General features: G+C 38.9%; 108 protein-coding genes and 1 tRNA gene (1 of these 109 running past the window's edge). 47 read left to right on the top strand and 62 right to left on the bottom strand.

What is annotated here, in order from left to right; genetic code table 11:
* A protein-coding gene (locus R2S57_RS11585; protein WP_316845110.1) for a transglutaminase domain-containing protein crosses the window boundary here: on the top strand, nucleotides 1–1,891 show its 3' portion. It extends 83 nt beyond the left edge of the window; 1,891 of the gene's 1,974 nt are visible here — the last part of the coding sequence; its start codon lies beyond the left edge, outside the window; the stop codon is at nucleotides 1,889–1,891.
* A complete protein-coding gene (locus R2S57_RS11580; protein WP_316845109.1) occupies nucleotides 1,892–3,799 on the top strand; it encodes a DUF3857 domain-containing transglutaminase family protein in 1,908 nt (635 codons plus the stop codon). It abuts the gene before it with no gap.
* Between the two features lie 71 nt (nucleotides 3,800–3,870).
* Here R2S57_RS11580 and R2S57_RS11575 read toward each other — a convergent pair whose 3' ends face one another.
* Both R2S57_RS11575 and R2S57_RS11570 read right to left on the bottom strand, forming a co-directional pair.
* Nucleotides 3,871–3,993 (bottom strand): hypothetical protein, encoded by a 123-nt coding sequence (locus R2S57_RS11575; protein WP_255512125.1) that lies wholly within the window; start codon nucleotides 3,991–3,993, stop codon nucleotides 3,871–3,873.
* 36 nt (nucleotides 3,994–4,029) lie between these two features.
* Nucleotides 4,030–5,478 (bottom strand): SDR family oxidoreductase, encoded by a 1,449-nt coding sequence (locus R2S57_RS11570; RefSeq protein ID WP_316845108.1) that lies wholly within the window; start codon nucleotides 5,476–5,478, stop codon nucleotides 4,030–4,032.
* 215 nt (nucleotides 5,479–5,693) lie between these two features.
* On the opposite strand from R2S57_RS11570, the gene R2S57_RS11565 reads away from it, so the two are divergent.
* Nucleotides 5,694–6,479 (top strand): murein L,D-transpeptidase catalytic domain family protein, encoded by a 786-nt coding sequence (locus R2S57_RS11565; protein WP_316845107.1) that lies wholly within the window; start codon nucleotides 5,694–5,696, stop codon nucleotides 6,477–6,479.
* Here R2S57_RS11565 and R2S57_RS11560 read toward each other — a convergent pair.
* Nucleotides 6,476–6,919, bottom strand: a complete 444-nt coding sequence (locus R2S57_RS11560; RefSeq protein WP_316845106.1) for a hypothetical protein — start codon at nucleotides 6,917–6,919, stop codon at nucleotides 6,476–6,478. The two genes, R2S57_RS11565 and R2S57_RS11560, sit on opposite strands and share 4 nt — an antisense overlap.
* Before the next feature lie 203 nt (nucleotides 6,920–7,122).
* On the opposite strand from R2S57_RS11560, the gene topB reads away from it, so the two are divergent.
* Entirely contained in the window at nucleotides 7,123–8,973 is a 1,851-nt protein-coding gene (topB, locus tag R2S57_RS11555; RefSeq protein WP_316845105.1) for a DNA topoisomerase III, read from the top strand.
* Here topB and R2S57_RS11550 read toward each other — a convergent pair.
* The 5 genes from R2S57_RS11550 to R2S57_RS11530 all read right to left on the bottom strand — a co-directional run bounded on the left by R2S57_RS11550 (nucleotide 8,970) and on the right by R2S57_RS11530 (nucleotide 13,433).
* Nucleotides 8,970–9,347, bottom strand: a complete 378-nt coding sequence (locus R2S57_RS11550) for a response regulator (protein ID WP_316845104.1) — start codon at nucleotides 9,345–9,347, stop codon at nucleotides 8,970–8,972. The two genes, topB and R2S57_RS11550, sit on opposite strands and share 4 nt — an antisense overlap.
* Nucleotides 9,348–9,511: 164 nt before the next feature.
* A complete protein-coding gene (locus tag R2S57_RS11545; RefSeq protein ID WP_316845103.1) occupies nucleotides 9,512–11,425 on the bottom strand; it encodes an AAA domain-containing protein in 1,914 nt (637 codons plus the stop codon).
* A 97-nt stretch (nucleotides 11,426–11,522) separates the two neighbouring features.
* A complete protein-coding gene (locus tag R2S57_RS11540; RefSeq protein WP_316845102.1) occupies nucleotides 11,523–11,906 on the bottom strand; it encodes a DUF3037 domain-containing protein in 384 nt (127 codons plus the stop codon).
* Nucleotides 11,884–12,675 (bottom strand): HipA family kinase, encoded by a 792-nt coding sequence (locus tag R2S57_RS11535; protein WP_316845101.1) that lies wholly within the window; start codon nucleotides 12,673–12,675, stop codon nucleotides 11,884–11,886. The genes R2S57_RS11540 and R2S57_RS11535 overlap by 23 nt, the downstream gene beginning before the upstream one ends.
* A 569-nt stretch (nucleotides 12,676–13,244) precedes the next feature.
* Nucleotides 13,245–13,433 (bottom strand): hypothetical protein, encoded by a 189-nt coding sequence (locus R2S57_RS11530; RefSeq protein WP_057934571.1) that lies wholly within the window; start codon nucleotides 13,431–13,433, stop codon nucleotides 13,245–13,247.
* Between the two features lie 113 nt (nucleotides 13,434–13,546).
* Here R2S57_RS11530 and R2S57_RS11525 point away from each other — a divergent pair, with 113 nt between their 5' ends.
* Genes R2S57_RS11525 through R2S57_RS11515 form a run of 3 tightly spaced genes read left to right on the top strand, consistent with a single transcriptional unit; the run spans nucleotide 13,547 to nucleotide 14,915 of the window.
* A complete protein-coding gene (locus R2S57_RS11525; RefSeq protein ID WP_316845100.1) occupies nucleotides 13,547–13,927 on the top strand; it encodes a hypothetical protein in 381 nt (126 codons plus the stop codon).
* A 45-nt stretch (nucleotides 13,928–13,972) separates the two neighbouring features.
* Nucleotides 13,973–14,176 carry a KTSC domain-containing protein gene (locus R2S57_RS11520; protein ID WP_316845099.1) on the top strand — a complete coding sequence of 68 codons (204 nt, stop codon included), beginning with the start codon at nucleotides 13,973–13,975 and terminating at the stop codon, nucleotides 14,174–14,176.
* A 1-nt stretch (nucleotide 14,177) separates the two neighbouring features.
* On the top strand, nucleotides 14,178–14,915 hold the full coding sequence (locus R2S57_RS11515) for a DNA-formamidopyrimidine glycosylase family protein (RefSeq protein WP_316845098.1): 738 nt from the start codon (nucleotides 14,178–14,180) through the stop codon (nucleotides 14,913–14,915).
* A 318-nt stretch (nucleotides 14,916–15,233) separates the two neighbouring features.
* Here R2S57_RS11515 and idi read toward each other — a convergent pair whose 3' ends face one another.
* The 5 genes from idi to R2S57_RS11490 form a co-directional block, all read right to left on the bottom strand.
* Nucleotides 15,234–15,776: an isopentenyl-diphosphate Delta-isomerase gene (gene idi / locus R2S57_RS11510; protein ID WP_316845097.1), complete on the bottom strand. Its 543-nt coding sequence runs from the start codon at nucleotides 15,774–15,776 to the stop codon at nucleotides 15,234–15,236.
* Nucleotides 15,777–16,613, bottom strand: a complete 837-nt coding sequence (locus tag R2S57_RS11505) for a phytoene/squalene synthase family protein (RefSeq protein WP_316845096.1) — start codon at nucleotides 16,611–16,613, stop codon at nucleotides 15,777–15,779.
* Nucleotides 16,597–17,502: a MerR family transcriptional regulator gene (locus tag R2S57_RS11500; protein ID WP_316845095.1), complete on the bottom strand. Its 906-nt coding sequence runs from the start codon at nucleotides 17,500–17,502 to the stop codon at nucleotides 16,597–16,599. The genes R2S57_RS11505 and R2S57_RS11500 overlap by 17 nt, the downstream gene beginning before the upstream one ends.
* A 221-nt stretch (nucleotides 17,503–17,723) precedes the next feature.
* Nucleotides 17,724–18,602, bottom strand: a complete 879-nt coding sequence (locus R2S57_RS11495; RefSeq protein WP_316845094.1) for an SDR family oxidoreductase — start codon at nucleotides 18,600–18,602, stop codon at nucleotides 17,724–17,726.
* A 73-nt stretch (nucleotides 18,603–18,675) separates the two neighbouring features.
* Nucleotides 18,676–18,951, bottom strand: a complete 276-nt coding sequence (locus R2S57_RS11490; protein WP_316845093.1) for a hypothetical protein — start codon at nucleotides 18,949–18,951, stop codon at nucleotides 18,676–18,678.
* A gap of 270 nt (nucleotides 18,952–19,221) precedes the next feature.
* Between R2S57_RS11490 and R2S57_RS11485 the strand changes: the two genes are divergently transcribed.
* The 10 genes from R2S57_RS11485 to R2S57_RS11440 all read left to right on the top strand — a co-directional run bounded on the left by R2S57_RS11485 (nucleotide 19,222) and on the right by R2S57_RS11440 (nucleotide 26,573).
* Nucleotides 19,222–19,962, top strand: a complete 741-nt coding sequence (locus R2S57_RS11485; RefSeq protein WP_316845092.1) for a LytTR family DNA-binding domain-containing protein — start codon at nucleotides 19,222–19,224, stop codon at nucleotides 19,960–19,962.
* Between the two features lie 90 nt (nucleotides 19,963–20,052).
* Nucleotides 20,053–21,153 carry a sensor histidine kinase gene (locus R2S57_RS11480; protein WP_316845091.1) on the top strand — a complete coding sequence of 367 codons (1,101 nt, stop codon included), beginning with the start codon at nucleotides 20,053–20,055 and terminating at the stop codon, nucleotides 21,151–21,153.
* A 147-nt stretch (nucleotides 21,154–21,300) separates the two neighbouring features.
* Nucleotides 21,301–22,059 carry a LytTR family DNA-binding domain-containing protein gene (locus R2S57_RS11475; RefSeq protein ID WP_316845090.1) on the top strand — a complete coding sequence of 253 codons (759 nt, stop codon included), beginning with the start codon at nucleotides 21,301–21,303 and terminating at the stop codon, nucleotides 22,057–22,059.
* Between the two features lie 116 nt (nucleotides 22,060–22,175).
* Nucleotides 22,176–22,538 (top strand): two-component system response regulator, encoded by a 363-nt coding sequence (locus R2S57_RS11470; RefSeq protein WP_316845089.1) that lies wholly within the window; start codon nucleotides 22,176–22,178, stop codon nucleotides 22,536–22,538.
* Between the two features lie 11 nt (nucleotides 22,539–22,549).
* Entirely contained in the window at nucleotides 22,550–23,179 is a 630-nt protein-coding gene (locus R2S57_RS11465) for a hypothetical protein (protein WP_316845088.1), read from the top strand.
* Nucleotides 23,180–23,305: 126 nt separating this feature from the next.
* Entirely contained in the window at nucleotides 23,306–24,679 is a 1,374-nt protein-coding gene (locus R2S57_RS11460) for an exonuclease domain-containing protein (protein WP_316845087.1), read from the top strand.
* Nucleotides 24,680–24,695: 16 nt separating this feature from the next.
* Nucleotides 24,696–25,031, top strand: a complete 336-nt coding sequence (locus R2S57_RS11455) for an MmcQ/YjbR family DNA-binding protein (RefSeq protein WP_316845086.1) — start codon at nucleotides 24,696–24,698, stop codon at nucleotides 25,029–25,031.
* Nucleotides 25,032–25,312: 281 nt separating this feature from the next.
* A complete protein-coding gene (locus R2S57_RS11450; protein WP_316845085.1) occupies nucleotides 25,313–25,729 on the top strand; it encodes a VOC family protein in 417 nt (138 codons plus the stop codon).
* Between the two features lie 89 nt (nucleotides 25,730–25,818).
* Complete coding sequence (locus R2S57_RS11445) at nucleotides 25,819–26,136, top strand: metalloregulator ArsR/SmtB family transcription factor (protein WP_316845084.1); 318 nt, start codon at nucleotides 25,819–25,821, stop codon at nucleotides 26,134–26,136.
* Nucleotides 26,137–26,138: 2 nt separating this feature from the next.
* Nucleotides 26,139–26,573, top strand: coding sequence for an SRPBCC domain-containing protein (locus R2S57_RS11440; protein ID WP_316845083.1), 435 nt, complete (start codon nucleotides 26,139–26,141; stop codon nucleotides 26,571–26,573).
* Nucleotides 26,574–27,028: 455 nt separating this feature from the next.
* Here the strand turns inward: R2S57_RS11440 and bioA are convergent, their stop codons facing one another.
* Genes bioA through R2S57_RS11425 form a run of 3 tightly spaced genes read right to left on the bottom strand, consistent with a single transcriptional unit; the run spans nucleotide 27,029 to nucleotide 29,763 of the window.
* A complete protein-coding gene (gene bioA, locus R2S57_RS11435) occupies nucleotides 27,029–28,330 on the bottom strand; it encodes an adenosylmethionine--8-amino-7-oxononanoate transaminase (RefSeq protein WP_316845082.1) in 1,302 nt (433 codons plus the stop codon).
* Between the two features lie 7 nt (nucleotides 28,331–28,337).
* On the bottom strand, nucleotides 28,338–28,790 hold the full coding sequence (locus R2S57_RS11430; RefSeq protein ID WP_316845081.1) for an NUDIX domain-containing protein: 453 nt from the start codon (nucleotides 28,788–28,790) through the stop codon (nucleotides 28,338–28,340).
* Entirely contained in the window at nucleotides 28,777–29,763 is a 987-nt protein-coding gene (locus R2S57_RS11425; RefSeq protein WP_316845080.1) for a cation diffusion facilitator family transporter, read from the bottom strand. Before R2S57_RS11425 ends, R2S57_RS11430 begins: the two co-directional genes overlap by 14 nt.
* A gap of 113 nt (nucleotides 29,764–29,876) precedes the next feature.
* On the opposite strand from R2S57_RS11425, the gene R2S57_RS11420 reads away from it, so the two are divergent.
* On the top strand, nucleotides 29,877–31,073 hold the full coding sequence (locus R2S57_RS11420) for a pyridoxal phosphate-dependent aminotransferase (RefSeq protein ID WP_316845079.1): 1,197 nt from the start codon (nucleotides 29,877–29,879) through the stop codon (nucleotides 31,071–31,073).
* A 982-nt stretch (nucleotides 31,074–32,055) separates the two neighbouring features.
* Here the strand turns inward: R2S57_RS11420 and R2S57_RS11415 are convergent.
* A complete protein-coding gene (locus tag R2S57_RS11415; protein WP_316845078.1) occupies nucleotides 32,056–33,300 on the bottom strand; it encodes an ABC transporter permease in 1,245 nt (414 codons plus the stop codon).
* 199 nt (nucleotides 33,301–33,499) lie between these two features.
* Between R2S57_RS11415 and queA the strand changes: the two genes are divergently transcribed.
* A complete protein-coding gene (queA, locus tag R2S57_RS11410; protein ID WP_055912031.1) occupies nucleotides 33,500–34,549 on the top strand; it encodes a tRNA preQ1(34) S-adenosylmethionine ribosyltransferase-isomerase QueA in 1,050 nt (349 codons plus the stop codon).
* 80 nt (nucleotides 34,550–34,629) lie between these two features.
* Nucleotides 34,630–35,295 (top strand): 2-C-methyl-D-erythritol 4-phosphate cytidylyltransferase, encoded by a 666-nt coding sequence (locus R2S57_RS11405; protein ID WP_316845077.1) that lies wholly within the window; start codon nucleotides 34,630–34,632, stop codon nucleotides 35,293–35,295.
* A 93-nt stretch (nucleotides 35,296–35,388) separates the two neighbouring features.
* Here R2S57_RS11405 and R2S57_RS11400 read toward each other — a convergent pair whose 3' ends face one another.
* From R2S57_RS11400 to R2S57_RS11370, 7 genes are all read right to left on the bottom strand, one after another.
* Nucleotides 35,389–35,547 (bottom strand): lmo0937 family membrane protein, encoded by a 159-nt coding sequence (locus tag R2S57_RS11400; protein WP_269414675.1) that lies wholly within the window; start codon nucleotides 35,545–35,547, stop codon nucleotides 35,389–35,391.
* 185 nt (nucleotides 35,548–35,732) lie between these two features.
* The gene (locus R2S57_RS11395; RefSeq protein WP_010603503.1) at nucleotides 35,733–35,954 is read right to left on the bottom strand and encodes a DUF2795 domain-containing protein; all 222 of its coding nucleotides are present in this window, start codon (nucleotides 35,952–35,954) and stop codon (nucleotides 35,733–35,735) included.
* Between the two features lie 85 nt (nucleotides 35,955–36,039).
* Nucleotides 36,040–36,588, bottom strand: coding sequence for a cob(I)yrinic acid a,c-diamide adenosyltransferase (locus tag R2S57_RS11390; RefSeq protein WP_316845076.1), 549 nt, complete (start codon nucleotides 36,586–36,588; stop codon nucleotides 36,040–36,042).
* A gap of 72 nt (nucleotides 36,589–36,660) precedes the next feature.
* Nucleotides 36,661–37,419 carry an ABC transporter ATP-binding protein gene (locus R2S57_RS11385; RefSeq protein WP_316845075.1) on the bottom strand — a complete coding sequence of 253 codons (759 nt, stop codon included), beginning with the start codon at nucleotides 37,417–37,419 and terminating at the stop codon, nucleotides 36,661–36,663.
* 82 nt (nucleotides 37,420–37,501) lie between these two features.
* Nucleotides 37,502–37,972 (bottom strand): hypothetical protein, encoded by a 471-nt coding sequence (locus tag R2S57_RS11380; RefSeq protein ID WP_316845074.1) that lies wholly within the window; start codon nucleotides 37,970–37,972, stop codon nucleotides 37,502–37,504.
* A 43-nt stretch (nucleotides 37,973–38,015) separates the two neighbouring features.
* Nucleotides 38,016–38,306 carry an Asp-tRNA(Asn)/Glu-tRNA(Gln) amidotransferase subunit GatC gene (gatC, locus tag R2S57_RS11375; protein ID WP_316826973.1) on the bottom strand — a complete coding sequence of 97 codons (291 nt, stop codon included), beginning with the start codon at nucleotides 38,304–38,306 and terminating at the stop codon, nucleotides 38,016–38,018.
* A 2-nt stretch (nucleotides 38,307–38,308) separates the two neighbouring features.
* Entirely contained in the window at nucleotides 38,309–39,034 is a 726-nt protein-coding gene (locus R2S57_RS11370) for a lysophospholipid acyltransferase family protein (protein WP_316845073.1), read from the bottom strand.
* A 436-nt stretch (nucleotides 39,035–39,470) separates the two neighbouring features.
* Between R2S57_RS11370 and trpS the strand changes: the two genes are divergently transcribed.
* The 4 genes from trpS (at nucleotide 39,471) to kdsB (ending at nucleotide 42,205) form a co-directional block, all read left to right on the top strand.
* Nucleotides 39,471–40,469 carry a tryptophan--tRNA ligase gene (gene trpS / locus R2S57_RS11365; protein WP_316845072.1) on the top strand — a complete coding sequence of 333 codons (999 nt, stop codon included), beginning with the start codon at nucleotides 39,471–39,473 and terminating at the stop codon, nucleotides 40,467–40,469.
* Nucleotides 40,470–40,498: 29 nt separating this feature from the next.
* Nucleotides 40,499–41,155, top strand: coding sequence for a deoxynucleoside kinase (locus R2S57_RS11360; protein ID WP_316845133.1), 657 nt, complete (start codon nucleotides 40,499–40,501; stop codon nucleotides 41,153–41,155).
* A gap of 61 nt (nucleotides 41,156–41,216) precedes the next feature.
* Nucleotides 41,217–41,420 carry a DUF5808 domain-containing protein gene (locus R2S57_RS11355; RefSeq protein ID WP_316845071.1) on the top strand — a complete coding sequence of 68 codons (204 nt, stop codon included), beginning with the start codon at nucleotides 41,217–41,219 and terminating at the stop codon, nucleotides 41,418–41,420.
* Nucleotides 41,417–42,205, top strand: coding sequence for a 3-deoxy-manno-octulosonate cytidylyltransferase (gene kdsB / locus R2S57_RS11350; protein WP_316845070.1), 789 nt, complete (start codon nucleotides 41,417–41,419; stop codon nucleotides 42,203–42,205). Before R2S57_RS11355 ends, kdsB begins: the two co-directional genes overlap by 4 nt.
* Nucleotides 42,206–42,290: 85 nt before the next feature.
* On the opposite strand, the gene R2S57_RS11345 is transcribed toward kdsB, so the two are convergent.
* The gene (locus tag R2S57_RS11345) at nucleotides 42,291–43,244 is read right to left on the bottom strand and encodes a GNAT family N-acetyltransferase (RefSeq protein ID WP_316845069.1); all 954 of its coding nucleotides are present in this window, start codon (nucleotides 43,242–43,244) and stop codon (nucleotides 42,291–42,293) included.
* Nucleotides 43,245–43,350: 106 nt separating this feature from the next.
* Here R2S57_RS11345 and R2S57_RS11340 point away from each other — a divergent pair, with 106 nt between their 5' ends.
* The 9 genes from R2S57_RS11340 to R2S57_RS11300 all read left to right on the top strand — a co-directional run bounded on the left by R2S57_RS11340 (nucleotide 43,351) and on the right by R2S57_RS11300 (nucleotide 57,018).
* A complete protein-coding gene (locus tag R2S57_RS11340) occupies nucleotides 43,351–43,809 on the top strand; it encodes a hypothetical protein (RefSeq protein ID WP_316845068.1) in 459 nt (152 codons plus the stop codon).
* A gap of 145 nt (nucleotides 43,810–43,954) precedes the next feature.
* Nucleotides 43,955–44,497, top strand: a complete 543-nt coding sequence (locus R2S57_RS11335; RefSeq protein ID WP_316845067.1) for a hypothetical protein — start codon at nucleotides 43,955–43,957, stop codon at nucleotides 44,495–44,497.
* A gap of 29 nt (nucleotides 44,498–44,526) precedes the next feature.
* Complete coding sequence (locus R2S57_RS11330; protein ID WP_316845066.1) at nucleotides 44,527–44,748, top strand: hypothetical protein; 222 nt, start codon at nucleotides 44,527–44,529, stop codon at nucleotides 44,746–44,748.
* Between the two features lie 416 nt (nucleotides 44,749–45,164).
* Entirely contained in the window at nucleotides 45,165–47,942 is a 2,778-nt protein-coding gene (locus R2S57_RS11325; protein WP_316845065.1) for an outer membrane beta-barrel protein, read from the top strand.
* 1 nt (nucleotide 47,943) lies between these two features.
* Nucleotides 47,944–48,705, top strand: a complete 762-nt coding sequence (locus R2S57_RS11320; protein ID WP_316845064.1) for a GLPGLI family protein — start codon at nucleotides 47,944–47,946, stop codon at nucleotides 48,703–48,705.
* Between the two features lie 161 nt (nucleotides 48,706–48,866).
* A complete protein-coding gene (locus R2S57_RS11315) occupies nucleotides 48,867–50,483 on the top strand; it encodes a CTP synthase (RefSeq protein WP_316845063.1) in 1,617 nt (538 codons plus the stop codon).
* 20 nt (nucleotides 50,484–50,503) lie between these two features.
* A complete protein-coding gene (yidC, locus tag R2S57_RS11310) occupies nucleotides 50,504–52,297 on the top strand; it encodes a membrane protein insertase YidC (protein WP_316845062.1) in 1,794 nt (597 codons plus the stop codon).
* A 296-nt stretch (nucleotides 52,298–52,593) separates the two neighbouring features.
* Nucleotides 52,594–55,452, top strand: a complete 2,859-nt coding sequence (locus R2S57_RS11305; protein WP_316845061.1) for an alpha/beta hydrolase family protein — start codon at nucleotides 52,594–52,596, stop codon at nucleotides 55,450–55,452.
* A gap of 285 nt (nucleotides 55,453–55,737) precedes the next feature.
* Nucleotides 55,738–57,018 (top strand): nucleoside recognition domain-containing protein, encoded by a 1,281-nt coding sequence (locus tag R2S57_RS11300; protein WP_316845060.1) that lies wholly within the window; start codon nucleotides 55,738–55,740, stop codon nucleotides 57,016–57,018.
* An 83-nt stretch (nucleotides 57,019–57,101) separates the two neighbouring features.
* Here R2S57_RS11300 and R2S57_RS11295 read toward each other — a convergent pair whose 3' ends face one another.
* The 5 genes from R2S57_RS11295 to R2S57_RS11275 form a co-directional block, all read right to left on the bottom strand.
* Complete coding sequence (locus R2S57_RS11295; RefSeq protein ID WP_316845059.1) at nucleotides 57,102–57,341, bottom strand: hypothetical protein; 240 nt, start codon at nucleotides 57,339–57,341, stop codon at nucleotides 57,102–57,104.
* 100 nt (nucleotides 57,342–57,441) lie between these two features.
* Nucleotides 57,442–57,882 carry a PaaI family thioesterase gene (locus R2S57_RS11290; protein ID WP_316845058.1) on the bottom strand — a complete coding sequence of 147 codons (441 nt, stop codon included), beginning with the start codon at nucleotides 57,880–57,882 and terminating at the stop codon, nucleotides 57,442–57,444.
* A 472-nt stretch (nucleotides 57,883–58,354) separates the two neighbouring features.
* Complete coding sequence (locus R2S57_RS11285) at nucleotides 58,355–59,164, bottom strand: TonB-dependent receptor (RefSeq protein ID WP_316845057.1); 810 nt, start codon at nucleotides 59,162–59,164, stop codon at nucleotides 58,355–58,357.
* A complete protein-coding gene (locus R2S57_RS11280; protein WP_316845056.1) occupies nucleotides 59,067–60,809 on the bottom strand; it encodes a TonB-dependent receptor in 1,743 nt (580 codons plus the stop codon). Before R2S57_RS11280 ends, R2S57_RS11285 begins: the two co-directional genes overlap by 98 nt.
* A 351-nt stretch (nucleotides 60,810–61,160) precedes the next feature.
* Nucleotides 61,161–63,551, bottom strand: coding sequence for an ABC transporter permease (locus R2S57_RS11275; protein WP_316845055.1), 2,391 nt, complete (start codon nucleotides 63,549–63,551; stop codon nucleotides 61,161–61,163).
* Between the two features lie 402 nt (nucleotides 63,552–63,953).
* Here R2S57_RS11275 and R2S57_RS11270 point away from each other — a divergent pair, with 402 nt between their 5' ends.
* Nucleotides 63,954–64,412: a MaoC family dehydratase gene (locus tag R2S57_RS11270; protein WP_316845054.1), complete on the top strand. Its 459-nt coding sequence runs from the start codon at nucleotides 63,954–63,956 to the stop codon at nucleotides 64,410–64,412.
* A gap of 352 nt (nucleotides 64,413–64,764) precedes the next feature.
* The gene (locus R2S57_RS11265) at nucleotides 64,765–64,998 is read left to right on the top strand and encodes a hypothetical protein (RefSeq protein ID WP_316845053.1); all 234 of its coding nucleotides are present in this window, start codon (nucleotides 64,765–64,767) and stop codon (nucleotides 64,996–64,998) included.
* A 33-nt stretch (nucleotides 64,999–65,031) separates the two neighbouring features.
* Here the strand turns inward: R2S57_RS11265 and R2S57_RS11260 are convergent, their stop codons facing one another.
* The 4 genes from R2S57_RS11260 to R2S57_RS11245 all read right to left on the bottom strand — a co-directional run bounded on the left by R2S57_RS11260 (nucleotide 65,032) and on the right by R2S57_RS11245 (nucleotide 68,498).
* Nucleotides 65,032–65,634: a hypothetical protein gene (locus tag R2S57_RS11260; protein WP_316845052.1), complete on the bottom strand. Its 603-nt coding sequence runs from the start codon at nucleotides 65,632–65,634 to the stop codon at nucleotides 65,032–65,034.
* Nucleotides 65,635–65,798: 164 nt separating this feature from the next.
* The gene (locus R2S57_RS11255) at nucleotides 65,799–66,266 is read right to left on the bottom strand and encodes a putative immunity protein (RefSeq protein WP_316845051.1); all 468 of its coding nucleotides are present in this window, start codon (nucleotides 66,264–66,266) and stop codon (nucleotides 65,799–65,801) included.
* 445 nt (nucleotides 66,267–66,711) lie between these two features.
* Nucleotides 66,712–67,647, bottom strand: coding sequence for an NPP1 family protein (locus R2S57_RS11250; RefSeq protein WP_316845050.1), 936 nt, complete (start codon nucleotides 67,645–67,647; stop codon nucleotides 66,712–66,714).
* Nucleotides 67,648–67,928: 281 nt separating this feature from the next.
* Nucleotides 67,929–68,498, bottom strand: a complete 570-nt coding sequence (locus R2S57_RS11245) for a porin family protein (RefSeq protein WP_316845049.1) — start codon at nucleotides 68,496–68,498, stop codon at nucleotides 67,929–67,931.
* A 278-nt stretch (nucleotides 68,499–68,776) separates the two neighbouring features.
* Here R2S57_RS11245 and R2S57_RS11240 point away from each other — a divergent pair, with 278 nt between their 5' ends.
* Nucleotides 68,777–69,109, top strand: a complete 333-nt coding sequence (locus R2S57_RS11240) for a hypothetical protein (RefSeq protein WP_316845048.1) — start codon at nucleotides 68,777–68,779, stop codon at nucleotides 69,107–69,109.
* A 6-nt stretch (nucleotides 69,110–69,115) separates the two neighbouring features.
* On the opposite strand, the gene R2S57_RS11235 is transcribed toward R2S57_RS11240, so the two are convergent.
* From R2S57_RS11235 to R2S57_RS11225, 3 genes are read right to left on the bottom strand one after another with little or no spacing between them, the layout of a single operon-like run.
* On the bottom strand, nucleotides 69,116–70,807 hold the full coding sequence (locus R2S57_RS11235) for an ATP-binding protein (RefSeq protein WP_316845047.1): 1,692 nt from the start codon (nucleotides 70,805–70,807) through the stop codon (nucleotides 69,116–69,118).
* Nucleotides 70,808–71,248, bottom strand: a complete 441-nt coding sequence (locus R2S57_RS11230; protein ID WP_316845046.1) for a response regulator — start codon at nucleotides 71,246–71,248, stop codon at nucleotides 70,808–70,810.
* 16 nt (nucleotides 71,249–71,264) lie between these two features.
* Nucleotides 71,265–72,572, bottom strand: a complete 1,308-nt coding sequence (locus R2S57_RS11225; RefSeq protein WP_316845045.1) for a sensor histidine kinase — start codon at nucleotides 72,570–72,572, stop codon at nucleotides 71,265–71,267.
* A gap of 222 nt (nucleotides 72,573–72,794) precedes the next feature.
* Here R2S57_RS11225 and R2S57_RS11220 point away from each other — a divergent pair, with 222 nt between their 5' ends.
* Complete coding sequence (locus tag R2S57_RS11220) at nucleotides 72,795–73,325, top strand: DinB family protein (protein ID WP_316845044.1); 531 nt, start codon at nucleotides 72,795–72,797, stop codon at nucleotides 73,323–73,325.
* A 258-nt stretch (nucleotides 73,326–73,583) separates the two neighbouring features.
* Here R2S57_RS11220 and R2S57_RS11215 read toward each other — a convergent pair whose 3' ends face one another.
* The 7 genes from R2S57_RS11215 to R2S57_RS11185 form a co-directional block, all read right to left on the bottom strand.
* Nucleotides 73,584–74,195 (bottom strand): hypothetical protein, encoded by a 612-nt coding sequence (locus R2S57_RS11215; RefSeq protein WP_316845043.1) that lies wholly within the window; start codon nucleotides 74,193–74,195, stop codon nucleotides 73,584–73,586.
* Nucleotides 74,196–74,234: 39 nt separating this feature from the next.
* Entirely contained in the window at nucleotides 74,235–74,690 is a 456-nt protein-coding gene (locus R2S57_RS11210; protein WP_316845042.1) for a hypothetical protein, read from the bottom strand.
* Nucleotides 74,691–74,896: 206 nt separating this feature from the next.
* On the bottom strand, nucleotides 74,897–75,823 hold the full coding sequence (locus R2S57_RS11205) for a metallophosphoesterase family protein (protein WP_316845041.1): 927 nt from the start codon (nucleotides 75,821–75,823) through the stop codon (nucleotides 74,897–74,899).
* Nucleotides 75,824–75,960: 137 nt separating this feature from the next.
* Nucleotides 75,961–77,742: a RagB/SusD family nutrient uptake outer membrane protein gene (locus R2S57_RS11200; RefSeq protein WP_316845040.1), complete on the bottom strand. Its 1,782-nt coding sequence runs from the start codon at nucleotides 77,740–77,742 to the stop codon at nucleotides 75,961–75,963.
* Nucleotides 77,743–77,752: 10 nt separating this feature from the next.
* Nucleotides 77,753–81,151: a TonB-dependent receptor gene (locus R2S57_RS11195; protein WP_316845039.1), complete on the bottom strand. Its 3,399-nt coding sequence runs from the start codon at nucleotides 81,149–81,151 to the stop codon at nucleotides 77,753–77,755.
* Between the two features lie 204 nt (nucleotides 81,152–81,355).
* Entirely contained in the window at nucleotides 81,356–82,528 is a 1,173-nt protein-coding gene (locus tag R2S57_RS11190; protein ID WP_316845038.1) for a FecR family protein, read from the bottom strand.
* 78 nt (nucleotides 82,529–82,606) lie between these two features.
* Entirely contained in the window at nucleotides 82,607–83,173 is a 567-nt protein-coding gene (locus tag R2S57_RS11185; protein WP_316845037.1) for an RNA polymerase sigma-70 factor, read from the bottom strand.
* Nucleotides 83,174–83,408: 235 nt separating this feature from the next.
* On the opposite strand from R2S57_RS11185, the gene R2S57_RS11180 reads away from it, so the two are divergent.
* Entirely contained in the window at nucleotides 83,409–84,935 is a 1,527-nt protein-coding gene (locus tag R2S57_RS11180) for a PAS domain S-box protein (RefSeq protein ID WP_316845036.1), read from the top strand.
* A gap of 22 nt (nucleotides 84,936–84,957) precedes the next feature.
* Here R2S57_RS11180 and R2S57_RS11175 read toward each other — a convergent pair whose 3' ends face one another.
* Complete coding sequence (locus R2S57_RS11175; RefSeq protein ID WP_316845035.1) at nucleotides 84,958–86,838, bottom strand: gamma-glutamyltransferase family protein; 1,881 nt, start codon at nucleotides 86,836–86,838, stop codon at nucleotides 84,958–84,960.
* 279 nt (nucleotides 86,839–87,117) lie between these two features.
* Between R2S57_RS11175 and R2S57_RS11170 the strand changes: the two genes are divergently transcribed.
* Nucleotides 87,118–87,705 (top strand): hypothetical protein, encoded by a 588-nt coding sequence (locus tag R2S57_RS11170; protein WP_316845034.1) that lies wholly within the window; start codon nucleotides 87,118–87,120, stop codon nucleotides 87,703–87,705.
* A gap of 119 nt (nucleotides 87,706–87,824) precedes the next feature.
* Here R2S57_RS11170 and R2S57_RS11165 read toward each other — a convergent pair whose 3' ends face one another.
* From R2S57_RS11165 to R2S57_RS11150, 4 genes are all read right to left on the bottom strand, one after another.
* The gene (locus R2S57_RS11165; RefSeq protein WP_316845033.1) at nucleotides 87,825–88,805 is read right to left on the bottom strand and encodes an aldo/keto reductase; all 981 of its coding nucleotides are present in this window, start codon (nucleotides 88,803–88,805) and stop codon (nucleotides 87,825–87,827) included.
* Nucleotides 88,806–88,956: 151 nt separating this feature from the next.
* On the bottom strand, nucleotides 88,957–89,997 hold the full coding sequence (locus R2S57_RS11160) for an adenylate/guanylate cyclase domain-containing protein (RefSeq protein WP_316845032.1): 1,041 nt from the start codon (nucleotides 89,995–89,997) through the stop codon (nucleotides 88,957–88,959).
* A gap of 178 nt (nucleotides 89,998–90,175) precedes the next feature.
* Nucleotides 90,176–90,493 (bottom strand): hypothetical protein, encoded by a 318-nt coding sequence (locus R2S57_RS11155; protein ID WP_316845031.1) that lies wholly within the window; start codon nucleotides 90,491–90,493, stop codon nucleotides 90,176–90,178.
* Between the two features lie 48 nt (nucleotides 90,494–90,541).
* On the bottom strand, nucleotides 90,542–91,606 hold the full coding sequence (locus R2S57_RS11150; protein WP_316845030.1) for an acyl-CoA desaturase: 1,065 nt from the start codon (nucleotides 91,604–91,606) through the stop codon (nucleotides 90,542–90,544).
* Between the two features lie 239 nt (nucleotides 91,607–91,845).
* Here R2S57_RS11150 and R2S57_RS11145 point away from each other — a divergent pair, with 239 nt between their 5' ends.
* Nucleotides 91,846–92,604: a hypothetical protein gene (locus tag R2S57_RS11145; RefSeq protein ID WP_316845029.1), complete on the top strand. Its 759-nt coding sequence runs from the start codon at nucleotides 91,846–91,848 to the stop codon at nucleotides 92,602–92,604.
* A 63-nt stretch (nucleotides 92,605–92,667) separates the two neighbouring features.
* On the opposite strand, the gene R2S57_RS11140 is transcribed toward R2S57_RS11145, so the two are convergent.
* Complete coding sequence (locus R2S57_RS11140; protein ID WP_316845028.1) at nucleotides 92,668–93,024, bottom strand: helix-turn-helix domain-containing protein; 357 nt, start codon at nucleotides 93,022–93,024, stop codon at nucleotides 92,668–92,670.
* Between the two features lie 97 nt (nucleotides 93,025–93,121).
* Here R2S57_RS11140 and R2S57_RS11135 point away from each other — a divergent pair, with 97 nt between their 5' ends.
* Complete coding sequence (locus R2S57_RS11135; RefSeq protein WP_316845027.1) at nucleotides 93,122–93,652, top strand: NAD(P)H-dependent oxidoreductase; 531 nt, start codon at nucleotides 93,122–93,124, stop codon at nucleotides 93,650–93,652.
* Nucleotides 93,653–93,706: 54 nt separating this feature from the next.
* Here the strand turns inward: R2S57_RS11135 and R2S57_RS11130 are convergent, their stop codons facing one another.
* Entirely contained in the window at nucleotides 93,707–94,255 is a 549-nt protein-coding gene (locus tag R2S57_RS11130; RefSeq protein ID WP_316845026.1) for a carboxymuconolactone decarboxylase family protein, read from the bottom strand.
* 161 nt (nucleotides 94,256–94,416) lie between these two features.
* On the opposite strand from R2S57_RS11130, the gene R2S57_RS11125 reads away from it, so the two are divergent.
* The gene (locus tag R2S57_RS11125) at nucleotides 94,417–95,280 is read left to right on the top strand and encodes a helix-turn-helix domain-containing protein (RefSeq protein WP_316845025.1); all 864 of its coding nucleotides are present in this window, start codon (nucleotides 94,417–94,419) and stop codon (nucleotides 95,278–95,280) included.
* 125 nt (nucleotides 95,281–95,405) lie between these two features.
* Entirely contained in the window at nucleotides 95,406–96,266 is an 861-nt protein-coding gene (gene bla, locus R2S57_RS11120; RefSeq protein ID WP_316845024.1) for a subclass B3 metallo-beta-lactamase, read from the top strand.
* A 948-nt stretch (nucleotides 96,267–97,214) separates the two neighbouring features.
* On the opposite strand, the gene R2S57_RS11115 is transcribed toward bla, so the two are convergent.
* Nucleotides 97,215–98,723 (bottom strand): glycoside hydrolase family 43 protein, encoded by a 1,509-nt coding sequence (locus R2S57_RS11115; RefSeq protein ID WP_316845023.1) that lies wholly within the window; start codon nucleotides 98,721–98,723, stop codon nucleotides 97,215–97,217.
* 422 nt (nucleotides 98,724–99,145) lie between these two features.
* On the opposite strand from R2S57_RS11115, the gene R2S57_RS11110 reads away from it, so the two are divergent.
* Both R2S57_RS11110 and R2S57_RS11105 read left to right on the top strand, forming a co-directional pair.
* Complete coding sequence (locus R2S57_RS11110; RefSeq protein WP_316845022.1) at nucleotides 99,146–99,379, top strand: hypothetical protein; 234 nt, start codon at nucleotides 99,146–99,148, stop codon at nucleotides 99,377–99,379.
* Nucleotides 99,380–99,609: 230 nt separating this feature from the next.
* Nucleotides 99,610–99,683: transfer RNA gene (locus R2S57_RS11105), tRNA-Arg, on the top strand.
* Nucleotides 99,684–99,967: 284 nt separating this feature from the next.
* Here the strand turns inward: R2S57_RS11105 and R2S57_RS11100 are convergent.
* Nucleotides 99,968–100,522, bottom strand: coding sequence for a hypothetical protein (locus R2S57_RS11100; RefSeq protein WP_316845021.1), 555 nt, complete (start codon nucleotides 100,520–100,522; stop codon nucleotides 99,968–99,970).
* Nucleotides 100,523–100,700: 178 nt separating this feature from the next.
* Here R2S57_RS11100 and R2S57_RS11095 point away from each other — a divergent pair, with 178 nt between their 5' ends.
* Complete coding sequence (locus tag R2S57_RS11095) at nucleotides 100,701–101,087, top strand: VOC family protein (protein ID WP_316845020.1); 387 nt, start codon at nucleotides 100,701–100,703, stop codon at nucleotides 101,085–101,087.
* 662 nt (nucleotides 101,088–101,749) lie between these two features.
* Here R2S57_RS11095 and uxuA read toward each other — a convergent pair.
* From uxuA to R2S57_RS11050, 9 genes are all read right to left on the bottom strand, one after another.
* A complete protein-coding gene (gene uxuA, locus R2S57_RS11090; protein ID WP_316845019.1) occupies nucleotides 101,750–102,913 on the bottom strand; it encodes a mannonate dehydratase in 1,164 nt (387 codons plus the stop codon).
* A gap of 47 nt (nucleotides 102,914–102,960) precedes the next feature.
* Nucleotides 102,961–103,785: an SDR family oxidoreductase gene (locus R2S57_RS11085; RefSeq protein WP_316845018.1), complete on the bottom strand. Its 825-nt coding sequence runs from the start codon at nucleotides 103,783–103,785 to the stop codon at nucleotides 102,961–102,963.
* 18 nt (nucleotides 103,786–103,803) lie between these two features.
* Complete coding sequence (locus R2S57_RS11080) at nucleotides 103,804–105,270, bottom strand: glycoside hydrolase family 30 protein (protein ID WP_316845017.1); 1,467 nt, start codon at nucleotides 105,268–105,270, stop codon at nucleotides 103,804–103,806.
* Nucleotides 105,271–105,454: 184 nt separating this feature from the next.
* A complete protein-coding gene (locus R2S57_RS11075; protein WP_316845016.1) occupies nucleotides 105,455–106,627 on the bottom strand; it encodes a glycoside hydrolase family 88 protein in 1,173 nt (390 codons plus the stop codon).
* A 1-nt stretch (nucleotide 106,628) separates the two neighbouring features.
* Nucleotides 106,629–107,822 (bottom strand): alginate lyase family protein, encoded by a 1,194-nt coding sequence (locus tag R2S57_RS11070; protein WP_316845015.1) that lies wholly within the window; start codon nucleotides 107,820–107,822, stop codon nucleotides 106,629–106,631.
* Nucleotides 107,823–107,845: 23 nt separating this feature from the next.
* Nucleotides 107,846–110,305, bottom strand: a complete 2,460-nt coding sequence (locus R2S57_RS11065) for a glycoside hydrolase family 2 TIM barrel-domain containing protein (protein ID WP_316845014.1) — start codon at nucleotides 110,303–110,305, stop codon at nucleotides 107,846–107,848.
* Between the two features lie 375 nt (nucleotides 110,306–110,680).
* Entirely contained in the window at nucleotides 110,681–111,772 is a 1,092-nt protein-coding gene (locus R2S57_RS11060; RefSeq protein WP_316845013.1) for an endo-1,4-beta-xylanase, read from the bottom strand.
* A gap of 3 nt (nucleotides 111,773–111,775) precedes the next feature.
* Nucleotides 111,776–113,605, bottom strand: coding sequence for a glycoside hydrolase family 2 protein (locus R2S57_RS11055; RefSeq protein ID WP_316845012.1), 1,830 nt, complete (start codon nucleotides 113,603–113,605; stop codon nucleotides 111,776–111,778).
* A 214-nt stretch (nucleotides 113,606–113,819) separates the two neighbouring features.
* Nucleotides 113,820–113,960, bottom strand: a complete 141-nt coding sequence (locus R2S57_RS11050; protein ID WP_316845011.1) for a hypothetical protein — start codon at nucleotides 113,958–113,960, stop codon at nucleotides 113,820–113,822.
* Between the two features lie 164 nt (nucleotides 113,961–114,124).
* On the opposite strand from R2S57_RS11050, the gene R2S57_RS11045 reads away from it, so the two are divergent.
* Nucleotides 114,125–115,147, top strand: a complete 1,023-nt coding sequence (locus R2S57_RS11045) for a LacI family DNA-binding transcriptional regulator (RefSeq protein WP_316845010.1) — start codon at nucleotides 114,125–114,127, stop codon at nucleotides 115,145–115,147.
* Nucleotides 115,148–115,343: the final 196 nt, after the last annotated feature.

Below are 115,343 nucleotides of genomic sequence, written 5' to 3'. Positions count from 1 at the left end.
CTACGACGATTACGAATTCGACAGAAAAAAATTAGATAGTAACGCCAATGCCATCGTTTTAAAAGAGTTTGGAACAGCTTCTATTCAAAGGGATGATAATACCGGGAGTTTAGAACTAATTTTCGAACACCATATTAAAATCAAAATCTATAATAAAGAGGGTTTTAAAGAAGCCAACATTATCATTCCCACCTATAAGGATGATACACGCGAAGAAACAATCAGTGAATTAAAAGCCTCAACATTTAACTATATCCAAAATAATTTTGTTGAAACGGCCATGGATAAAAAGGCTATTTTTACCGAAAACCGATCTAAATATACAAGACTTACCAAATTTACCCTTCCCAACCTAAAGGAAGGTTCTATCATTGAGTATAGCTATAAATTAAGGTCGCCAAACCTATTTAATTTTAAAACCTGGGAATTTCAGAGCGATATTCCTAAAGTAAGCAGCGAATACCTGGTTTACATCCCAGGCATTTACAATTACAATGTTTCCTTGCGCGGATTTCAAAAGCTAACCGATCAAAAAGTTGAATTAAGCAAAGAATGTTTGCGTTTATCTGGTGCGGCCATTGATTGCTCAAAAATTACTTACCTCATGAAAGATATTCCTGCATTTATTGAGGAAGATAACATGACAGCGCCCAGTAATTTCAAATCGGCCATTTATTTTGAGCTTTCTGATGTTCAGAATTTAAATGGTGGAAAAACTTCTTATACTAAAACTTGGAAGGATGTAGACTATGAATTAACATCTTACAAAACCCTGGGAGATCAGATGAAAAGGAAGGACGTTTTTAAAGACCTCATTCCATCAATTACCAAAGGTAGTACCGATGATCTGGAAAAAGCAAAAGCAATTTATAACTACATCAAAAAGCAGATTAAATGGGATAATTATTACGGAAAATATTCAGAAGACAATATTAAAAAAGCATTGGAGAGCAGGTCGGGAAATGTTGCCGATATTAACCTCAGCTTAATTTCTGCACTTTCTACAGCTGGCTTAGATGCTGAAGCTGTGATTCTTTCAACCCGCGATAATGGAACCGTAAACAAACTTTATCCGGTAATGAGCGATTTTAATTATCTGGTGGCCAAAGTAAATATTGGCGATAAAAGTTATTTGTTAGATGCTACCGAGCCACTCTTACCATTTGGTTTATTGCCTTTAAGGTGTATTAACGACCAGGGCAGGGTGATTAATTTAAAAAAACCTTCTTATTGGATCGATTTAAAAGCCAGTCAGAAAACAGTTACCAGCTATATTCTTATGGGCAAAATGACGACTGATGGAAAAATTGTGGGAACGCTAACTACCCATTCACTTGGCTATGCCGCATACAATAAGAGAAGAGACATTCTAAAGTACAGTTCGCCCGATGAGTATGTAGAAAAACTAGATGAACGCTTAACCAGGATTAAAATACTGGAGCACAACATTTCAAACCTGGATAGCGTTGAAAACACATTGGTAGAAAAATATGAAATAGAATTTACCGTCAACGACGGTGCTAATAACAATCAGTTTTATTTTAGTCCGTTTTTCATTAATACCATTTCGAAAAACCCGTTCAATTTGAATGAGCGCACCTACCCTGTTGATTTAGGTGCGGCATCGGATGAACGGATCATCATTAACGTAACTTTGCCAGAGAAGTATCAATTAATGGAGAAACCTAAGGATATGGCCATCGCACTACCCAATGCTGGTGGAAAGTACTTGCTTCAAACCGGTTTACAGGACGATACCATTTCGATGAGCCAGATTTTACAGTTTAATAATGCGATTTATCAGCCAGAAGAATATCTTTTTCTCAAAGAATTCTACAGTAAAATTATTCAGAACCAGAAAACAGAGTTTTTACTAAAAAAGGGTAATTAGATGAGATTTTTATACACTGTAGTTTTTCTGCTTTTAATATCAGTTACTGGCTTTGCTCAAGATAATTATGATGTTGATTTAATCCCAGCAAATTTACGTAACCGGGCCAATGCCTGTATCCGGAATGAGGAAACCGTTATAGATATGCGTTCTCCGGATAATGTGATGCTTAATGTTAAAAAAGCCATTACCGTTTTTAACCAAAATGGAGAAGATGAAGCCCGTTTGGTAATTTATTACGACAAAAACATTTCGATTAAAGGGATAAAAGGAGAAGTTTACAATAGTGTAGGTAAACCGATCAATAAGTTTTCTCAAAATGATTTTGCAGATATGAGTGCTGCCGATGGATTTTCGCTTTTTGTGGATAGCCGTCTTAAACATTATCTGCCATCCGTAAATCAATACCCTTATACTATTGTTTATAATTACGAAATCAGAAACAAACAAAACCTCATTATTCCCGATTGGACGCCAAAACCGGCCGATGATGTTTCAGTAGAAAAAAGCAGCTACACCTTTATTTGCAAACCTACCGATCAGGTAAGGGTAAAAACGCAGAGTTATAACGGAACTCCTGAAATAACAACGGATGAAAAACAGAAAAAAACCATCTGGAAAGTAAGTAATATTTTAGCCGTTAGAACAGAGCCCTATAGTCCGGCACACGAAACATACGCCACCAGCATCCAAATTGCGCCACAAGATTTTTATTATTACAATCATAAGGGAAATTATAACAATTGGCAAGAACTGGGAAAATGGATTTACGACGATTTATTAAAGGAACGTAAAGCATTACCCCCTACTACAATCCAAACGATAAAAGATTTGGTTAAAAATGAAACAACAGATAAAGAGAAAGCCAGAAAAATTTATCAATACCTACAGGATAAAACAAGATACATCAGCGTACAGATCGGCATCGGTGGTTTTCAGCCTATTGGCGCCAGCGAAGTAGACCGCCTGGGATATGGCGATTGTAAAGCATTGGTAAACTACATGCAAAGTTTGCTCAGTGCAGCAGATATTGATTCTTATTATTGTGTGGTAGAGGCCGGCTCGGAAAAGAAAAGTATGGATCCCAAATATGCCAGCATGGTACAGGGCAACCACATCATTTTATGTATGCCTTTAAAAGGTGATACCACCTGGCTGGAATGTACCAGTCAGAAAATACCGTTTGGTTTTTTAAGCGATTTTACCGATGATAGATTGGTACTGGCCTGTACCCCAGACGGAGGAAAACTGTTGCATACGCCAAAACTCACAACGGCCGAAAATTTACAGACCCGTAAGGCAAATTTAATTATTCAACCTGACGGAAGTGTTGCTGGAAAAATGAATACGGTTTATGCTGGTTCACAATATGAAAATCAGGAGTCGTTGATCGGAAAATCCATAACCGAGCAGCATAAACTTCTAAAAGAAACATACAATATTGATAACATCGATTTTGAAACGGTTTCTTTCGCACAGAAAAAAGATATAGACCCTAAATTAATAGAAGACATCAGCATTAATATCAGGAATTATGCTCCTGTAAATGGAAATAAAATGTTTTTGCAGCTCAATGCCTTTAATGTTAAAAGATCGATCCCTGAAATGAGAAACAGAACCCTGCCTGTTTACATTAACCGCGGCTATACTGACGAAGACACCATTGTATATACCTTACCCGAAAATGTAAAGCCAGAATTAATTGTCGGACAAAATAAAAGTTTTAAAAGCGCTTTTGGCGAATATGTGTGTAAAGCAGATCTAGCGGGAAATAAACTGACTTACTACCGGAAATTAATCCTAAACGATGGAACATTTCCTGCCGATCAGTATGTGGAGTTTTCTAAATTCATCAATGATGTTAATGCTGCAGATTATTTAAAATTAGCCCTTAGCTTAAAGAATTAGCACTATCCTGTTGTCTAAAATATGATCTGCGCTTGTTTTCTGCGAAATCTGCGGGAAACAAAAATGGGTTTTTAGCTTAAAAAAATAATCCCTAAACCAATACCGATAATCATGATGAGGTACATTAAGATTTCTGTAGAAGCAAATCTTTTGTATTTGGTCCAGAAAGAGTAATCGTTTTCTTCGTTTGGCATTTTTGTATTGTATCGTGCAAAAATACACAAATAGATTTAACTACTGGGCTGGTAAGTGGTAATCTCTTTGGCCATACCTTTAAAAAGCACAATATGGAAGGGCCACATAGCATACCAATATACCCTGCCCCATAAACCCTTTGGCCTAAAAGTGGCGATTTGTGAAAGAAATGCTTTTCCGTGAAATTCTACAAGTTTCAATTCGAGCCAGGCCTCACCGGGTACTTTCATTTCGGCATATAACAATAATCTTTTATTCTGCCGATCGGCCAACAGAACGCGCCAGAAATCCAGTACATCACCTGCCTGAAGATCGGTATTACTTGTTCTTCCTCTTCTCGTACCTACTCCACCGAACATTTTATCTAAAAAGCCGCGCAAATGCCAAAGCCAATCCATAAAATACCACCCCCTGCTCCCTCCGATACTCCAGATATTTTCAAAAACTTCTTCAGCTTTCCGTTCAAATGGCATTTTTACTTTATACTGTAAAGTTCCATTCTGTGGCACCTTAATCTGGTCCATAAAATTCGAATTTAGGTAACCCCGGTTTAAGGCATCTTTCCAACTCGAAACAATAGAATTCTGATCGATCTTTTCGAAGGCCAGATGTAGTGATTCTGCATAAGTTAAACAGTTTCTGGGTACCACTTCCCGAATGCGGTCATCTTTGCATATCACCTCATTCTTCATGCTATCTACTAAACTCCTGGCCAGCGAATAAGGTACTGGGGTAATCATATTCAACCATAAAGAAGATAACCTGGGCGTTAAAACCGGAACAGTGATAATCCATCGCTTTAGTCCACGCTCTTTGGCATAGCCTAAAAGCATTTCCCGATAAGTGAGCACATCTGGCCCTCCGATATCGAATGTTTCATTATAGGCCTTCTCATGATGCAGTACGCCGGTTAAATAGGCCAGAACATCACGGATACCAATGGGCTGACAGCGGGTTTCTACCCACTTGGGTGTAATCATAAAAGGAATCTTCTCCGTTAAATCCCTGATAATTTCGAAAGATGCACTTCCCGAACCAATAATAATGGCCGCCCTTAAAATGGTACAGGCTTTCCCCGATGATTTAAGTTCTTCTTCAACCGCTAATCTCGAACCCAAATGTTTCGATAAATGTTCATCGTTGGCTATTCCGGTTAAATAAATAATTTGTTTACAATTTGTTTTTTGGATAGCTGCTGAAAAATTTTCGGATGATGATTTCTCCATATCCGTAAATCCACTATCGCTAGACGACATCGAATGCACCAGATAATATGCGGCATCTATATCATATGGAATTTCGTTTAAACTTTTTGCGTCTAGTAAATCGCCGGTAATAATCTTTACCTGCTCGCTCAATTCTGATTCGGCAATAAACCTACGTTTGTCGCGTACCATACAAACGATTTCATGTTTTTCTTCCAGCAGAAGCGGAAGCAACCGTGTACCGATATAACCATTTGCACCGGTTAATAGAATTTTCATAATGCTGAGCTTTAAAAAAACAACAATTGAAAAAATGCTTTGTTAGTGCGATTATCCGAATAATGGAAAATTCACATTCCTAAAAGCTATACACACGCTTACTAAGTCACGGGAGTGTAAAACCAATTGTATTTTTAGCACTACAAATTTGCTTTGGGCAACATTCTGTCTGAATAACCGTATAAATAACTCTATATCAAACTAAACCAAACTGAATGAAGAAATACATCCTGGACATTGCTACGATTTTTTTAGTGGGTATGAGCATTGTCGGAACAAGTTGGAAAGCGGTGGAGGCTCCACATACACAACAAGAAGCAGTAAAGAACATCGCTGCAGACAGCCTGTACAACCAATACATTTTAAATATTTACCACCAGGTTCATTTAGATTCTGCAGGATTAAGCGAACAAGTTTTCGAAAAAGCCATTACCGGATTTTACAACATGAAATATTCGGGTTTATTAAATACCAAATCGGTTTTAACCATTGCCGATTTCGATCAGGAAAGCTGTAAAAAGCGTTTATACATTATCGATCTGGCCAGCAAAAAACTACTGTTAAATACCTGGGTAGCCCACGGACAAAACAGTGGTGGCGATAAACCTTCCTCCTTTTCAAATGATATCAATTCGAACCAGAGCAGTATAGGTTTTTATTTAACTGGCGAAATCTATTTTGGCAAACATGGGCGTTCGCTGAAATTAGATGGCATGGACCAGGGTTTTAACAGCAATGCAAGGGAAAGATCTATTGTGGTTCACGGTGCGAGTTATGTAAGTCAGAAAAGCATAGATGAATTGGGTAGATTGGGCAGAAGCCAGGGATGCCCCGCTGTTCCAGCTAAACTGGCCGACCAGGTAATCAATAGCATATCAGACCGGACAGTACTTTTTATCAACAACTCTGATCAGCAGTACAATTCTTCCTTTTTGAATGAAACATTGGCTGCAAGCGTCATTTTAAATCAGGAGCAACTGTTTGCAGCGCATATGGATTAATGCTTTTTAATATCCTTTGCATTTAGGTTTTTTGGTAAAATTGCGATAAAAAATGATTTATTGCCAGCCAGCAAATCCCAGACCCAGCGGTTGCTATCGACACTTTTCTCGCCGCAATCTACCACCTCAGCTCGTTTTAAAAGCCTTTTTACTAAGGCTTGGATCCATTTGATCTTTACAATGCGGTTGAAGGACAAACCCAGGAAATCGCAGTATACATGCACCAGAATTTCTACAATAAGCGAATCGTTAGAAATGGCCAGGGTTTTCCCAAATTGTTGCGCATAATCTGCTTTAATGGTATTCACCATAAGTTCAAATCGATCATTTGCTTTTCCATCAAGATAATCCCAAAGTTCAGCATTGCTATATACGCGAATTAGTTGAGGTTCGAGCCCCACTTTAATTTTATGTTCTTCTAATTCGTAAACTTTATCCATTCATTAAAAATCAGTTGCAGCTGTTAGATTGAAGTATTACCAAATTGTTAATCAATTTGATATAAAATTTCTTAGCACACCTCATGTACAAAGTTATCTGATAATTGTTTGCAAAAAGGAGTGTTAAATGGCATTGTGAGTAATTTTTTTAAGCCGTTGCCAATATTTTGATCATCTTTGGGGTTGAAAAGATAAGCCCATTCATGAAGATTGTAATTGCAGAAAAGCCCTCTGTTGGTCGTGAACTTGCTAAAGTTTTCGGAGCAACCACCAGAAAAGATGGATACATTGAAGGTAAAGGATACTCTTTTACCTGGGCATTTGGGCATTTATTACAATTGGCACCCCCACAGGATTACGGCTTTATCGGCTGGAGAAAGCAACATTTACCCATGCTTCCTCAAAAATTCAAGCTTGCCATACGAAAAATCAAAACCAAAGATGGCTTTGTAGAAGATCCGGCGGTTCGGAAGCAACTGGATACGATTAAAAAACTTTTTGATGAAGCTACAGAGATTATTGTAGCAACGGATGCTGGGCGTGAAGGTGAATTAATCTTTAGATACATCTATTATTATTTAAAGTGCAAAAAACCTTTCAAGCGACTCTGGATCTCTTCTCAAACCGATGAAGCCATAAAAGATGGGTTCCGGAATTTAAAACCCGGCACAGATTACGATACTTTATTCAATTCGGCACACTGTAGGTCAGAATCTGATTGGTTGGTGGGGATGAATGCCACTCAGGCCTTAAGTATTTCGGCGGGAAACAGAACGGTATTATCATTAGGAAGGGTACAAACACCTACCCTGGCCATGATTTGTGCCCGTTTTTTAGAAATCAAAAACTTTGTACCCCAAACCTATTTTCAGATCAGTATTTTACTGATTAAAGAGGAACAGGTTTTTAAAGCCATATCCACTTCAAATTATAAAGATAAAGAAGAGGTAGAAAAACTATTTGCGCTTGTAGAGGATGTAGCCTCTGGTTTTGCGACAGGTGGAAATATCACGGCAGTAGAAGCCAAACCACGAAAAGAACCACCTCCTTTATTGCATGATTTAAGTAGTTTACAGCAAGAAGCCAATAAGAAAAAAGGGTACACGGCCGATCAAACGCTGAATATTTTGCAGAACTTATACGAGAGTAAACTGGTTTCTTATCCCCGTACCGGATCTCGCTATATCGGTGATGATGTGTATGCCGGCGTTCCGGATTTAATTTCAAAATTTACCGATCACCCTGATTTTGGGAAACAGGCTCAATTTCTGCAAACGGTTGCCTTGAATAAACGAAGCGTTAACGCTAAAAAAGTAACCGATCACCATGCCGTTTTACCTACCGGAGAGCAAGCGTATGGTTTAAGTCCGGATAAACAGGCGGTATACGATATGATTGTGGGCCGGATGATTGAGGCCTTTCATCAGGAATGTCTGAAGGAGTTAACTAAAATCACCATTCAATCTGGGGTCGCCTTTGTGGCCAATGGAACGGTAATCCGATCTGCAGGCTGGCGGGCGGTTTTTAATGATCCTGAAGATGATAAAAAGGATGAAGACAACGCAGCTTTACCAAAGGTTGTTGCCGGTGAACTATTACCTATTACCGAAAAATCACTTTTAGAGAAGCAAACCAAACCCAAACCGATGTACAATGAAGCCTCATTGTTAAAAGCACTCGAAACCTGTGGTAAAGAGATTGAAGATGAAGAATTGCGTTATGCTATGAAAGATAGTGGTTTAGGTACCCCGGCAACACGTGCATCCATCATCGAAACCTTAATTACCAGAGAATACATTACCAGGGAAAAACGGAACCTGGTACCTACCAATAAAGGTTTGGCTGTTTACGAAGTTGTTAAAGATAAACAGATTGCACAGGCAGAGCTTACCGGGCAATGGGAAAAAAGGCTGGAAGAAATCCGGTCAGGTTCTTCAGTGAAAGATTTTAAATCTGAAATTACCGAATATACCAAAACCATCACCCACGAATTGTTGATTGCAGGAGCCAGCATATCAGGTAAACTAGAAGAAAAGAAACTGGAAAAAGTTTAATTAAATGCCCTTATAATAACCTTTTCGAGCGTATCGCCCATATTTTCATCCTTTTGAATAAAGCCTACAGCACCGGCATCTAAAAAGCCTTGCTCCAGCGTAGTTTTATCATTGCCACTGAACATGCAAACTTTAATGTCTGGCTGAATGGTTAAAATTTCGCGTACCGTATCTGGGTTACTATCTCCTTGTGGCATATTAATATCTAAAAGCAAAAAATCAATTGATTTTTCTTTCAGATAGTTAATCGTTTCGGGTAAATCTTTGGTTTCCGAAACGTGTGGGCCGCTAATATATTTGGTAAAAAAACGCTTCATTAAGAGTCTCATCAAATCATTATCATCAGCAATAAGAATTTTGATATTTTCTATCATTTAAATGGGATAATTGGTCCGGCCATCTAATATGTTATCAGTGTGGAAATTAAAAATCTCCCTTCTCTTTAAATATCAAGAATTTACCACTAATCTGAGATGATTAAGTAAAAATAATAATTTTATTCAGTTCCTTCTGCTCTATATGGTAACAGTTTTATGATTTATACATCCATAAATTCCCATGCACTATGGTAAGCGTCTAACTGTTCTGCATATTGGATAAAATCGGCATAGAATTTTGATTTGGAAAGTGTCGAACTATCCCCAATCACCACAAGCTTTTTCCTGGCCCTGGTCATCGCCACATTCATCCTTCTGGTATCCGATAAAAAGCCAATACTTCCATCTGCATTGCTTCTGGTTAAACTAATATAAACCACATCGCGTTCCTGCCCCTGAAAACTATCAATAGTATTAACAGCTATTTTATTGCGATATGGACTCAGAACTTCATTCTCCTGAACCAATGCATTCAAAATCTGTACCTGTTGTTTATAAGGAGAAACAATTGCAATGGAAGGGAAATCGGCAGTCAAAGGATGAGCAATTAAGCTTTCTACCAATTGCGTTAAATGTTTAACTAAAAATGCGGCTTCATCTGGGTTGGTTGTACTGGTACCATCCAATTTTTCATCATAACTACAACCTGCCGTATCGATAAACTGAATCGCTTTATCACCGGCAAACAAGGTACGATCAGCAACAGAATGATGTGCTTTTAACTCATCTTTATAAAATACTTTGGATGAATAGCCCATAATGTCCTTATTCATCCGGTACTGTTCGTTAAGCAACACAACCGACTCTGGATGAAGGCTTACCATTTTCTCGAGCAAAGTATTACTTAAGCCATTTCTGGCGGCATCATTTGATTTTATAGTTGGCGAAAGCTGAAAATGATCGCCTGCCAAAACCACCTTTTGTGCTTTTAAAATGGGGATCCAGCAAGCCGGCTCTAAAGCCTGACCGGCTTCATCAATTATGATGGTATTGTATTTTAAATTCCGAACGGTATAATGGTTTGCGCCAACCAAAGTGGCGGTAATAATCTGTGTTTTTGTAAACAGATTATCCATTATATATTGTTCTGTTTTTTCTACTTCCTTGCCAATTTTATGTGCTTCGTCAAAAAGGGCTTTTCGCTGTTCGCGCTCCGCCCTGCCAAAACTGCGCTTATACTTATGGGCCATGTTTTTATATTCGTTGGCTTGCTTTTTAAGTGCTTTAATGGTTTTCATTTCCGGATGATCGGCCATTTGGTGATCGAGCGTGGCAGCAAGCAATTTTTCTGAAACCCTGGCCGGATTACCTACCCGGATTACTTTCAAACCCGCTAAGGCTAATTTTTCAGTCAATAAATCTACTGCAGTATTACTAGGCGCTACAACGAGGATCTTTTGATCACTGTGTTTTGCCAACGATTTTATGGCGTGGACAAGTGTTGTTGTTTTACCTGTCCCCGGCGGACCATGAACCACGGCTAAATGATCTGCCGAGATAATTTTATTTACGGCAAGTTGTTGTGAGTCGTTTAACGTATTTGGAATAATAAACTTCTCTTCGCTCTGAAATGATGGTTTTTCTCCCTTGGTTAAAATGCGGATCAGCTTATTTTCTGAGATATTCTCTGAAAGATTTGTAGCCTGTTTAAGGGCATTTTGCATCTCGTCGTAACTGTTATTATCAAAAAGCAAATCCACACCAAGTTTCCCGTCCCTTGTCCAATCTGGCAATTCATCCACGCGGAAACTAATTTTCATCCGGCTACCGCTTTGATGCGTAATAATGCCTTCCATGCGGTCTTCTTTGGCATCGTGATTGGAAAACAATACTACAGATGATCCAAAACGGAACTGATGAGAAAAATCCTGATGGGTTGTGCGCTCCAGTTCTACCGTTAAATAATCACCACGGCCAATTTCAGTATTCCTGATGGCTATCGGATACCAGGTTAAACCCAAAGCCCTCCTATCCGCAGCAGAAGTATTTTCTGTAAGTTTTAAATAGGATTGCAAATCTTCTTCACGCTCTGTATTGAGCAAATCCTGAAGTTTTTTAAAGTATTCTTTTGGCAAGGAGCAATGGGTTAATTGTTTAAATTGGTAACTGGTTAATTGGTTAAAACTGAGCTGAGCGCTTAGGGTTTGAACCTTGTGATTTGATTATTGATCATTACAAAACGAGCTCCTGATGTAATCTCACCAAAGTCTGCTCTGCATCATCACAAAAACCGGGATGTACTTTTGAGCATTGCACTACCGTACTTCTGGTTGCGGTGAGCCACCTAAACCGTGAGGCCTGATCGTATTGACCGATAGGCCCAGATCCTTTTGCTGCTATGCTGATCCTTTCGAATGCAGACAGGTTTTCTTTTAATTCTTCTACATCTACAGCCGCAGAAAAAGCTTTTACCCTAGCTTCATCCAATACAAAAACACTTTTTAAAAATTTTTGCCTGGCACAGAATAAAATTATCCCCACATTAATAAATTCTTCCCGTTCTACCCTCGGCATCACGCGGATTACAGCATACTCAAATAAGAATTTCCCTTGCATGCTGTGCTTCTTTTAAAAATATTGCTGAATGTGATAATCGCTCGGTAAGAAAATGAATATAGGCTTTCCGGTGATCTTCTTTAGTTTCGAAGTTTGTTTCGCCCTCCAACCAATCATCAGGAATCAATTGAATAACTCTCTCAATTTTCTCGGGATTAAGTATCCGGGTAAATTCTTCATGCACACTTTCCAGTTCTGTGGCCCAAGGCAACAATACATGATCTTTAACCAAATAGAAAGGTTTAATGGCCTGTTCTTCCCAGTTTTGCCAGGAATGATGAAAATATAATGCAGCACCATGGTCGATTAACCAAAGTTCTTTATGCCAAACCAACATATTGGTGTTCCTGCAGGTGCGGTCCATATTGGTTAAAAAACAATCTAACCAAACAATCTGCGAAGCCAATTTGGCATCAACTGTGGTTACCGTTGGATCGAAAGTAATTGCCCCAGACAAATAGTGTAAGGCTAAATTTAAGCCAACACTGGCTTTCAATAAATCCTGGATTTCTTCGTCGGGTTCTGTTCTTCCAAAAGCCTCATCTAAATTGGCAAAAACCAATTCTGGTACGCGTAAACCTAAAATACGGGCAATTTCACCACCGATTAGTTCGGCAATCAATGCCCTTGTGCCCTGCCCTGCGCCTCTAAATTTTAGTACATATAAAAAATTGTCATCAGCCTCTGCAATAGCAGGCATAGAGCCGCCCTCACGCAAAGGCGTAACGTATCGGGTTACATTTACTGTTCTAAGTTGTAAATCGTTCATATCTGCATTAGAATGGCCACTTATTTCATTTTAGGCACAATTCTAAACTTGCAGCAAATTTAGCAGAATTCCAGCAATAAATCGGTCAAAGTTTGGTCGTAAAGCGTGTGATGAAATCTATTAAATTTAGTTAAGGTTTTTTTGAATCGCAATGCCTGTAACCATTAATTGGGTTCGGTCCTGCTGTGCATTGCAATCCTTTTGGTTAAAATCTCAGGGTCAAACAATTTAACCACCAACCAAAAGGGATTTCCATTTCCATCAGGGCTATTTGGCTTGAACAGTAATCAAAAAATAAATTAAAAGAATCCAAATCATTTTAAACCCTATCAGACCATTTAAGAACACACAAGATCGACATGATCCTATGTTTATTATACGCTCAATCACTAATTGATCTAACTAAAAGGTCTTCGATTACGCTCAGACTGACAAATCGATGGTAACGAATCTTCTATATCTAGAATTTTTCTTTGTGGTTTATTGTTCCCTCTAGCTCAGCCAATAAACCACCAGTTTTATGATCTCTGTGCCTTCTACTCTGTGGCCTCTGTGTTTAAATAAACAAATTAATCGTGTCCCAAATAAGCATTCCCGGCAGGTGTCATCGCCGACGACCATTGCACCGATTCGCGGTTGATTTTTATCAGTCCCATACTTTCTAATTCTTCATATTCTTCTTCCATCCCACCTAAAACCGAAGAACTTACCTGTTGATTGATGACCTCTAAAAGTGATATAATTTCTGATCTTTCCATAACAATAAGTGATTAGATATATTTTAATTAACATAAATATAGTCAAAATGTTTATCGCTTAGCTAAACATTTTCAAGGCTTTAAGGTTGTACTGATATCCGAATTTAATCAACATGGAAACACATATCTACTATCTCTTCATTATGGCTCTGCCCGTAGCTTGCATTGCATGGACGGTTACCAAGGAAGAAATATTTAAAGAGGCACGCGAATTCTGTGTAGACCGATCGAAAAACTGCAAAAAGCTGATTAAACGGAAGTTTTTCTATGTTTTTACCTGCGAATATTGTTTCAGTCATTATGTAACCGCTGCCCTACTCTTCATCACCAAATTCACCTTAATTTATCCCGATTGGCGCGGTTATATCATTTCTTTTTTTTCCATTGTATGGATCGCCAATGTGTACATGAGTTTGTACAACATCATCAGGATTGATCTGAAAAAGGAAAAGATAAAAGTTGCCAAGGAAGAATCGGAACTCAAAAACGACTAAAACCATTTTTGAACGGCAACTGTTTTTAAGGTGAGAAATAAGGTTATGCCATCTTCAGTAATCAAATATTTTAGTTATGATGGAGTTACGAAAACACTAAAAGTCATCTTCGTTACGGATATGGTATACCTATATCAAAATGTACCAGAAAAGATTTATAAGATGTTAAAGGCCTCCGGATCAAAAGGGAGATATTTTAACAGTTACATTAAAGACAAATTTAATTTCAAAAAACTGGAGGAAGAATAATATGCCCGAAGGCCCGTCGATCGTAATATTAAAGGATTTAATAAAGGAACTCCATTTAGGTCAGCCCGAGATATTGGAGGTGGCAGGCAATGCCAAAAATATCGATAAAGACAGGTTGTTGCATCAAAAAATTCAGGCTTTCAAAAGCTGGGGCAAACATTTCCTGATCTGTTTTAACGATTTTACTATCCGGATCCATTTCATGTTATTTGGCACTTACCTCATTAACGAGCGAAAGAAAACTCCATTAAAACTCGGCCTTATTTTCAAAAAGGATGAATTGAATTTTTATACCTGCAAGGTCGACCTTTTAGAAGGTAACGTTAAAGAACATTATAATTGGGAAAACGACATAATGGCCGATGAATGGAATAGCAAGGCAGCCATTAAAAAATTAAAAAAAGAACCTGAGGCCTTCGTTTGCGATATTCTGCTGGATCAACAGATTTTTAGTGGCGTTGGCAACATTATTAAAAATGAGGTTCTATACCGTATCCGCGTACATCCTTTAACCAGGATTGAAAATCTACCCCCTACAAAACTAAAGGCATTGGTTAAAGAAGCCAGGAATTATAGTTTCGATTTTTTAAAATGGAAAAAAGAAAATGCGCTAAGCAAACATTGGGAGGTATATAGCCAAAAAGAATGTCCGCTTCATCATGTCATCGAGAAAAAAGAATTGGGCAAAACTCATCGGCAAACCTACTATTGCAAGAAATGTCAAAAACTATACGAATAGGGATAAGATAGCCACTGCCTTATTTTTCTAAATGACGCCTAAAATTCACCACTCATTTCTAAGATTTTATGCAAAAAATTATTCCTTATGGTGATAGATGAATTGAAAGAAATTAAATGATCAAAAAAATATTTTTTATTCCCGATTTTTATCAAAAAACATAAATCCCTATATATTAACACCTTAAATCAATGATCAGTAAAAACCCAAACTACGAACTATAATCTTAAAGTAAAAGAAGTGTTAAACTTTTAGGAATTTTGCAAACTAGTCCTATATTTGTCCTCGAGAGCGTTAATTTAGATACGGGTATACGACTTAGGTTGTATGCCCGTTTTTTGTTTTAACGGTTGAGGCATGCTCAATAACCTTTCCCAAGCAGATTCTTAACCAGGGTGTATATACACTTGGATTCACACGAATATCATCAGCCAAAGCTTCTAAATCCATATATTTGTAGGTCTCCACCTCATCCTGATTGATAACAGGCAAAGCATCGCTCCATCCAAAAAAAACGTGGTCTACCTCATGCTCTGTTAATCCATCTGCAAATTCGGCCCTATAGGTAAATTTAAAAAGATAAGTAATATCACAATCCATTCCCATCTCTTCTTTCAACCTTCTCTTGGCCGCCTGTATATTGCTTTCATTGACCCTTGGGTGACTGCAACAGGTATTGGTCCATAAACCTCCGGAATGATATTTATTTAAAGCCCTTTGCTGCAATAACAGTTCGCGTTTACTGTTAAAAATAAAAACAGAAAAAGCGCGATGTAATAAACCTTTCTTATGCGCCTCCATTTTATCCATCTGTCCCCTTGGCACATCCTCATGATCTACCAAAATAACCTGTTCTTCCATTTAAATTGCATTTAACTTATTGCGGATCAGCGAATCGAACATTAAACCAACTTTACGTGTGTTCGAAATCCTGATTCTTTCCGTCATAATCTTTTCGGCGCTTAGCCCCTTTATTTTAGCGAATAATTTTTTATAATAGATGTAGGATAAATATACGCCGTTTTTAGAAGCTGCAGGCAACATTTTAATGCCCCTTAATGCAAAAGCAAACTCCTGTTCAATTTCACTTTCGATTTCTCTTTTCTGACGATCACAGAATAGTGCCAAATTTACATTTGGAAAATAGTTACGGTTTAAAGCCTGATGATCGGCTTTAACATCACGCAGAAAATTAACCTTCTGAAAAGCTGAGCCCAGTTTCATCGCATAAGGTTTTAGCCGTTCGTAATCTCCAGAAATGCCATTTGTAAAAATCTTTAAACACATTAACCCCACTACTTCTGCAGAACCTAAAATATATTCGTTATAAAGTTCGGGGGTATATTTTGTTTCCGAGAGGTCCATTTCCATACTTTTAAAGAAACAATTAATCAACTCATGATCAACCTGATATTGATTGATTACCCGCTGAAATGAATTGAGAATGGGATTTAAGCTAATGCCCAGATGAATAGCTTCGAAAGTATCGTGCTTAAACTTATCCAGTAAAAATTTCTTGTCGTAATGATGGAAACTATCTACAATTTCGTCTGCCAAACGCACAAAACCATAGATGGCGTGAACAGGCAAACGCAGTTCTTTACCTAAGAAACGAATACCGAGCGAAAAACTGGTACTGTATTTCCGGGTGGTTAACCTACTACAATCGGCAGATAGTTGATCAAAGATTTCTTTCATGTAACAAGGGATATTGAATTAATTTTTCAAATTCATCGAGTGTTTTAAAGCAGTTAATGTGACCGATATCTTTTAAGTTACCGATCACCTGGCCGTTTCCGGCAAGATGAATTTTAGCGGATGAGCATATTTCTGATAATTGATCTATATATTTTTGTGATGCAATACCTGATCTGGATTTGACCATAAAAAGTAAAACATGATCTACATTTAGTGTGGAGAATACTCTTTCAATCGAATCTAACGGAACCTTACTCCCTAAAAAAATAACCTGATGATGGTGCATCCTAAGCATGTAATTGGCAAATAACAACCCAATGTCGTGGTCTTCGTCTTCAGGTAAAAAAAGCAGCCAGGTTCCACGGGAAGATTTTGTTAAAGGTGCATTATTGATATGCGTAAATATTTTTTGACGGATAATGTTTGATAAAAAATGTTCATGGGCTGGACAAATATCGTCTTTTCGCCACATTAATCCCAAACGTACCAGTAGTGGATACATAATTTTCCGGTAACACCCGGAAAGCCCCAGTTTATCGATCCCCTCGTCAATTAAATGATTGAAAGACAGTTCATCAAAAGCCAAACCACATTTAATAAGCTGTGAGATATAATACTCGGCCTGTTCATCGTCCGATACATAAGAAAGCTGTTGATCTAAAAGTTCATCAACGGCCTCGTCAGAAAGGCTGCAGATTTTAGAAATTTTTAATCCACTCTTATTTAAACTCACGATGTTTAACAGTTTTCTAAGCTGTTTGTCGTCATATAAACGCGTATTGCCCTGCGAGCGCATGGGGCTCAAGGCATTATACCGCTGCTCCCAGATCCTGATGGTATGAGAATGAATGCCCGAAAGCTGTTCAAGATCTGAAATGGAGTAAGTCATTATTTTGTTTAAATATATTGAATAAAATCTAAACAAAAAGAATAACAAAAAGTTTTTTGATAATGTCTCTTAAGATGGGATTGAGCTCTTGTGCTGTAAGATGTTACCATCTGACAGTTGATAATTCTCCATTTGTAGTGGATAAAATATTGAATGATGAAGATGAGTGTCAGATGGTAACATCTGACACCACAAAAAACATCTGACACCACAAAAAAAATCTACTCAAAAAGAGTTTTATAATCTTCAACAAAATCGATGAATTTTCTTGGCGATTTACCGGTAACATCTTGTACAGCATGGCTGATTACTGCCGCTTCGCCACGTGCGTAATGCGCATAGTCTTCTATTAAACCTGCTGCCTGCCATTCGGGGAAGCCAAACTGAACTAAGGCTACTAACATTTCATCGTCCGAAACATTAACATACTTAATTTCTTTGTGTAAGACTTCAGATAGTGCTTCGGCTATTTCCTGGTGGCTTATGGCTTCCGGACCAGTAATATCATAAACTTTACTATCCTGATCGGCTGTAATAAGTCTTTCTACAGCAACAGCAGCAATATCCCGAACATCTATCAAACTAATTTTTGCCTCGCCCGCCGTCGCGAAAAACTTTTGCTGGTATTTAATGGCATCGGCAAAGCCGAGCAAACCCTGCATAAATAAGTTTGGCCTCAGGAAAGTGTATTGTAAACCTGTTCTTTTAATTTTTTCTTCAACCACGGCGTGGTAACGGAGAAAACGGACTGGAGAATTTAAGTTGGCAGCAAATTGCGAAAGCTTAACCAGGTGTTTTACATTACTTTTAACAGCTGCATCTACAAAATGGCTTTGTAGGCTTTCAGCATCTTCTGATGAATTGCTTAGCAGAAAAACCTGCTCTATCCCTTTTAAAGCTTTTAAAACACTCAGTTCATCTTTAAAATCGCCTTTTACCAGTTCGGCTCCCTTGAGCTGTTTTAACGCTTCCGCTTGATCTAAAGACCTCACCAGTGCTCTAAAAGGAATTTGTTTCTCTGCCAGTTGTTTTGCTAGTTCTGAACCTACGCTTCCGGTTGCTCCGGTAATCAGTATGGTTGGTTGGATTGAATCTGTCATGTTATTAATGTTTAATTACACCACAAATTTCAATCCTGGGACACGAATAAAATTGTAAGAAAACGAAATGCTACTAAAAGGCTTTTTCGGTAAGCAGCACTCCCCTTTCGCCATTACCGGTTTCGATGGTATGAACGTGTTTGTAAGAATGACTAAAGAAATCGTATCCATGCTCCATTTGTTTGATGGCAACTGTACTTAATGGATAATTAAAATTGGTCTGCATACACAGTACGTTGCCGTTTGCCAACAACAGAAAATCACAGTCGTAACCTTGTTCCTGCAACTCGATCACTTTCTTGGTAATGGAAACATTTAATCTATTGGCAGTGCGAATTCTATTTTTCATGGGATATTGTTTTAGGGATAATTATTTAGGGTGATTAAATATATCTATAAATTATTACGAATCAAAACACAATATATTGTTATACAAGTAATTAAATAGAATTGTTTTATTCATTTAAAGATGCTTAATTTATACTCAGCCAGTGATTTTGGCTCAAATCATATTTGTATCATATTCCTTACCAATACAACTAAAAACCATTACAAGCTGGAAATAATTTCTTTATTTAAAATGCATGACATAATTTCGTAAACCTTAACATCACACCTAATGAAATTAAAATGTATCGTAATAGACGACGACATTCGTGCCATCGACGGTATAAAATCTTATATTGATAAGCTCACCAATATTCAATTAATAAAATCTTATACCGATCCTATACAGGCCTTAAATGAGATTACTGCTGGAGATGTTGTTGATATTGTTTTTATGGATGTTGATATGCCCATGATTTCGGGCATAGAACTGTCAAAAGCAATACGGCATAAAACGGATAAACTCATATTTACTACCTCACATTCCAAATATGCATATGAAGCTTTTGAGATGTACGCAAGTGCTTATTTGTTAAAACCTTACACTTTTTTTCGCTTTGCCGAAACGATCAACAGACTTTTCCCACACACTGCTACCAAACCAAATATTACGGTTAAACAAGAAGACGATTACTTTTTTGTTCGGAACAAAAGCGAAAAAAACAATTTAATTAAAGTAAGGTATACCGACATTGTTGCGGTAGAGAGTCTGCAAAATTATGTGCGGATTTTTACCTTAAACGAAACGATTGTATCATACATCGCCCTATCTGAGATTAAAATCATTTTAAAAGACCATCATAATTTCGCACAGGCGCACCGCTCGTTCATTATCGCCAAAAACTATATTGAAAAGGTAGAAGGTAATACACTAAAAATGATCAACAACCTTACCATAAACATTGGCAATAGCTATCGTGAAAGCATACAAGAATATATTAAAGAAAAAACAATAAAAACGAATCGCTCCTAAAACTAATTTTTTAGTAATTTCGTTATCTTAACAATTAAACGTTGTTTTTTTGTTAACCATGTAATAGCCGTTCCCCATTTAACTAGCCAGATGAACACATCAATAAACGAAAAAAATAAATTTCATAAAATTCTAAACTGGATATCTAATAAAAAGCTTCACATTCTAATTTGGATCATTTTTATATTTTACGAAGCTTTTATCATAGGTATTTTTATTGGAAAATTTCTTCCCATTAGTAATTACATCGTTTTTTATAGTTTAAATGTTGCAACCTTTTATTTCCATGCCCATGTGGTATTGGCTTTTGCATTAAAAAAGCTAAATGGCCGGTGGTGGAGATTGCCATTATGTATCCTGCTCGAGTTGGTTGCGTACCTTATATTAACCATAATTTTAGATTACCTGGTGATCAACTATACATCCTACAATGGTCCATTTAAAATTGAATTTACTGCCTCTTTTTTTGCCGCACCTATTTACCGTGCTGTATATTTCATGTCATTTTCTACCAGCTATTACTTTCTGCTTAATTTCTTAGAGGAGCGAAAAAAAATCGAGAATTTAGAAAAACAGCGGTTAAATAATATTATTCAAATTGCCAAGTCCGAAAATGCCTTTTTAAAGGCGCAGATACAGCCGCATTTATTATTCAATACCTTGGATTTTATTTATCAAAATGCGCGAGAGTCATCACCTGTTGCTGCAGAAGCGATATATTCCCTTTCAGAAATGATGCGTTACTCTGTTGATAGCAACAAGGACAGGGAGTTTATCTTACTTGGTGAGGAAATTAACCAGGTTGAAAACTTAATCAACTTACACCAGCTTCGTAATGACCATAACATCAATCTTCATTTTTGGTACGAAGAGGGAATCAGAATCCTACCTATCATCCCCATGGCACTTATTACATTAGTCGAGAATATGTTTAAACATGGTGAACTGCTCAAAGAATCCGATCCAGCAGAGATCACACTAAAAGTAGAGGAGAACAATCTGATAGTAGAAACTTCTAACCTCATTAAAACGGTTAAAAATACTTCAGGTTTAAATGCAGGGATGGAAAACATTCGGAAACGTTTAGATTATACCTATGGAAGTAATGCGGAATTTAAATATTTCACAGACATTAACCAGCACTTCAAAGTAATACTTACGATTAAGCACATAGAAAACCATCAGTTTTGACATGTTTATTTTAAATCCTTAAATTCTACTTAAACATTAAAGAAAAAGGTAGTTTTCCTTGCCGAATATATAAAAATCCGTTTCCAAATTGTTTTTTTTCCTTTTTATAGGCTGAAATTGTAATTTGCACTAACTAAACCTATAAAAATGTCAATAAGTTGCATCGCTATTGATGATGATCCGCATTCCCTGGAAAGCTTAATTGCGTATATGGATAAGTTGCCGGATTTAAAACTTATTCAAACCTTTACCGAACCGCTCCAGGCCCTGGCAGAGATATCTGTTTCCAATCCTGTTGATATTATCTTTATGGATGTAGAAATGCCTTCGATTTCAGGAATCGAGCTTGCCGGACTACTCAGGCAAAAAACAAAACACCTGGTTTTTACCACAGCACATGCCCAATATGCCATTGATGCTTTTAAAGTTGATGCGGATGCCTATTTACTAAAACCGTATTCGATATTACATTTCGCAAAAACCATCAACAATTTATATCCAACAGGTAAAAGAGCTGCTCATCTGTTCGCTGTTTTTGACGAAAATTTCTTTTATATTCCATTACAGGGAGAAAACGGAGATTTAGTGAGAATAGACTTAAATGAACTGATTGCGGTTGAAGATTTTGGCGAAGATATTCAGTTCAGCACAACCACAAATACATTTTTAAGCTCAAAATCCAACTTTATTAAAATGCTTAAAATGTTGAAAAACCACCCGGCATTTATACAGATAAGTGCTTCGGTTATCATTTCCAAACAGCATATAAAGAGTGTATTGGGAGATAAAATACTGTTATCAGGAGAAACCTGTTATACTGTTTCCGAAGCACATCAACCCCTATTTGCAAACTTTATACAAGATAATCTGCCCATAGAAAAGCCTAAACCAAACACAACTCAATAACGGCCAGATCAATCGTTCAACAATCAACCTATTTTGCTTTTTTATCGCAGCTTAAAACATTACGCCTAAAACTTTGTATTAGGATAGTCTATTTTATTATTAATTGATTATCCGTTGTGAAAAGAGTATTGGTTGTAGATGATGATCCTGATGTATTGGAGGTTTTTCAAGAGGTATTGGAAACCGAAAATTATAAAGTTTACCCTTTATTATCACCACGGTATATATTTAAAACTATAAGAGATTTTAATCCCGATCTGATTATTCTAGACATTATGTTAAATGGAATGGATGGGCGTGCCGTTTTCAAGGAGCTAAGATTAAACCCTGATACTGAAGCGATCCCTATTATCTTAGCCTCAGCCAGATATGACGAAAATTACATCACATCCCAAAAATATCATCCCAACGATTATTTAGAAAAACCTTTTAACATGGCCGATTTGCTACATAAAGTAAACGCCTTAACCAAAAATTAAAAAAATCAGATATGAAATTAAAACTACTAACACCAATTGTATTGCTCTGCGCAGCAATATCATTTAACGCAAAAGCACAAGGTAGACCCGATAAACTGTACTCAATGAGCAGTATTGGTTTTGCTTTCCCGATGGGCGAAACTTCAGACTATTTTAAACCAAAATTTTCTACCGCTTTAGGTTTAAATTTAGCCTTAGGTGAAGGTGGCTTGTTTTTGTATCCAAAAGTAAGCTTACACGCGTTTACTTTTAACCAGATTACCCCAGACGAAGGTTACACCTACACGTTGCAAAAAGGCAGGGCAACCACATACTTGTTAAATGTTGCCTTAGGATATCGTAAAATTATAAATAAATGGGCGTTTTATGGCTTTGCAGGTGCCGGAGGTGGAATTATCTTAACGCCACAAGCCGGGGTTAATACCACAACATTACAGGTAACGCAAGATAATAAATCAAACGGCTTAGGCATTGCTGAAGGCGGAGGTGGTATTGAATACAATATTGGCGGTGCCAATTTATTTGTGGAGGCGAGTTATATGTATGGTTTTAGTAAAATACAAAACAGGACTTTTAATACCGTACCCATATCTGTTGGGATCAAGCCTAACTTGAGCAAACTATTAAGTAAGCTTAAATAACATTAACATACAAAATGAGGAAGCGATTACGTTAAATAGGTAATCGCTTTTTTTATGCTAAAGAAATAATCAAAATTATTTTTATACTAATTATTTTAGCATAGCTTTGTAATTCAAATTTATTGAATGTTATACGCAGTTGTAGATATCGAAACCACTGGTGGTCATGCCTCAGCAAACGGCATTACCGAGGTGGCCATTAACATTCACGATGGCAATCAAATCGTCGAATCATATACTACCCTAATCAATCCAAGGTTACCTATTCCAGCTTATATCACAGCACTTACGGGCATTGATGATGAAATGCTGAAGGACGCCCCTATATTTGAAGATGTGGCCTTACAGATCTACCAATTATTAAGTGATAAGATATTTGTAGCGCACAATGTAAATTTCGATTACTCCTTTTTAAAACATCATTTAGCTGCTGCAGGATATGATTTACAATGCAGAAAACTCTGTACGGTGAGGTTGAGCAGAAAATTAATCCCAGGCAAATCTTCTTATAGTTTGGGTAAATTGTGTACTGCGCTGCAGATACCGATCGAAAACCGGCACCGGGCAGCCGGTGATGCCGATGCAACCAGTATTCTCTTTAATCTTCTATTGGATCATGATCAGGAAGGGGTAATTGCAGAAATGCTTAAAAAAACATCAAAAGAACAGGTTTTACCACCCCATTTAGATAAAGCTTCTATTTTAAGATTACCAAACCAACCCGGGGTTTATTATTTTAAAGACAGCAAAGGTAAAATTGTATATGTTGGCAAGGCAAAAGATCTTAAAAAACGGGTAAGCAGTCATTTTACAGGCAATACGCCCAATAGGCAACGTCAGGAGTTTTTGCGCACAATCCATCATGTAGATCATGTGATCTGCGGTACCGAACTGATGGCTTTAATTTTAGAAGCCAACGAAATTAAACGCCTCTGGCCTGAAAATAACCGCGCCATGAAACGGTATGAACATAAATATGATTTATATGTTTTCGAAGATCAGAATGGTTATTTACGCCTGGCCATTGATAAACATAAAAAAAACAACAACCCTATACAGAGTTTTAACAGCTTACTCGAGGGGTATAATTTTTTAAACCAACTGGTTGACAAATACCAGCTTTGCGCCAAACTCTGTTACCTGCAAAAAGTGGCAACCAAATGTTACGCACATGAAAACGGACAATGTTTTGGTGCCTGTAGTGGAATAGAAACGGTTTCTGTTTATAATAAAAAATTAAATGCAGCATTGAACGATATCCAAAAACAACAGCCAAGTTTTGCATTGGTTGATGAAGGCCGAAAAGAGGAAGAATTTAGTTGTTTGGTGGTAGAAAATGGAAAATTTTATGGAATGGGCTACTTTACCGATAAAAATTACCTTTCCGACGGCCTAGCTCCCCTTAAGAATGATCTGGCAACTTATCAATCCAATAGCTATATTCTGAATCTAATCTTAAATCACGCAGCGCAATATCCTCAGAAATTGTATAAATTATAAATATTAATAATTTAACATGAATACATCAATTTTTATCGCCCATTGCCTATCTTTTGATGAAGTTGTTGAACAGCCACATTTCGAAAAAATATCTTTCCGTGTACATAAAAAGATCTTCGCCACACTGGATAGTATAAGAAATAAAGCCACTTTTAAACTATCAGCCATTGATCAGTCTGTTTTCTGCGATTTTGATCCAAATAATATCATCCCCGCTACCGATGCATGGGGCAAACAAGGCTGGACAATTTTTAATCTAACAGGGCTTAAAGATGAAATGATTATAGATGCGCTTAAACTTTCCTACTGCAATGTGGCACCAGAAAAGCTTTCGGAGAAGTATAAAGATTAAGTATAATTCCTAACCTCATAAGTTGAAATGCACTTAAATTCCTTACATGGTGAATTATCGCAATAGCTTCACTTAGCAAATTGATAAAAAAATAGGCTAATAACATGATACTTTATATGGCGCAAAACTGCCATAATGCTTTAAACATATAAGCAATAGAAGAAAATATAATTTGATCACGAAAACCTAATTTGTCTCAAATAGCCCCATAAATTTTCGTCTTTGGCAGCAAAAACTCACTAAGCTGTTACCTATCTTTACTGGAAACAAAATATAAACTTATGACAAAATCACTTTGGATCAACCTTCCGGTAAAGGATATCGGTAAATCAAAAGCATTCTTCACAAAATTAGGCTTCACACTTAATCTGCAATATGGTGCACGCGAAGATTCAGCCTGCTTTTTAGTGGGAGAAAGTAACTTAGCCATTATGCTTTTCGAAGAAGCTTTGTACGAGGAATTTGCAGGAACCAATATTGCCGATCAACGCCATGGAGGCGAAGTTTTATTCTCTTTTGATGCTAAAAGCCCCGAAGAAGTGAATGAGCTTGCCCAAAAAGTGGTTGATGCTGGCGGTACCCTTTATGGCGAACCTGGTTATAAGGATGGCTGGATGTACGGTTGTGGTTTTGTTGATCTGGATGGACAAAGATGGAGTATTCTGTATATGGACATGACCAAAATGCCTTTGGGCTAGTTGCTCACCAGTTAATACCAAAATATTTAGAATTAAATTTGCGTAAGCGATTACTTATATTTGTAAGCAATTACTTACGCAATTATTTTATGAGAAGAGATGTATTTCAGGCCATTGCCGATCCCACCAGAAGAGAAATCATCAATCTGATTGCGCACAACAGCCTAAATCTGAATGCCATCGCCGAAAATTTCGACATGAGCCGACCCGCTATTTCACAGCATATCAAAGTATTAACCGAATGTGGTTTGGTAGAAATTACACAACAAGGCAGAGATCGATATTACAATATACAATTTCAGAAACTTGCTGAAGTATCTAAATGGGTTGAACAATACCGTGTTTTCTGGACAAGCAAATTAGATGCCCTAGAAATACACCTGTCCAAAGAAGCTAAATCAAAATAAAGATGGAAAACGAAGCAATTGTAGTAGAACGCGTGTATAACGCCCCTATCGAAAAAGTATGGAAAGCTTTAACCGATATCAAAGAAATCAAACAGTGGTATTTTCAATTGGAAGACTTTAAACCAGAAGTAGGTTTTAAATTTGAATTTTCTGGCGGAGCGGACGATGGACCCCAATACCTGCATCTATGCGAAATCACTGAAATTATTGAGGGCAGAAAACTAGCCTACACCTGGCGATATGATGGATACCCAGGTAATTCGGAAGTAAGCTGGGAGTTATTTGAACAAGGTGATCAAACATTGTTAAAATTGACGCATACTGGCACAGAAAGTTTTGCTTCTGCGGGACCTAACTTCGCCAAAACAAGCTTTAATGGCGGTTGGAATTATTTTGTAAATGAGGCCCTTAAAAATTATTTGGAACCTGGAGCATAATAATAAGATCTGTTGTCATCCTGAGCGTAGTCAAAGGACAATCCTTTTATATATTTTACATCCTAAAAGGGTCTTCGGCTACGCTACCATTGACGTTATTTTGTAATTGTTTACTAATGAGGGTTTTATTGTTTGTTCGTTTCCACCCAACTAGGCCATAGCACCATATCTTCGTTCTACTTAAATCCGGCCTAACAAATTTTTCGGGCTCCACTGAACCAGCCATTCCACTTGCTTCGAAAGAAAAATTTTCAGCCGGTGTTTTTTGTTTCTTTTTGACAGCAAAAAGAAAGAGCCAATCGGCGGCGGAGAGCCGAGGCAAGGTTGAGCCAAGGGGCAATAAAATCAATTATACACGTCATTCATATTGATTTTTATAAAATAAATTACCCCTCAGACTGACATATAAAGTATAAATACTGGTCGTAGCGTCTCGCCACGACCTTAAAAACAACCTAAACTTCTTCCAGAGCCGATTTTATCGCGGCATAAACATAATCCAGGTCTTCGTTGTTGATTACATACGGAGGAAGAATATAAATAATATTACCCAGTGGTCTTAATATAATTCCTTTATCTAAAAAGTACGCGTACAGTAAATTGCGCAGGTTACTTAAGTAAGAGGTTTCATTTCCTGTTTCCCACTCAATAGCGATAATGGTTCCTGTTTGCCTGATGGCTTTCACTTTTGCGTGTGATTTGATTTCTTCCAGAAAAACAGCATGTTTTGCTTCTACACGTTTGATATTCTGGAGTGTTTCACTTTTTAATAAAATATCTAAGCTCGCCAAAGAGGCCACACAGGCAATTGGGTTGGCCGTAAACGAATGTCCATGGTAGAGTGTTTTCAATTTATCGTCGCTTAAAAAAGCTTCAAAAATTTCATTGGTACAAGTGGTTACACCTAAAGGCATGGTTCCTCCGGTTAGACCCTTGCTCAAACAGATGATATCAGGTTTATTATTCAACTTTTCACAGGCAAAATATGTTCCTGTTCTACCGAAACCTGTCATCACTTCATCAGCAATCGTCAAAATCTCTGCCGCTTTACAAGCTGATAAAAGTTGATCTAAGTATTTAGCCTCGTACATCAACATCCCACCAGACCCCAAAATAAGCGGCTCGAAGATAAAACAAGCAGTATCGGCAAGATTTGAGATATGAGATACGAGACCTGAGATGTTATTTTCATCTGGCAGATCGATAAACTCAACATCGAATAACAAGCTGTTAAAGGCATCGGTAAAAATACTTCGCCCACTAACCGACATCGCGCCAAAAGTATCGCCATGATAGGCATTTTTAAAGGCCAGTATTTTTGTTTTAGGTTTCCCTTTATTGTCCCAATATTGCAGACACATTTTTAGGGCTACTTCCACGGCAGTTGAACCATTATCGGTATAAAAAACCTTATCCTGCTTTCCGGGCAAAATAGGCAAGAGTCTTTCGGCCAATAGGACAGCAGGCTCATGGGTAAAACCGGCAAAAATAACGTGCTCCAATACATTAAGCTGCTCAGCTACTTTTTGGGCAATGTGAGGATGTGAGTGACCATGAATATTTACCCACCAGGAGGATACCGCATCGATATATCTTTTGCCATTTTCATCAAAAACATATACCCCTTCTCCCCTAACAATCGGAATATGTGGCAGTGCGTTTTTCATTTGGGTGTAAGGGTGCCAAATTACTTTTTGATCGCGTTCAGTTAGATTAAGTTGAGCGTTTGGCGTTTGGAGTTCGGAGGTATCTGACATAAAATAATTATAATGTAACTGAATATTGTTCTTTTAAAAGTTGAGCAACGGTTTTATCGGTTTTGAAGGTGATATCTTCGATGTTTAAATCTTGTATTTTTACCCACCTAAAAGCCTGGAGGATTTCTCCTTCTCCATCGAAATCGTAAATAATATCTTTAAATGCCAACTGTAATGGAGCTTTTTCCTTAACCAGATAGTATACGCTGATGACCTGACTATCGTTAAACGACGATTTTTCAAAGAAATCAGTGGTATAAAAATGAGATAATACCTCAATTTCCGCCTCACATTCTTCTATAAATTCTCTTTTTAAACCATCTATCAATCCTTCGCCGAGTTCTAATCCACCGCCTGGAAATTTACTAAAGCGAAATCCGTATTCTTCTTCGTCGCTAATCAATACCTCCTTATTTTGGTTGATCAACAAACCATAAACCCTTACATTAAAGTAGCTCATTTTCGAAATGTTTTTTGTTTTTAATTACTATTTCTGGCGTCCATACAATCTCTTTTTTAAAAGATTCAGCTCTTACAGGACATTCGCTCATATGGCAATAATTGCAACACTCGGGCAAACAAGGATCGGCATGGATAAAAAGTTCGGCCTTACGAAAGCCATTTTTATTGATCAGCTCATCAATCTGCGAGATCTCTTTATGCACCTTATTCAAATCAAAATAATATGGTAAAGTTACGTGGCAATCGATATGAAATTCTGGTCCATATTGCTGTGTACGCAAATTATGTACGTCTATCCAAGGGGTATGCCTGTTCTTTTGCAATACATCAACTACTTCCTCAACAAGCGTAAAATCACTTTCATCCATCAACCCACCAACTGAGCCACGGGTGAGTTTATAACCAGAATATACGATGTAAAAGCCCACTAAACCAGAGAGTAAGCTATCTAACCAAATAATATTTGTGATTTGAATTAGGATTAATCCCAAAACTATAGCCCCACTGGTATAAGTATCAGTTAATAAATGTTTGCCGTCGGCCTGCAATGTAACAGAATGTTCATCTTTACCAACATTGATGAGGTAAAGTCCAACAATGAGGTTAACAAGTCCGGTAATACCAATAATGAGTGTTCCAGTCAACAATTCACCAACTGCATGCGGATAGATCAGGTTGTAGGAAGATTTGAAAATAATGGCGATTCCTGCGATTAAAATCAATATTCCTTCAACAAAAACAGAAAAAAACTCAACTTTTCCATGTCCGTATGGATGATTTTCATCCCGCGGTCGCGTGCTTAAATAGATGCTGTAAAACGCAAAACTACCCGCGATTACGTTGACGATACTCTCTGCAGCGTCTGTTAATATCACATTGGAACCCGTAATAAAATAAGCAACAAACTTGGCCAGCATCAATACAACGCTCACCACCAAAGAAATAATTATCGCCTTCTTTTTAACCGACACCAGGGTATTTTTTTCAAAAATACGCTTATCGAATAAATTAAATGAGAAAAACTATGTCTTTTTTAGTGCAGAATAATATTTGGTTTATATATTTGCGCTCAAAGTAATTAACCATGAGCACCTTATCCAAAAGAATCAACAGTCTATCAGAATCTGCAACCCTTAAAATGACCAAACTTGGCCGCGAATTGGCGTCTAAGGGCATTAACATCATTAGTTTAAGTGTTGGCGAACCCGATTTTAATACACCTGATCACGTAAAAAATGCGGCAAAAAAAGCATTAGATGAAAATTATACGCGTTACTCGCCAGTACCGGGCTATCCTGATCTGCGCCAGGCAATCGTAAATAAGTTAAAAACAGAAAACAACCTCGATTATGATATTTCTCAGATCGTTGTTTCAACAGGTGCAAAACAGTCGTTATCGAATGTTATTTTAACCTTAATCGATCCGGATGATGAAGTAATCATTCCTACACCTTATTGGGTTTCTTACTCAGAAATGGTATTGCTTGCTGAAGGAAAGTCTGTTTATATCGATACCGATATTGAAAGCAATTTCAAAATTACTCCAGCTCAATTAGAAGCTGCCATTACACCGAAGTCGAAACTGTTCATGTTTTCTTCTCCTTGTAATCCAACTGGTTCGGTTTATAGCAAAGAAGAATTGGCTGCATTGGTGGCTGTTTTCGAAAAACATCCCAATATCTATATCTTATCTGATGAGATTTATGAGCACATCAACTTTGTTGATCAGCACGAATCTATTGCGCAGTTCGATAGCATTAAAGACCGCGTAATCATCGTGAATGGTTTCTCTAAAGCTTTTGCCATGACGGGTTGGAGATTAGGTTATATTGCCGCAAACAAAGAAATTGCTGCCGCTAATGATAAGTTACAGGGACAAACTACTTCTGGAACCTGTTCTATTGCACAAAGAGCCGGAATTGTAGCTTACGAGCAAGGTTTAGCCAGCGTTTTAGAAATGAAAGAAGCATTTTTACGCCGTAGAGAATTGGTTTATAATTTATTAAATGAAATTCCAGGTGTAAAAACAAATCTTCCTGATGGCGCTTTTTACTTCTTCCCTGAAATCAGTTCTTTCTTTGGCAAAAAAGATGCCGATGGAAATGTAATCAAAGATTCTTCAGACCTTGCTTTATATCTGTTGAATGTTGGTCACGTGGCTACGGTTGGTGGCGATTCATTTGGTAACAACAACTATATCCGTTTATCATATGCAGCATCAGACGAGAGTTTGGTAGAAGCATTAAGAAGAATAAAAGAAGCATTAGGTAAATTAGCCTAGTCAGTTGCCTGTTTGCAGATAGCAGCAACATAAAGAACCCCCTCATTAATTAAATTTAATGAGGGGTTTTTATTGTATTCGTACCAGTTTTATAGCACAATCGTCACCCTGATCCGATAGTTATCGGATTTATTTCAGGGCCTTTATTGCAGTTTTCATGATATGAAAATGAAAGCCAAAATTTCATCGGGCGCGTCAGTCCTTCTTTCCACTGCAAGTCCTCGCTACGCTGTGGGCTTTACGCTGCAATAAGGTTTATAAACCACGTTTAGTGCGGAGAGCTGCAAATTGCCAACTTAAGACTATTGTTTCTAGTGATTGGCGTCACACCGACCATAGCGGAATATTTTTATTATAAAATGCTCACATTATAAATGTGAATCTCACAAGTCCTCGTTACAAACGGGGACTATAGAATTCCTTATTCGAAAAGCTTTATCAATCGTTGCAACTGACAACTGCTAACTAACTCCTTTTCTAATGGTTGGCGGCTCGCGACCATAGCGGAATATTTTTTATTATAATGTGCTCACATTATAAATTGTGTATCTCACAAGTTCTTGTTACAAACGAGGACTATAGAATTTCTTATTCGAAAAGGTTTATCAATCGTTGCAACTGAAAACTGCCAACTGCTAACTAGCTCCGTTTTTAAGGGGTGGTGTCACACCGACCATAGCGGAATATTTTTATTATAATAGGCTCACATTATAAATGTGTATCTCACAAGTCCTTGTTACAAACGAGGACTATAGAATTTCTTATTCGAAAAGGTTTATCAATCGTTGCAACTGAAAACTGCCAACTGCTAACTAGCTCCGTTTTTAAGGGGTGGTGTCACACCGACCATAGCGGAATATTTTATTATAATATGCTCACATTATAAATGTGAATCTCACGAGTCCTCGTTACAAACGAGGACTATAGAATTGCTTAATCGCAAGGTTTATTAATCGTTGAACTGAAAACTGCCAACTGCTAACTAGCTCCTAATCGCTTCAACCGGATCCAATCTGGATGCTGAATATGCAGGCCAGAAACCAGAGATCGTGCCGATAATAATGGATATTCCAATTCCTAAGGCAATATTATTCAAGCCCAATATAATATGGAAATCTGTGGCTGCACCGATGGCCAGCGCGAGCAGAAAGACGAGTAAAAGTCCCAGCAAGCCACCTAAAATACAAAGGGAAATGGATTCGAATATAAATTGAAGTAATATAAAATAGTTTTTTGCCCCTAGAGATTTTTGGATACCGATAATATTGGTACGCTCCTTAACCGACACGAACATAATGTTGGCAATACTAAATCCGCCCACTAAAATCGAGAAACCACCGATTACCCAACCGGCAATATTAACCATTTTAAACATGGAGTCTAACTGGTTAGAAATGATAGTGGTTTTATTCAAAGCGAAATCTTCTTCCTGTCCAGGCCTGATCCTGTGTATCGAACGCATTAAACCTTTCAGTTCACTTTCTACCTCTTCCAAACTCACATTATCTTTACCACGAACCGTAATTTGCGGTCCGTAACGCTCACTCTGAATATCTAAAACCCCTTTTGCAAAAGTGATCGGAATATTTACGTTTTTATCCAGTGAAGTACCCAACATATCTTCACCCTCTTTTTTGAAAACGCCAACAACTGTTAATCTTCTTCCTAAAATCTGTACCTGCTTCCCAACCGCTACATCTCCATCAAACAGTCCATCGGCAATATCAGATCCTAAAATACAAACCGGTGAACCATTTTTACTTTCGTTTTCGGTAAAATACCTGCCATCCTGAAGTTCGAAATTCCAGGTTTTATTAAAATCGTGTGAGGCTGCCCAAACGGAAATGCCTTCCACTGAGCTACTTCTATATTTAATGGTTCTATCGTTGGTCGAAATTTCAAAGGTAACACCTTGTGCATTCTCGATTCTTTCTCTAAGTGCTTCAAAATCGCGCAATGAGGGCTGTGGACGGTTCATGTATTTCCACCAGGGATAATTATCACCAAAACTCCAGGGCCATTTTTGCACATAAATGGTATTTGAACCTAATTTATCTACGCTCGACTGTAGTTTACCTCGAAAGGTATCTACCGCAGAAAATACAGCGATAATGGTAAAAATACCGATGGTTATCGCCAGAAGTGACAACATGGTACGTAATTTATTCTGACGCAATGCATCAAACGCAAAACGGAAACTCTCGCCTATTAGCCTAAAGATTATCATAATTAAGGGTTAGATGCACAGCCATTAAAAAGGTTACACGATCTTCAAAACTAATTAATTTTATCCCGACAAATGCATTTAAACGCTGTATTATTTGATTTAAAATGAGGTAAAACATAATATACCTAAAATGCGTTTGATAAAATACGGAAAAGAAAAATTAAATTCGTATTTTTGCACCTCAAAAAATTCATCAAGAATGAAATTATCACAATTCAAATTCAACTTACCAGAATCATTAGTAGCCAACAATCCGGCAGAACAACGCGACGAAGCGCGTCTAATGGTTTTACACAAAGACAGCGGTAAAATTGAGCATAAAATCTTCAAAGACGTTTTAGGTTATTTTGATGACAAAGACGTAATGATATTAAATAACACTAAAGTTTTTCCTGCCCGTTTATACGGTAACAAAGAAAAAACCGGTGCTACTATCGAAGTTTTCTTATTACGTGAATTAAACAAGGAATTACGTTTATGGGATGTTTTAGTAGATCCAGCCCGTAAAATCCGTGTAGGTAACAAATTATACTTTGGTGATGACGATTTATTAGTAGCCGAGGTTGTTGACAACACCACCTCACGTGGCCGTACCATCCGATTTTTATTCGAAGGTACCGACGAAGAATTTAGAAAAAACGTTGAAATTTTAGGCGAAACACCACTTCCTAAATACATTAAACGTAAGGCTACTGCCGAAGATAAAGAACGTTATCAAACCATTTTCGCAAAACACGAAGGTGCTGTTGCTGCTCCAACTGCAGGTTTGCACTTCAGTCGCGAGTTGATGAAACGTCTGGAACTTAAAGGTATAGAGTTTGCTGAAGTAACTTTACATGTTGGTTTAGGGACATTCAGAACGGTTGAGGTGGAAGATTTAACCAAACACAAAATGGATTCAGAGCAGTTTATCATCGAGCCGAAAGATGCTGGTATTGTAAACAAAGCTTTAGAAGAAAAAAGAAAAATCTGTGCGGTGGGGACCACTTCAATGCGCGCAATCGAATCTGCAGTTTCTGCCAACAGAACATTAAAAGCAGCTAACGACTGGACCAGTAAGTTCATCTTCCCTCCATACGATTTCAGCATTGCAAACTCAATGATTACCAATTTCCACACGCCTGAATCTACCTTATTGATGATGGTGAGTGCATTTGGCGGTTACGAAAATGTAATGAATGCTTATGAAGTTGCAGTAAAAGAAAAATATAAATTTTACAGCTACGGCGATGCCATGCTGATTATCTAAATTGGATTCAAGTAGGAGTATCAAGTATCAAGACCAAATTATCATCTTGATACTTGATACCTGATACTTGACTTAAAATCATGAAATACTACGCTATAATTGTAGCAGGCGGTTCTGGAAATCGGATGCAAACGGAAACCCCAAAACAATTTCTACTGCTCAAAAACCTACCGGTTTTAATGCATACCATAAAAGCTTTTGCGCAAAGCGATACTCAACCCAAAATTTTATTGGTTTTAAACAAGGATCAGCAAGGATACTGGTCACGTTTATGCGAAGAATTTAATTTCTATGTTCCACATCAGCTTATCGATGGCGGAACAGAACGTTTTCATTCTGTCAAAAATGCCATCTATTCGATTGAAGAAGAAAGTTACGTAGCCATACATGATGCTGTTCGTCCATTGGTTTCAAAATCATTAATCGACAGCTGTTTTAAAGCCGCTGAAACACAAGGAAACATCATTGCAGCAGTACAATCGAGTGATAGTGTACGCATGCTCAGGGACGAAAAAACATCGGCTTTAAAGCGCGATGAGATCTATCTGGTACAAACACCACAAACCTTTAGCCTTAACACCTTAAAAGAGGCTTATAAGCAGGAATTCGACAGTCGCTTTACCGATGATGCAAGCGTGGTCGAATCGATCGGACAAGAGATCAATATTATTGAGGGTGAAAGGGGCAATATTAAAATCACCTACCCTATCGATCTGGAACTTGCAGAGTTACTATTAAAAAATTAGATTACAGAAAAGGAGTTTCAAAAATGAAACTCCTTTTTCAATGCATCCATTTTTAAACTATCTTGTTAAAAATGGAGGTCGGCGCGATATATTTTATGCGGCCCTGCCAATTATTTTTAACAGAATTGCAATCACTGCGATTACCAATAAAACGTGGATAATGTTTCCAACGTCGCCGAAGCCGTGAAACACAAATCCTATTACCCATAGTATTACCAATACTACTGCGACTAAATACAATAAATTTCCCATAGTGTTAATTTTTTTAGCAATGTTATATTATTGATGTATTAACACACAGGTTTTCTGTTTTGTTTAAAAAATGTAATTATTTTATCAATATAGAATCGAAAGGGGCTCTGAATGAGTGTGGTGAAAATAAGGAAGGCATAAAAAAACCTTCCAGGTTAGCTGGAAGGTTTTTATCATTTTTAATTCTAGTATTCGTCTTCATTAAAGAAAAAATCTTCTTTAGTAGGATAATCCGGCCAAATTTCCTCAATCGTTTCATAAGGTTCGCCATCATCTTCTAATGCCTGTAAGTTTTCAATTACTTCTACTGGGGCACCGGAACGGATACCATAATCAATTAATTCGTCTTTAGTTGCAGGCCATGGTGCGTCTTCCAGGTGCGATGCTAATTCTAATGTCCAATACATATCTTCAATTCAATTAAATTCGTGTTCGTATTATTGCGCAAAGTATATTAAAATTTTCGAGCAAAACAAACTTATTTTTCCACTATTAAACACGAGGGATCCAAATGTTTTCTTCTGCTTTGAAATAGATGGTCAGTTTTCGTGCCAAAACAAATAAATAATCACTTAAGCGGTTTAAATAAACCGTTACGTGCTCATCTACAAAGCTATTTTCTGCAAGCGCTACTGTCAGTCGCTCCGCCCTTCTGCAAACACATCTTGCAATATGGCAGTAAGAAACGACAGTATTTCCGCCGGGCAAAACAAAATGTTTTAAAGCAGGCAAAGTTTCATTGATCAGATCCATTTCATCCTCCAACAAGGTGATATCAGCGTCGTGCAGATCCGGGATCTTCATTTTAGATTTTTCCGGATCAGCAGCAAGCGATGCACCTATCGTAAAAAGCCTGTCCTGAATTTCTTTTAACAACTGTTTATCCTGCGCTTCAATATCCTGACACATGATCAGACCGATGTACGAATTTAATTCATCAACAGTACCGTAGGTTTCGATACGTAAATGAAATTTTGGCACGCGGGTACCACCAATAAGTGAAGTTTGACCTTTATCGCCTGTTTTAGTGTAAATTTTCATTTATAAAGGTTGAAGGCAGAAGGTAGAAGGTTTAGGGTAAAAACTTACGCCTTAAACCTTTTACCCTACACCTTAGTTCATTTTCTCCCAATCGCTGCCATTATCATTCAAGGCCTGCAAACGTGGAGATACATTTTTAATATCGGTGTTCAAATAATCGTTTTCGATCAGTCCATCACGCATACGTACAATGCGGTGTGCATGTTGGGCAATGTCTTCCTCGTGTGTTACTAAAATAATTGTGTTTCCCTTACTGTGAATTTCTTCCAGCAAGCCCATAATCTCCACGGATGTTTTGGTATCCAGGTTACCTGTTGGCTCATCCGCAAGGATAATAGACGGATTGTTGATCAATGCCCTGGCAACAGCCACACGCTGACGTTGACCACCTGATAGCTCGTTTGGTTTGTGATCCATCCGATTGCCCAAACCTACATTTTCTAATGCCTGGGCTGCCCTGGCATCCCTGTCTTTTTTACTTGTTCCTGCATAAATGAGCGGTAAAGCTACATTATCTAAAGAGGTTGAGCGCGGTAATAAATTAAAGGTTTGAAAAACAAAACCAATTTCCTGGTTGCGTACTTCAGCCAAAGCATCATCACTCATGTGACTTACGTTTGTTCCGTTCAAGATATACGTTCCGCTGGAAGGGGTATCCAAACAGCCTAAAATATTCATTAGGGTCGATTTACCAGAACCCGATGGCCCCATCAATGCTACAAATTCGCCTTTATTGATATCTAACGAAACTGATTTTAAAGCGTGAATCACTTCAGATCCAATAACATATTTACGGCCAATTTCTTTTATAGTAATGAGTGGTTTCTCCATGTTTTTTCTTTTTTAGACAAGCGTAGCGGGTAAGATGTTACAAAATTATTTATTTGATTGTCCTTTTTGCTAAAATACTAGTTCATGTGTTTGAGTTCATTCCAATTTCTGCAAATTTAAAACGGTTCATCAGATCAATAATAGCGTTGTGAGGTTTGTCAAAATTATAGGTTCTAATATCAAATGTTTTACTCCAGTTTCGAAAATAAATAAAGAATATAAGATTTGTCATGTCTCCTGCATCCCCACCGATTGACTTAGACTCAATAGAATATGTACCATATCTTATTATATCATCCCATTTATAAAAGACATAAGATAATTGTTTTTTAACTTTAATCCCATCGGGTGTTATTATAATTTCTGGCCATAAATTGTAAAGTAGTACGATGATAAGAGGCAAAAGAAGAACGGATAACACTATTAACAATTGAATAGCGTCAGAAAGCTTGTGAGATGATAATACTATAAACATGAACAAAGCTATAATGAAAAATAACAATGCAATCCAAAGTACCGGTTTTTTTGATCTTCTTATCAGAATCTTTTCCATTCTTTTCGCATCATTTGCTGACCGTAAATAAAGTTACGGTTAATTATTTTTCAATAATTTTAGGCACCATAAAAAACTGATCGCTATGTTTTGCCGCATTTTTCAAACCATCGGCTGTAGAAATTTCCTGTTTTACTACATCTTCGCGCCAAACATTTACAGATTCGTTCATATAAACCAATGGTTTTACATTCGAAGTGTCTAATTCATTCAATTTTTCCATGAACGATAAAATTTTGTTCATTTCAGGAATTAAAGTATCTACTTCTTTTTCATCAATATGAATTCGGGCCAGGTCGGCTATTTTATGGATGGTTTTTGCGTCTAAATTCATATTTATACTAACTTACTGTCAATCAATTTAAAAACCTTTTCTTTTAACACATCAGAATCGACATCGGCCAAAGTTGAGGTATTAATCGGTTTGTGGACGTAAATATCGCAAATTCCGGGCTTACTTCCATACTTTGCACCATCATCCCAGTTAATTTTCCAAACATCGGTAATACTCACCGGAACTAAGGGGATGTTTTTATCTATGGCCAAACGGAAGGGTCCGTTTTTAAACTCACCTAGTTTTGGCGGATAATGGTCGTCAATTTTACCTTCGGGAAAAATAACCAGGCTCATTCCTTTTTCTAAATTCTCACCTGCTTTTTTAAATGCCCTAAAAGCCGAAATCTTACTATCGCGGTTTACCGAAATATCAATTGTTCTAAAAAAAACTCCTAAAACCGGGTTATTCAATAACTCATCCTTGCCCATAAAATGGAATTTACCACGTCCCATGATGCAGAAAATCATAATATCTAAATTAGAGGTGTGGTTGGCACAGTAGATATAAGTCCGTTTTGGATCAAGCTTTTCTTCATATTGATAACGAAAAAACACACCTGCAAATAAGCTACATAAAAAACTGTTGGCTTTTCTACAAAAATTGAGGATCCCATAATATTTCTCATCACGCGAAGTAATGTAATACAATGGATAAAACAGAGCGAAAAAAAACAGTATCCAGAATAAAAACCAAATCCGGTGTACCTGTCTCAGAAAGTGAACCATAGATGTACCAAAAATATAAAATAGTTTGATATTTTAAAGTACTGATTGCATTCGGTAAAGTTGTGGCCGGTGTGGCACTAACCACTAGGGACAATAGTTTTCAATTGGCAATTTGCAGTTCTCCGCACTTCATGTGGTTCATAAACCTTATTGTAGCGGAAAGCCCACAGCGTAGCGAGGATTTGTAACGGAAAGAAGGGCTGAAGTTACCGACGAAATACGGACACTCATTTTCAAATTATGAATATATTGCTTTTTGGTCGGTGCGGCACCAACCACTAGAAAAACATATTGATTTCAATTATACAGATCTCTCCACTACGGTCGAGACGACCATGCGTATAAACTGTGGTTCTACCTGCATTCAAAAAAATCTTACCATTAAAACTCATTGATTTATGATTTGCTTGTATTTTATTTTTAATTTCGTGCCATTATGAAAGAAACAGTGGTGAGCGGCATTCGCTCAACAGGAAAATTACATTTGGGTAATTACTATGGAGCGGTTAAAAACTTCGTTCAAATGCAGAACGATTACAATTGTTACTTTTTTATCGCCGATTTACATTCTTTAACAACACACCCTACCCCAGCCGATTTACACGGAAATATTAAACATGTTTTAGTTGAATATTTGGCTAGTGGCATAGATCCCGAAAACAGTACCATTTATATACAAAGTGATGTTCCTGAAATTGCAGAACTATACTTATATTTAAATATGAATGCCTACATGGGCGAGCTGGAGCGCAGTACCTCTTTTAAAGATAAAGTTCGTGCAAATCCTGATAACGTTAACGCCGGTTTATTAACCTACCCGGTATTAATGGCAGCCGATATTTTAATTCACAAAGCCACAAAAGTACCTGTAGGAAAAGACCAGGAGCAGCATTTAGAAATGGCCCGTACTTTCGGAAACCGTTTTAACCGGTTATACAATACCGAATATTTCCCTGAACCTTATGCATTTAGCTACACCGATAAGCTGGTAAAAGTACCAGGTTTAGACGGCAAGGGCAAAATGGGCAAATCGGAAGGTGAAGCCAATGCGGTATATTTATCAGACGATCCTGAAACGATCCGTAAAAAAGTGATGCGGGCAGTCAGCGATGGCGGTCCGACGGAAGAAAACCAGGCAAAACCTGAGCCGATCCAAAATCTTTTTGATTTGATGAAAGTGGTTTCGAGTGCCGATACCCACGCACATTTTGAAGATTTATATAGCAAAATGCAGATCCGTTATGGCGATTTCAAAAAGCAACTGGCCGAAGATATGATTATTGCTACTGCGCCAATGCGCGAGCGTATTCAGGATATTGCCAAAGATGATTCTTATTTAAGACAAGTTGCTAAACATGGCGCATTAAAAGCCCGTGAAAGTGCACAAAAAACCATCAGAGAGGTTCGCAGTTTAATCGGGTTTAAAAGTTTTTAATTAATATTGCGGTAAGCGGTTGGCGCTATATTCGCCTTACGCAAAACGCTCACCTCAAAACGCAAGAAGATATGCACATAGCAATTGTAGGAAATATAGGTGCCGGTAAAACAACTTTAACAGGTTTGTTGGCCAAGAATTATGGATGGGAAGCTTTATACGAGGCTGTAGACAATAACCCATATCTGGAAGATTTTTATAGCGACATGAAACGTTGGAGCTTTAATCTTCAGATTTATTTCCTGAATAGCCGTTTTCAGCAGATTACGGATATCGAAGTAAATAAACGCAACGTAATACAGGACAGGACGATTTATGAAGATGCCCATATTTTTGCAGAAAACTTGCACGATATGGCTTTAATGACTACCCGCGACCATGATAACTACCGTGCCATTTTTAATAATGTAACGTCTTTTATAAAACCGCCAGATTTATTGGTATATCTGCGTGCTTCTGTGCCAACGTTGGTAAACAATATCCAGCGCCGTGGACGCGAATATGAAGCTGGCATCAGAATTGATTATCTTTCGAAACTGAATGAGAAATATGAAGCCTGGATTAAGGGATATAACCTGGGAAAATTATTAATTTTAGATAAGGATAAATTGGATTTCACCAATAACCCGGAAGACCTGGGTACGGTAATTCAATCTATAGAGGCTGAAATTAACGGTTTATTTTAACCACCAGCACTTAAAGAGGTATTGAGGCTTAATAAATCGTTCAAATATTAATGTGAGACATATGGAAAAAGATTTCGAACACGGAAACCCAGAAAACTGGAAATGGGGTACTTTTTATTTCAATAAAAAAGATTCGAGATTAATTGTGCCCAAGCGTGTAAAATTGCTTGGCTGGACATTTAATTTCGCCCATCCGATCTCTTATATTGTCATCGCATTGATCTTCCTATTTGTTTTTTATCAGTTCTATCGATATAATGTATGAGTGATGGAATGTTAAGTTCCGCTCTAGGAAATCCAAAAATTATCGGCATAATTCCAGCGCGATATGCCTCTACCCGATTCCCGGGCAAACCTTTGGTTGATATCGCTGGTAAAACCATGATTCAACGGGTTTATGAACAGGCATCGAAAGCTGCAAGTATATCAAAAGTGGTTATTGCTACCGATGATCAGCGAATTGCCGATGAAGTAAAAAAGTTTGGCGGTGAATTTATCTTTACCTCATCTCATCACCAAAGTGGAACCGATCGGTGTGCAGAGGTGATTGAGCAACTTCCCGGATTTGATATTGTAATCAATATCCAGGGTGATGAACCTTTTATCGAACCTGCACAAATTGATTTATTGGCGAGCTGTTTTACCGAAGAAAAAGTCCAGCTGGCCACCCTGATCAAATCGATCCAAAGTCAGGAAAGCGTATATAATCCAAACAGCCCAAAAGTGGTGATCGATATAAATGGCCGTGCCATGTATTTTAGCCGTAGCCCGATCCCTTTCATCAGAAATGGAGAACCAGGCGTATGGGCAGAAAAACATCAGTTTTACAAACATATCGGGATTTATGGCTACCGGACCGAATCATTAAAAGCCATTACCAAACTTCCGCCGTCCTCTTTAGAGATTGCCGAAAGTTTAGAACAGCTTCGTTGGATTGAAAACGGATTTTATATTCAAACCAAGGTTACCGACCTGGAAACCGTGGCCATTGATACCCCTGAAGATTTATTGAAGTTAAATAAATTGCTTAAGGCACTTAAATTGGAATAATTGGTTCATTGGCCATTGGTTCACTAGTCATTGGTCCTTTCCTTAGTCTCGGCCAAACGCCAAACCCTAACCGCTAACCCCTAAACTACTTCACCACCAGTTCCATCTGAATATTACACCTGGTATATGGGGTTGGTTTACCTGCAACTTTCTGGAAACCAAGCTTATGATAAAGGTTGATGGCTGGTTTTAAAATGGTATTGCTTTCTAAATAAATTTTCGCAGCGCCTAATAACTTTGCTTTTTCAACAATAGCATTTGCCAGTAAAAAGCCTATATTTCTCCCCTGAGCTTTTGGCGATACGGCCATTTTAGCCAGTTCGAAATCATATTCGCCATCATTCATTTTAATCAGTGCACAAACACCAAGCGGTTCTCCTTCGTACAAGGCAAGCAATATAAATCCACCCTTATCTAAAATGTAACTCTGCGGATTATCCAAAGCTTTATAGTCCGACTCTTCCATTGTAAAATATTGAGAAATCCATTCAACATTAAGTGACCTGAATATCTCCTGATATTTCGGTTGATAATCTACAATTTCAACTTTTAAACTATCTCTCTCCTTCTTTTTTTCTATTACCCTTCTCAACAGTGTTTTTTGCTCCAATAAAAACTCCCACTCACCTATCGCCTCCCAGAGATTATTTTGCGATTGAGCTGAAATCTCTTCAACAGCTGCATTTACATCAATCAGCTGATCTTTTATTTTTTCAGAAACCGCTATACCCTTTTTAGAGAGGCTCACCACATTCCTACGGCCATCGGTTTTGTCCTTAGCTTCTTTAACGTAACCTTTTTTTAGCATTTCACTGATGATTTTGCTTACTGATGGGTGCGAATGACCGATTTCCTTAGCGAGCTCGGTAATGGTTTTCTCTTTAACCTGTGTCAAAGCGTAAAATACCGGAAACCATTTGGGCTGCATATCAATGTTGTACAACTTATAAATCTGAGCACCATCCTCTGTTACCTTATCGGTTAACATTCTTAACCTACTGCCAATAGCTACTTTGCCTACTTCTTCAAAAAAATTCATAATAATAATTAATTACGTAATCAGTTACGCAAATATAAAAACTAAAATTATAATATCTAATAAGATTAACTGGGCATGGCTAATATTTTTGTATTTTAGTTTATCTATGACAAAACAAACACTCTTAATTATCGCTATTTTGTGCGGGAATGCGATTTTTGCCCAGGAACCAGCTGGCTTAATTGTAAAAACCAACGTTTTAAATTTAGTGGCCAAAAGGCCTGCCCTATCTGTAGAAAAAACCTTTGCTGATCTTTATGGACTGGAAGTTGCTTATACTTTTGGAGAAATTAAAAATTTCAGTTATCGCGACTACTACCATTACGACGGCTTTTTACTCCGTGCGAAAAAATACCTCAGGCCAATTAAAAATAGAGAAGCAAATGCTTTCTACGGTGTTTATTTAGGGAACCTGAACAAAACAATAGTCTCACATGGTACAGTAGATAATACGGGCTTTTTTAGTTTTGGTCAAGATCGGGATTTTAAAGCCAGTTCTTTGCGTTATGGTGGAACTTTTGGGGTATCATTTATCCCTAAACAACATTTTCTCTTAGAAGGCTAATCGGTTTGGGCTATGGAAATTATTTTAATGTTAAGAATAATTTAAACAGCAAACTGCCTAATGGATATTTCGATTTTCAATTGTGGTTATCGGTTGGCTACTCCTTTTAATTTTAAACCACATTATAAAATTTGTAGTTTTGGGTATGAGAAATACATCGCTCTTCCTTGCTATCTTCCTTTTTGCGCTTGTTGCCTGTAATTCGAATGGCAAAAAACAAACCAATGCCATTGAGTTTAAAAACGTTAACCAAAGTTTTGCCAAATCCTTTTCCGATTTAAAACGCTTAGACACCTTCAAAATCGAACTAACTGGTAGAAAACCTGAAGAAATGGTACTGACCTTTAGCATCAAAAACTTTGATGGAAAAGAAATTTACAACACTAAAATTAAAGGTACTGAATTGTTGGGCAGCACCGATCCTAATGTAGATCTGTCAAAAGAAAAAGATCAGGTTATCTTCTTAAAAACCATTGCCGATGACTTTTTTAGTGAGGATAATTTTCTGGAACCTGCAGTAATGCCAAAGGATAAAGCTGATAACTACACCCCCGATAAGGCGCTATATGAAGAACTAAAAAAATCGGGATTAAATGGTTTTAAATACCGTTTGGGTAAAGAAAACAATATTTATATCGCCTGGAGCGAGAAAGAGCAGAAGGTTAAGATTTATTACAACTGTTGTTAATCATTTCACAGGCTTTAAAAAATTTAGAAATGAAAAGATCTGAATTTATCGCGAACAGATTAAGAGAAGTTTTATTAAATGGCTATTGGATTGCCAATACCAACTACAAAGATCAATTGTTAAGTCTTACCTGGGAACAGGCAATATATAAAATAGCTGATTTAAATACTATTGGCGCTTTAACCTACCATATCAATTATTATTTATCGGGAATTTTAAATGTATTTAAAGGTGTGGTCTTCTCGAAATAAAAGATCAATATAGCTTTGATCTTCCACCAATACAATCAGCATCAGATTGGAGAAAACTAGTCGATTCGTTTTTGATGAATGCTGAAGTTTTTGCAAACGAGGTAGAGCAAATGCCTGACGAAAAATTGGATGAAATATTCGTATCTGAAAATTATGGCACTTATTTACGTAATATAGAAGCTGTAATAGAGCACAGTTATTATCATTTTGGTCAATTGTATTGATCAAAAAATTGATTTCAGCCTTGGAAAAATAACCTCCCCCATTATTCCCTGCGCAATTATTAATATACACTGCTTTGCAGTTATTATTATTTCAAAAAATATTTATTTCTTTTTGTAAAACTAAAAAAATAGTTGTATTTTCAGGCGTCTTAACCAAACAAACCATTTATTAACGCTTCTTCACCAAAATACATGCTCAAACCATCCTTATTAGCGCTCATTTTTTCTTTATTTATTCTTCCTGCTTTCGCGCAACACGCAAGTATAAAAGGCATTGTGGTTGATACCGTTGAGAAAACCAAGTTACAAAACAGCTCCATTTTACTCATTAGAAGTAAAGATTCTATTTTGGTTAAAGATACCCGGGCCAAAGCCAATGGCGAATTCGAACTGTCGAACTTAAAAAAAGGCAATTATACTTTAGTCATCACCTTCCCTAAAATGGCCGATTTTATCAGGGATATCCAATTGTCTGATTCGTCGAAATTTAACCTTGGTCATATTGCAATGGATAGTAAGGCCACACTTTTGAATGAAGTGACCATCAAGGCACAAAAACAGGCCATCAGCATGAAAGGTGATACCATTACCTACCAGGCAGACAGCTTTGCAGTTAAACCACATGCCAACCTGCAGGATTTACTGAGGCGATTACCTGGAATAGAGGTGGATAAAGATGGCGCCATAAAAGCGGGTGGTAAAGATGTAAATACACTTTTGGTTGATGGAGAGGAATTTTTTGGCGATGATCCGCTCCTGGCACAGAAATATCTGAAAGCCAATGCGGTTAGCGAGGTTCAGGTGTATGATAAAAAAAGCAAACAAGAAGAACTTTCTGGCATTAAGGAAGGCGACGCCAAGGAAAAGGTGATGAATATCAAGCTTAAGGAAAACGCCAAAAACGGCTATCTCAGCACCCTGGATGCCAACAGTGATTTAAATCATTTTAAAAACGTTGGCGGCATGGCGGGCATTTACAAAAGCAAATTAAAGGCGGCAGTATTTGGATTTAACTCCAATATCAATCAGGATTCGAAGGCAAGCGCTGCAATGAGTAAATTAAAGGGTAATGATTACGATGTAATTGAAGTTGGAGATGATGGCAGTACTGTGATGATCATGTATGGTAACCAGGATGATGATGGTTTCTCGCCAACAAACGGATTGCCTGATATTACCAGTTATGGCGCACACTTCTCCGATAAATGGAATGAAAATAAAGTAGGCTTAAAACTAAATTATAAGGGCAACAATCGGGATGTTTTAGATAGAACAACCTCTAAAAACCAGTCACTATTACCCAATGGAACCAATTTCTTTAGTTCCAGCAGCGCAAACAGCGAAACTAAAAACACAGGACAAAGTTTAAAAGGAAGTGTTGATGTTAAGATAGACTCGCTGTCTACATTAAAAATATCATTTGCTGCGAGCAAAAACAAAAATAATGATGCGTACACCAGCAGTAATGAAACCAAAAATGGAGCGGGATTTTTTGTAAACAACAGCAATCAGCAAAACAACAGCAACGGAGATAACAACTTATTTAACGGCAATATCAATTACTCGAAAAAGTTCGCCAAAAAAGGAAGAACACTCTCTATCGATTTACAACCAGAAACCAAAAACGGCACCAGTTTGGGCAACAGTTTAAGTGTTACCAATTATTATGACGACAATGGTGTAATCAACAGAACTGTTAATCAGGATTTCTTAAACGATAACTCGGGGAGGGAAAGCTCTCTTGGAACAAGAATAGCTTATACTGAACCTCTGGGCAAACAATTTTCGCTACAAACCGCTTACAGTTTTAAAACTGTAGTCTCTAACAGCCATAAGTTGGTTTTTGACAAATCGTTAAACAATAAACGGATCGATTCGCTGAGCAATAATTTCGATTTCAATAACTTTTCGAATATTGGCAAGGTGGTGCTGCAATACCGGGCGAAGAAATTTACACTTTCCGGTGGCGCAGAAGCTACCCAAACCACTTTCGAACTGAATGATCTAGACCGGAACAATAAATTTAACCGTGACTATTTAAACTGGGCCCCACAGAGTAACCTGAATTATAAACTGGGCAAAAATACCAGTGTATCATTAAATTACAATGGTAGTACCCGGCAGCCGAGTTTAGACCAGTTGCAGCCAATCAGGCAGGTGAATAACCCGCTTTACGAAATTAAGGGTAATCCAAATTTAAAACCATCATTTAATAACAATGTGGGTTTCAATTTTAATACCTATCAACAAAAGTCGGAGATGTACGCCTATGTTTATGGTGGGTATAGCTTTACCAAAAATGCTGTTGTGAGTGTGAGAACGGTAGATGATGTAAACAAAACAACCAGCAGTTACACCAACCTAAATGGCAATAACAATTTTTACACAGGTGCAAGCTTTAATAAAAGTTTTAGCAAAATCCATTTTAATACCGGTTTAAATGCCAGTTATAACCATTCAAACTCCGTTTCTATTTTAAACAATAAACTAAATGAAAATGTAAACAACAGTATAAGTTTACGCCCGCGTTTTAGTTATTATAGTGATAAAGTTCAGATCCAATACAATCCATCCTTTACCTTTTCAAACAGTAAGTCATCAATCGGTTCTATAAATAATGGTAAAAACTTTTACCACAACCATGATATTTCCGGCAATATAGAACTACCTTACAATACTGAGTTCAATACTTCGATCTCACTATCTTACCAACCTGCCAACTCTTCATTTAGCACGCCAGTAAATATTGCCATTTGGAACGCCTATTTATCAAAAAAGATGCTTAAGGCACAAGAACTCGAAATAAAAGTAGCTATTTCTGATATTTTAGCTGAAAAAATCGGCTATAACCGTTATGTGGGAGGAAATAACATTAGCGAATACACCAATAGCTTCATTCCCCGCTACGTTTTAATTGGCATCACCTATAATTTAACCGGAAATTTCATTAAAGAAGACAAAAAGAAATAAGATGAAACACATAGGATTAATAATAATTTTATTTTTTGCGGCTACCATAATCAAGGCACAAACTGTTTTCATTAGAAGCGCGAAAATTACTTTCGAAAAAAAAATAAACCAAAAGCAACAAATCGCAGAAAACGATTGGATATCAGACGATTCCAAAGACAAAATGAGCAAATACCGTACTTCAAACTGGGAATATAATTTTAATGATAGCACTTCAATCTATAAGAGCAAGCCAAAAGAAAGTTTAAACGACAACAATTTCTTCTTTATTGCTGGTGATAATACGAATGAGCTTTATACCGATTTCATTAAAAAAGCCCGTGTATTGAGAAAACCAATTAGAGGCGAAGATTTTATTTTAAAGGATACCATCCCCCACCTCAACTGGAAAATCATGCACGATGTACGCAAAATTGCAGGTTACGAATGTAGGAAAGCTATAACGATTATAAACGACAGCGTTTCTGTTGTTGCCTTTTACACGGATGAAATTTTATTAAAAGGCGGCCCTGAAGGATTTACGGGTTTGCCTGGGATGATCTTAGGCTTGGCTATACCCCGATACAACACCACCTGGTTTGCCACTAAAATCGAAGCTAAAAATGTACCGATCTTAAACGTTGATGCGCCAACAAAAGGCAAAAGAACCGATACCGAAAAAGACTTCAAAAAAATGGTCGATCTCTATACCCGTTACGAGGATAAAAAGAACCCCAGAAAGATCGAAGAGATCAAAAAAGAACTTTATACCTGGATATTTTAATAGGGATCTTCCATAAAACATTCAATATCAGAGATATCATATCATTAAAAAATATTACTGTAAGTACCCAATCGAGTGATAATTTTTCGTACCTTTGTATCCCGTACAAAAACAATTAACAAGGGTGTAAAAAGCCCGGTTAATTCCACAAATTATCAATCATGACAAAGTATATTTTTGTTACGGGCGGTGTTACTTCCTCTTTAGGTAAGGGCATCATTTCCGCATCTTTAGCTAAACTTTTACAGGCACGTGGCTACCGTGTAACCATTCAGAAATTCGATCCGTACATTAATATCGATCCGGGAACTTTAAACCCATACGAACATGGCGAATGCTTTGTTACCGAAGATGGTGCTGAAACCGATTTGGATCTAGGTCATTATGAGCGTTTCCTTAACGTTCCAACCTCACAGGCAAACAACATTACTACCGGCCGTATTTACCAGAACGTAATCAACAAAGAACGTAAAGGGGAATATTTAGGTAAAACGGTTCAGGTTGTACCGCACATTACCGACGAGATTAAACGCAACATGCGCATTTTGGGCGATAGCGGTGATTATGATATTGTAATTACTGAGCTTGGTGGAACCGTTGGTGATATCGAATCGTTACCTTTCATCGAGGCCGTTCGTCAGTTTAAATGGGAAGAAGGCAGTACCAATGCCATCGTAATCCACTTAACTTTAGTGCCGTATTTGGCTGCTGCCGGTGAATTAAAAACCAAACCGACACAACACTCTGTTAAAGCATTATTGGAGTACGGAATTCAACCAGATATATTGGTTTGTAGAACAGAACACCATATCAGCCCTGAAATCAGAAAAAAAATCGCTTTATTTTGTAACGTTAACATCAATGCGGTAGTCGAATCGATGGATGCATCTACTATTTATGATGTGCCATTGTTGATGTTAAAAGAGCAATTAGACAAAACTGTTTTATCGAAATTAAAACTGCCTACCAAAAATGATCCCGATATGGAAAGTTGGAAGGATTTCCTTGGCCGTTTAAAAAACCCTACAGCTGAAGTTAAAATCGGCTTGATCGGTAAATATGTAGAATTACCTGATGCTTATAAATCAATTATCGAATCTTTTGTACACGCAGGTTCGAAAAACGAATGTAAGGTAAGAGTAGAATATATCCACTCAGAAGGTCTTTTCCCGGATAATGTAAAAGAGAAATTAAGCCATTTACAAGGTGTTTTAGTTGCCCCTGGTTTTGGTAGCCGTGGTATTGAAGGTAAAATTGACGCCATCAAATATGTTCGTGAGAACAACATTCCTTTCTTTGGAATCTGTTTGGGTATGCAATGTGCGGTTATTGAGTTTGGCCGTAATGTTTTAGGCTTAAAAGATGCCCATACCACAGAAATTGAAGAAAATGCTGCAAATCCGGTAATTAATATGATGGAAGAGCAGAAAAAAATAACAAACAAAGGAGGAACGATGCGTTTAGGCTCTTATCCTTGCGACATTAAAAAAGGCACAAAAGCTTTTTCTATTTATGGAAAATCGCATATCAATGAGCGCCACCGTCACCGTTACGAATTTAATAATGCTTATTTAAAGCAATATGAAGATGCAGGAATGATTGCGTCGGGCATGAACCCACAGACTAATTTGGTTGAAATTGTGGAACTTAAAAACCATCCATTTTTCGTTGGCGGACAGTTTCACCCAGAATTAAAATCAACAGTTGCTAATCCTCACCCACTTTTTGTTAAATTTGTCGCCGCTGCGATGGAGTTTGCGAAAAAGAAAACGAATTAAAAGCAGTACATACATAAATAATGGATAGAAATACCTTTACAGGACTGTTCCTGATTATGATCATTTTGGCAGGATCATTCTATTTTTTGAAGCCGAACGCGGCTGAATTAAAAAAAGCCCAAGAAACGGAGCATCAAGATTCTTTGAAAAAAGCCGGTGTTAAGCCAGTACAAAAAGATACGACTAAAACAGCTGCGATTGTAAACCCGGTTGTAGATTCTTTAGCCTTAAAAGGCCCTTTTGGTACTGCAATCACTGGAACACAAGCGAATACCGTTTTAGAAAACGAGAATCTATTAATCACTTTAAGCAATAAAGGTGGTAAAATTACTTCAGTTGAAGTTAAAGGTCAGAAAACCTTTACTGGAAAACCACTTATTTTATTTGATGGAGATCAGAATAAATTTGGCTTAAACCTGAAAGCTGCTGGCAAAGTAATCAATACCAATGATTTATACTTTACCCCAACAAAAACAGGAAATACAGTTACCATGCGCGCCAATTATGGTGCAAATGCATACGTAGAATATGTTTACGATTTAAAAGCATTAAGCAATAAAGTTGCTTTCAATATTAACTTAGTAGGTTTACAGCAGGTAATTGCGGGTAACAACATTGGTTTAAACTGGCAGGCTACTTTAAAACAGCAAGAAAAATCGATCGAAAGTGAGCACCGTTACTCAGCGCCTTATTATAAATATTTAGATGGCGATGTAAACCATTTAAGTGTTTCTAAAGATGAAAAAGAAGAGTTATCAAAAGGTAAAATTCAGTGGATCTCTTTCAAACAACACTTTTTCTCGGCTTCGTTAATCTCAAAACAGGCTTTCGACAAAGGAAGTTTAGAAGTTAAAATCCCAACCACTCCGGGTGAGGTGAAGTTTTATGATGCCAATATGCAATTGCCATATGCACATACAGCAAACCAGGTTTACGAAATGGAATTCTATTTCGGAACAAATAAATTCTCGACCTTAAAAGCACAGGGATACGATTTAGAGCAACAGGTTGATATGGGTTACTGGCCGTTAAAATATATTAACCGCTTTATTGTATTGCCGGTATTTAACTTCTTGAATAGTTTTAACTGGAACTATGGCGTGATCATCCTGGTACTAACCATTTTATTAAAACTTGCTTTATCACCTCTTACTTATAAGTCGTACCTATCAATGGCTAAAATGAGGGTTTTGAAACCAGAAATGGACGAAATTAAAGCTAAAGTAGGTGAAGACAATGCTACATTGGTTCAACAGGAATATTTAAAACTTTATAAGAAAGCTGGCGTAAACCCGCTCGGTGGATGTTTGCCAATGGTTTTACAATTGCCTTTGGTAATGGCCTTCTTCTTCTTCTTCCCCAACTTATTTGAGTTGCGTGGTGAGAGTTTCTTGTGGATGAAAGATTTATCAACGTATGATGAGTTTATTAAATTTGGTGTAAAAATTCCTTTCATTGGTGATCACTTAAGTTTGATGTGTGTATTGATGACGATCTCTACATTGATTATGACTTATTTTAACAACCAGGTTTCGGGCGCTACGGGTCAGATGAAATACATTGGTTACATTATGCCAGTTATTTTCTTAGGTGTATTGAACAGCTACCCTGCCGGATTAAACTATTATTATTTCTTAGCCAACTTAATGACTTTCGGACAGCAGTTCTTAATCCGTAAAATGGTTGATGATGATAAAATCCACGCTTTAATCCAACAAAATAAAGCGAGACCAGCTGATGAGAAAAAGAAAAAATCTAAATTCCAACAACGTTTAGATGACTATATGCGTCAACAACAACAAGCTAAAAAATAATTTGGCTGATTAACAATACGAAACCCCCGATTACTTAAAGTGATCGGGGGTTTTTAGTTTGAGCGGGTGGCGATAAGCGGAGAGCGAGAAGGCGGTTAGCGTTTGGCGAAGAGCGAGAAGTTTATACATCATTAACTTCGGACCTCTGACCTTACAATCTTCAACTTCCCAACTTCCCTACTTCCCAACTATATGGCTTTTAATTGTAATATTTGACATACAAGTTTCTTAATAAGCTAAAAAATTCCAATTTTAGGAGATTAAATCTCAACCAACAAATTACTTAACTTTTAAAAATGCATAAGAGACTAACAATTATTCTGTTTTTCGTTGTCAGCTTTGCCTACGCACAAAAAAAACCATTAGATCATAGCGTTTATGATACCTGGGAATCAGTAGGTACAAAACAATTATCAAATAACGGTACCTGGGCCATGTACAGCATCTTACAACAAGAAGGAGATGCGCAATTATACCTTACCAATATCAAAACCAATGCTAAACTGAACATTGCAAGAGGAATGAACGCACAGTTTAGTAACGATTCTAAATTTGCAGCCTTTAACATCCGCCCCTTAAATAAAGATCTACGTCAGGCTAAAATCAAAAAGAAAAAAGCTGATGAATTACCAAAAGACTCATTATGCACAGTCAATCTCACTACGAATGCCATCACCAAAGTGGCAAGGGTAAAATCTTTTAAATTTCCGGAAGAAGGTTCGGGTGTACTGGCTTATTTAACTGAAAAGCCAGATACCGCAAAGAAAACCGTAAAACCAGCTGAGAAAAAAGATGGAGAAATGGACTTTGCTGATGATGAGCCAACTGCTAAAAGTAAAACGGAAGAAGGAACTGATTTAGTGGTCAAAAATCTTTTAACCGGCACCGATAAAACCTACAAATTCGTTACCGACTATTATTTCAGTAAGGATGGCAAACAATTGGTTTTTGCCTGTAGCGGATCTAAAAAAGACAAAACCGCTCCACAAGGTGTATTTTTATTAAACACCGAGAAAGGAACACTTAAAACCTTAATTAAAGGCAAGGGCAGTTTCAAAAATTTCACTTTTGATGAAGAAAGTGAGCATGTTGCTTTTGTGGGCGAACAAAGTCCGGAGAAACAAGAGATAAAAGATTACAATGTTTATTACAATTCTTTAACGCTCGATACAGCTCAGATCCTGGTTGATTTTGATATGCCTGGACTGCCTGCCAAATGGTCGGTTAATGGCGATGGAAAAATAACCTTCAGTAAAGATGGAAAAAAATTATTTTTTGGCATCTCTCCAATCAAAAAACCAAAAGATACGACTATTGTAGATTTCGAAGTGGCAAAAGTTGATGTTTGGAATTATAAAGATGATTATTTACAACCTATGCAGCTTAAAAATGCAGATAGAGATAGTAAAAAGAGTTATCTGTCGGTAGTTGACGTATACAGTAGCGATCCAAAAGTAATCCCATTAACAGATCAAAAATTACCGGATGCAAATCTGATTGCAGAAGGCGATGCCGCAATGGTTCTCGCATCTACCGATTATGGTCACCGGATCGAGTCACAATGGAGTGGCTCAACTTCAAAAGATTATTATCTGGTTGACACTAAAAACGGACAGAAAAAGAAAATCATTGAGGGTTTGAACGGTTATGCGCTTGCTTCTCCTACAGGAAACTATGTTTTATATTTTGATAGAAAAGCAGGCAGCTGGAACACCTACAATGTGGCTACTGCAAAGCTTACCGTTTTAACAGCGGGTTTAAGTGAGAAATTTGTAGATGAAGAAAATGATGTACCAGATTTACCATCAGCTTATGGTTTAGCTACCTGGACAGAAGGAGATAAAGCGGTATTAATTTATGATAAATACGATATCTGGTCGTTTTCACCAGATGGAAAATCGGCACCTAAAAACATTACTGCTGGTTTTGGAAGGGCAAACAACCTTACTTTCCGCTACGAAAGAGTGCAACAGGAAAATAGATCTGAAAGAAACGCTGATAGCAAATTTGTAAAAGCAAACGAACTGGTATGGCTAGATGGTTTCAATAACCTGACCAAGGAAAACGGTTTTTACCGCACCAATGTAGGTTCGTCCAAAGCACCGGAATTGGTCGTAATGGCTAAATTTAAATATTCGAACCTGGTAAAAGCTAAAGATGCAGATGTTTACATTTACGACAAAGCCAATTACGTAGAATCGCCTAATGTTTACATTACCACCGATTTTAAAACCGAAACCAAATTAAGCAATACCAATCCTCAGCAACAAAACTACAATTGGGGTACTGCCGAACTGGTTAAATGGACCACCCCAAAGGGTTATAAAGCAGAAGGTATTTTATACAAACCAGAAAATTTCGATCCGAATAAGAAATATCCGATGATTGCTTATTTCTACGAAAAACTTACTGATGGTTTGTACAATTATCAAGCACCTGCTCCTACTCCATCGCGCTTAAATATTTCTTACTTTGTGAGCAATGGCTATTTGGTTTTTGCACCGGATATTAGTTATGAAACTGGTCATCCAGGTAAATCTGCTGTAGAATTTGTCAATTCGGGTGTAGAAAGTTTAAAGAAAAACAGTTGGGTAGATGGCAGTAAAATCGGTATCCAGGGTCAAAGCTGGGGCGGTTACCAGGTGGCCTACTTAATTACCCAAAATAACATGTATGCGGCGGCATGGGCTGGTGCACCTGTAGCCAACATGACTTCTGCTTATGGTGGTATCCGCTGGGAAACCGGCATGAACCGCCAGTTTCAGTACGAAAAAACACAAAGCCGTATCGGTGCAACTCTTTGGGAAAAACCAGAATTATACATCGAAAACTCTCCATTATTCATGTTTCCGAAAGTAAATACACCAGTTGTGGTAATGGCGAACGATGCTGACGGCGCCGTGCCCTGGTATCAAGGGATTGAAATGTTTACGGGCCTGCGCCGTTTGGGTAAACCGGTTTGGATGCTCAACTATAATGGTGAAGCGCACAATTTAGTACAACGCCAGAACCGTAAAGATATTCAGATCCGTGAACAACAATTTTTCGATTATTATTTAAAAGGTGCTAAAGCTCCAGCCTGGATGACCAGTGGAATTCCTGCAACTGAAAAAGGAAAAACCTGGGGTTTTGAATTAACGGATGATAAACCTTAGTTAGTCAGAAGTCTGGAGTCAGATGGTCCATAGTTGGTAGTGTGTAAACTACTAGCTATGGACTTTTTTTTGGTTGATGGCTTGATAGCCAATAGCCGTATCATTGATAGGCATATTGTTTAATAGTTCTGGCCATCAGCCATCAAATCATTGACTATTAACCCTGATGTTGTTGACGCAACCCCACTACAGACTAAAGGACTATCAACTCAAGACTAAAAACTATGAATTTTCGCTTAAAAAAGGTATTTTAAGCCCTTCAAAGCAAAACACTAAACATTCCTAATGGCATTAAGCAGAATTTGGTCAGCATTTATTATTGTAGCTATTGTTGTAGCCTGTATTAAGTGCTTTTTTTTCGGGCAAAGCGATATTTTTAACTGGATGGTGATCGGTAAATCTTCTGATCCGGCAAATCCGTTAAAATTAGATGGCATTATAGAAACCTGTTCAATTGCTGTAAAACTGTGTATCGAATTGGTGGGTACTTTGGCTTTATTTATGGGTTTTATGAGTATTGCCGAAAAAGCGGGAGGCATCCGTTTATTATCGAAAATCATTAGCCCGTTTTTTTCAAAGCTTTTTCCTGAAGTTCCTAAAGGTCACCCATCAATGGGACACATGATCATGAATTTTTCGGCTAATTTATTGGGTTTGGATAATGCAGCCACTCCCTTTGGAATTAAAGCCATGGAAAGTTTACAAGAGCTCAATCCGAATAAAGATGTGGCCAGCAACTCGCAGATTATGTTTTTATGTTTACATGCTGCAGGTCTGTGTTTAATTCCGGTAAGTGTAATTGCAATCCGCTCTACTCAAAATGCACAGGATCCAACTGATGTGTTTATTCCCTGTATGATTGTAACCTTTGTGGGTACGATGGCCGCCATGCTCATTGTTTCTTTTAAACAGAAAATCAATATTTTGCAACCAGTTATTTTAATGTGGGTGTTAGGTATTTCTGCTGTAATAGCTGTGATAGTGTGGTATGTTAGCCATTTAAACGCAGCAAGTGTTACTTCTTTCTCGGGTTTGCTTAGTGGTGGCTTAATCCTATTGATATTTTTACTAATCGTTCTAGGTGCACTGTACAAAAAAATTGATGTTTTCGATTCATTTATCGAAGGTGCCAAAGGAGGTTTTGAAACCGCAATTAAAATTATCCCCTACCTTGTGGGCATATTGGTAGCCGTTTGTATGCTCAGGACGAGCGGAACTTTTGATGTGATCATGAACGCCATTAAACAGGCATTTATTTTTCTTGGCGCAGATACCCGTTTTGTTGATGCCCTCCCAACAGCTTTAATCAGGCCCTTGAGTGGTGGAGCGGCCAGAGGTATGATGGTGAGTACCATGATTTCTAATGGTCCGGATTCTTTTGCCAGCAGATTATCAGGTGTTTTTCAAGGGGCTTCAGATACCACATTTTATGTAGTAGCGGTTTATTTTGGATCAGTAAGCATTAAAAATACCCGTTATGCCATTGGCTCGATGTTACTCGCCGATTTAGTAGGTGTAATTACAGCAATAACGATGGCCTACCTATTTTGGCCGGGACTAAAATAGAGAACGACAAAAAATCCCTATTCGACTGTATAAGCCAAATAGGGATTTTTTTTTTATGAGCATTAGGTTAAATGTGATTTACACTACGAAACCTGCGGAAAAGAAATTCTATAAATAATTTCATCAATGGCATCGGGATCAATAGCCACGTTTTTGGATGCACACCATTTTTCGTTTTTATTATCTAACCAGATACAAAAAGAATGGTAACCATCTAAAACAACGGCATAAGTTTCATGAAAATCATCTTGGATACGCATGCAAAATCCTTTAAAAATTTTGCCTCTAACAATGAATTGCAGGGTGGAATAATTTTCTAACATGGCTCATTATATTTTTGGTTAAATTACAACAAATTGTAAACGAGAATGTTTTGTTAATTTTAACAAATTAATAATTAATTCTTAAACTATGCTTAAGGGCTTAACCTATGTTTAACATGTTCGAATACCCTTTAGCTATCAAACGCTTTTTTGCAGGTAAAAATATCTCACACTGTAGATTTAAAATCGTACGTCCTCTTTTTACAATCGAGGTTTCAGCAATCACTTCATCCCCTTCGCTTGCAGGTGCAAAATAATCGATATAATTACTTACCGTGGTGTAACGTTCGTTTAATCCCATGGTAAAAACCGTAGCGCCAATTAAATCATCAATAATGCCCGCGGTTACACCACCGTGTAAAATCTGGTATGGATTGGTCATTTCTTTCCGAATGGTATACTGGCAAACTAAAATGCCATTTTCCGCCCTAATTAACACAGGTGCCAGCCAATTCATAAAATTAGATGGCGAATCGGTTATCACTTTGCCTATTGATTGCCTTAAGAAGTTGAGACGCTGCTCGCTTAAAGATGCTTCCATGAGATGTAAAATGTAATGATGTAAGATGGATGAGGTAAAAATAGGTAAAACAGTCCATAGTCCATAGTCCATAGTCCATAGTCCATAGTCCATAGTCCATAGTCCATAGTCCATAGTCCATAGTCCATAGTCCATAGTCCATAGTCCATAGGATGGAATGGTGGCTTAAGAGAAGGTTTAATCGAAAAATAAAAAAAGAAAATGGAAGATATCAATACCTCCCATTTTCTAAAACGAAACATTAAAACCTAAAACATGATCACCACATCTTGTTATAGTTCTTTTGAGCGGAAATTCAAAAATCTTGTGTTTGATGGTCTGTTGGTCAATAGTTCATTGCCATATCGCCCCTGCAAAGCATAAATATTATGTCTATTACAGAAAGTTAAATATAACTCATCGTCGTTTTCCACTTATATTTCTAATGCCAATTAACGATTAACTATGAGCCATCAACCCAATTCTATTTCGTTTAAATCGGAATAATTACTTTAAAACTTAAATTTCTGCCCATATTGTAAATTCCTGATCTGCCGTTGGGCGAGCGGTTATAATATTCGAAATACTTCAACCGGTTTAAATTAGATTGATAAGCAATATTGAAAATATTATCCACCTGAAGGAAAATATCGCACAAGATCTTTCCTTTTTTAGATTTCATCGTTGACCCTACCCCTCCGTTGATTAAAGTATAACCTGCGGTAAAGGTTTCGGTATCATCTAAAGCGTAAAATTTATCCTGGTCGGCAAAAAAGGCAGCGTCAATTTTTATATAAGGTTTATCAAAAATGCCAATAGGTTTTTGCGCGGTTGCCTTAATTTCTGTTCTTACCTGCAAAGGCGGAATAAAGGGTAAATATTTTGCATCGCGGCCACGTTTATCTAATAACTCCTGATTCTGGTTTAAGCCCACTACATAGGCCAGGCTATTGTTAAAACTTAACCATTTCATCGTTGCAGGATGTAAGTTTACCGAAACTTCTGCCCCATATAACCTGGCTTTCGATTGTTGATATTGGTAAGTTAAATTACCGGGAACAATAACAACCGGATTTCCGTTGGCATCGGTTAAGCGCGATTGGTAAATATAGTTTTGAATGTTATTGTTAAACAATTCCATACTGATATCCGCATCTTTTAAATAAGCAATAACACCGACATCTTCTTGAAGGTTAAACTCCGGTTTAAAGGTTCTGTTGCCCAAATACACAATATGTGCACCTGGATCTAATCCGTTGGAACCAATTTCGGTAATGTTCGGTGCCCGGTATCCCCCTGGCAATATTGGCCTTAATGAGCAATTTTTCAGAAATGTTATAGGTTAAACCTAAACTTCCCGATAGGCCGTAATAGTTTTTATTTAAAGCAGGGAACTGTAGTTTTCCTCCATCAGTTGCACTCACCTGTTTACCAAAACCCGTTTGGGCATTGGTACCCACGTAAAAATCGCTCCAGTTTGTATTTCTTCTGTCGATCCTGATCCCTCCTGAAATATCTACCTTACCCATCGATTTCTTTGCGAAATAAAAAGCGCCCACATCAAAGAGGTCATAATCCGGAATTGGGAAATCGGTAGCCGCCTTGCTCCTGTTGCCCTGATACATGCCATTTACACCGATGGTACTTTCGATACCAGCGAAATCGGGCAGATTGTATTTAAGGTCGTAATTAAAGGTATTGAGCACGACATAAAGCCCTGCCTGACTTGGTAGAGTCGGGTGGTTATATTCTCTCCGCACACTTTGCTGTCCACCGATCAACAGATTTAAGTCGCTGGTTCCAAATTTTAGCTGGCTCGTATTGTAAAACCGATAATGCTGAATGTGCTGATGTAGCGGATTAATGGAATAACTATTTAAATCAACGTCAGCTACAATGGGACGGTGTTTAATATCATCTCCATCATCCAATACCTGCCGCGTAAATTTTCTTGATAAAGAATCTCTACTGCCATCGGGTATTTCCATCAGGTTATCATAATAAGTAATGGCCGTTTTAGAAAAACCCCAGGCCTTATCTACCCTTGCACTGGCTGAAAGATTGTATTCTCTAAAAGCAGTTCCGTACACCAGGCCATCAATTTTATTCTCATAACTGTGTGCGGTTTTGCCAGTTGCCCTAAATGTATATTTCCAATCGTTTTTAATGTATGCCAGTCCGAGCGACGAACCGACCATCCCGTTATTGCTTTGGTAGTTTGCCGTAAAGTCGCCCTTTAACTTCCCATTTTCAAAATTCGGGCTATAGGGAATCATGTTGATCACTCCTGCCAATGCATCAGAGCCATAGGTTAAACTGGCGGGGCCTTTTACCACTTCTGCCCGTGTAATGCCATATTCATCAACCTCAATACCATGTTCATCACCCCATTGCTGACCTTCTTGTCTTAAGCCATCGTACAAAGTCAGCACGCGGTTGTAACCTAAACCCCGGATAAATGGTTTAGAAACATTTGGCCCCGTAGTTACTGCAGTAATGCCCGGAATACCTTTTACAATGGCTTCGATGAGGTTGGTATTTACATTTTGATCCATTGATTTTTTGGATAACACTGCAATAGGCACAGGGCTTTTACGCAGCTGTGTGGCCCGGTTAACCCCTGTAATCACCACATCGCTTAAATCGGATGTTAAGCTTAACAGTTCAGCGTTAACCTGCGCGCTATCCCCTTTTAGCAAAACTTTAATTCTTTTGGATTGGTAACCAATACCCGAAAAAATAAGATCATAATTTCCGGATGGAATATCCTTTAATTGATAGTTACCAGAAACGTTCGATTTGGTGGATCCTGCTGATCCTAAAATTTTAATGGTAATATTTTCTACAGGTTCATTTTGGGAAGTGACCAAACCTTTAAGCATCACTTTTTGCGCGAATACATTTAATGATAAAAGGAAACAGAAGCAATATAATAAGAGGGATTTCATGAATTAAAATGATTTATCTAAATATAATTTTAGACAAATCTAAATTTTAATTTAGATAAATCAAGTAAAATATTTAGATAATATTTAAGATATGGCTAAACAAGGGTTTAGCGTAAGGTGAAAAGCGTTTTAATAGCGATAGATTTTGAAATGCGCAGCATTTAATGGCTATCTGCTTTAAGGAAAATATAGGGCAAATCTCTCCCGCTGATTTGGGGATTTACGCAGATGGATGGAAAAGAGAAGATCCTTCGACTGCGCTCAGGATGACATAGGATGGAAATCTCATGACAGCCTCTTCTACTACGCTCAAAGTGACAGACCAGTTTACAACGAATAGATCACTAATACCTACTCGTATTTAAGCGCATCTACAGCATTTGCCTTTGCCGCGCGGTAAGATCTGAAACTCACTGTAATCAATGTGAGTACCATTGATGCAACCATGGCCAATATAAAAGGCCAGACACCAAGTGGCACGCGATAAGCAAAACCCGATAACCATTTACTCGTTAGAATGTAAGCCAATGGCCATGCAACGAGATTGGCTACAAAAACCATTCTGATAAAAGCGCTGTTCAGCATTTTAACCAGCTCGCCTGTTGTAGCACCAAGTACTTTTCTGATGGCCATTTCACGGGTGCGCTGAGCTGCAACAAAAGAGATTAAGCCAAACAGACCGATGAAGGAAATAAACATGATTACACCAGCAAATATCTTGAACAACAGGCCTGTAATGCGCTCCGACTCATAATAATTGTTAATGTCATCATCCATAAATTTCGCATTGTATACTTCATTGGGGAAACTGCTTTTCCAAAGGTTTTCTATCGTTTTCATGGCCGGCATAATTTCTTTCGAATCCAATTTCAGCGCCATGTTATAATATTGCCTTTTCTCCTGATAAAAAACCATAGGCGATATCTTTTCTTTGAGTGATTGATCGTTAAAATCTTTTACCACGCCAACTATCGGTCCTGTTCTTCCGTTTTGTGCGATTACTTTGCCCAGCGCCAACTGGGGATTAGCAATACCAATTTTCTTTACAAAGGTTTCATTCGCGATATAAGCATTAGCGGTATCGCTTTTTGGGTAAACTTTACCTGCTAAAAACTGCAGTCCGAACAGATCAAAATAGTGTTCATCTCCTGGGCTTAACCGCACTTCAAAATCCTTATTTTCCCTGCCGTCAACATAAAAATTTGTTGTATTCATCGTACCAGAAAGTGGTGGCCTCACAAAATAACTTTGCTTCTCTACGCCCGGTATATGAAGCAGTTTTTCTCTAAACAGTTGTTGATGGCTCATACTGACACTATCTCCCGGAAAACCGATGAACACGACGGCATCTTTTTTAAAACCTAATGGTTTCTCTCTCACATATTGCATTTGTTTGATCACCACCAGCGTTGCAATAATGAGCACAATAGTAATGGTGAACTGCATGATGATCAATATCATCCTTAAACTCAAATTCCCCGATTGGACGCGCACCTTATTTTTGATGGCTAAAGCAGGACTAAAGCCCGAAATAATCATTGCGGGATAAAAACCAGCTAAAAAGCTAACCAGCATAACAAGAAGAAACAGAAAAACAAAAACCGAAGGATTTGTAAAAAGCGACAATGAAACCTGTCCTTTAAAAAGATGCGATAACAAAGGCAGTAATAACTCAGAGAAAATACAAGCCAACAACATAGAAAGCACTACGATAGTAGTAGTTTCGGCCAAAAACTGCAAAACAAGTTGCCTGCGCATCGCCCCCATCACCTTACGTACGCCAACCTCTTTTGAACGGTTAACGGATTGTGCTGTAGCCAGATTGATAAAATTGATACAGGCTGTAACCATCAAAAAAAGTCCGATGATGGCCAAACCATATACCTCTTTTTTAGTAATAGCCGTTTCAGCAAAGTTATTATAACGTTCACTAAAGTGAATATCAGATAAGGACTGCAAGTGGCTACGCTGATTACCGGCTAGCTTTTTCTGCTTTAAATATTTATCGTTCATCCGTTCTAACGATTGCGCTAAAGCAGCCATAGAGGCACCAGGCTTTAACAGCACAAAACATTCGTTATACGTGCTTACCGAATCCCAATCCTGATTATTTTTACCATAAAAGGTTGGATAACTCACCATGATTTCCATGGGGATGCTACTACTGCTGGGCAAATCGGCAATAACGCCCACTACCCTAAGCTGAATGGAATTCCAAAAGGTGAAGTTTTTGCCGATAGCCTGTTGGGCAGAACCAAAAAAAGTTTTAGCTGTTCTCTCCGAAATCACTACGGTATTGGGTTCTGAAAGGGATTGGATTGGTTTTCCAAAAAGCCACTTCACCTGAAGGATATCGAATAAATCAGCTTCTGTAAAATATACGTCCCTTACCGCTTTAAAATGCTCGGTACCATCGCCATTGCGAACCAATACCACGCCGCTGTTGCGCGAAATCCTGGCCAGTTTTTCGATACCTACAAGCTCTTGTTTAGCTGCCGGGCCAAAAGGCAAAGGTACTCCGGCAGAATAATCATCAAAACTATTGTATTTCCAATCGGTTACAAACCTGAATATCCGATCCTTATCTTTAAAATGTGTATCGTAACTCAGCTGGAACTGAATAAAAATAAAGATCAAAATGCAACTGGTCATTCCGATAGAGAGGCCGAGGATATTGATCAGTGCATAGGATCTGTTCCGTATCAGGTTTCTAAAAGCAATCTTCAGGTTTAATTTGAACATAAGTCTAAATTTCTATGGATCACGCCATTCCTATGCCAAATATAAGCAAGACAACTGACAGCACCCTAAGGGGCATTTATAATCTGATTAATAAACCATGTATGTTCATTAACGAACAGCGCTGTGCATAAACGGACAGCGTGTTAGGCCTCTGTATCATTTTTATTGCGTCGAATTGGGCACATCCGAGCTTAGACACAAACTTCTGTATATTAATATATTATCAGTTGAACAGCAATGAGCAAGGAAAATCTTTAAAATATATTTATACGTATACTGTTAAAGGCACAGTTATTATTATTATAATTGGAAACAGAAGAGTAGAATCCAACTATATACCCGAAGGATTGCTGTACCTAAAGGAGTTGTTAAAACAGTGCTTAACCCGAAAAACAGAATTTAATGTTGGTGATCAATAATTTCGAAGAGTATGAATCGCATTTAGGCAAAGAACTAGGTGTTTCGCATTGGCATACTATAGACCAGGAACAGATCAATAAATTTGCTGATGCAACTTTAGATCACCAATGGATTCATACCGATCCTGAAAAAGCCAAGAATGAAGGTCCATTTAAGGCGACTATTGCACACGGTTACTTAACCTTATCGTTAATTCCCTATTTGTGGAAACAGATTGCTGATGTGCGTAATATCAAAATGGAAATCAACTACGGTATTGAGCGGTTTAGGTTTGGCCAGGCGGTTTTGGTGGATAGCGAAGTACAGTTGAAAGCCAAACTGAATTGTATCAGCAATTTAAGGGGAATCACCAAAGTAACCATTCAGGCCACATTAGTGATTAAAGACCAACCAAAACCTGCATATGTAGGTGATGTGGTATTCTTGTATCATTTTATATAGTTGTTGGTTTAAGAATAATTGAATACCTTTTTATACCCGAAAACAGAAAAATATTTGTCCTTCAACAGGCTACCATTGACAGAATCTAACAGAGCGATCGTCATCTCGACCGAAGCAGTGCGAAGTGGAGAGATCTATGAGCCAAATTAAGTTAGACGATAGATTTCTCGACTGCGTTGTACTGCGCTCGAAATGACGACACTCCGAGGAAATTCATTTCCCTCGAATTCTCCTATCGTTTTATATTGGCTATTATACAATAAATTATCCCTCAGGATGACAATGTTTTTTGTAACTTGAATTAAACTTGTCTGGATGAAAAACCAATATCAGACAATTTTGTTAAGTTAGTATGGAAAATATCATCACACCAAGCCAGTTAATCATCAATCATGCTACTAACGGCAATAAGGCCACATTAAAAGTGGGCAGTAAATTTCAATGGGACAGGAAACACAGTTCTAAAGAGACGCCATCACTAGCTGATTTTAAAACTGAAGTAGATAATTATTACGATTATAAGGTAGTTTCTGGTTATGAAGGTGCGGCCGGACAGACGATTTATATGGTAACAGCTGTGAAATAAATTATTTTATCATTCAATCATTTCCAAAGTCAATCATTTTATCTCCGCTATGTAGCCCCCTTGATAGTTGATTTTTGTTTCGATAATTTTCACATCTGGCATTTTGATTTTTGCCACTGCTGTTTCTATAGCTAAGGATGCGTTGGATCTGTTTGCATGATCAGCGATATTTGAGGTAACTAATCTAAAGACTTTCAGTGCAGCAAAATACTGACGGTCAAGTGCTTTTATTTCATTCAAATCCCTGTTTTCGCGTTTGTATACCAAATTCGCCTGCATACAGCAATATTGTTGTATCTGATCTAAATTTACAATTTTCTCTGTAATGGTAGCCAAAGCCGATGCTGAAAGTTGAATACCGTTAACACCCATCACTTTGTTCTGTTTAACCAAATAATCGAATCCACAAAATGATATGATGCTGGCAGGGCTGCTATTTAGTATAGATATCGCTTTAGGCATTTCTTTTTTAGGATCAAAACCATTTTTGATTAATGCTTTATTAAAGTTGAACCGTTGTAAGAGCAATGTTTCAATCAATTGATCGCCATCAAGTTTTTCCAGTTTCGGCATTGGTTGGGTTTCATGCCCAGCATCAATATTGTATTTCAACATTTTATCCGAACGAAAACCCATGTTTATAGTAAGCAAGAAGACAAAAGCAAGAGGTAAAATGAGCACATTTTTCATTACCAAAATCAATAAAGTGTTAATTATTAATTAAATATAACACATTTATTAATTATTGTATAATTTAGTTTACAATTATCAACAACTTTTGTCAATAATATATAATTAACCTAATCTTTTTCCAGAATACTTTTCAATTCTTTTAACTGCCATTCCCGCTCCTCTTTTACCTTATTTAATTCTTCAGGAAAAGCCAGTTCGATGGTTTTAACGGCATAATCAGCGCATACCATGGCATGTTCTCTCATATGTCCAACCGCCACCGCTTGTCCGGCAGTTCGAATTGCATTTTTCCCAACTGCAGTTTTACACGCCCTGGCCACCGCATGGATTTTAAATCCTGCCTGACGAACTTCGTGAATGCTTGCTTTTCCAATCTGCCAAAGTTCATTGATCTTAAATCCATTTTCAACAACCGATAAATCAATAACTTCCTCATTAGCGAGCGGCAATACATGTTTTGCACAACGAATTGCCCATTTAGCCAAGGCTACCTGATCTGCAAGGTCATAGAATTTATCTATATTAGTTCTGAGACCAGACTGATCTGATAATTTTATTTTTGCTTGAGTCGGCATCTGAATCTGTTATAACGACTATAAATATAGGAAAACGACGATTAAACCTTAATCTGAGCGTAGTAATGTGGGGATTAGGAACAAAACCAATTTGATTAACAATATCATTTAAAACCATATAAGACATTCGAAGAACACATGAGCTAACATGGTCTTATGTGTCTTATATGGTTGTGGTTTAATAAAAGGGGGCTTAGACTACGCTCAGATTGATAAGCCGCGATCAATTCTGTTTTCTTTACGAGCCTCCCTGATTAACCCTTTTTCTCTACAGCAAATTGGCCATTCCGACTTAAAGTGGCGAAATCCTTGCCTGACGCAGATAAGGAGAAATCCATAAACAAAGTTTTAGTGCATGGTTTACAGATTTCTCCACTACGGTCGAAAGGACGATTCTCTGGGACTTATCCTCGCGATTTAAAGCCCTTATTATTGATTTGCTATTTTAGATACTTCCGATTTGGGTGCCTTCAGGGAAATCGCTCTGACTACAGCCATCGCTACCAGTAATCCCGGCATTGCCGCTACATGAAGAAAAACTCCAGTATGCCCTATATCTGTATAATGGACCCTTGCCAATTCCACCAAAATTACCATTAAAACTAAACTGGGCAACATCACAGCTAATGGCTTGCAAGCTATTGTTCCAGGTAATTACCTCATCAGCACTGCCATTTGGATTTCTATAATCGCCATAATAGCTACAATCGTAACCTGGGAAAGAGATGCTGTTTCCGAAGTGATAAGATCCATGTGCTTTTTTACCAACGTAAACCTGCGGACGGGTACCCGCAGCAATATTTCTCCAGTCTTTAGTGTACCAACCGCTGTGTTGAAAATACGTAACCGTAATAATCCGGTTGGTTTGCGAATTTACCTGAACAACGATGTGCTCCCAATCATAATCGTGCCCGCCTAAGTTGGCAAAACAAGTAGTTTGGGTTTTGTAAGTCCACCAGAAATCGATAAATACACGGTTGGGATCGTTAGGATGTTGCTGCACCTCATAATAAGTGGGGAAATTTTTACTTCTTGGTGCATCGCGGTTAACCATTACAAGCGTTCCATTACAAACGATACTGGCCGGATTGGTACTTGCCCAGATATCCTCTACTGTTGTGGGATAATCAGGAGCGGCGCGATCGAACTTCATAACTGGAGAAAATGTCCAGGCCAGGTTAAAGGCCGTGTTTCCGGTGATTTTCGTGCCACTTTCCTGGCAGTCGGCACACATAAACTGAGCACCGGTTTTGTTGGCCTCAACCATACTTGTTGTGGTTGGTTTCTTGGCGGTTGAAAGGTTGTTCTGTTTTTCTTTTGTACACTGGCTCAATGTCATAGCGACAGCAACCATTGCAAACAATGGGATTTTTGTTTTCATAATTTTTTGGTTAGAATGTGTAATCTTTATTAAAGATTAGCAATAAATTAAAGATCCCAATAGATTATAAAATCAAAATGATGGACAATTTCAGCTTCGGGCTTTAAAAGCAACTTCTCGGTATTGCCAGCCAATAAAAAGACACCAATGTTTTTTATCAAAAAAAACCAACAATTGTTAGGTCAGCTAACGAAATGGTAAGAAATGCAAAATCTTTTGAGTTACAGCACCTATTCTGTACTCAAAAGATTCTGATTTAAGACTTATTAATTAAACCTCTATTAAAACAACTTAAATCCAACGGACAAGTTAAATAAACCTGTTTTTTCATTAAGTGATTTGTTGATTTTCGTTAACCCTCTGCTATAGCGTGCATCGATAGTAATATTACCGATATCAACTCCGGCGTTAACCACACCGCCTAAATTAAATTTCTTATAATCGAAACCAACCGGCCCTTTTGCATCGTTAAGGGTATAATTAACATCAGGTCCTGCCGAAACCCTAAAATTTAATGCTTCAGTATCAATAATTTTGTACCCGACCATTAAGGGTAAATTTACCTGATTAAATTTTGGTGTATAGGTATTTGAGGCATATACATAAGAACTCTTAAACGTTACATAATTTAACTCTGGTTGAAAATAAAGTGTTTTACCCACCCTTGCAAATGCACCAAAGTTATACCCCACCTTTCCTTTTTTATCGGTTATTGCTTTTACACTTGTAGGCAATGTAGCATAGTTTACACCTGCCTTTAATCCAAAAGTGAAGTCAGAATCCTGTGCTTTTACCGATCCTGCCGTGATAAACAATACCGCAATTAATAAATAAAACTTGTTCGTTTTCATAATTTTTGTTTTTGAATAATTAATCATTTGTTTTTGTGATTTGATAGTATGACAGCGACAAATGCTTTTACCCCTACTCAATAAAAAAAATAATTACTGATTTTTATTGCTGGTCTTAATTTGTACGTATTGGGGCTTTCAAATTAATTTCTTATTTTGTTCTTCATCACATCTTATCCACTAAATCATCCATATATGAAAAACTTGATCATCCTACTTTTTGTATCCCTTGGCTTGCACACTTATGCACAAAAAAAACCGCATTAGATCAACGTTTGATGGGCAAATGGAAAGCCATATCAAAAATTGAAATCGATAAAAAAGATGGTGTAGTAACAGAAACCGAGCGAGAACTTTACAAGGCCGGAGAAAAAACATACGAGTTTACCAAAAAGAATACTGTGATTATTATCCAGGGATTTGGCAAACACAAGGAAGAATTGCCTGCAATAAGTGATGGTGGTAAACTGTTTATTGGAAAATCGAACAAGAACAAAACACCTTATTTGGTGACCATACAACAGGGCAAGGCCAGATTGCTTAAAACCGAGACCAAAACAAAAAAAGGCAAAACAATTGTAGAAACCGAGGAGGTTATTTTACAACGGTAAACAATACTAGGCTACAGGCAAAGTGAACCAGAAAGTACTTCCAATCCCCACTTCACTATCTGCACCAATGGTTCCATCATGCTTTTTTATAATCTCGGCGCAGATATAAAGGCCAAGGCCTAAGCCGGTGTACTCGCTTCCTCCATGGTTGATCCGATAATAACGATCGAAAAGAAAACGAAGATTTTGTGGGGGGATACCAGGGCCTTTATCAATTACCGATACTTTGGCCATTCTGCCCAATTTTTCTATACGGACTGCTATTTCTTTAGCATGTGGCGCATATTTCATGGCATTATTGACGAAATTGACCACCACCTGCTCGGTACGGGAAATATCAGCATATACCTCTACGGTTTCATCGCCTTCGATGTTGATATTGAAAGAACTGTTTACCGGAAGGTTATCGCAACATTCGTTAATTATTTTTAATAAACTGAATTTCTCAGGTTTAATTAGAAGCTGATCTTCATTGGCTTTGCTGGTATTTAAGAGATCTTCGATCAGCATGTATACTTTTTCGAGGCTCTTATTGGCCTGGGTAATCAATTTGGGCAATATTGCAGGCGAAGGATTGTCTTTCATCCGATCCAACAATTGTAGCGATCCCTTTAAACTGGTGATGGGCGTTTTTAATTCGTGACTGGCAATACTGATAAAATCATCCTTATGCTGCTGTAATATCCTTAATTCGTGAATGTCGGTTGCGGTACCTACCCATTGTTGTAACAAACCATCGGCATTTTTGATGGGCATTAAACGAATGAGGTGCCACCGGTAAAGGCCATCTGCCCGTTTAGCCCTAACCTGAAACTCTCCGCCATCAATGCGTTTTCGGAGGAAACTAAACCGATGCAGAATTTCTTTAAGATCATCGGGATGGACTACAATAACCAAATCGCTTACATGTATTTGTCCAGCGTTTAACCCGGTATAGTCATACCACCGCTGGTTATAATAATCTACTTTTCCTTTAATGGTATTGGTCCAGGCAATTTGCGGAATGGTTTCCATCATATTCCTGAAACGGTTTTCACTTTCGGCCAGGGCCTTGGTGCGCGCAGCTACCCGATTTTCGAGCTCTGCATTTAACTGAGATAGCTCCTGGTTAATGGACTTAACTTTTTCTTTTTGCTCGGTAAGCAAATCGTTCGCAAAACGCAATTCCTGGGTATGGTGTTCTTTTTCTTTATTTTGTATGAGGAGCTCTTCATTGGCTACGAGCAATTCGGCGGCCTGAACTTTTAAGGTCTCATCTGCAATCGATTTCTCCCTTCTTATTTCCGCATCTTTTAAAGCCCTGTTTATTTTGGCGGGCACGGTAAAAAGCTTGTCTTTAGAGGCATAATCGGTTACCCCACTATTAATCAGGGCCACTGCATTTTCTTCGCCGATAAAGCCCGAAACGATGATAAATGGAATTAACGGATATAAATCCTGCTTGATATGAAAGGCACTTACGGCGTCAAAAGATGGAAGTGAATAATCGGAAAGGATAATGTCGGGATTAAAATCTACTAAGGCGTACTCATAATCAACACGGTTCTGAACAATTTTAGCAATAAAATTTAAACCGGATTTTTTCAGTTCGCGGCACAGCAGATCGGCATCATGATCATTGTCTTCGAGAATTAAGACCCTGGAATTCTCAATCATTTCGGTTCCATATTCGGCGGGTAAAATCAAATCATTGATCATCTAACTTGCAGGCTGACTCAGCACCATCCAGTACATCCCAATCTCTTTAATCGCATGAAAGAAATTATCACTATCAACCGGCTTTACAATATAACTATTGGCGCCAAGCTGAAAACACCTTTCAATATCAGGGCCTTCGTTTGATGAAGTCAGCATCACTACCGGAATACTTTTAAGATTAGGATCTGATTTTACGGTTTCCAATACCTGTACACCCGAAACTTTTGGCATTTTAAGGTCAAGCAAAACCAGTTTAGGGTGTTGCGTATGGTCTCTGCCGGTATATATGCCTCTGCAATATAAAAAATCGAGCGCTGCTGCCCCATCTACTACATGATGGAGTTTATTGGAAAAACCACTTTTGGTAAGCGCCCGTATGGTAAAAAGTGCATCATCGGCACTGTCTTCCACGAATAATATCTCGATGTTGTCGTAATTCATATCTGTATTTAAATGACTAATTTTTGGGTAAACTGAAATAAAAGCTAGATCCCTGATCTAGAACCGATTCGGCCCAAACACTCCCCTTATGCCGGTCTATAATTTTTTGTACAATGGCGAGGCCTATCCCCGTTCCTTCAAACTCTTCCTGTGAGTGTAAGCGCTGGAATACTCCGAAAAGCTTATCGTAATACTGCATATCAAAGCCTGCGCCTTTGTCTTTCACAAAATAAACCATCAGTTTGCCTTGTTCAAAGGCTCCGATTTCGATCGTGGTATTGGCTTTATGCCTCGAATATTTGATGGCATTTGAAATGAGGTTGATCCATACCTGTCTGATCAGTGATTTATCTACTTTGGCTGGGGGAAGAAGCTGAATGTCGAAAACAGGTATATTTTCGCCTTCCTCAAACATCAATTCCTTGTTCACGGAGCTGACCAGATCATTCATGGATACTTCAGAAAGCGTTACCTGTTTTCTACCCAGTTTGGAGAAAGCCAGCAAGTCATCAATCAGCACACCCATCTTTTTCGAATTATTGATGATCGATTGTAAGATTTGGTTGCCTTCTTGATCTAGCCTGTTGCCATAATCTTCTGCCAGGATACGGGTATAGCCGTTAATCCCCCTGATGGGTGCACGTAAATCGTGAGATACCGAATAAGAAAACGATTCCAGTTCCTTATTTACGGCTTCTAATTCGGCAGTGCGTTCAATTACCTTTTGCTCTAACTCTTCATTTAGTTTACGGATATCATCTTCGGCATTTTTCAGCTCTCTATTGGCCACTATAAGTTCCTGTGCTCTTTTTTCCTTTTCTTCATTTTGAAAAGCCAGTTCCTTATTGGCTACAATCAGCTCGGCGGCTCGTTTTTCCTTCTCTGTATTCTGAAAAGCCAATTCTTTATTGGCAATCACCAGTTCAGCTGCGCGGTTCTCTTTCTCTTCGTTCTGAAATATAAGTTCTTTATTGGCTACAATCAGTTCGGCCGCACGGTGTTCTTTTTCTGTATTCTGAAAAGCCAGTTCTTTATTGGCAATTACCAGTTCGGCCGCACGCCTTTCCTTTTCTTCATTCTGAAAAACAAGTTCCTTGTTGGCTACAATCAGTTCGGCGGCACGTTTTTCCTTCTCGGTATTCTGAAAAGCGAGTTCTTTATTGGCAATCACCAATTCTGCTGCGCGGTTCTCTTTCTCTTCGTTCTGAAATACAAGCTCTTTATTCGCTACTACCAGCTCCGCTGCGCGGTCTTCCTTCTCCTGATGTTGAAATGCGATTTCTTTGTTCGCGATTGATAATTCATCCGCATCTGTTTTTTTCATATCCTAAACTTTCAATCTAATCGATGTAAATAAGTACAGGATGGTTAAGGCTCGGGAATCACCTTTTCTGTAAAGTGTATAAAGCTAACATAATATAACGTAACTATATCAGAAACCTACCCTGCATAATGGCCTATTTCTAAAACCGGCAGCATATTGAGATTTAACATATTCTATAAAAGCAGATTCTATCCTATCTTTAGGTTAACAAACAAAACAGATATGAAAACATTGAAATTATTTTTGAGCGTGGCCTGCCTATTGGTGATGCTGGGCACCGCGAATGCGCAAGCGCCAACCGACATTAAAATCGCCGAATGGGAAAGAGCAAAAGCTTATACAAAAGAATATCTTGATGCCATGCCCGAATCAGGCTACGCATTAAAACCAACCCCCGAAATGCGCTCTTTTGCCGAACAGATGTTACACCTTACAGATGCTAATTATGGTTTTACCGCAACAGCAACTGGCGAAAAAAGTCCTTTTGCGCTTGGTGCATTGGAAAAAACCAGCGATAAATCGAAAGCTAATGTTACTAAAGAAGTAATGGCAGGTTATGATTACGTAATTGCTGCAATAAAAAAGTTAACACCTGCGCAATTAGAAGAGAAAGTAAAGTTTATGGGCCGTTTCGAAATGACCAAGGATATGGTTTTCACCAAAGATTTTGAGCACCAAACACATCACCGTGGTCAGGCTACGGTATATCTGCGTTTAGCTGGCGTTAAACCGCCTCAGGAAAAATTATTCTAAGATCATCAGCCCCACAGCAGCTTGCGTGGACCAATGTTGTTGAATTAGGGACAAGACACAGATAAACATAATTTAACCACAGATGGAAAGGATACACACAGATATAAAGATCCGTGTTAATCTATTTTTATCCGTGGTTAAATACGTTAATTTAATATTTTGCCCAAAGGCGTGTATCATCTTATCGCATTTTATACGATTGCAACAGCTTTTTAATGAGTTTACTATGGCGTATTAGATGCCGATATTCAATTATCCTTAAACTGAGATTTGTGGCAAATAGCCTGCGCTAAACATATTTACAATGGATTTAGGCGTAAGTACTGGCAAAGTAGGCAAATCAGGAAATGCAATGGGTTTTTCATAACCAGCGGATGTCCACAAATACATTTGACCAGCATTTACAAGATAGGCTTTATCCAGGTAAGATACGAACGTACCATTAGGAAGAACAGCCAGCTGCTCTTCATAAGTAATTTTAGATTGATCAGCTGCTATCCTTTCGGCCTGCATCATATTATCTATTTCCGATACTGGTGTTTTCATATTAAAGCCATGTTCAGGATTGCCCTTTATCCAAAAGCTTTTAAACCGTTGGTGATCTGCGTACCGGCATTGAAAACAGGGCCTGTGTCCGGCCGAAAATGCGGTAGCTTCATCTAAAAAGAATAACTCCGTCCATCGGTTCGGCTGCATCACTTCCCGATGCCGCCCTCTAAATTCGAGTACACAGGTAATCCATGCTTTGATTTTATAATGGCGGACAATCTCTTGTTTATCATTATGCAGCACACCACGGTTTCCTAACCAGGCACCACGATCGCTTGTGCTGATGATTTCTCCAAAAGGGTTTACCCGGTTCTGCAACATAGGATTTAGCTGTTTAATTATATGGTAAGCAGCATAGATCTATTTGTGTTTGGGCTTGTTAACACAAATTTCGGTGATTAAGCTATCAAGTTTATGGTAGCCAGGCTCTCCTTCATTATACCTGCCCATTTTATACACACCATACTTTGAAGGCATTAACCACTCTGTTTTGACCGCTGTTGAGTCTGAGTCGTAACGCACGATCATAAATGCATCTCTGAGCGCGGCCTTGAAATTCGCCTTCTTCTTGTTTTTTAGCGGTTTAAGGCTTAGTACAAAGAGCTGCTGTCCGGTAAAGACTTCAATCTCCCTGATATCACTATTTTTATATCCAATAGAGTCATTGCCACTTTGTTTAATTCCGGCATGTCCCGTTCCACGAAAACCAAAGGTGATCAACAACACGGAGAAAAAAACAAGGTACTTTAACGATTTAGATTTCCAGATCAGTAAATGGGAATCTTTAACTAAGTCTAAAATGCCTTTAAATGTCATACAGGAGAGTTTAAAAAGATGTGTATTTTGAACGGAAAAATATGGATATATTCTATCAACCACAAATAAAAAATTTGGCTTCTGATAAATCAGTATTTGCATTGAGATAAAAAGCCGAGGCTTCCAAACAGAAATGCCCTCACCATATGCGAGGGCATTTCTATTGATGTATAAAGGAAATAAACAGTTTATTATATTTAAATAAACTATCCGTTTGTTTCGGGTCGCTCTGTTTCGATATATTTATTTTCCAGTGTTCCATCGCTATATAATTTAAGGATAGCATAACCAGGTGCGGTTTCCTGATAATAATAAGGGTTTGCGGATCTTTTATCGCCCTTTCCCCACCAAAACCCACTCATTGCACCATTGCAATAATATTCTACTCCGTTATACCATGCCCGATCTAACAAATGTTGATGACCGCTTAGGCATACTTTCACTTTATCTTTATGTTTGTAAAACAACTGCTTCAGTTCTTTATGGTCGCCGTGCTGCCCACCTTCCCAGGTGCCGGTTACGGTTAATATCGGGTAGTGCGACATCAGCAAAACAGGTGTATTGGCTGGCAAGCGTTCCAATTCGGCCTCCAGCCATTTGTACTGTTCGCTATCTAAAGCAGTATTCTTATTGTTTCCATCCAAAACAATAAAATGCCAGCCTTTTTTAGAAAAACTGTAATAACGGTTCGGAATCTTTAGCCTTTTTACCACATATTCTTTGCCATACATTTCGTCTGCTGTAGATGGTGCAGCCCACCATATATCGTGATTGCCGATACAACTGTGCACTTCATATTCTGCTATCTGTTTGATACAATTATCCCAAATGCCCCATTGCTCGGTCACACTGTCACGGGTTATGTCTTTATAATCGGCGGCATGGATACTATCGCCTCCATTGAGAAAAAAATCTACTTTATGCTTCTTAATTTCCTTTAAACATTTCTCAAATCTTGCAGGTGCATCATCGCCACTCCTGATATGGACATCGGTAATATGGGCAATGGTTAATATCGGTTTTCTATTGATATTTTTTTCTACTGGGGCAGCTGAAGCCAGATTCTTTAGATCTCCTGCTACAAGAGCAGCGGCAGCCAGTGGGATTGATTTTAATAAACTTCTTCTTTTCATGATGTTATGTGTTTCGTTTTTAAACAAGGGCATATTTGTCATGTTGAGCCTGTCGAAACACAATAAAGTGATTTAACGAAGTCCTTCGACAAGCTCAGGATGACAATTTTTATATTTGATTCAGCCTCTATATTTTACTATTGCCAGCCAGTGGGCTGTTTTAACTGTGGGTTAAGCAAGATCTGTTGCATCGGTATCGGAAAATAGTAGTATTTCGGTTCAATAAATGATCGTGGAGCACTGATATTTTCAGGGAACATGATAAAGCCCGAATTGCCATTGCTTAAATAAAAACTGTTATCGCTCAGGTAATATTTCACCAGGTTCTTTTTAACGTCGGCCGAAAGGCCATCGAGCGGACCTTCCTGATTGGCGGCCTGTAAAATAGCGATATCTTCTATCCCATCACCCGTAACATCGTAGGCACCAAGTTTAGGCAGATACATGCCCTGGGTTGGTCTTTCGAGCAGTTTGCCTGCTTTCCACCGCAATAAATCGTAAAATCTGAGTCCTTCGCAGGCCATTTCTACATTGCGTTCTCTACGGATTTCTAAAAGCACACCTTTATTCGCTCCGGTAATCTGTGGGTACATATTGGCCAAAACGACATCAGGTGCGGTATTTGCCGCAGCCATGTTTAATGCAGCCACTCCGGCACGGTTACGCAAAACATTAATGGTATTATCCAGATCCACCTGATTAAGCAGGCCTAATTCGGCCCTGGCCTCTGCATGGATCAATAAAACTTCTGCATAACGCAATATCGGCAGATCGGTAAATTCGGTATATACTTTACTGACCGGATCTATCGCATAAAACTTAATCTGCGGATAACCACCAAAAGTAGGCCTGGTTTTATTGGGTATCCCGCCAAGCGTAGTTGAAAAGCCTGGAGGCATAATGGTAACGGCCATCCGCGGATCGCGGTTATTAAAAATCTCGGCATAGGTTTTCTTATCCCAATTCGGACTTGAGGTAAAAGGCGTACCATCGGTCATTAAGTAGGTATCGATCATACTTTTGCTGATGGCCCACTGCCAATCGAAAACATAGTGTGTACTGTTAGACCGGTTTAAGGCCCGGTCATAATCATCATAAAAGATCATTTCCTTATTTGCACTCAAATTCTCACTGGTAAAAAGTTTCTGGTAATCTTCTCCTTTTTTCCCGGTATTGTAAATGCTAAATCCGCCGCCCATTACTTCTTTACTGGCCGATTCGGCCCGCTGTATAAAAGTACTGGCTGATGCCTGCAATCCAAGCTCATCGTGGTATTTCCTAAAAGTACCTTCGAAGAGGCAGAACCTCGCCAATAAGGTTAGTGCCGCCCATTTGGTAATGCGCGTATTGGTGCCTGTCGCCATTACGTTGGCTGCAGCGTATTCTAGGTCGGCTTTTACCGAATCGGCCACCAAAGCACGCGGATCTTTTGCTTTATATAACTGCGCCTGATCATCGGGATTTAGTACTGTGGAGTAATAAGGAACATCGCCATATCTCGCGATCATATTAAAATAGAATATGGCACGGTAAAAACGTGCAATGCCTACAAAATGTTTAATGGTGGCAGGATCTCCCTGTACCTGTTGAAGATTGTTGAGCATATAATTGATGGTGCGTAGGTTTTCCCACTTCCATCCACCAACATTTGTTGGATTAATTTTACCTCTGATCATGTTATCCAACTCACTGCCACCTAAGTTTACAGAGATGTTATCCGAAAAGAGATCATTTGTACTGGGGCCAAACATGCCATAAAATCCATTGCTATAAGTTTCCAGATCGGCAGTGGTTTTAAAAAACTGATTGGGTGTAATGGTGGTTTCGGGAATCCGGTCTAAAAAATCCTTCTTACAACCTGCCAAAGTTCCTACTATCAATACAAATAGGAAGATATGAATGTAATATGTTGCTTTCATCTGTTTAGTATTAGAAATTAAAGTTCATTCCAAATGAATAGGTACGTTGAAAAGGATAAAGATTACCATCAAGTCCTTCAGGATCGAGCTTTACTTTAAGGTTAGAATGTTCAAAAAGGTTCTCACCGCTCACATAAAAATGCACGTTCTCCAGCTTTGCCTTTCTTAAAAAGCTTTTAGGCAGGGTATAACCCAAAGTGATGTTCTTTACCCTGAGGTAAGATGCATCCTGTAAAAAACGGGTATTCGGTATACCAAGCTCCTCTCCTGTATCTTCAGCAGCATAAGCTTTTATCCTCGGAAAATAGGCGTTCGGCATTTCAGGACTCCAGTGATCAAGGTTTTGTACCGTTACATTGGTCCATGGCTGTGCGTAAATGCCCCAAAAATAGATATTGCTTCCTGCAGCGTACCAGTCTCTTTTGCCCACTCCCTGTATAAATACCCTTAAATCGAAACCTTTCCAGGCGCCAGACAAATCAATACTGTACGGTAACCTGTTGCGGTTATTGCCAAGTTTGTAATAATCGCCCGGCTTATCTACTGTTTTATTCCCAAAATCAACCTTGCCATCACCATTACGGTCTTTGAATTTCATGTCACCAACAAAATACTGGTAACGCTGATCGTCGGTGCCTACGGCAGTTTGGTTGGCGTGATTTTTCAGTTCATCTGCATTCTGGAAAAAACCTTCCGACTCCAGTCCCCAGATTTCACCAATTTCCATTCCTTCATAATAATCGCTCAGGAGTTTATTCGGATTGTCGAAACGGGTGATATAAGATCTGCTATCGCTAACAGCAAACACAACATTGTAACTAAGCGGCGAACCTCCCAATGTAACCTGATCTTTCCAGCCCAGTTTTAGCTCCCAGCCTTTTGTTTTTAAATCGGCGGCATTTGCGGTTGGCGATCCGGTGCCAAAAACAGCAGGAAGTGGTTTTCCCGGCACCAGCATATTCTTGGTAAAGCGGGTATACCTGTCGAAATTCAGATCTAATCTGTTTTTAAAGAAACTCATATCAAGACCAAGATTAACGGTTGATACTTTTTCCCAGGTGAAATTATTGGAAATGGCCAATGGAGGTTTAACGAAAATGGGTTGCGAACCGCCCAATATCTGGTTTGTTTTTCCACTACTCATCTTGGCCAAATAATCGTATTCGTTTGCAGCAGCCTGGTTACCCAGAATACCATAAGAACCTCTTATCTTAAACATATCCATCGATAGCGCTTCTTTAACAGGGGCAAAAAAATGTTCTTGTGAGATCATCCAACCAGCAGAGGCCGAGGGTACAAATGTCCAGCGTTTGCCTGGTGCAAAACGTGAAGATCCATCATAACGTCCATTCAGTTCCAACAGATAACGTTCTTTGAAATTATAATTAAGACGATAGAAAAGTCCTTGAACCGCCCATTCGGCTACATTCTCGGTAACGGTTTGATCGCCCGTGGCCAAATTAAGCGAAGGAAGTGAACTAGAAATCAATTGTTTACGTGAAGCCAAAAACCACGCATTTCTAAATTGCTCCTGGTTATAACCTACTAATCCTGAAATAAAATGATCGCCCAATTGTTTATGCGCCTGGGTATATAGATTGATCACATTGTATTTCACATTACCGTTTTGATCTGTGGCAGAAGTGGAGGTAGACAAGGGTGGTGCGAGGTTTGGCCCTGTTTTATAAGGAATCGGGATTTCGTACGACTTCCCTAAACTGTCTACTCTTCTAAAGGTTGCATCCCCTTTTAAACTCCAAACATCCTTGATCAGAGATGCATCAAAAGAGAAAGTAGTCTGAACCGTAGTGGTACTCATAGTCTTTCTGCCGCCTTCTTGTACGGCACCTAGCAATGATGCACCTGCCGAGGTCCATGAACCATCAGGATTGCGGGGGATATCGGTAACGTTGGTACGGTTAATGTTCCAGAAGTAATTGCCATCAATAAATGTTGGTGCTTCATAAAATGTAGAGGTTAACATGGTATTGTTCGAAATGGTCAACCATTTGGTCACGTTCAAATCTACCTTGCCCCTTAAATTGTAGATATTATTGTTTTCATCCGCGTTGCGGATCATTCCTTTCTGTTTGTAATAATTTGCCGAGAGGTAATAACTCACCTGATCGGCCTTTTTAGAGATATTTACACCCACATTATAGGTCGGTGCCGATTGTTCGTAAGCTTCCTTCAGCCAGTCGGTAGAGCCAATGTAAAACCATTTATTCGGATCGGTTGGGTCGGCAATTACATCTGGTCTTGAAGGATCAAGCGAACGTAACCGGGCAGCTTCAACCAGTGCCGCACTATAAGCAGGATTATACAAAGGGAATGCGGCTTCATTCTTCACTTTTAACACCTCATAAGGATCTGTAACCACTTCAGGAAGTTTTCCTACTGTACGGTAAGCCATGTAACTGTTTACACCGATATTGATCTTACTGCTTTTTGCGGATCTGGTTACAATCAATACTACACCAAAAGGTGCCCTGGCTCCGTATATTGCCGAAGCTGCGGCATCTTTCAGCACCGATACACTTTCTATATCCGCCGGGTTAAGGGTTAACAAGTCGGATGCGCTGAAAGGAACGTTATCGACTAAAATCAAGGGTGCACCACTGCCATTAATGGATGCAAAACCCCTGATATTAAAATCGGGTGCAGTATTTGGCCGGCCGTTGGCAATGGAAATGTTCAGATTGGGGATCAGGCCTTGTAAACCCTGACCTAGGTTCGCAATCGGCCGGTTTTCTAACTGTTTGGCACTGATCGCATCTACAGCACCTGTTAAGTTTGCCCTTTTTTGTGTGCCATAACCCACAACCACAACATCTTCAAGATCGGCCAGATCAGGCTGGAGCGTAATGTTTAGCAAACCGCCCTTTGATACAGGGAGCTCCTGGGTTTTATAACCTAAATAAGAAACCACCAATATGGCGCCCTCATCAGGCACGCTAAACTTAAAATTACCATTCTCATCGGTTTTGTGGTAGATTTTAGTTCCTTTAATCAAGATTGAGGCATTGGGCAGGGTAATCCCCTTTTCGTCCAATACTTTTCCGGTAATTTCTATCTCCCGAAAGATATTGATTACCTTTTCAAACAAAGATAATGGCCGGGATTTAATGATTATCGTTTTCTCATCAATGGCATAAGTAAGGTTTTTACCTTCGAAACATTTTGCCAATACTTCATCTAAGGAGGCATTGTTAAATTTCACATCAATGGTTTTACCGGTTTGGAGTTTATCGGCTTCCCAAAGCACATTATAGCCGGTCTGTTTCCGGATGGCTTTAAAAACCTGTTTAATGGTTATGTTTTTTTGGACCAAAGAGAGGCTCTGGGCATTGCTTGTTGTAGCACTTACCTGAAGCAGGCCGGTGACCATCAAAACTATTATGAGTTTCATTACACGCAAAAATTTGGTCGCGCAGGATCGATACCCGCAAAAAATATTAGGAGAATTTGTATACATTTGTTCGTCTGTTTTGGTTAAAGGTATTCTATCGCAATAGTGTATTTAAACTGAGCCAAAGCATTCCCGGTTATGCCGGTTAAGGGTCAGTAATGTTCGTAGCATTGCTGACTTTTTTTTGGACTGCAGTTTTTGATTTTATTTCATCACTACAATCCTCCTTCCTTCAATCTTAAAGTGTACTGAACCTGTTAATTCTATTTTTTTAAGCACTTGTGATACATTGCCAAATCGCGACACTGTACCGCTAAATTCTTTTGTTTTTAAACCGCTTTCTTTAAATTCTACCTCTACATCGTACCATCTGGCCACCTGGTACATGATACTTTGCAGGTTTTCATCATCGAACATAAAAAACCCTTCTTTCCAGGCGAGCACCTGTTCGGTATCAACTGTAGCAACTTTTAGCACCGAAGCATTTAATGTAGATTGTTCGCCTGGCTTAATGGTCCTGCCAGGCACTATGGTTCCATTGGTTAATACAGGATGCACCGCCACCGACCCTTCTAATAAAGTCGTTTTGGTATTGCCTTCATCCTCATAACTGTTGATATTGAAATGAGTACCGAGCACCTCCACTTCCTGTATATTGGTTTTAACTATAAATGGCAATCGTTTTCCATCGACCGTTCTTTTGGCCACCTCGAAATAAGCTTCGCCTTTCAATTCCACTTCGCGTTTAGCTGCCGCAAACTGTGCCAGATAACGCAGTGATGAACCCGCATTTAACCAAACTTTGGTTCCATCGGGCAAATCGACCTGATATTGACCTCCTTTAGGGGTTTCAATGGTATTAAAATTAGCTGTACGAGAATTTTTCTGGTTAGATTTAAGTGCATCCGAAACGGTGTACACCAATTTTCCATCAGCAGTTTTAGAAATGCTTACCCCAGTCTGATCGGCTATTTTACCGTTGCCGGCATCATCTAAGGCAATCCGTTTGCCATTGGCAAGGGTTAGAAAAGCTTTATTTCCACCTGGTGCAATATCGTTCTGAGCAAAATGCTCAACAGATTGAACAGGAGCGGTTCGGATATTGGTCATATAATATAAACCTGCGCCCAGAATAAACAATATGGCGGCGGCAGCAGCCCACTTATAAAACGGCACTAATTTTCTGGTTTTAGTGTTTTCCTGCTGTATGTCTTTCCAGATGTTTTTTCCTAAGGCACTATAATCTGGTTCCGTTTGAAGTGCTGGCGGACGATCCGTTTCCTTCAAATACCAGGATTCTACAAGATCAATCTCTTCGGGGCTGCAGTTACCCTCCAGGTATTTATTAAGAAGTTCCTGAGCGCGTTTATACTCCATACTGTTTTTCCTCAATTGGTCAAATGTATGGTTATGAACGTTTGCTCAGCCCTTGGGAGTAGATGAATTAAAAAAAAATTAGAAAATTAAAAAGAAAAGCGTTCCAAGCTTTAAACGAAGGATTTTTAAGGCGTTTGCCATTTGTTTTTTTACGGTTTTATCTGAAATTTCCATCTGTGTGGCAATTTCACGATGAGAAAGGTGCGATCTGCGACTGAGTTCAAATACTTCCCTCATTTTTGGAGGCAACATCGACACCTCATGCTCAATCCGCTTGGCAAGTTCCCGATCGCGCACCAGATGGTCGGTGGCATTGTTCTCTTGTGTGATAAATTGAGATAAAGAACTGAGATAATTGGCCTTTACCTTTCCACGTTGAAAAAGTTTAAGAATGCTATTTCGGGTAGCGGCATATAAGAAGCAAGAAAGGGATACCTGTATTTCGAGGGTTTCGGCCTTCGACCAAAGCATTACAAAAACATCCTGTACCACGTCTCTCGATTCTTCGTCATTTTGAAGTATCCTGCGGGAATAACGGAAAAGTATGGCCCAGTACCGCTCGTAGAGTGTGGCATATGCGCGATGATCCCCTTCCTTCAAAAGAAGAAAAAGTTCATCATCGGTATGCAGATTATACTTGGCCATTATTCCACCTAATTTTTTTTACAAAAAAACCATTTAGATTTTAAAGATACAATTCTTCTTATATTATCAATTTGTTAAGCTGAAAATTGACCAACATTTTAAAGATCAGCCGATCTGGCATCAACAACATCTCATGATCGGATAAAAACGGGAGGTTATATAAAAAAACAAACTGTTATTTCCCTTTACCCTCAGATCGCTAAATATTCCTATCTTGCCTCATTAAGGTAGAAAAATGAAAGAAACGGACGAGATTATTCAGCTGATCAAAGAATTTGAAAAAAGGGAATCAGATCTGCGTTTAGATAACGAACAGCTAAGACGGCTGAATACAGCATTAAGGATTGCGGAAGAAAAAAGTGCTATATTAAACTCCATCGTCAGTACTTCAGACGATGCCATCATCAGTAAAAATCTGGAGGGAATTATTACCAGCTGGAATGAATCGGCCTTTCGAATTTTTGGTTATACCGAAGCAGAAATTATAGGCGTTTCGGTGCTGAAGCTTATTCCTGCAGAACGGCAGTATGAAGAACCAATAATCCTGGAACAGTTAAAGAAAGGTATCCGTGTAGACCATTTTGAAACCAAACGCATGAGAAAGGATGGAACGCTCATCGACGTATCCCTCACCATCTCCCCGATTCTAAACATCGAAGGAAAGATTATCGGGCTTTCGAAGATCGCCAGGGATATTACTGCACAAAGATCTGCGGAAGTAGATAGCAAAAGACTTGCCGCCATCATTGCTTCTTCCGACGACGCGATCATCAGCAAAGACCTCAACAGTATCATCACCAGTTGGAACGGCTCTGCATGCCGCATTTTTGGCTATACAGCAGATGAAATGGTAGGCAGTTCGATTTTAAAACTCATCCCGCCCGACAGGCAGGACGAGGAGCCTAAAATCCTCTCTGAACTTAAAAAAGGCAACCGGGTTGAGCATTTCGAAACGGTTCGCATGAAAAAGGATGGTACACTGATACACGTGTCGTTAACGATTTCACCTATCAAGGATAAATCGGGAAAGGTTATCGGTCTTTCAAAGATTGCAAGAGACATTACCGAGAAAAAGCTTACGGAGAAAAAAAAGGATGAGTTTATCGGTTTTGTAAGTCACGAACTCAAAACCCCATTAACCTCCCTTCGCTCTTATATACAGGTGGCTCTCCATAAATCAAAGGGAGAAAACCATGATTTTATCAGTCATGCTTTGACCAAGGCCGAACAGCAGACCAAAAAAATGGAGAACATGATCACCGATTTCCTGAATATATCCAGGTTTGAAGATGGTCAGATGAAATTAGAGCTTTCAAGTTTTGATCTTGCCTTATCTATCCATTCGTGTATAGAAGATGCGAGAGTTAGCAGTTCTAAACATCAGCTGAGTTATGAGGGTATTGATCAGGCTATCGTTACCGGCGATACCGAAAAGATCTCATTGGTGCTCACCAATCTGATCAGCAATGCGCAAAAATACTCACCGGAGGGAGGAGCGATCATCATCTCTTGTCATAAAACAGAAAATGGCTTCACCATGAGCGTGAAAGATCAGGGAATAGGAATTTCTGCAGAAGACCAGAAAAGTATGTTCCAAAAATTTTACCGCATCAAATCCGAAAAAACCAGGTTTATTAGCGGCTTTGGAATTGGTTTATACCTCGCCAACTCTATTATTACCTTACACGGTTCTTCGATCCATGTTGAAAGTATAATTGGCGAGGGGTCTACCTTTTCCTTTTCGCTTAAAGCGGCTGAATAAGGACCATTAACGCATCAGTATATTACCAGCCAATACCATAATCTTCGCCATGGTTGCTCGATCCGCCTTGTAAACTGCCATGTTTCCAGTCGAAATAAATGGCATTGATGGGGCCACTGGTACGCTCGGAAAAACTGAGGATATAGCCCATTTTTTTCAACTCTTCCCGTACAGCGTCTTTAGTATTGGCATTTAATAAGATCTGCCCGGGTTTAGGTTCCCTGTCGCTGGTTTTAGTGCCCCCCAAAGAAAGCCAGAGTTGGTTGGTATTAAAATTGGCCGCCTCGGTAGCTTTTTGAACCGTCATACCAAACTCGGCCATATTCAAGAAAAACTGCAATAAATTCTGATCCTGTGTATCTCCACCCTGAACCGCGGCCGATACAAAAGGTTTACCATCTTTCAAAAATAACGACGGCGATAACGTCACTCTCGGCCGTTTGCCTGGCGCAACAACATTAAAAGGATTTAAGGTAGAATCTAATACAAAACTTTGCATCCGCTGACTCATGCCCAAACCGGTATTGCCTGCAATGCAAGCCGGAAGCCAGCCTCCACTGGGTGTAACCGACACTACCCAGCCTTCTTTATCGGCTGCCTCTATAGAAGTTGTACCTCTCCACAAGCGGTCTTCATAAATTTCTTTTGGTGTATTATTGCCCAAATCGTGTTTTGGGGCAAAGTTTCTTTTAGCCGTATCCAATTCGAACCCCCTGCTCTTTAACAGATTCAAATAAGGGTTTTTCTTTCCCTCAAAAAGATAAGGATCGCCTGGACCGATATGCTCATCATTCTTATCCAACTGGATCAGCGAAGCCCTTTGTTTTGCATAATCCTTGCTCAACAATCCTTTCATTGGTTCGGCAGGTGTTTGGTTAGGATCTCCATAATAAAAATCACGATCGGCAAACGACAGGTTCATGGCCTGATAAACCGTGTGGATGTACTTTGAACTATTGTAGCCCATTGCTTTTAGATCGAAATTCTCTAAGATATTTAAAGCCTGCAATAAAACTGGTCCTTGTGTCCATTGCTTTAATTTATATACCTCAATGCCTTTATAATTGGTGCTTAATGCCTCCTCTTCTACAGGTTTCCATTTGGCCAGATCGTTCATTGTGATTAAACCGCCCTGTTCCTTACTTCCACGAACAAATTCTTGAGCAATATCCCCTTTATAAAAACGATCGTATGCAGCCATTAAAGCTTCCTGACGGGATTTACCTTTTTTCAGTGCCGCTTTCTCCGCATCAACCATTTTGGTTAAGGTAGCAAGGAGGTCCTTCTGGATAAAAATCTCTCCGGCCTCAGGCGCTTCACGTTTCTCACCTGCATGTGGCAATAATACCTTTTTGCTGTAAGGCCAGGTTTTAATCAGTTCTTTATCGCGTTCAATGGTATTTGCGGCTTGTGCTTCAATAGCGTAACCTGCAGCCATGTGCATGGCAGGTGCCAAAACCTGCCCTAAACTCATGCTGCCGTATTTACACAGCATAAAAATAAGCCCACCCGGAGTGCCGGGAGTAGTTGCAGCCAGCGGGCCATATTCTGGCGGGAAATTATAGCCTTTACTTTTAAAAAATGCTACCGTAGCTCCCGTTGGTGCCACACCCATTGCATTAATGGCAATAACCTTTTTAGTTTTTGGATTGTAAATCAGTGCCTGTGTTTCTCCGCCCCAACTTAAGGTATCCCACATGGTGCAGGTGGCGGCCAGCATGGCACAAGCTGCATCAACAGCATTTCCGCCCTGTTGGAAAATCATCGATCCCGCGGTTGCGGCCATCGGCTTACCGGTGATGGCCATCCAGCTGTTGCCATAAAGCATGGGCTTTTGCGTTTGCTGAGCAAATAGCGTATGGATGGATAGAAATAATATAAAAAATAAGGCTAGATTCTTCATGATTCAAATATAAGAAAATATAGGTTTAGAAGTGGATGTTCTGTATCTTATAGCCCTTAATCAGCATAATTAATCAAGCTTGTTACAAATTTAAACCGCTATTGAAATAGCTATCTTGTTCCATTTGCCAATAATTGCGGCCTTAACTGATTGATTATACTTATTCTATAAAAACTAAAACCCTGTTTTTGATGTCTTTATCTAAAAATAATCGTTTTCTTTTTCCCCATTATATTATACCTTAAAAACTAAGCCGTACCTTTGCAAAAAATTATTACAATGAACAATATTACGCCATACCCAGTCTTAGAATACGTTGTTAACGTCATCAAGAACACTATTAGTGACATTAAAACCGAATATACTGCAGCAGATGCAGCCACCCTGAAGGACGGCAATGATACCATAGATTTAGTACAGCGCTTTGATGAAACCGGAAAGACTTCCACAATTTTTATCAAAGACCCGAAAGACATTATTTTTAGCGAAGACTTATTTCCAGAGCTAAAAAATTTACAGCAAAGTGCCAAAGGAAAAGCTATTCCGGAGCTAAAAGATGCTACGGTGATCATCAATGATCTGAACATTGAAACACATCTTATTTTTCAGGGGGTAAAAGACTTTTTCGATGAGTTGAGCAGCAGTTACGAATTTGGCAAAACCGTTGAAAAAGAAGCCAACATCACCAAAAACACCTATAAATTTGGAAGCCACTTTTTTGGTTTAACGGTGATCAACGAAAAAGACACCATTATTGTTAAAACAGGATTTCAGGCTTCAACAGATGCAGCCATTAAAAAAATCATCGAAAATGATGCGCTTAAAGTGCAAAATGCAGCGATAAAAATGTTTAAAACTGGTAAATAACCATTAAAAAGGAAGAGGCAATATCCTAAATGTAGAATTGTCATCCTGAGCTTGTCGAAGGAACCTTTTAAATCTCTTTAAGGCACTTCGACAAACTCAACCTGACAAATTCCAATCACTTAATTATTCGCCATTTTTTCCTGCTCGGCTGTATACCTGGCACCTGTATCAGGGTATTTTTTAAGCAGCTCATCAATTGTAGCCAAATCGCTTGTTGTTAAATCCACGTCCACCGCACCAGCATTTTCTCTCAGGTATTTGGTTTTCTTGGTACCAGGGATAGGAATAATGTGCTCACCCTGACTTAAAACCCATGCGAGTGCAATTTGAGCCGGCGTAACATTTTTCGATTCCGCTAATGCAGCAAAACCTTCCGCCAGTTTTTTATTGTTTTCGGCATATTGCTCCTGGTAGCGTGGCAGGCCCTTTCTAAAGTCGTTATCCCCAAGCGTACTTACATCAAGCGTATTGGTTACCAATCCACGGGCTAAAGGACTGAAAGGAACAAAAGATATCCCTAATTCTTTTGTTAACGGGAGTATTTCTGTTTCTACCTCTCTGGTTAAAAGTGAATACTCACTTTGAAGCGCGGCAATTGGATGTACGGCATGTGCTTTTCTAATGGATGCCGCTGAAGCTTCCGAAAGGCCAAGATATCTTACTTTACCTTCTTTAACCAATTCGGCCATAGCACCTACCGTTTCTTCGATGGGTACATTCGGATCTACCCGGTGCGCATAATACAAATCGATATGATCGGTGCGCAACCGTTTCAGGCTTTGTTCTACCGCTGTTTTAAGATACGCAGGTGATCCATCAAAAGCGCTGGTTTTCTGATCATCCCATCTGAATCCAAATTTTGTGGCAATAAAAACCTTATCCCTGTTCGGCACCAAAACCTGTGATACCAGTTTTTCATTTTCACCCTGGGCATAAATATCGGCTGTATCCCAAAAGTTAATGCCCAGCTCAATGGCCAGATTTAAGGTTGCTAATGATTCCTGATCGTCTGGTTGGCCATAAGCATGATTCATGCCCATTGTACCCAAGCCGATAGCAGATAACTGTTCGTTGGTATTGCCTAATTTTCTATATTTCATAACCTAATCGTTAAAAGATTAATCTCTATTTTTATCATTCAAATTTAGGGAGAAAGCTGAGCTGATCAATTACCAAATTCAAACGAATTGTTATGCATTTCAAATATTATCATTAATACTTCTCAATGTTAATAGCGGTCTCTCTGTCCGTTTAAACAGGTGTGAGCGCTACAAGTTCCATTTCCTTTTCCTTCCCCCTTAATTTAATTGCGCCAAATATTTTTGCGATATAATCTCCGGTTAAGTGCAGTTCTTTAAGCAATTCTGTTGAGACCAACATTTCCTGATTAAATTCCTTACACATGTTTTGGATCCTGGAAGTGGTATTGAGTACATCTCCCGAATAAGTAATATCACGTTTTATAATGCCAACTTCTCCGGCAATCACCCTACCGCAATGGATACCGGCTTTAAAAGATGGTAGCAAGCCATATTTTTCGATGTATTTTGTTTTCAAACGCAAAAGCTGTGCTTTAATATCAAAAAAACAATTGATACACTTATTATTGCTCAACCCGTCTTCATAACGCCAGGCAATTACCACCTCATCCCCCACATACTGGTATATTTCCCCTCTATTTTCCAAAATGGGATTGGTAATGTCGATAAAAATATCTTTGAGTAATTCATGGTATTTTTTATCGCCTAAACTTTCAGCAATTGTGGTTGATGAGTTCAGATCAAGAAACATAAAAATCCGCGACTCTTCTCTTGGCGTATTGTATTTTCCACGGATGATGTCCCAGAAAATCCCCTGCCCAAATTTGCTGTTGATCTGAAGCATCAGCTGGGTAATGGAAACCACGATGGCCCAGGCCAGGCCATTTTTAAGAAACCGGTGCGGATCGCCGAATGAAAGTAGACTCAATACCTCGTTCACCAGTAAAATGATGCAGATAAAACATCCGGCAACAATTAAAAGGGTGTATCCATAAGGTTTATCGTTGTACTTCTCGTTTACATAAAACACCAAAAGACTCCCTCCTATCAATGCAGCTGCAAAACCGATGCTCGCATTTAAAATCACAGAAGCAAGTAGGGAGTAATCAGGCGCTGGCCCCAATGATTTTCTGGTATGTAACACAAGATCCTCAAAAACCGCAATAATTACCCCCACCACCATCCAGGAGATGACGATAATCAGCAATTGTTGAAGTTTCTGTAGCGTTCGGCGATTGATCTTTGTTAACATCCTCACGTTATTCAAAATACTAAGCCAACTTTGATAGGCTCGCACTAAAATAACGAATATAATCAGCTATCCAATCATTTTACTCAATCATTGATAAACATGCTATATTCATTATCTTAAAGCAGTATAAATAACGCGGAGAATAATCGCCCAGAAGAGTTTTTTTTTTACAGAAGGCTTATCTCCTGATCCTGTCTGTAGAAAAGGCAATGATGTATTCGGCTCCTGGCAGCACATCCATAAAAAGGCTCGATACTTTAACTTTAGGCTGTGCCTTTAAATTAAGCATTACGCTGGTAGAGAACTCTTCCATTACCTTAGGATCAACCTTTGTTGAAACCGTTGGCGAATAATTCCTTTCGATTTCGGTTTTTACTTCTTCACTAACCTGGCGCAAGGTCCAGCTTTCATCTTTACGGATACCGTTTTCATCGTTAGCATTGTTTAAGTGGTATAAAAATACTTTTGCCTGTAAGGCTATGTTATCATTTTTCATATTCATTTAATAAGATGCCTTTCGGCAATAATTGATTAAGGAAACCGGTTAATCCGTCGCCCCTAGTTTTTTAAGGTGCGAAAGATGGGAAACAAACGCGTTCAGCATCGTTTTATGCTCCAGATAGGAAACACCAAACTCCCTGCAGGTCTCCTTCACAAATTCATTGATTTTAGGGTAATGGATATGGCTGATGCCCGGAAAAAGATGGTGTTCGACCTGAAAATTCAGTCCGCCAAGAAAAAAGTAAGCCAGCTTGCTCCGCGTGGCGAAATTTGCTGTAGAGGAAATCTGATGAACCGCCCATTCGTTCTGGATCTTACCATTGATGTTTTCTGGAAAAGAAGTCCCCTCTACCACATGCGCCAACTGAAACACTATACTCAGGGTAAATCCACAAACAACAGCTGCAATTGTAAAACCGATCAAAGCTTTGGCAAAGCCCAGCATCAGGATCGGGAGCAATAAATAAACCGAAAGATACAACAGTTTGGTTGTCCAGAAAATCAGGTGTTCCTTCACCTCCAGTTTGATCTTTTTACCGTTTTTACCCATCTTGCCCGAAAAATATTTCTCAAAGTCCTGATAAAGAATCCAGGCGATATAAGAAACCCCATACAACAGGATCCAATAATATTGTTGGAAACGATGGTGCCTCCTTCTCTTTTGCTCTTCATGCATACGCATAAACTTAATATCGATATCATGGTCCATGCCGTCGATATTGGTGTAGGTGTGGTGGTCGATATTGTGTTTTTGTTTCCAGAAATGGATCGTTCCGCCCATGATATTGAGCGAATAGGCCGAAACCGCATTGATCCATTTGTATTTAGAAAAGCTCCCGTGCCCGCCCTCGTGCATTACATTAAAGCCAATGGCAGCAAGGTTAGCGCCGAAAATAGCGCAGAGCAATACGGCAATACTCCAATGCGGAGAAAGAAAAACCAGGATCAAATAAATGGCAATGGCAGAAAGAATGAGTCCAAGGCCTTTAAAAAAAAGTACAGGCCCGCCGTTTTTACTTTTTCCGGTATCCAAAAAATAAAGATTCACCTTTTCCTTTAAAGACTTAAAAAAAGGCGTTGAAGTGGATTCGAAAGATATTTTTGTCATGAGATCTGTTTTAACACCTGCCTTCTGAACAAACAGAAGGATTCCTGTTGCGTGCTAAAACAAAAAGAATGCGCCTCTCGGGCGCGTGTGATTATAAAACGTAAATATACGCATAATATTATCATTCCCTGTTTTTTTGATTTACAACTGAAAAGCAATCTAAGTTGAGCGTACAAAATTTGATTTTCTCCATATCATTGTATAAATTGAGGCGGAATTTATCCTTGAATCAACCCTTTATGAAACGATATCTTTTTATCATCCTTTTGGCATGCTCATTTTCTGTACAGGCACAATCTAACATCAATAGTTACAAATACTTAATTGTACCGGAGAAATTCAGTTTCCTTAAACAGATTAACCAATACGGCTTAAATACCGAAACCAAAGCGTCGTTTGAGGCGAAAGGTTTTACGGTGTATTTTGACAATGCAGAATTACCCACAGAAATTGCAACCGATAGATGTAAGGCTTTAACGGTAGATATTTTAGAAAAAAACTCCATGTTTGTAACCAACCTTACTTTAGTGCTTAAAGATTGTAAGGGAACTGTGGTGTTGAAAGGCAAGGAAGGCAAAAGCAGAGAGAAAGAGTACAATACCTCTTATAATGCCGCATTGAAAGAGGCCTTTGCTTCTATAAGCGACTTTCATTATGTTGTCGGTAGCACAGCTGAAGTTTCGACGCCAACGCCTGCAACAGCAACAACACCAGTTCCAGAGGTTAAGACAGTAGCGACACCCGCCAATCAGCCGGTAGCCACCGAAGCAAAACAACCCGACGGGCTGTTATACGCACAAGCCATTGCCAACGGTTATCAACTGATCGATGCAGCACCAAAAATCGTACTCACCTTATTAAAAAGTTCTGCAACAGATTACTTCATTGCCAGCAATGGAAGTGTTAATGGGATCGTGTTAAAAAAGAATGGAAATTGGTTTTTTGAATATTATAAAAACAATGTGCTGGTTTCTGAACAGTTATCGATTAAATTTTAAAAATCTATCGACCTAAGCATCTGATCAACAGCCTATTGAAAATGATTAAGCGAGTTGATTCGCTTAATCGAGCGCCTTATGTTTTTCACCCCAACTTTCGAGCTGTTTAATAATGGGCTTCAATTCGTAACCTATGGGTGTTAATTCGTATTCAACGCGCGGTGGTATTTCTGCGAATACAGTACGTTTGACGATTTTACTTTCCTCCAGTTTCCGCAATTGCAGTGTTAACATCCGCTCGGTAATGGCGGGCAGGTGTTTTTTCAATTCACCAAACCTGAGTTTTCCATTAATCAACCAGGAACAAATAGCCAGGGCCCATTGGCCACCAATAATATGGGCGGCATAAACTTCCGGACATTCATCGGCCAGTGCCTGTTTATTGGCAAAGTTGGTGGAGCTTTCCTTGATTTTCGACATTACTTACATTTTTTATAGTACCCTACAATGGGTGGCTAATGTACATAAATAACGTAATGTCCCTTATTTTTGTCTGCATCATTTTAAGATTTATAACATGAAGACACTTATCATCGTGATCCATCCCGACATCAAAAATTCGGTTGTAAACAAAAGGTGGATTGAAGAACTCCATAAATTTCCAGACCAATACCATGTTCATCAGTTGTACGAAGTTTATCCCGACGAAAAAATCGACGTTTCTGCAGAGCAAAAACGGATTGAACAATATGATAAAATTGTATTCCAGTTCCCCTATTACTGGTTCAATGCGCCCGCACTTTTCAAAAAATGGCTGGATGAAGTATTAACGCATGGCTGGGCTTATGGCAGTAAAAGTGGCTATAAGGTTGCTGGAAAGCAAATTGCCTTAGCCATTTCATTAGGAGTAAATGAAGACGAACTTAGCCCCTCAGGTATATACAAATACCCTTTGGAAGAACTCACGCGCCCCTTCGAACTTTCTTTCGAATATGTAAAAGCAGTATATAAACCCCTATTTGCCTACTATGGCATTGAATACAATTCTTCACCAGAAAGGATTGAGAAAAGTGTTCCATTATATCTCGATTTCCTCAAGGCCTTGTAAACTTTTAGGATTACATCTATTTTAAACGGGCGGCATTACCGCCCGTTTAAATATTTAAGCATGTTCTTCTTCCAAGGCTACCGCGATAGGCCAATCAACTGGGATTTCGGTCAATGCGTGTAGATAATTGGTGATGATTTTATCGCCAATCACCATATTCACATCTACTAAACTACCTTTGTTATAACCAGCAGCGTAAAAATTTTCTAATACTTCGGCAGCAACATGTCCTTTGCCCAAAACGATAGCCTTAACCAATTTGGCCAGTGCATCAAGTTTGCTGTCAAAAGAAATGTTTGCTTTTCTGATCTCCAGAATCTGTTCTTCGTTAAATCCGTTCATTTTGGCAAAAGCGGTGTGTGCGCTTAAACAGTATAAACACTCGTTTAGTTGACTTACCACAAGGTTGATTACCTCACGCTCTTTTGCACGCAAAGAACTTTTGCCATTCTGCAAAGTAAGGTAATTGCCCAAGGCATGTTCCGAATGGGCAAAAACGGCATAAAGGTTAGGCACAAAACCAACCATACCTTCGAGGTTGGTAAAAATAGCCTGATTTTCTGCTGAAATATCTTGTTTTACTGGGATTGGGAAATTTTCCATGATGATTTTATTTAAATGATTATTGGTTTCTTTATGAGGATAAAGGTCTTAAGTTTTTCACCACCAAAGAATGTACAGATTTCCCGAATGTTTGTAATTAATGCCCGCTCTTGTCAACGCAGCAAAAAAGATTGCGATATTGCAGTATTAAATCACATAAAATGAAATTCCAGTATCTGCAAAATCTCACACAGGGAGAATTTAGGCTAACCCTACATGAAGCTCAGCTCGACCGGTTGTTTTTCCAGCGGGATAGGCAAGATAAATTTTTAACCATTGCCTGGAACAGGGGTTCTGCTCAACAGATTATGATTGATGGTGTAAACTACGGATTTCCAGGGCAAAGTATCATTCCACTGGTAGTAAGCCAGTCTTTTAGCTTTGAGAAACCCGAACAGATTGTAGCCTGGCAGTTTAACCGGAATTTTTATTGTGTGGTAGACCACGATAAGGAAGTAAGTTGTGTCGGTTTTATCTTTTACGGTTCATCCGGCAATATGTTCATCAATTTAGATGAGGCCCATCAGCGGAAAATCGATTCCCTGCTCGAAGTATTTGCAGATGAATTCGGTACTACTGATAATATTCAACTGGATATGCTGCAGATGTTGTTAAAGCGCTTGATTATCATCATTACCCGGCTTGCAAAACAGCAATATATCCCAACGCAAATCTTAAGTGACGATAAACTGGATATCATCCGAAATTATAACCTTCTGGTCGAAAATCATTACCGCAAACACCATACGGTAACCTTTTACGCCGGTGAATTAAACAGATCAGCCAAAACACTGTCCAATGTTTTCGCCCTTTATGGCCATCAATCGCCCTTAACCATCATTCGCGAACGTTTATTGCTCGAAGCCAAAAGATTGTTGATGTATACCGACAAATCGGCTAAGGAAATTGCCTATGAGCTGGGCTATGAGGACGCCGCTTACTTTAGTGGCAATTTTAAAAAACAGACTGGTTATGCGCCGACCGATTTTAGGGCTGCCAAAACAGCCCTGGTATTCCAGGCTTAAGTGAGCCGTAATCCGGGAAGTCATAACCCACATCCCTAAAATTTCAGCAATCTTTCATTTATCCCTCAGGATAATTTTATTAATTTTGATTGACATAAACCCCTATACTACTACCTTATCATCCTATGAAAATTAAATGTTTATTCTATTTCCTGCTTTTTCCGCTCTTTACTTTTGCACAAAATGTACACGAACCTAGCGAAACCCCAAAAGAATGGTCTGCGCCCTACGCTCCTTTTCGTATCGTTGGCAATATTTATTATGTGGGTACTTCTGATCTGGCCTGTTACCTGATCACCACTTCGAAAGGAAATATACTCATCAACACAGGTTTAAGTTCGTCGGCAGAACAGATTGAAAAAAATGTAAAAACATTGGGATTTAACTTTAAGGAAATTAAAATCCTGCTCACCACACAGGCACATTACGACCATATGGGTGCCATGGCAGAAGTTAAAAAGCTTACTGGTGCTAAAATGATGGTGGATGAAAAAGATGCCCAGGTGATGAGAGATGGCGGCCGATCAGATTATGCACTGGGCGGTAAAGAAAGCAGTTATACACCTGTTGTTACCGATCGTTTATTAAAAGATGGTGATCACATTCAATTGGGAAATACAAACATCACAATGTTACACCACCCCGGACATACCAAAGGATCATGCAGTTTTGTATTGAACACCAGGGACAAAAAACGTGCTTATAAAGTGCTGATTGCCAATATGCCAAGCATCGTTACCGATAAAAAGTTTTCCGAAATACCAGCTTATCCTGAAATTGAAAAGGATTATGCCTACACCATCCAATCGCTTAAAAAACAAACCTTTGATATCTGGTTATCGTCGCACGCCAGCCAGTTTAACCTTCACGAAAAACACAAACCTGGCGACGCCTATAACCCCGCAGCATTTATAGACCGCAAGGGATATGATGAAACATTAGGGGAGCTTGAGGCGGCTTATAATAAAAAGATTGGTAAGCAATAGTGTATATTCAGGTGTTTTTTTTTACATAGGAGACACGAAACATCCAATGTATGTGTCATCCTGAGCCACTTGGTCGTCATCCTGAACTTGTTTCAGGATCTTTCCATCTGCAAGTGTCATCCTGAGCCTAGTCGAAGGATCTTTCCAAACATTGTTTTTAACCACTGATGCACACAGATAAACACAGATGTGTAATGGGCGTATTTTTTATGAGGCCGGCCACGGAAACACAGAAAGCACGGAACACCCTCTGCGCTTGTCATCCTGAGCGTAGTCGAAGGACCTTTACAAACATTGTTTTTAACCACTGATGCACACAGATGTGTAATGGGCGCATTTTTTTATGAGGCCGGCCACGGAAACACAGAAAGCACGGAACACCCTCTGCGCTTGTCATCCTGAGCGGAGCCGAAGGACCTTTCCAAATATTGTTTTTAACCACTGATGCAAACAGATAAACACAGATGTGTAATGGGCACATTTTTATGAGGCCGGCCACGGAAACACGGAAAGCACGGAACACCCTCTGCGCTTGTCATCCTGAGCGTAGTCGAAGGACCTTTACAAACATTGTTTTTAACCACTGATGCACACAGATAAACACGGATGTGTAATGGGCGCATTTTTTATGAGGCCGGCCACGGAAACACGGAAAGCACGGAACACCCTCTGCGCTTGTCATCCTGAGCGGAGCCTAAGGACCTTTCCAAATATTGTTTTTAACCACTGATGCAAACAGATAAACACAGATGTGTAATGGGCACATTTTTATGAGGCCGGCCACGGAAACACGGAAAGCACGGAACACCCTCTGCGCTTGTCATCCTGAGCGTAGTCGAAGGATCTTCCTTGGATCCAGCACCACATTGACAATATTATGTAAAACCAAATGAGATGACGACTTTCTATGAAGGCATGTCAACAGTAGCGGAACCGAAGCTACCACCCCTACAGTTTATATTTCAATTCAAAAGAAGAAAAAACAGCTTCCTCTGTAGGCAAACCCTTAAAGTGAAGTCCAATACGTGGGCTTCTGTCCCATTGTGGAAGAAAATCCGTCGTTACCTTTTCATCGATATTGAGATTTTCCCAGTCTTTGCTTCCCTGTTTGAAAAAAACCTGAACGCTTTTATCCGGCATCACTTTCATCTTCAAGGCTACAGGGGTATTGTCTTCCAGCCGGGCTGATGCACGAACTTTACGCTCCTTAGCTTGAACGGTCCAGAATTCTACCGTATTTCCGGTTACCCCCACACCAAGCGCTGCATTTGCGTCGCCATAATAAGTTAGTCCTTTTAATGCTTTGTTTGCGTTAGACACTACTGTCTCTGCTTCAAAAACACCAGAAACAGGTCTTCGCGTTAAGGCTATACCAGTCAAGTTGCCTTCTATTTTGCCCGATAGATGAATTTTACCATCCCTTTGCGAAACCTTCGTGATCGAATTCCGGAAATCCCATTGCCAGCCTTTATCAATCAACGGACTTTTAAAAGTAAGTTTCAGATCAGGGTTTATAGCCGGGCCAGATTGTTCTTTAAAAACAGGCCAGCCATTTTTTTCAGGCCAAAGCAATTCGGCAAGCATACCCTGCCTGCCTGCAAAAACGGTTGTTTCTTTATTGTAAGCATGATATAAATAATAAGTTTTCCCGTTTTTGGCCGTCACAAAGGTACCATGCCCCGAGCATTTCCAATAAGCGTTCTCCATCAGTAAGGGATTTCCAGGGTACTGTTCATAAGGGCCGGTAAAGGATTTCGACCGCGCTACCCTTACATTATAATCACATTGTGCCCCGCAACAATTACCTGCAGAGTAAAAAAGGTAGTAATAACCGTCCTTTTTTAAAATACTCTGTCCTTCCAGCCCTATCCGTTGATCGTCTTTTAATAGCGAAAAAGGTTCACCTTCTGTGCGTAAACCATCTTTAGAAAGTTTAAAACCCAAAATTTCGATTGGTCTGTTATCCAGTCCGTACGCTTTGAAAGTGATGTACCGGGTGCCTTTATCTAAAAAAACAAAACCATCAATGGCTTCTTTGCCATGGTCGATAATCACGCCCTGATCCACAAACCCCCGATCCGGATATTTCGAGATGGCCACGCCTACACAGGAAACAAGGTCTTTTTTTCTTCTTGCCGTATAATAGATAAAATAGGTATTGTCATGGTAATCGAACTCCGGTGCCCAGAAAGAACCTGTTGTCCATGCCGGCGCCTGATCAAACACATAACCTGTTTGTTTCCAGTTCAGCAAATCAGCAGAAGTATAGATCGGGAAATGTGGCGCCCACTCTGATGAAGTACCGATGGCATAATACTGATTGGAAACCTTAATGATCGAAGGATCGGCAAAATCGCCAGGAATGACAGGATTGATCGCTGTTTGGGCAAACAACTGATTCGAAAACAATAAGGTTTGAACCATCAGGAACAGCAACAAGTAGCGGAATAATCTCATGTAACGAAATTAATCTTAATTGCCATAAGTCTGTAATAGAAGAGCTAATTTTTTCTAATAAAATTGCTGGCGATCAGATTTTATTCAGTCTAAAATCGAAAATGAATGGTTGATGCTGGTAATTGCGCCTAGGTAAAATTACTGCAAAAAATTGCCGGTTGGAACGGGGTTGCTTCGGACCTGGCTCGGACTTGAGACACAGTTGTGACAATCGTACCCGAATAAAGTCCGAAATAAATACGTAGTAAATGCTTCATCAAGGTTAAGCCATTTGCACCAGGTTTGCGATGAGTTCCAAGTCATTAAATCATTGCCTGCTAGCATAGCTGACCTGCAAAACGATTTTAAAAATAAAATAACCCCCGATTTCCAAAATTTTAGCCCACCTTTGCTTGTGGCTTGAAATTTGTGCCTTTAAGATTATGGAAAACAGCAATTATCCCAAAAAGAAGATTTTAACCCCTTCTGTTGTACACGATGATTTACCAGAGGTTAAAAAACCTGAGCACTTAAGAAAAGTAGCGCCAGATCACGATAATGGATTGCCAGAAAATCCGGAAAGAAATTACCACCACGAAGAGTTAAAGAGTGTAACCTCCAGTCATGACGAAATCAGGCATGCTGACGACGACATCTGGAATGGTGAAGACGCTTAAACAAGTTTTTTGAGGGTGCTTTTTTTTCTATATCTATGTTTTAAAGCGTAGAACAGATAGAAAACGTGCTTTTTTGGCGCCTGTTTCCAAAATTATCCTGCATAAACTCTATTTTAATTGCTTCGTTTTTAAACACTTATTTAAAATAAGAAAAACAGCCCTCAAATAGTTTAAAATATATTTTTACATATTCAATAGAACTTCTATATTTGCAGCTCATTAAAAAATGGGCCTCGGTAGCTCAGCTGGATAGAGCGTCGGTTTTCTAAACCGAGGGTCAGGGGTTCGAGTCCCTTCCGGGGTACGATTAAAGGCTTCTAGTTCAAAACTGGAAGCCTTTTTTTATGCCCCATCTATACTGTTTGTTTCGCATTTGGCGCGCAACTGGCACGCTGGTTTAAAATTATTTAATTAAATCAAAGTTGTTTGGTTTGTCTTTCATTTCCAAATTATTCAGATCATTCCATCATCAGCAAAGCTGTAATAGTTGTTTTCATATATAAATAAGTTTGAGCACTTATTTCAGTTTGATAAAAATAAAATGGCTAAAACTCTTTGTTTCCAAATGTTTATTATATCTGGTTTTTGCTACAAATATTTACTGGTCTGCTCATCAATCCAATTGCTAAAAGTCTTATTGCCATCATCAACAATTTCGCTTCCTTTATCCGGTATTTGAACTTTAAATTCTTTTTCAATCCACTCTCTAAATTTTGGGTTAATACCTTCGTCTTTTTCTTGTCCTGTTGCTAAGTTCCACTCCTGAACAGTCATGTTCAAATCAGAATAGCCAATTTCCATATATCCTATTGCTAACAATCTTAAAAAGTCAATGAAGTTGTTTGCCAGAATATAGCGCTCTCCACCTTCGGAACCCAAATGAACTATTTTATGATTATTTTCGTCATCAACCCAAAATGAATACAACGAACCATCAGGTCCTGCTCCAAATATTCCAAATCGGTCGGATACGTTGTCAAAACCGAGCCAATAGCGAATTGTCTCCCCATCATCTGCTCTCAGTTCAAAATATCCACTTATTGGATATCCATTTGTGTCTGTCCAATTACACAGCTTTTCTAACTCCTCAGGAATAGTTATGCCTTTTGGTATTCCTTTTATTATATTTTGATAAGTGCTCATCTGTGATTTAAATTTTATTTTTCAACAATAGCTTTCTCCATAATTTCTCAATATAAAAAAAAATAATACACTGAGAAAACCCTGTCCCAAAATACCCCTTTAAATGTCGCTTACCTACCCTTACTATTTCGCTAATACAAGTTAACTTAGTAAAAGTATTTTACCTAAAAAACTAACTATGAAACCTAAAAAGATATGGTCTAATTTGACCGTAAACGATCTGGACCGAACCACAAAATTTTATACTGCATTGGGATTTAAATCCAATGGAAGAAATGAGGACCTCACCAGCTTTTTTATCAGTGAGGATCAGTTTGTGATGCACTTCTTTTTAAAAGATGCGCTGACAGCCAATGTAGAAATGGAAATTTCGGATGCACATACGGCAAACGAAATTGTATTTACACTTTCCGCGGAGAGCAAAGATGAGGTAGATCAATGGGCGAAGGAAGTGGAGCAAGCAGGAGGAAAAATTGTTTCCCAACCCAAAGCGTTTGGAGCCGGTTATTATGGGTTTCTATTTGCTGATCCGGATGGGCATAAGTTTAATGTGTTTTATATGTAAGGCAGTAAACCGGGGTAACGAACGCTGTGAAGGTCCTTCGACTACGCTCAGGATGACACTATGAGATGAGGAAAAAAAATAAGAATCTTATCCGTGTTTATCTCCCGAAAACTGGGACAGGTAGTGGTTAAATACAATGCCAGAAAGATCCTGATACAAGTTCAGGATGAAGATTTAAGGCTCAGGATGACATGTTCAGTGGATTTCCGTGCCTTCCGTGTTTCCGTGGCAACAATAAAAATGCACACATTAAACAAAGTTGTTTATCTGTGCGCATCTCCTGAAAATTGTAATAGCTCATGGTTAAAAACAACGCAAGAAAATCCTTCGACTACGCTCAGGATGACACTTTGAGATGAGGAAAAAAAATAAGAATCTTATCCGTGTTTATCTCCCGAAAACTGGGACAGGTAGTGGTTAAATACAATGCCAGAAAGATCCTGAAACAAGTTCAGGATGACGATTTAAGGCTCAGGATGCATGTTCAGTGGATTTCCGTGCCTTCCGTGGCAACAAAAAAATGCGCACAATAAACAAAGTCGTTTATCTGTGCGCATCTCTTGAAAATCGCGACCATTAAGGGTTAAATAGGTTACCACAAAGATCCTGAAACAAGTTCAGGATGACGATCTAAGGCTCAGGATGACACCGTTCAGGTATTACTAATAATTCCCTGTTACCCCGATTTCTAAGCCTCTTAACTCCGCCAAACCTCTCAATCTGCCAATAGCAGAGTATCCTGGATTGGTTTCCTTAGCCAGATCATCCAGCATCTGGTGGCCATGATCCGGGCGGAAAGGGATCGATTTATCGCGTAGCGCATTTTCTGCGGTTAAGGCTTTCATGATCTCGTACATGTTTACATCACCACCCAAATGGTCTGCTTCGTAAAAACTACCATCTTCATCTTTTTTCACATTACGCAAATGCGCGAAATAAACGCGTTCTTTAACCGCATTAAAGATCTCTAAGGCATTATTCCCCATCCCGGCGCCTAGTGAACCTGTACAGAAACAAACGCCGTTAAAAGCCTGATCTACCTCTTTGATGATATAATTGAAATCTTCCAAGGTACTCGCAATTCTTGGTAAACCTAAAATCGCATATGGTGGATCGTCAGGATGGATGGTCATTTTAATACCTTCTTCGGTACATACATCCGCAATAGACGACAGGAAGAACTTTAAATTTTCTTTTAAACCTTGTGTACCAATGGCTTTATACTCCTTAATGCTGTTGCGCAGGGTTTCCAGTTCAATTTCCTTTTCATTCGGGATCCCCATTAATACATTGATGCGAAGATCTACCAAATCTTGTTCACTTAGGGTAGCATATTTATCTTTGGCTCTTTGCAAGATCGATTGTGAATAATCAGCTTCTGCTTCTTCCCTTTTTAAAATATACAGGTCGAAAATGGCCAGGTCGATCCAGTTAAAATAAAGTGCTTTCGAACCATCGGTCATTTCCAGATCCAATTGTGTACGTGTCCAATCCAATACAGGCATAAAATTGTAACATACAATCTTAATTCCGCAGGCTGATAAATTACGCAAAGAGGTTTTATAGTTCTCAATATATATAGCAGCATCGGCCCTACGTGTTTTAATGGCCTCGTGCACCGGAACACTTTCTACTACCGACCAGGTTAAGCCTGATGCTTCTATAATGGCTTTTCTTTCTTTAATATCTGCCAATGGCCAGATTTCGCCATGTGGAATATGGTGCAGAGCGGTTACAATACCTGTAGCGCCTGCCTGTTTAACATCTTGTAAGCTTACCGGATCATTTGGACCGTACCAACGCCAGGTTTGTTCTAATTTTTTCATAATATGATTACACAGATAATGTGATTACACAGATTAAATATTTATTTCTAAACGCCAGAGAATGCGGTAAACCCGCCATCTACCTTCACGTTTTCGCCATTTACAAATTTAGAGGCATCGCTAAGCAAATAGACTAAAGCACCGATCAATTCTTCGGGATCGCCAAAACGTTTAAATGGTGTTTTAGAAATGATGGCCTGCCCCCTTTCGGTTAAAGAGCCATCTGCGTTGGTTAACAATGCCCTGTTCTGGTTGGTGATAAAAAAGCCCGGTACAATGGCATTCATTCTGATTTTATCCTGATAACGGTTGGCCAGCTCTACCGCCATCCACTTGGTATAACTATCAATCGAAGCCTTTGCCAGCGAATAACCCAATACACGGGTAAGCGCCTGTGTGGCCGAAACAGAAGAAATGTTAACGATACTGCCACCATTTTTGGCTATTTCTTTCCCAAAAACCTGCGTCGGCATAATGGTACCGAATAAATTTAAATCGAATGCTTGTTTAAGGGCAGGAACGTTAAGATCGAAAACATCACTTCCAGGTTGAATTACGGCCTCAGCCACATTACCGCCCGCTGCGTTTACCAGTGCATCAATACGCCCGAATTCTTTGATGATGGTCGCATTGGCGTCGATCAGGTTCTGCTCGTCTAATACATCAGCAATAATGTAAATGGCTTTACCGCCGGCATGAATCACATCGGCAGCCCTTTGTTTTGCAATTTCTTCGTTTCTACCAATCACCACGATTGAGGCACCCGCTGCACACAATCCGTTAACAAAAGCCTCACCTAAAACGCCTGTGGCACCTGTAACGACTACCACCTTGTTTTTTAGCGAAAAAAGGTTTTCTACTTCTTTTACCATTGTTTAGTTTGTTTAAGGTTATTCTACTACTAACGTGGTTATGGAGTGTGGCAAACTGGTTGTAGTTGCGGCCTCACCTTTTATCCATAAACTGTATTTTAATTTATCGTCTGATTGGTTCATCACTACCACCACAAGTTTTCCATCGGTATTTAAAAAGGCTGTGGATTGTAATTTATCGCGACTCGAAGCCGAACCGATTCTTTTCGCTCCGGGACGGATGAATTTAGAAAAATGGCCCATATAATAATAGGCATTGGTATATATCAGTTTATCGTTTTTTGTATCGGCGTGTACCGGTGCGAAACAGAAATTACCCACGTGGTTTGGTCCACCTTTTTCATCTAAAAGAATATTCCAGTCGGTCCAGGCTGCTGTTCCGGCATTAAAATCGTTGATCATCGAGTAACCGTAACGCTCGCCCAATGTCCAGTCGTCTAATTTATTTACATCGTATTTTTCTTTACATCCTTCGGTGAAAATCAAGGCTTTATCCGGATATGCTTCATGAGTTTGTTTTACATTGCCAAACTGCATTCCGCTGCCCGTCCAGGTTTCGTACCAGTGGAAACCGATACCCCATACATATTTTGCGGCATCCTTATCGTTTAAAATGGTACTGGCCCTTTGGAAAATCTGATCGCGGTTATGGTCCCATGCAATGAGTTTTTTTGAGGCTAGACCCGATTTCTGTAAAGTTGGACCCAGGAAGTTTTTAATAAAATCGCGTTCCTCTTCAGCCGTAAACACACAGGATTCCCATTTTTGTTTGGCCATAGGCTCATTTTGAACGCTTAAGCCCCAAATTGGAATACCCATCGCCTCATAGGTTTTAATAAATTTCACATAGTGATTGGCCCAGCTCTGGCGGAAAGCAGGCAATAAATGCCCACCCTGGATTAAACTGTTGTTATCTTTCATCCATGCTGGTGGCGACCATGGGCTAACAAACAAAGGCAATTTACCGCCTGATGCTGCAATAGCCTGTTTAATCAAAGGGATTTTAAATTCCTGATCGTGCGCTACGCTAAAGGTTTTAAGGTCCTTATCATTATCCTGCACATAGGTATAACTTCCGCTTGAAAAATCACAACTGGCGATATTGGTACGGGCTAAGGTATAACCAATCCCTTTATCCCGGCTGTAATATGCCGTTAAAAGTTCCTGTTGGTTTTTCTTCGAAAGTTTGGCAAAAGTTTCGGCAGAAGCATCAGTTAAAGCACCACCAATACCTACCAAAGTTTGATATTTAACTGTCGGATCGACAAAAATACAAGGCTCTGTTTCAAATGGTTGTTTGTTCTCAACAAAACTTAAGGTTTCGGTTTTACTAAGGCGGTATTCAGATTTCTCCGCAGTGGTGTATACCGATACCTTTTTATTGGCAACGGTATACGTTTGCACAGGTTTTACTGATTTTTTGTTCTGCGCCGCTGCAGTAAATGCAGTTGCCAAAACCAATAGGATGCTCAGATTTTGTTTCATTATATATTTATTTAATCTATCGCCTTACAAATGGCGTATTTTTTTTTACTGGCCCAATTTCCGAATAAATCGTGCATTTAAACCATACAATCTTAAATATTACACCTTATTTATAGCTATTTTAAACAGCTGGAGCGTAACATTTTATCGCTTAGGAAAATACATCGATCATTTGTTTATCATTTTATTTGTTACTTCTCAGCAAAGCTTCTAAATAATAGTAATCGGCATAGTTAATCGGTACATCAATTTCTGATTTCGCAGGGCGGTGACCAGTACTATGTTCCAGGATGAAACCATAGTTTGTTCCGGCTTTGCTCGTGTATTTGGTACTTAATGAATATAAAATTTTATCGGCTGCTGCTTTATACCTTTTACCATTGGCGCTATACTTTGCCAATTCGTAAAGTGCTGATGCGGTGATGGAAGCCGCCGAAGCATCTCTCGAAACATCTGGTATCTTAGGGTCGTTATAATCCCAATATGGAATACCATCGGCTGGAGTAATTTTACTGTTTAAGATAAAACCTGCAACACCATCAGCCTGAGCTAAATATGTTTTGTTTTTGGTTTCACGATAGCACATGGTATAACCATACAAGGCCCAGGCCTGTCCACGTGCCCATGCCGATTCGTTCGCATAACCCTGTGCAGTTACTTTCTGGCGTACGTTACCACTTAGCGTATCGTAATCAATTACGTGATAAGAACTGAAATCGGGTCTGAAATGGTTTTTCATGGTGGTATTGGCATGCGTTACGGCAATTTTATAAAAAGATGAATCGCCAGTTAGCTTGGTGGTTTCGAACAACAGCTCCAGGTTCATCATATTGTCGATAATTACCGGATATTTCCATTTATCGCCATTGTGGTCCCACGATTTTAACACCCCTGCTTTTGCATTAAAGCGTGTAGACAATGATTTTGCCGCCTGGATGATGACTGCTTTATAGGCAGGATCGTTTGTTAAGCGGTATCCGTTACCAAATGGACAATAAATCATAAAGCCTAAATCATGGGTTCCGCGGTTAAACTGTTCCTTTTTGATGTCTTCGGTATATTTTTTGGCCAGATCGAGCCATTTTTTGTCTTTGGTATACTGGTAGAAATACCACAATTCGGCTGGAAAGAAACCACTTGTCCAGTCTTTAGAAATGACCATTTTAAACTGGCCGTTTTCTACCGTTCGTGGTGAAACCAGGTTGGGTTTTATTTTTCTGGCCGAATCTACGTTTTTAATGAGCACCTCTGTTTGTTTTGCTGCTGAGGCAAAGGCTTTTTTCACATCTGTTTTTTGTGCCTTTACTACACTGAAAGACAATACACTTAGTGCTGTTATGATTACTTTTAAATTCATATTACAACCAGATTAATGGGTTACGGATAGGTAAATTTCTAATGACTTCTTCTACTTGTGGTTTATGGTCTAACTTAGCCCAGGTGTTATACCAGTTTTCCTGGTTATAGGCTACGGCACCAAACACTAAAAAGGGCTGTGCTACCGGCCAGTTTTCCCAATACATTACATCAGGCGGCAAGGTCCATTTGCTTTTGTCTGCAATAAAGGGATATAAATAAGTCACTCCTTTTTTGATGGATTTACCATCTTTGGTTTCGAAATTCCAGAGGTTATCCTTTGGTGTCGATAAAATCTGGCAGAGCATGGTCATGGCATCAAGGTTAAAGATCGAATAACCATAAGGTTTGGTTCTGGCCATTTCTAATGGAAAATTGCCATCAGTACCCATTTGGTTTGGTAAAAGAATGGTTTTATAACTGGTACGTAACGAATCGAGCATATTTTCATCGCCACAAAGCCGTGCGAATGAAGCCACCTGCATGGCCCAACAAGTGGCATGGTTGTTTTTTACTGTTTTTTCCTGAATACCTGGTTTGCTCGTATTTAACCATAAAGTATAATCTGCAAACCATTTTTTTACACCTTTAGCGGTATTTGGATCGAAAGCTTTGGCTTTTTGCATCACCAATGCCCCCTGAGCTACTTCCATCAAATGAATGGTATCGATAATACCATAATTGCGGCCTGTAAATTTACCTTTAACAGCCTGTGCAAACAGTAAATTTGGGTTCATTAAGGTTTCTGCATTGATAAACCAGGCCTGGAAATGTTTTACAGCCGCTTTTACATACTTTTCATCACCCGTAACTTTATAGGCAGAGGCCAAAGCACCGATAATTTTGCTAAAACGGACCATAGCCTTACGGTGTGCTAAAAAGTTATCAGGATTGGTTAATCCATCCCTATTGATATAGGGACCATCAGGGTTTTGGGGATCGGGCCAGAAATAATCGGCTTCAGAGAAGAAATCGTGTTTCCCACCGGCACTCCTGGGCGACGATGAATCTGTAACCGTAATCGGTTTTTGTTGCATGGCCCAGGCGGCCTCGGCTAAAATCTGCTTTTTTAACAAAACGGCAGCATCCTTTTTGAAGTCCGAAGCCCTGGGATTCTCCTTTGGGACGGGAGATGCAAAAGTTGTCCCTGTAAAACAGAGCAGGATAAATAAAACATAAGAGATGATTTTTTTCATTGGTTATATATTTGGTCAGGATGTTATAATGCGATAAAAACTGTTTTCAAACCTTCAGCCCTAACGGATACTGTATTTTGTCCCTTATTTAAATTCACGCTGATCATTGCCCTGCCGTTGTATGCCTGCACTTTACGCGAACCGGAAGAAGTACCCTGATTATCAATCAATTTACCATCACCAGTTAAACCAAAAGTAATCAGGTTAACCGCGTCTAAACATTGTATACCTTTATCGTCAAAAAGCTTCACCTCAACGGTTGTAACATCACCTTGCTGACCGATTTTTTTCAATTCCATCTTTGCAGGTTTAGTCCATTTTTCGGTTTGATAGGTAAATTTATTTTCGTCAGTTACGGTTTCTTTCCCCTTTTTGGCAATCACCTTTACGGTGTTTTCGCCTTTTACGAAAGGAAGGTTCCAGCGTAAACCAGCTGCTGGGTAATCCTGACTGTTGCGTTTTTTGCTACCAAAACTTTTGCCGTTTAAGAAAATTTCGGCATCGGTACAGTTTGAGTAAATTTTGACCATTTTCTCTTCGCCTTCATCGCCCCAACGTACCGGCCAGGTATGTCCGTAAATATGCACCATTGGTTTTTCGGTCCAGTAAGATTGGAAAACATAGTAAGATTCTTTTTTGGTAAAGTCACGCTCTACCACCCCTTTTTGATTGACATAAGGTACAGGATTTTCGGGACGTATTGGTGTAGAAAAATCTTTGAACGGCCAGTAAGCCGTACCGCTTAACCAGGGCATGTTTTCCTGCTCTTTCAAATGCCAGTCGATTAAATTAGCGATATACGATTCGCTCCAGTCGCCATCTTTTGAAATTCTGGCTGCACCACCATATAAAGAAGCATCGCCTGCCCTTTCATCGGCACTGCCACCTGTTTTAATCTTACTAAGGGCTTTATCCGGATTTTCCGAATGACGCAATGCATGACTATCACCGCCCCATTCTACATGTAAAAAGCGTTTTACCTTGGCAAACTCATCTTCTGAGGCCTTTTTATAATCCGTATAAGCCCCACGGTACCATCCTGCCCAAATGGAAGGAGAATATACATCAACGATATCGCTACAAAAATCGCAACGGCGAATGGCCGTGTACCTTGATTTATCCAATTGATGCGATAAATCATTCAGCTCTTTCATAAAAGTCCTGATCTTTTCTTTATCAAATTCAGGAAAGTCTCCGGGCCAATCGTTCTCATTGCCCATCCCCCAAATGATAATGGCTGGGTGGTTAAAATGTTGTTCAACCATATTGGTGAGCATTCTGCGGGCCTGTTGTTTGTATATTTCGCCACCTAAACCACCACGGCACCAGGGAATTTCTTCCCAAACGAGTATCCCTAAACTATCGCAAAGGTTGAGTACAATGCGCGATTGCTGATAATGCCCCAGGCGGATAAAATTAACGCCCATATCTTTCATCATCTGCATTTCCTCACGGATCATACCTTCGGTCATTGCAGCTGCTACACCAGCATGATCTTCGTGGCGGTGTGTTCCCCGCAGCAATAAACGTTTCCCATTCAGATTAAAAGGTCCTTTTTCAACAAATTCGATATTACGGAAACCGATTTTCTCTTCTCCCTTATAATTTCCTGCAGCAGAAAGCACTTCATATTGTAAATGGTATTGTACAGGTTTATCCGTCGACCATAATTGAGGTTTTTTTACTTCTAACGTCCATAAATCAATGTCACCAGATAGATTACTCAGTTCTTTCTCCGTTTTAGCTACAATTTTACCGGCAAGATCAACTAACTTCAACTGAACGGTGGCTCCGGCAATTCCCATGGGATTATATAAGCGGGTTTTAACTGTCAATTTACCCAGTTTGCCCTGCGCATCTACTTCCGCCTTGGCAAACATTTTATCAACGGATAGTGATGGGTTATAAACCAAATTCAGATAACGGTAAATACCGCCATAAACGTTAAAATCAGATAGATCGGAAGGGATCATTTCCAGGTCTCTGGAATTATCGGTCCTTATCGAAACCGGAACTTTGCCTTTAAACTGTTTCAGATAAACATCGGTTTTTTGAAAAGCCGCAACAGCATCGGTAATATCTGCCGTCCACTCATCATAACCACCAACATGTGTAGCTACTTTAGTGCTATATACGTAAACTTCTGTTTTCTGTCCGGCGCCTTCGAAATGTAAAATCGTTCTTCCGCCCTGGTAGGGGTTGTCTATTTTAAGCTGTGTGCGGTACCAGGCTGGACCCTGATAATAATTTACATCAGGATCTACGGCATCTTCAGCATTAACACAATGTGGCAAACTTACTTTCTGCCATATCGGTGAGGCTTCCGGATTGCCAACGCCCACCGGACGAACGGCTTCCCATATCCCGCCTAAATCCTGTTTTAAAAACTCCCAATTGTTGTTTAACCGAACAGATTGCTGTGCAAACAACTGACTGGTAAACAGTGTGAATACTAAAATTATATATCTGGCTTGCTTTAACATAAATCTTGAAAATTAAACTTTTAAACGCAATTTTTTCTTTTCTAAAAAGTAGACGATTCCGATCACTAAAAATGCCATCAGGAACGACCTGATCATACCACCAATTCCCGAACTCAGAAAGTGTGGAAAATGGAAATGCACTAAACTGAAAAGAGAATACAATAAATATGGAATGAGGTAACAGGTTAAGGTGCTGGTGCCCGCAGGTTTAATAATTTTAAACCAATCTTTTTCCTGTCTTACCTCAATGAGGTGGCGAACCTAATTCAACAACGTATTATCCTTTTCCAGTTTAATGTTATTTGAAGCTGTTCCGATCATTATATTCTAAAGTTAAGGCTAATGGCAAGTATTTCTCATTGGTGTTTGTGGCTATTATTTAACGCCTTCTAAAATTGCTTGATATGCTGGTTTTCGCTGATATTTTGCGTTGAAGGGCAAAGGCCAATCGACATGTTTAAAATTGGAAGGAATCCAGCTATCGGCATCGGTTACATTCCACTGCGTAATGCCAAACTGCTGGTTTTTCGGAATGGCGTTGTAAGCCTGAACAATGGTTTTATATTTTGCTGCTTGCTGCTCTCCCAGCTCATTGGTATACGTTATCGATTGCACATTATCGGGATTCAATGAGATATCGATTTCAGAAATGTGGATTTTTAAACCTGTTGCCGCTGCAGTAGCAATGGCAGCTGTTAAATTTGCATCGGTTTGTGTTACGCGGGTATGCATCTGTATGCCGATCCCATCAATAGGTATCCCTTTATTTTTTAAACCTTTAACCAGATTTAAGATTGCAGTGCGTTTGGTTGGGCCAAATTCATGGCCATAATCGTTGTAAAAAAGTAAGGCATTTGGATCTGCTTCATGCGCATATTGGAATGCCCTACCGATATAATCTACACCTAACTTTTGCACCCAGATGCTATTGCGTAAGGTACCATCTTCGTTGACGGCTTCATTTACCACATCCCATGAAACAACTTTACCCTTAAAATGGCCTACAACAGTTTGGATATGGGTTTTCAAAAGGTTCTCCCATTCAGCCGTAGTTCCCTGGAAATTATTTACCCAATTGGGAAGTGATTGGTACCAGTTCAAGGTATGGCCGTGTATTCTTTTTCCATTGGCTACGGCAAAATCGACCAGATAATCGGCATCACTCCAGGTGTATGTATCTTTTGACGGATGTACAGATGCAAATTTCATGGCGTTTTCTGCCGTAACACTATTAAATTCTTTAATGACCAGATTACGGTAATTCGTATTGCTTTTTAACAGATTTACATTAATTGAGGCCCCCATTGGAAAAGGCATATTTTTCTGTAAGGTAATTTCTTCTGTCTTCGAAACGGATGTGATGAAACCCGGATCGATACCGCTACTCGTGTAGTTGGCACAAGAGAGGGTTAACATCGCCATAGAAATTATTTTCGAAGCGAAACTAATCTTCTGTAATCTTTTCATATTTTATTTGTATTTGACCTGTATCTGGTCGTAAAAATCTTTCAACACATAAAAAGCTTTCTTTTTCTTCCCTGTTTCGCTGATGAGGCCTTTTCGGTTCCAGAAATTCTGATAGATAGGATGTTGTCTTCGTGGCGACCTGAAATCGGTTAAAATCCAGGGTGTCATGCCGCGTAAAGCACCAATTTTACTTAACAGGGTAATTTGGTTTTTATACAGCGCCTCCTGGTACTCTTCACTCCAGCGGGTATTTTCATCGGCGTGGAAACCACCTAATGCATCGCCACCAAACTCAGTGATGACCACAGGTTTTTTATACTTGATATCAAAATTGTATTTAACGATTTCGGACGGGTTACCTCCCCAATACCAACCCGCATATTCATTAAAGCTTACCAGATCGATTTTTTCACCCAGTGGATCATTTAAAATAATATTGTTCCCTTCGCGGTGCACTTCTAAAGCCGCCGCAACCAAACGGGTATCATCTAAAGCTCGGGCCGTTTCGGCCAGATTGCTCATAAAACTTAAGCGGGCATCACTTAACGGTGTTTCGTTGCCGATAGACCAAACGATTACACTGGCCCTGTTTTTATCGCGTACAATTAAATCGGTCAGTTGTTGTTTGGCATTGGCATAAGTGGCAGGATTTGTCCAGCTGATGGTCCAATACACCGGAACCTCAGCCCAAACCAATAGGCCCATTTCGTCGGCCAGGCGGATCATTTCTTCATTGTGCGGGTAATGTGCCAGGCGAACATAGTTACAGTTCATATCTTTTGCCCATTGTAACATCATGCGCATATCGCCTTCTGAACGTAAACGACCAGCCAATAAAGGATTTTCATCATGAAGGGATATCCCTCTTAAGAAGACCGATTTACGGTTTAAAAGAATGCTATCGCCATCTACCTGAATGGTCCGGAAACCAATTTTATCATTAATATTTTCTTTATCGGTTTTAATATTTACCGCATAAAGTTTAGGGGTTTCAGGCGACCATAGGCTTAAATTGTTCCAGGTGAATTCGTCGGCAATTTTACCTTCGCCATCTGTTTTATATTTCTTTTCCAGCTTTAATTCAGGAATGGACAAAGTAATCTCCTGCCCAGCTGTAGCATCGGCCAGTTTTACAGAAAAGTTTAACAGGTTTTTATTCCCTTTAACGAGCTGAAGTTTATAATCGTTAATAAAATGTTCCGGAAATTCAGCTAAAAAAACATCACGGGTAATACCACCATAATTCCACCAATCGGTGTTTACGGTAGGGATTTCATCCTGTTTACGGATATTATCCACCTTAAGTACAATCGAATTTTCGCCAACTTTTAAGTTGCTGGTTACATCGAACTGGAAAGGCGTAAAACCACCTTTGTGTACACCTAATTTTTTACCATTAAGGTAAACATGCGCTTCGTAGTTAACCGCACCAAAATACACGAAATATCTTTTTCCTTTTTCGGGTTTGGCATCAAACTTTTTGCGCAACCAAACATTACCTTCGTAAAGTTCTAACTTTTCTGATTGCGAATTCCAATCGCCCGGAACATTCATTTGTGGCGAATGATCGAAATCATACTCGATCAGTTCTGATTTATCCTTTTGAACCTTATCATCAAAGTAACCTCCGGTCCCTGTTTTCGATTGATCGAAGGGCTCATGGCGGTAATCGTAATAGCCGTTTTCGTAAGGATCGATAATATAGTTCCATTTGCCGTTAAGACTTTGGATTTTCCGTCCCTGAATGTTCTGTATAGCCGTAACCTGACCGTAACTGATTGATGAAAAGAGCGAAAAGCAGATTAAAAATACGCTATAGGTTGTTTTTAGCATAACTTAAGTTTTAATATTAATTAATTGATCGTTTCAAAACTAACAATTAATTAACGGACGGTGTTTCTACCGCCCGCCTAAATTTGAGCAAAATCTAGTTTTTTAAATAAAATCCGGGACTCTGATCCGGATATAGTGCTTTATTAATTCACTTATGGTACTGCCTTTCCATATTGATATTAGTCTGGCAGAAGAAGATGGAGCTTAACTGATCCTAAACATCTTGAGGATTGGGCGATTTTGTCTTCAAAGCGGGGTATTTCGGTGTTAAGGTAACGTCAGTACTTTCAGCTAAACCTGGTACTCCTGTTAGCGCCCCTTTAAAATTGAAGTAGGTATGGGATGATTTCATCATTTTTATTCGGTTAGTGTGTGTGTTAGTGGTAACGAATTTAGAAAAGCTTAGCAGATAAAAGTGTTTTTAATCACCTAAAAAGCGGCAAAATCCATTGAAACTACATTTCAAACGTTTGAAATAATTGCGTTTTTTTTCTTATCTATGCATGGAGATTGGAAAAGATGACGAATAACACCCCTGTTACACTAAAGTTCTTGGCTGAAAAGTTAAAGATGTCAGTATCAACAGTATCAAAAGCCCTTAATAACTACCCCACCATTAACGAGTACACTAAGAAACGTGTACAGGAAATGGCTCGCGATCTGCATTTTACGCCAAACAAATCAGCCATTAATTTAAAAGAAAAGAAATCGCGCATTATTGGTATTATTTTGCCAAACCTGTTAGACCACTTTTTCACCAGGAGCATTTATGGTGTGGAACAGTTTGCCACCCAAAATGGATACAATGTGATCATCAGTCAATCTCACGATGATCTGGAAAAAGAAATTCAATCGGCAAATATGTTGTTAAGAAGCCGTGTTGACGGTTTAATTGTGGCCATTTCGAAGAATACGCAGGATTTTGCACATCTGGATCAATTCGAGAATATGGGTATTCCGGTAGTTTATTATACACGTAACCCAAGTTTTAACCTCAGTTGCCACAAAGTATTGGGCAATACCTTTCAGGGCTGTTACCAGGCCACGAAGTTTTTAATCGACAGAGGACATAAAAAGATTGCTTATCTGGGTGGTCCTAAAATGATTAATTTTACACACGATCGTTTTAACGGATACATCAACGCTTTAAAAGATAATCAAGTGCCTTTTTCATCAGAATTGGTGGCCTATACTGATTTTGATAAAGAAAATACAATTTCTGCCATCCAGAATCTTTTTTCCCATCCGGAAAACATGCCCACAGCGCTCGTCGCTTTTAAAGAGCCTATCCTGTTTGACGCCATAAAATACCTGAGATCGATCAATCATCCTAATTTTAACAAAATTGAATGTATAGGTTTCGGTAATACTTCTTTTATCAGCTATCTCGACTCGCCCCCTATCGCCTCTATTGAAGAAAATCCAGAATCTGTAGGCGAAAATGCCATCAAATTATTGCTCCAGCTGATTAATAAAGAAATAGACATCCAGAACTACCAAAAAGTAATGGTAGACTGTAAGCTGGTTGTACACGGGCAGTAGCGTTGAGCGCTTAGTGTAAGGCGCATGGCGTTTGGTGTATTAAGCATAAACGATTAAAATCTGCGAACCTTTTCTGCTTAATCTGCGGGAAACTTTCCAGATATCGTACACCATTAAGAAGTTAAGGCAGTTAAGAAATACCATTCAGCCTTAATGTCCTTAATCCCTTAATGATAGAAAGACCTTCACTTTATCG

The sequence above is a fragment of the Pedobacter psychrodurus genome, assembly GCF_032678585.1.
Lineage (GTDB): Bacteria > Bacteroidota > Bacteroidia > Sphingobacteriales > Sphingobacteriaceae > Pedobacter > Pedobacter psychrodurus_A.
The sequence above is the reverse complement of the archived record's forward strand: the minus strand, read 5'-3'. Positions and strand labels throughout refer to the sequence as shown.

Bases quoted from the DNA above. Each gene is read 5' to 3' on its own strand.
- R2S57_RS11265 (WP_316845053.1), top strand. From the start codon at position 64,765: ATGGAAAATATCATCACACCAAGCCAGTTAATCATCAATCATGCTACT.
- R2S57_RS11260 (WP_316845052.1), bottom strand. From the start codon at position 65,634: ATGGGTTTTCGTTCGGATAAAATGTTGAAATACAATATTGATGCTGGG.
- R2S57_RS11370 (WP_316845073.1), bottom strand. From the start codon at position 39,034: ATGGTTCACTTTCTGAGACAGGTACACCGGATTTGGTTTTTATTCTGG.
- R2S57_RS11225 (WP_316845045.1), bottom strand. From the start codon at position 72,572: ATGAAAAAAACAGATGCGGATGAATTATCAATCGCGAACAAAGAAATC.
- R2S57_RS11580 (WP_316845109.1), top strand. From the start codon at position 1,892: ATGAGATTTTTATACACTGTAGTTTTTCTGCTTTTAATATCAGTTACT.
- R2S57_RS11170 (WP_316845034.1), top strand. From the start codon at position 87,118: ATGAACAATATTACGCCATACCCAGTCTTAGAATACGTTGTTAACGTC.
- R2S57_RS11305 (WP_316845061.1), top strand. From the start codon at position 52,594: ATGCATAAGAGACTAACAATTATTCTGTTTTTCGTTGTCAGCTTTGCC.
- R2S57_RS11055 (WP_316845012.1), bottom strand. From the start codon at position 113,605: ATGCTAAAAACAACCTATAGCGTATTTTTAATCTGCTTTTCGCTCTTT.
- R2S57_RS11300 (WP_316845060.1), top strand. From the start codon at position 55,738: ATGGCATTAAGCAGAATTTGGTCAGCATTTATTATTGTAGCTATTGTT.
- R2S57_RS11190 (WP_316845038.1), bottom strand. From the start codon at position 82,528: ATGGAGTATAAACGCGCTCAGGAACTTCTTAATAAATACCTGGAGGGT.
- R2S57_RS11160 (WP_316845032.1), bottom strand. From the start codon at position 89,997: ATGTTAACAAAGATCAATCGCCGAACGCTACAGAAACTTCAACAATTG.
- R2S57_RS11125 (WP_316845025.1), top strand. From the start codon at position 94,417: ATGAAATTCCAGTATCTGCAAAATCTCACACAGGGAGAATTTAGGCTA.
- R2S57_RS11275 (WP_316845055.1), bottom strand. From the start codon at position 63,551: ATGTTCAAATTAAACCTGAAGATTGCTTTTAGAAACCTGATACGGAAC.
- topB (WP_316845105.1), top strand. From the start codon at position 7,123: ATGAAGATTGTAATTGCAGAAAAGCCCTCTGTTGGTCGTGAACTTGCT.
- R2S57_RS11200 (WP_316845040.1), bottom strand. From the start codon at position 77,742: ATGAAAGCAACATATTACATTCATATCTTCCTATTTGTATTGATAGTA.
- R2S57_RS11165 (WP_316845033.1), bottom strand. From the start codon at position 88,805: ATGAAATATAGAAAATTAGGCAATACCAACGAACAGTTATCTGCTATC.
- R2S57_RS11520 (WP_316845099.1), top strand. From the start codon at position 13,973: ATGCCATCTTCAGTAATCAAATATTTTAGTTATGATGGAGTTACGAAA.
- R2S57_RS11535 (WP_316845101.1), bottom strand. From the start codon at position 12,675: ATGAACGATTTACAACTTAGAACAGTAAATGTAACCCGATACGTTACG.
- bioA (WP_316845082.1), bottom strand. From the start codon at position 28,330: ATGTCAGATACCTCCGAACTCCAAACGCCAAACGCTCAACTTAATCTA.
- R2S57_RS11490 (WP_316845093.1), bottom strand. From the start codon at position 18,951: ATGAAAAATAGAATTCGCACTGCCAATAGATTAAATGTTTCCATTACC.
- R2S57_RS11475 (WP_316845090.1), top strand. From the start codon at position 21,301: ATGTCAATAAGTTGCATCGCTATTGATGATGATCCGCATTCCCTGGAA.
- R2S57_RS11440 (WP_316845083.1), top strand. From the start codon at position 26,139: ATGGAAAACGAAGCAATTGTAGTAGAACGCGTGTATAACGCCCCTATC.
- R2S57_RS11065 (WP_316845014.1), bottom strand. From the start codon at position 110,305: ATGTTAAAGCAAGCCAGATATATAATTTTAGTATTCACACTGTTTACC.
- R2S57_RS11540 (WP_316845102.1), bottom strand. From the start codon at position 11,906: ATGCAAGGGAAATTCTTATTTGAGTATGCTGTAATCCGCGTGATGCCG.
- R2S57_RS11280 (WP_316845056.1), bottom strand. From the start codon at position 60,809: ATGAAATCCCTCTTATTATATTGCTTCTGTTTCCTTTTATCATTAAAT.
- R2S57_RS11240 (WP_316845048.1), top strand. From the start codon at position 68,777: ATGGGCAAATGGAAAGCCATATCAAAAATTGAAATCGATAAAAAAGAT.
- R2S57_RS11210 (WP_316845042.1), bottom strand. From the start codon at position 74,690: ATGACATTTAAAGGCATTTTAGACTTAGTTAAAGATTCCCATTTACTG.
- trpS (WP_316845072.1), top strand. From the start codon at position 39,471: ATGAAAGAAACAGTGGTGAGCGGCATTCGCTCAACAGGAAAATTACAT.
- R2S57_RS11420 (WP_316845079.1), top strand. From the start codon at position 29,877: ATGAGCACCTTATCCAAAAGAATCAACAGTCTATCAGAATCTGCAACC.
- R2S57_RS11050 (WP_316845011.1), bottom strand. From the start codon at position 113,960: ATGATGAAATCATCCCATACCTACTTCAATTTTAAAGGGGCGCTAACA.
- R2S57_RS11505 (WP_316845096.1), bottom strand. From the start codon at position 16,613: ATGAAAGAAATCTTTGATCAACTATCTGCCGATTGTAGTAGGTTAACC.
- R2S57_RS11185 (WP_316845037.1), bottom strand. From the start codon at position 83,173: ATGGCCAAGTATAATCTGCATACCGATGATGAACTTTTTCTTCTTTTG.
- R2S57_RS11245 (WP_316845049.1), bottom strand. From the start codon at position 68,498: ATGAAAACGAACAAGTTTTATTTATTAATTGCGGTATTGTTTATCACG.
- R2S57_RS11140 (WP_316845028.1), bottom strand. From the start codon at position 93,024: ATGTCGAAAATCAAGGAAAGCTCCACCAACTTTGCCAATAAACAGGCA.
- R2S57_RS11405 (WP_316845077.1), top strand. From the start codon at position 34,630: ATGAAATACTACGCTATAATTGTAGCAGGCGGTTCTGGAAATCGGATG.
- R2S57_RS11295 (WP_316845059.1), bottom strand. From the start codon at position 57,341: ATGTTAGAAAATTATTCCACCCTGCAATTCATTGTTAGAGGCAAAATT.
- R2S57_RS11495 (WP_316845094.1), bottom strand. From the start codon at position 18,602: ATGACAGATTCAATCCAACCAACCATACTGATTACCGGAGCAACCGGA.
- R2S57_RS11150 (WP_316845030.1), bottom strand. From the start codon at position 91,606: ATGACAAAAATATCTTTCGAATCCACTTCAACGCCTTTTTTTAAGTCT.
- yidC (WP_316845062.1), top strand. From the start codon at position 50,504: ATGGATAGAAATACCTTTACAGGACTGTTCCTGATTATGATCATTTTG.
- R2S57_RS11320 (WP_316845064.1), top strand. From the start codon at position 47,944: ATGAAACACATAGGATTAATAATAATTTTATTTTTTGCGGCTACCATA.
- R2S57_RS11400 (WP_269414675.1), bottom strand. From the start codon at position 35,547: ATGGGAAATTTATTGTATTTAGTCGCAGTAGTATTGGTAATACTATGG.
- R2S57_RS11570 (WP_316845108.1), bottom strand. From the start codon at position 5,478: ATGAAAATTCTATTAACCGGTGCAAATGGTTATATCGGTACACGGTTG.
- R2S57_RS11205 (WP_316845041.1), bottom strand. From the start codon at position 75,823: ATGAAAAGAAGAAGTTTATTAAAATCAATCCCACTGGCTGCCGCTGCT.
- R2S57_RS11220 (WP_316845044.1), top strand. From the start codon at position 72,795: ATGAAAACATTGAAATTATTTTTGAGCGTGGCCTGCCTATTGGTGATG.
- R2S57_RS11450 (WP_316845085.1), top strand. From the start codon at position 25,313: ATGACAAAATCACTTTGGATCAACCTTCCGGTAAAGGATATCGGTAAA.
- R2S57_RS11180 (WP_316845036.1), top strand. From the start codon at position 83,409: ATGAAAGAAACGGACGAGATTATTCAGCTGATCAAAGAATTTGAAAAA.
- R2S57_RS11230 (WP_316845046.1), bottom strand. From the start codon at position 71,248: ATGAATTACGACAACATCGAGATATTATTCGTGGAAGACAGTGCCGAT.
- kdsB (WP_316845070.1), top strand. From the start codon at position 41,417: ATGAGTGATGGAATGTTAAGTTCCGCTCTAGGAAATCCAAAAATTATC.
- R2S57_RS11465 (WP_316845088.1), top strand. From the start codon at position 22,550: ATGAAATTAAAACTACTAACACCAATTGTATTGCTCTGCGCAGCAATA.
- R2S57_RS11175 (WP_316845035.1), bottom strand. From the start codon at position 86,838: ATGAAGAATCTAGCCTTATTTTTTATATTATTTCTATCCATCCATACG.
- R2S57_RS11415 (WP_316845078.1), bottom strand. From the start codon at position 33,300: ATGATAATCTTTAGGCTAATAGGCGAGAGTTTCCGTTTTGCGTTTGAT.
- R2S57_RS11530 (WP_057934571.1), bottom strand. From the start codon at position 13,433: ATGGAAAGATCAGAAATTATATCACTTTTAGAGGTCATCAATCAACAG.
- R2S57_RS11330 (WP_316845066.1), top strand. From the start codon at position 44,527: ATGAAAAGATCTGAATTTATCGCGAACAGATTAAGAGAAGTTTTATTA.
- R2S57_RS11565 (WP_316845107.1), top strand. From the start codon at position 5,694: ATGAAGAAATACATCCTGGACATTGCTACGATTTTTTTAGTGGGTATG.
- R2S57_RS11045 (WP_316845010.1), top strand. From the start codon at position 114,125: ATGACGAATAACACCCCTGTTACACTAAAGTTCTTGGCTGAAAAGTTA.
- uxuA (WP_316845019.1), bottom strand. From the start codon at position 102,913: ATGAAAAAATTAGAACAAACCTGGCGTTGGTACGGTCCAAATGATCCG.
- R2S57_RS11145 (WP_316845029.1), top strand. From the start codon at position 91,846: ATGAAACGATATCTTTTTATCATCCTTTTGGCATGCTCATTTTCTGTA.
- R2S57_RS11575 (WP_255512125.1), bottom strand. From the start codon at position 3,993: ATGCCAAACGAAGAAAACGATTACTCTTTCTGGACCAAATACAAAAGA.
- R2S57_RS11215 (WP_316845043.1), bottom strand. From the start codon at position 74,195: ATGTTGCAGAACCGGGTAAACCCTTTTGGAGAAATCATCAGCACAAGC.
- R2S57_RS11445 (WP_316845084.1), top strand. From the start codon at position 25,819: ATGAGAAGAGATGTATTTCAGGCCATTGCCGATCCCACCAGAAGAGAA.
- R2S57_RS11380 (WP_316845074.1), bottom strand. From the start codon at position 37,972: ATGGAAAAGATTCTGATAAGAAGATCAAAAAAACCGGTACTTTGGATT.
- R2S57_RS11270 (WP_316845054.1), top strand. From the start codon at position 63,954: ATGTTGGTGATCAATAATTTCGAAGAGTATGAATCGCATTTAGGCAAA.
- R2S57_RS11195 (WP_316845039.1), bottom strand. From the start codon at position 81,151: ATGAAACTCATAATAGTTTTGATGGTCACCGGCCTGCTTCAGGTAAGT.
- R2S57_RS11315 (WP_316845063.1), top strand. From the start codon at position 48,867: ATGACAAAGTATATTTTTGTTACGGGCGGTGTTACTTCCTCTTTAGGT.
- R2S57_RS11070 (WP_316845015.1), bottom strand. From the start codon at position 107,822: ATGAAAAAAATCATCTCTTATGTTTTATTTATCCTGCTCTGTTTTACA.
- R2S57_RS11480 (WP_316845091.1), top strand. From the start codon at position 20,053: ATGAACACATCAATAAACGAAAAAAATAAATTTCATAAAATTCTAAAC.
- R2S57_RS11235 (WP_316845047.1), bottom strand. From the start codon at position 70,807: ATGATCAATGATTTGATTTTACCCGCCGAATATGGAACCGAAATGATT.
- R2S57_RS11135 (WP_316845027.1), top strand. From the start codon at position 93,122: ATGAAGACACTTATCATCGTGATCCATCCCGACATCAAAAATTCGGTT.
- R2S57_RS11250 (WP_316845050.1), bottom strand. From the start codon at position 67,647: ATGAAAACAAAAATCCCATTGTTTGCAATGGTTGCTGTCGCTATGACA.
- R2S57_RS11080 (WP_316845017.1), bottom strand. From the start codon at position 105,270: ATGAAACAAAATCTGAGCATCCTATTGGTTTTGGCAACTGCATTTACT.
- R2S57_RS11525 (WP_316845100.1), top strand. From the start codon at position 13,547: ATGGAAACACATATCTACTATCTCTTCATTATGGCTCTGCCCGTAGCT.
- R2S57_RS11560 (WP_316845106.1), bottom strand. From the start codon at position 6,919: ATGGATAAAGTTTACGAATTAGAAGAACATAAAATTAAAGTGGGGCTC.
- R2S57_RS11075 (WP_316845016.1), bottom strand. From the start codon at position 106,627: ATGAATTTAAAAGTAATCATAACAGCACTAAGTGTATTGTCTTTCAGT.
- R2S57_RS11255 (WP_316845051.1), bottom strand. From the start codon at position 66,266: ATGCCGACTCAAGCAAAAATAAAATTATCAGATCAGTCTGGTCTCAGA.
- queA (WP_055912031.1), top strand. From the start codon at position 33,500: ATGAAATTATCACAATTCAAATTCAACTTACCAGAATCATTAGTAGCC.
- R2S57_RS11130 (WP_316845026.1), bottom strand. From the start codon at position 94,255: ATGGAAAATTTCCCAATCCCAGTAAAACAAGATATTTCAGCAGAAAAT.
- bla (WP_316845024.1), top strand. From the start codon at position 95,406: ATGAAAATTAAATGTTTATTCTATTTCCTGCTTTTTCCGCTCTTTACT.
- R2S57_RS11395 (WP_010603503.1), bottom strand. From the start codon at position 35,954: ATGTATTGGACATTAGAATTAGCATCGCACCTGGAAGACGCACCATGG.
- R2S57_RS11385 (WP_316845075.1), bottom strand. From the start codon at position 37,419: ATGGAGAAACCACTCATTACTATAAAAGAAATTGGCCGTAAATATGTT.
- R2S57_RS11500 (WP_316845095.1), bottom strand. From the start codon at position 17,502: ATGACTTACTCCATTTCAGATCTTGAACAGCTTTCGGGCATTCATTCT.
- R2S57_RS11085 (WP_316845018.1), bottom strand. From the start codon at position 103,785: ATGGTAAAAGAAGTAGAAAACCTTTTTTCGCTAAAAAACAAGGTGGTA.
- R2S57_RS11095 (WP_316845020.1), top strand. From the start codon at position 100,701: ATGAAACCTAAAAAGATATGGTCTAATTTGACCGTAAACGATCTGGAC.
- R2S57_RS11115 (WP_316845023.1), bottom strand. From the start codon at position 98,723: ATGAGATTATTCCGCTACTTGTTGCTGTTCCTGATGGTTCAAACCTTA.
- R2S57_RS11355 (WP_316845071.1), top strand. From the start codon at position 41,217: ATGGAAAAAGATTTCGAACACGGAAACCCAGAAAACTGGAAATGGGGT.
- R2S57_RS11460 (WP_316845087.1), top strand. From the start codon at position 23,306: ATGTTATACGCAGTTGTAGATATCGAAACCACTGGTGGTCATGCCTCA.
- R2S57_RS11390 (WP_316845076.1), bottom strand. From the start codon at position 36,588: ATGAAAATTTACACTAAAACAGGCGATAAAGGTCAAACTTCACTTATT.
- R2S57_RS11340 (WP_316845068.1), top strand. From the start codon at position 43,351: ATGACAAAACAAACACTCTTAATTATCGCTATTTTGTGCGGGAATGCG.
- R2S57_RS11485 (WP_316845092.1), top strand. From the start codon at position 19,222: ATGAAATTAAAATGTATCGTAATAGACGACGACATTCGTGCCATCGAC.
- R2S57_RS11550 (WP_316845104.1), bottom strand. From the start codon at position 9,347: ATGATAGAAAATATCAAAATTCTTATTGCTGATGATAATGATTTGATG.
- R2S57_RS11155 (WP_316845031.1), bottom strand. From the start codon at position 90,493: ATGAAAAATGATAACATAGCCTTACAGGCAAAAGTATTTTTATACCAC.
- R2S57_RS11335 (WP_316845067.1), top strand. From the start codon at position 43,955: ATGAGAAATACATCGCTCTTCCTTGCTATCTTCCTTTTTGCGCTTGTT.
- R2S57_RS11290 (WP_316845058.1), bottom strand. From the start codon at position 57,882: ATGGAAGCATCTTTAAGCGAGCAGCGTCTCAACTTCTTAAGGCAATCA.
- R2S57_RS11060 (WP_316845013.1), bottom strand. From the start codon at position 111,772: ATGAAAAGATTACAGAAGATTAGTTTCGCTTCGAAAATAATTTCTATG.
- R2S57_RS11325 (WP_316845065.1), top strand. From the start codon at position 45,165: ATGCTCAAACCATCCTTATTAGCGCTCATTTTTTCTTTATTTATTCTT.
- idi (WP_316845097.1), bottom strand. From the start codon at position 15,776: ATGGAAGAACAGGTTATTTTGGTAGATCATGAGGATGTGCCAAGGGGA.
- R2S57_RS11515 (WP_316845098.1), top strand. From the start codon at position 14,178: ATGCCCGAAGGCCCGTCGATCGTAATATTAAAGGATTTAATAAAGGAA.
- R2S57_RS11345 (WP_316845069.1), bottom strand. From the start codon at position 43,244: ATGAATTTTTTTGAAGAAGTAGGCAAAGTAGCTATTGGCAGTAGGTTA.
- R2S57_RS11100 (WP_316845021.1), bottom strand. From the start codon at position 100,522: ATGAGCACTTATCAAAATATAATAAAAGGAATACCAAAAGGCATAACT.
- R2S57_RS11430 (WP_316845081.1), bottom strand. From the start codon at position 28,790: ATGAGCTACTTTAATGTAAGGGTTTATGGTTTGTTGATCAACCAAAAT.
- gatC (WP_316826973.1), bottom strand. From the start codon at position 38,306: ATGAATTTAGACGCAAAAACCATCCATAAAATAGCCGACCTGGCCCGA.
- R2S57_RS11455 (WP_316845086.1), top strand. From the start codon at position 24,696: ATGAATACATCAATTTTTATCGCCCATTGCCTATCTTTTGATGAAGTT.
- R2S57_RS11110 (WP_316845022.1), top strand. From the start codon at position 99,146: ATGGAAAACAGCAATTATCCCAAAAAGAAGATTTTAACCCCTTCTGTT.